The sequence below is a fragment of the Pseudomonas sp. DTU12.1 genome (genome assembly GCF_009873475.1).
GTDB lineage: Bacteria > Pseudomonadota > Gammaproteobacteria > Pseudomonadales > Pseudomonadaceae > Aquipseudomonas > Aquipseudomonas proteolytica.
Genome location: NZ_CP045254.1, coordinates 2,112,648 through 2,227,990 on the forward strand (window position 1 = coordinate 2,112,648; position 115,343 = coordinate 2,227,990).

The following is a 115,343-nucleotide window of genomic DNA, read 5'->3' on the forward strand; positions in this document are numbered from 1 at the left end:
CCCCCGCGTTGTGGCGCCAGAGGAGCGGTTGCGGGCCCTGCTGGATATCACCGGCCACCTGGACAAGGCGCAGACCTTGATCGAGACGTTGCCGACGTGGTTGGAGGCGGCCACGCCCGGCGCTCTTGAAGCCCTGGAAAAGGCCCACGCGGAAAGTGAGGCACCCCGCCAGCGCGCGCGCCGGCTGCTCAACCGCGTCAAGCCCCTGGATACGTTTTGCGCCGAGCAACTCACAGCCTTTTTGGCCACCAAGGCGCTGAACACCCTGGATATCCACCACGACACACTGGAGGTACCCACACGCAACCTGAGTGGGGTCGGTCCGGATCTGGGCGGCCTGCTTATAGAAACCGTGAACCTGCAAAAGCACAGCCTGTTGCAGGCCGCCATGCAGAACTTTGCGGCGGCCAGTGCCGCACCCGGTGGCCTGCCGCAGGCCGCCGTGGTACGTGTCGGCGCAAAACGGCTGGCATCGCCGACGTTGACCGCTGCGCAGTTTGTGCAGTATTGCCGTGAGCTGGACCTGGGGGCCGCCTACCAGGCGCATATTCGCGAGATCTTCAATCTGCCCGCGCCCGAAGAAGGGCCGGTCGACCCCACGCGCGGTTACAACCCGGCACTCGCCGCGATTGGTCAATCGCGGTGCATGGACATGCAGGTTGATCTGCACATTGCCTACGCCAGGCGCGATCTCGACGAGGCCACTTACCGGCTGTTGCAGCAACTGATCTGCGCGGATTTTCCCGCGAGCGAGGTCACATCGATGTTGCTCGATGGCAAACCATTGGCCTGGCATGGGGTGAGTATCAATGAGGTTTGCATCTGGAGCGTGTTGATATTTTCCCATCACACCTACGACGCTTTTGCCAGCGGGCCGTTTCTGGTGTACATGCCCAACGAGCCGGTCAGGCCGTGGTACCGGTATGCGTCGCTGGAGGATTTCAAGCTCTACCTGACCCTCAAGCTTCAGGTGAAAAGCTACCGCCTTTTTTTTAACGGCTACCTCGACGAGGCGCAGCGCTTCGATTTTTTCCAGCGGTTCGACCGCACCCGCACCCTTTACGCCGTAGAACCGTTGCCGGTCATCGGTAACTTGTCGGCGTTTTTTTTCAGTGCCTATGTGACTAAGTTGCAACTGGACGCGCAGGTCCTGGCGGTGCCCAAGGCGCAAGTCGACGAAGAAGCCCGCCAGCAGCGCTTGCAGGACTACATGGATGTCGGCCTGACCGTACTGAACGTGGCCGGCCTGGTCGTGCCGCTGTTGGGCCAGTTGATGATGGGCGTGGCGGTCGGCCAACTGCTGGGCGAGGTGTTCGAGGGGGTTGAGGACTGGCGCCACAATGACCGTCAGGAAGCGCTGAAGCATTTGGTCAATGTCGCAGAAAACCTCGCCACCATGGCATTGTTCGCCGCCGGTGCCAGCGTAGTGGGGCGACTGCGACAGACGCAGGCCAATGCGCAGCGGTTCTTCGACGGGATGGAAGCCGTCAAGCTAGGGGATCGCAGTTCGCGCTTGTGGCGCGGTCGCCCGATGCCTTATCGCCAGGCGCTGGACATTACAGGAACGGTGGCCAGCCCCAGGGGTATCTATCAGATCCTTGGGCAGTCCTATGTCAAGGTCGAGGGCTCGCTGTACGCCATTGCCTTTGATGAGCGCACCGGTTACTGGCGGGCCTTGCACCCGCTGCGCGAGTCGGCGTATCGCCCGTTCCTGACCCACAATCGTCAGGGCGGCTGGCAGTTCACCTTTGAGCGTTTGCACGAATGGCGTGACCCCGAGTACCTGCTCAAACGCCTGGACCCCAGCCTCGCAGACCTGCCCGACGGCCATCTGAAAGATATTGCCAGCATCACCGACATGACCACGCCCCGCCTGCAACAACTGGCCCTGGAAAGCCTGCCGCTGCCGGAGCGCTTTCGGGAGTGTGCAATGCGGTTCAACCTCAATCAAAAGGTCCGGGATCTGCTCTGGCAACTGGAGCACCAGCCATCCCCGGACCCGAGCACGGCGCATACCCAGTTGCTGGCGCTGCCCATGGTCGAAGGCTGGCCCCAGGGAAGGTTTTTCGAGGTGCTGGACCGAGAGGGTGTATTGCTTGAGCGCTACCCTGACACGGCACCGTTCGACTATGAAGACCTGAGTATTCACATTACCGAACAGCAGTTGAGCGAAGGCAAGGTCATCTCCACGACGCTGGCGGCACTGGACGCCGATGAGAGCCAGCAATTGCTGGGCGGGGTGTATTCGGCGCAGGCGGCGCCCGCGGTATTGAGGCGGCGTTTGGCTGCCGCCCTCAGGCCCAATCATCGGCGGGTGTACGAAAAGCTGTACGAGGATTACGACAGGCTCGACCTGGGTGATCATGGCCTGCTCAAGCAGCACTACCCACAGTTACCGACCCGCCTGGCGTGGGAGGTCATGACTGGCATCCCGACCGAACAACGCTGGGCATTGCGGCGCACCGGGCGGATCCCGCTGCTGGTGGCGCAGCGGGCGCGGGAAACCCTGGAAACGCTGTATGAAGATCAGGCCGTGCTCGGCTTGCATCTGCCGGAGCTGGCGGATGAGGCAACGTGGCGCCTGGCGATGGGGTTGTTCGACGGGCTGCCGGGCTGGCCCGAAGATGTTTTTCTGCAATTGCGCCAAGCGTCAGCGACGGGGCGGGTGCTGGGGCAGGCGGGCAACCAGGCCGCTGTATTTACACGGACGTTGATTCATTCGGCCAAGGGTTTTGAAACCCTCGACTCACAGGGCGTAGTGTCGCGCAAGGTATTCAGCGGGCCACAGGGTTTGTATCAGGCCGTCCTCGAGAACCTGGCGCCCGCACAGCGCGCAAGGTTGCAGTTGGAGGGGAGCAGCGCCGACGTTCAGTTGCGTAATAAAGTCCTATTCAAGGCGCGGGATGAACGCAGCCAGCTTTCCCGATACCTCTGGCCTGAACGGGCCGCGCTGCCCGAGCAACCGGTAGCCTGCGTCCAGGCGATGAAGAAGGAACAGGTCAAGCATCCGCTGGAACTGGTACGCAAGGTGCGCAAGCTCTACCCGTTGTTTGATGAGGCGCGCATCGCAACCTTCCTCCAGGGGCTGGGGCCGGATCACCTGGCCCGGGCCAAGGCGGTTCGCGCGCTTGAACAGCAGTACGAGGCCCTGCGCCATGCGCTCAAGCTGTGGTGCAGCGAGACGGCTTCGCTGGAGAAGCTACCCAAACCCGTGGCGGACTATCGCTGGAGCCGCCTGCAATCGGCGCAGACGATCAAGCGCTGCTGGCAATCGGCGATGCTGCTGGCCGATGCATACGGTGAAAAGGTTCCCAGCCTGAGCCTCGATGGTATGGCCGTTGGCCCCTTGCCGACATTGCCGGCGAGCATCCGATTTGACGCCATCGAGCAACTGTCGCTCAAGCGCATGGGACTCAACGATGACGTTGCCTACTTTCTCAAGCACTTCAAAGGTCTACGTTCGCTGGAGCTGACCGGTAACGAGCTGACGCTTTTGCCCGAAGCGCTGTCCCAGATGCCTGAACTGCAACGCTTGTACTTGAACGGCAACCGCTTGCAACTCACCGAATACACACGGGCCAAGCTCGCGGATATGCGCGGGCTCAGGGTCTTGAACCTCAGCGACAACCCGTTGATCGATCCGCCGCTGGTCAGCCGGATGTTTGAGTTGCGCCATTTGGTCCTGAGCAATTGCAGGCTCAAGGATTTGCCCAGTGGTCTGCTGCGCATTCCTAATCTGGAAAGTGTTGACCTGCGTGACAATGACATCGCCCAGTTGCCCGGCTGGCTCTTCACCCAGACGCGGCAAAGGGCCGAGATGATTAACTTGCGCCACAACCCGCTGGATTCGCGCAGTCAACTGTTGTTGAGCAATTTTCGCAACAGCGTGGGGGTGGGCATGGGGTTTATCGAGGACGATATCGCCCGGCTCAACGAGCAGCGCGCCCGGGAGCTATGGTTGACGCAGGATGGGGCCAGGGGGGTGGCCGAGAAGGAGCTGGCCTGGAAGGGACTCAATGATGAACCCGGTTCCGACGGCCTGTTCAAGCTGCTGGCCGAGCTGGGGGGTACGGCCGATTCGATGCAGGTGCGTGAAGATATGGCGCGTCGGGTATGGCGGGTACTGGATGCCGCTGCCGCCGATGTGAAATTGCGCGAAGAGATTTTTGAGCGCGCCGGCACACCGTTGAATTGTGACGACGCCGCCGCAGTGAGTTTCAGCAATCTGGAAGTATTGGTTGAGGTCAACGAAGCAACCAGGCTGTTGGAAGGCGGGCAGATGAATGCCAAATCGTTGTTGCGCCTGGGCAAGGGCCTGTTCCGCCTTGAGCAACTGGAGGGCATGGCCCGCGCCCATAGCAACGAGCATCCGCTGTCGGACCCGCTGGAGGTCAGCCTTGCGTACCGTACCGGGCTGGTCGATCAGTTTTACTTGCCGGGCCAACCCCGGCACATGCGCTTTTCCCGATTGGGCGGGGTCACGCCGCAGGCGTTGCGCACTGCCGAGTCTCGGTTGCGGGCAGCCGAGTTGTCGCCGGCGCTGCAGAAGTTTCTGGTGGAGCTGCCATTCTGGGTCGGCTATCTCAAGCGCACCTTCAGTCGTGGCTTCGAGCAGGTGAACGAGCCCTACGACCAGCGCCTGCAAGCGGTGTTCGACCAGGGCCTGACCCTGGATGACGCTTCCTATCGCGACCAGATGAATGAGGTACTCAGGGAGCAGAGGCTGGCCGAACAAGCAGAGCTGGAACGCCTCACCGAGGAGGCGTTGAAATACCAAGAGTTGGTCGGCTGCGGTTTGCCGTTAGCTTGAATGCCCGGTCACATTGCTGCGCACCAATGTGCGCAGGGCAAAACGATTCGGGTGGCAGGCTTCGGCCACGCTTCGGGGCAAGGGCAGTGGCTCGTTGTCGAGCCAGGCGGCGAGTAGCTCGGCGCTCAACGGTGCGGTGATCAGCCCACGGGAGCCATGGCCGCTGTTGACGTACAGGCCGTCCAGCCACGGGCAGGCTATGTCGGGCGTCTGGCGCGCATCCTTGCGCAGGGCCGCGTAGGCCTCGGCGAAGGCCGGGCTGTCGGCCAACGGCCCGACAATCGGCAGGTAGTCCGGGCTGGTACAGCGGAACGCGGCACGGCCTTGCAGGGTGTCCGGGGCGAGGCTGGAGGCTTGCAGGCGTGCGGCCAGGTCGGGCGAGATGGCCGCAAGCAGTGCCAGGTTGCCCGCGTGGTCGGCGGCGGTGGCAGTCAAGTCGTCGCTCTTGAAATCGAAGCTGGCCCCCAGCGTGTGTTCACCCAGGCGAGGCGGGGCCACGTAGCCTTCGGCGCAAACCACGGTGGCCAGGCTTTGACTGCTGCCGGTCTGTGGCACGCGGGTGATTTGCCCGCGGATCCGTTTGAGGGGCAATTGGGCACTCGCCGCAAAGCGCTTGACCTCGGCCGCCCCGGCCAGCACCACCACCGGTGCGCTGGACAGCAACCGCTCGCCGTCAAAGGCTTGCCATTGGTCATCGACCTTGCGCAGGTCCAGGGCATCATGATGGGTCAGGATCTCGATGCCCGGCTGACGCGCCTGCCATTCGCACAATGCGGGCGGGTGGACCCAGCCGCCCTCGGGGTAGAACAAACCGCCCGACTCAAGGCCGATACCGGCCTGCGCCTGCGCCTGCTGCTGATCCAGTTGATGGACCAACTGCGGATCGAAGGCTGCTGCCAATTGCGCCTGGCGTGCGGCCTCCTTGGGGTTGAAGGCCAGTTGCAAGACCCCGCAATTGTCCCAGTCGAGCCCGCGTTGCAAATGCTGGAGCAGGCGGCGGGTATGACCAAAACCACTGACAATCATCTGCGACAGCGCGGTGCCATGGGCGGACAACTTGAGGTACAGCACACCCTGAGGATTGCCTGAGGCTTCTTGCGCCAGGCCGTCATGGCGCTCCAGCAGGCTGACCTGCCAACCCCGCGCCGCAAGGCTGGCCGCGGTGGTGCAACCGGCCATGCCGCCGCCGATGACCAGGGCCCGGCGTTCACCGCTGTGCGCCGGCGGGCGGGCGAACCAGGGCTTGATCGCTGGCGGCGCGGGTGTTTGCGACGGCCAGCCGAGGAATTCGCCACGCAGGATTTCCCACTTGTGACCGATGCCCGGCGTGCGCTTCATCTTGAACCCGGCGCCATTGAGCAGGCGCCGTACCCAGCCGGTGCTGGTGAAGGTACTGATCGTCGAGCCCGGTGCCGCGAGTCGGGCCAGTTCGGCAAACAGTTCGGCGGTCCACATGTCGGGGTTTTTCGCCGGGGCAAAGCCGTCGAGAAACCACGCATCGACCTGCGCGTCCAGTTGTGGCAGTTGCTCCAGGGCATCGCCAATCAACAGCGTCAGGGTCACGCGTCCTGCGTCCAGCACCAGGCGCTGGAAGCCCTGGTGAATGGCCACGTATTGCGCCAGCAGTTGGTCGGCCCACGGCTTGAGTTCCGGCCACAGGGCCAGGGCGCGTTGCAGGTCGGCGTAGCTCAGGGGGTACTTTTCCACACTGACAAAATGCAGGCGGGCGCCGGGCGCTGCGTGGTGGTCAAACAGCTGCCAGGCGCACAGGAAATTCAACCCGGTACCAAAGCCGGTCTCGCCGATCACCAGCCGCCCACCCTCGGGCAGTGCGGCAAAGCGCTGCTGCAGGTGGTTCTGTTCAAGGAACACATAACGGGTTTCGTCCAGGCCCGACTGGTCGGAGAAGTACACGTCGTCGAAGACCCGCGAGCGCGGGCGTCCCTGGTCGTCCCAGTCAAGCTGGGCATTTGGCGATACGGGGTTCATGGGCAACTCGGCAAAGACAAGGCGGCCATTCTAGCCGATCGCGGGAGCGCCGGCCGATCCGCGCCGGCCTGTGGTGGTAGCCCGCTGATGGTTGCACGCAAAAAACCTCTGTAAAGCACCCGCTAACGATCAACTATCTGCGTAAATTCAAAGGCTTGCGTCGGGTTATGGTGAATGGCTGATTAACGGGCAATAAAGGACATTGCGCATGCCGGACCAGGATGATTTGACCAAGACATGTACTCAATTGACGCAGCGCCAGCTACAAGCGGCGTTGCTGGAAATCACCCACGACCTGTCCAAGGCCGAGGTCCTGCAAAAGCGCCTGCCGGGCTGGATGTTGAACGCTCCCAAAGGGGTACTGGAGGCGCTGGAGCGGGAGGCCGCGCAGCTTGACGAGGCCAGGGCCGCCGTCGCGGGACGCTTGCGCCCATTGCGCTCACTGGATGAGTTTTGCAGTGCGCAGTTGAAGGCCTACTGCCAGAGGCAATGGCAGGTCACGGTCGAGCCGCACAAGGACCTGTTTGTGCGGGCCTTCTACGAATACCAGAAAGGCGTGCTGCCGCTGGAATATGTCCGCAGTGTCAAGCTGGAGCAGCAGACCCTGTTGCACATGGCCCTGCAGAACTTTACCGAGGCGGAAGCGCAAGAGGCGCATTTTGCGCCGCCGTCGCGGCTGCAATCGGGTTCAGGTCAGGGTGGGGTGATCCCTGTCTCCGTGCAGGCATTTGCCAAGGGCTGCCGGGATCTTGATGTCGGCAGTCTGTATCAGCAGCACATCAGTGACGTGTTCAACCTCGACGTTGGCGAACCCGGCGATGACGCCTATTTCAATGGCGTGGCGCTGGATATCGGTTGGATGAAAACCCTGGATCTGAAAATCGACGCGCATATTGCCTGCATGCGCGGCGATATCACCGCCGCTACCTATGGCCTGTTATGCACCCTGCTGGATCGCAAGATGGACCCCGTGCAGGCCAGGGGCCTGATGTTTCAAGGGCGCCAGGTCATCTGGCAGGGCTTGAATGCGCTGGATTGCTGCCTGTGGAGTGTGCTGGTGTTTTCTGGCCGGCCGATTGCCGATTACCCACAGGAGCCCTGTGTGGTGTACATGCCCAATGAGCCGGGGCGACCTTTTTTTGAGTACCCATCGCTCAACGACTTCAAGCTCTATCTGGATCTGAAGCTGGAAGTCAGCACCTACCGCACCTTTTTCACGGGGTACCTGGGGGAAATAGACCGGGTCGATTTTTTCCGTCGCTTTGACCAGCACCGTACCCTGGGCGTGTTGGAGGCCAAGCCCATCACCACCAGCCTGGGGCAGCACTTTTTCGCCACCTACGCGGGCAAATTGCAGATCGACGCCCGGACCCTGGCGGTCCCGGTGGCGGATGTGGATGAGCAGGTGCGCAAACAGCGTCTGCTGGACTACCTGGACGCGGGGCTGACGCTGCTCAATCTCGCCGGCTTTGTGGTCCCGGCATTGGGCCTGTTGATGACGAGCGTGGCGGTGGGGCAGATGCTCGGCGAGGTGTATGAGGGCATTGAGGATTGGCGCCGTGGCGACAAGGAGGAGGCGCTCAAGCAGTTGGTAGCCGTGGCGCAGGACATTACCTCAATGGTGTTGTTCGCTGCGGGGACCAAGGTCGTGGGCAACGTACTCAAGCGCACCCGGCAAAGCTATGCCGGTTACTTCAAGTCGCTGGAAGCGGTGCGTTCGACGGATGGACAGCCACGGCTGTGGCACCCTGACATCGGGCAGTATTCCCACGATCAACACCTGATCGACGATGTGCCTGCCGACGCCCAGGGCGTGTACAAGGTGGGCGCTGGCTCATACGTCAAAGTCGGCGACAACCTGCATCAGGTGACCTACGAGCCGCAGCAGGGTGTGTGGCGGGCCAGCCACCGTACGCGGCAGGCGGCCTATCGGCCGCCGATGGTGCACAACGGCGAGGGGGCCTGGCGTTTTTCGTTCGAGGACCCCGAGGAGTGGGAAGACCAGGACTATCTGTTTTCCCGCCTGGAGCCGAGCAGTCGCCACCCTGCGCTGGAATCGCGCAAGCTGCGGCTGGTCAAGGACATCATGGACAAGCCCCACCGCTGGGGGTATCACCTGGCGCAGGAGTGCTTGCCTTTTCCGGCACGCTTTCGTGATCTGTACGAGCGCTTCAGGCTGGAGCAGTCGATTCGCGACCTGGTCTGGCTATTGGAGCGTGGCGCTTACCTCAATGGGCCAAGTGCGACCACCCAGATGCACGCGTTGCCGCTGCTGCCGGGCTGGCCCGAGGGCCATTATTTCGAGGTGCTGGATGCCCAGGGTAGCGTTACGGCGCGTTATCCCGCCGCTGGCCCGTTTGATGCCGCCGGGCGCTTGAGCCTCTGCGAGCAGGCCGTGGCGCAGGGGCAGGTGTTTGATGTGTTGCTGTCTGGCCTGGATGCGCCACGTAAGGCCGGTCTGTTGGGCGAAGGGGTGGCCGCCAATGACGAGCACGCGGCATTGGCGCGTCAATTGCTCGCGCACCTCAAGGCTGATCGCAAACCGTTGTTTGAGCAGCTGTACCAGGCCTACGACGGGCCGGTGCCCGAGGGCGGCGCGCCGTTGCGCGAGGCCTACCCGCCATTGCCCACCCGCGTGATGCGCGAGTTGATGGCCCAGGCGTCCTCCGTGGAGCTTCAAGCCCTGCGGGACAACCAGCGGGTGCCCATGGCCCTGGCAGAGTCGGTGCGCGTGAGCCTGGAGGCACAGCGCCTGGACCGTGCCCTGGCCGGTTTCGAGCAGCCGGAGTTGGCCGGCCTGGACACCCAGTGCGTGGCGGTACGCATGCTGCCGCACCTCGACGGCTGGGACAGCACACTGCAAGTGGAGTTGCGCCAGGGTTCACCCGCCGGGCCGTTGTTGGCCCTGGGGGCGAAGGAGGGTGCGAGCGTGCGTCGGGTGGTGGTCAGCTCGGGCGCGGGATTCACGCCGTTCGATGCCCACGGGGTGAGCATGGGGGCGGCCCAGGCCGGTTCCGATGGGTTGTTCGAAGCGATCCTGCAAACGCTCTCGGCTACCCAGCGCAGCGCCCTGGAGTTGCCGTTACATCCTGGCGAAAACGCCTGGAGGCTGCGCCGCCGCCTGGCTGCCCGGGCGCAGAGCGAGCGTGTGGTGGCGGGCGAAGCTTTCTCCGATCAGGCGAGCGAGCCCCTGGCCCTGGAGGTCCCCTGTCGCATGTCTGATTCACCGGCCAGCCCGCGGCCGCTGGTGGGCAAGGTACAGAAAATTTATCCCTTGTTCAGTGATGTCCAGGCAGCCGAGTTATTGCAAAGCCTGGGGACCGACGCCCTGGCCCAAGCCAAGGCCGTCGCGCGCCTGCAGGCTGACCTGAAGCTTCTGCGCTCGATCCTCAAGCACTGGAAGAACAACCTCGGCGACCTGGCGGCGCAGCCGGGCATGGCTGATATCCGTCACAGCCGCCAGCAAGTGGCCGAGCGGATCGAAGCCTGTTGGCGCCGCCAGAGCTTTGTGCTCGATGATCACCAAGTGCCCGTGCCGGGGCTGACACTGGATGGCATGCGCGTGGGGGCATTGCCGAACCTGCCCCCCGAGATCCGCTTCGACCATGTGCGGCAACTGTCCCTGAAAAACATGCGCCTGGGCGATGACGTGGCTTATTTTCTGAAGTGCTTCAAGGGCGTGCGGCGCCTGAACCTGGACCGCAACCGCCTGACCCGCCTGCCCGAATACCTGTCGCGCATGCCCGAACTCAACAGCCTGGCCTTGCCCCACAATCAGTTGGCGCTGACTGAGTACACCCGGCGCAAGCTGGCCGACATGAGCACGTTGTGTCTGTTGGACTTGAGCCACAACCCCATCGAGTCGCATCTGGACGTAAGCAACATGCGCGACTTGCAGACCCTGTTACTGGAGGATGCCAAGCTGGTGGACCTGCCCAGCGGGATCGCACGTCTGGCCCATCTGGAACAGGTCGACCTGCGCAGTAACTGGATCACGGTGTTGCCCGACTGGTTGTTCACCTCCACACGCAGGTTCAGCCAGGCGATCAATCTGGGGGGCAACCCCTTGTCCTCGACGACGATGAGCGCCCTGATCAGTTACCGCGATGCAGTGGGAATCGGTATGGGCTATGTGGAGGACGATTCGTCACGATTCACTGAGCTGAAGGCCAGGCGCACCTGGCTGCCAGACGAGGTGGCGGCGGCCGATGCCAGCAAGCGGGCGATTTGGGCCAACCTGCGCGATGACCCGGAATCGATGCCGCTGATGGCATTGTTGGCGCAACTCTCTGGCGCCGCCGACAGCCGTTACGTGCGCGAGGACATGACCCGGCGAGTCTGGGAGGTGTTGCAGGCGACCCATGACAGCGTCGAGTTGCGCGAGCGGGTGTTCCAACTGGTGGCCCATCCGGCGAACTGTGTCGATGGCGCGACAGAGATTTTCAGCCAGGTCGAAGTGCTCAAGGCCGTGGCGAACGCCACGCGCCAGGCCAGCCGTGGGCAAGGCAACTCCGGGGTGCTGCTGAGCCTGGGGCGCGGCCTGTTTCGCCTCAGTGAACTGGAAAAGATTGCGGCGACTTACGCCACCGAACATGCCAGCGAAGACCCGCTGGAGGTGAGCCTGGCGTATCGGGTCGGCCTGGCGAAGATCCTGCAGTTGCCGGGGCAACCCAAGCACATGCGCTTCGGGTCATTGGCTGACTTGACCAGCGAGAACCTGGAGCGTGCGCATGAGCAAGTCCTGATCGCCGAGCTGTCGCCGGTGTTTTTGCGGTTTATTGCCCAACTGTCGTTCTGGAAGGCCCATCTCAAGCAGCAGTTTCCCGAGACGTTCAGGCGTGCGACCGAGCCATTTGATGGGCAGCAGCAGGCGCTTTTCGAGAACAGTCAGAACCTCACCGATGGCGAATACCTGGCGCAAATGGAAGGCCTGCGCGCGCCGCGCAGGCAGGCGATCAACGAGGTGATGGAACGCCTGACCCAGCAGATGATGAAGTATCAGGACCTGAACATCTGCCATCTGCCGGAAGACTAGCCGCCAGGGTTGCGGATTGATCCACGGCAAGGCCTATGGAATTGCTTGCCCGCCTTGCAGCCCAATCCGCTAGTCTTGATCCATCTTGGAAGGGAGTCGCCCATGTTCGAATCCGCAGAAATTGGTCACGCCGTCGATAAAGACACTTACGACGCGCAAGTCCCGGCATTGCGTGAAGCCTTGCTGGAGGCGCAGTTCGAGTTGCACCAGCAGGGACGCTTCCCGGTAATCGTCCTGATCAATGGCGTCGAAGGCGCCGGCAAGGGCGAGACGGTCAAGCTGCTCAACGAATGGATGGACCCGCGCCTGATCGAAGTGCGCACCTTCGACCAGCAGACCGACGAAGAACTGGCGCGCCCGCCGGCCTGGCGCTATTGGCGGCAATTGCCGGGCAAGGGGCGCATGGGGGTGTTCTTCGGCAACTGGTACAGCCAGATGTTGCAGGCGCGGGTCCATGGGCAGATCAAGGATGCGCGGCTGGACCAGGCCATCGCCGGGGCCGAACGCCTGGAGCAGATGCTCTGCGATGAAGGGGCGCTGATCTTCAAGTTCTGGTTCCATCTGTCCAAGAAGCAAATGAAGGCACGGCTCAAGGCCTTGCAGGACGATCCGCTGCACAGCTGGCGCATCAGCCCGCTGGACTGGCAGCAGTCCGAGACCTACGACAAGTTTGTGCATTTTGGTGAGCGCGTGCTGCGCCGCACCAGCCGGGACTACGCGCCCTGGCATGTGATCGAAGGCGTCGACGCCAATTACCGTGGGCTGACAGTGGGCAAGATCCTGCTGGAAAGCCTGCAAAATGCCCTGAAGGTGCCTAAAACCAAGGCCAGCGGTATCCAGCCGGCGCCATTGCCATCATCCGTGGACCAGATGAACCTGCTCGACAGCCTGGACATGACCCAGCGCCTGGAGAAGGACGACTACGAGGAACAACTGATTACCGAACAGGCGCGGCTTTCGGGCTTGATGCGCGACAAACGCATGCGCAAGCACGCACTGGTCACGGTTTTCGAAGGTAACGACGCGGCGGGCAAGGGCGGGGCGATCCGCCGGGTGGCGGCGGCGCTGGACCCGCGCCAATACCGCATCGTACCGATTGCCGCGCCCACCGAAGACGAACGGGCCCAGCCGTACCTGTGGCGCTTTTGGCGGCAGATCCCGGCGCGGGGCATGTTCACCGTGTTTGACCGCTCCTGGTATGGCCGCGTGCTGGTGGAGCGGATCGAAGGCTTTTGCAGCACTGCGGACTGGATGCGCGCCTACGCCGAGATCAACGATTTCGAGGAGCAACTGCGCGACGCCGGGGTGATCGTGGTCAAGTTCTGGCTGGCCATCGACAAGGACACCCAACTGGAGCGCTTCCAGGCGCGCGAACAAATCCCCTTCAAGCGCTTCAAAATCACCGAAGACGATTGGCGCAACCGCGACAAGTGGGATGCCTACCGGGCAGCGGTGGGCGACATGGTGGACCGTACCAGCACCGAGATCGCCCCCTGGACCCTGGTGGAGGCCAACGACAAGCGCTGGGCGCGGGTCAAGGTATTGCGCACCATCAACCTGGCGCTGGAAGAGGCGTTCGCCAAGTCCGATAAACACGACAAAAAGAAGAAGCATAAGTAGGCGCGAGCTTGGCTCCTACAGGGTTAGCGCCATGCTTTTGCATACGCCAGGTGAATGATCGTCGCGATCGCCTGGCGCTGGATCTATCCTCGATCTGTCTCCCAACAACGACAAGATTGAGGTAGCCCATGCGTGAAGTAGTGATCGTCGACAGCGTGCGAACCGGCCTGGCCAAGTCCTTTCGCGGCAAGTTCAACCAGACCCGCCCCGATGACATGGCCGCGCATTGCGTCAACGCCTTGCTCACCCGCAACGGCATCGACCCGGCCAGTGTCGAGGATTGCATCGTCGGCGCCGGTTCCAACGAAGGAGCCCAGGGCTACAACATCGGCCGCAACGTGGCAGTGCTGTCGCGCCTTGGCACCGGCACCGCGGGCATGACCCTCAACCGTTTCTGTTCTTCGGGGCTGCAGGCGATTGCCATCGCGGCGAACCAGATTGCCTCGGGTTGCAGCGACATCATTGTTGCCGGTGGCGTCGAATCCATCAGCCTGACCATGAAAAGCGTGAATACCGACAACCTGATCAACCCCTTGCTCAAGGAGCAGGTGCCGGGCATTTATTTCCCCATGGGCCAGACCGCCGAAATTGTCGCCCGGCGCTATAACGTCAGCCGCGAGGAGCAGGACCTGTACGCCCTGCAAAGCCAGCAGCGCACCGCCCAGGCCCAGGCTGACGGGCTGTTTGATGATGAAATCGTAGCCATGGCGGTCAAGTACAAGGTCGAGGATAAAAACACCGGCGAGGTACAGATTCTTGATGGCGTGGTCGATCGCGACGATTGCAACCGTCCAGACACCACCCTGGCCAGCCTCAGCGGGCTCAAGCCGGTGTTTGCCGAGGATGGCTCGGTGACGGCAGGCAACTCATCGCAACTGTCCGACGGCGCATCGATGACCCTGGTGATGAGCCTGGAAAAAGCCCTGGAACTGGGGCTCAAGCCCAAGGCGTTTTTCCGCGGGTTTACCGTTGCCGGTTGCGAGCCGGACGAGATGGGCATCGGCCCGGTGTTCTCGGTGCCCAAATTGCTCAAGGCCCGTGGCCTGCAGGTGGCGGACATTGACCTGTGGGAGCTCAATGAGGCGTTTGCTTCGCAGTGCCTGTATGCGCGTAATCGCCTGGAAATCGACAATGCCAGGTACAACGTCAACGGTGGTTCGATCTCCATTGGCCATCCGTTCGGCATGACCGGCTCGCGGCAGGTGGGGCATCTGGTGCGTGAACTGCAGCGGCGTGATTTGCGCTACGGCATCGTCACCATGTGCGTCGGTGGTGGGATGGGGGCGACCGGGCTGTTCGAAGCTGTGCGCTGATCTATAAAACACCGAAGATCAAATGTGGGAGCGGGCTTGCTCGCGAAAGCGGTGTGTCAGTCGATATATCCATCACTGACCCACCGCATTCGCGAGCAAGCCCGCTCCCACCGTTGATTTGTGGTGTGTCTGATAAAAAACTTCGCCAAGGTCTAAGCACATCCCCCTAGAATGCAGGTTCCTCTTCCTCTGGCTCTTGGGGCACTCATGCACATCTCTTCCGGCCGCTGGGTCTACGGTTTATCTCTGACCCTGCTGACCGCGCTGCTCTGGGGCATTCTGCCGATCAAGCTCAAGCAGGTCCTGCAGGTGATGGACCCGATCACCGTGACCTGGTTTCGCCTGATGGTGTCCGGCACTTGCCTGTTCATTTACCTGGCCGCCGTCAAGCGTCTGCCCAGCCCCAAAGTCCTGGGCAAGCGCGGTGGCTGGCTGGTGGCGATGGCGGTATGCGGCCTGGTGGGCAACTACGTGCTCTATCTGGTCGGGCTGAAGATGTTGAGCCCCGGCACCGCGCAACTGGTGGTGCAGATGGGGCCGATCTTCCTGATGATTGCCAGCGTGTTCCTGTTCAAGGAGCGTTTCAGCCTGGGGCAGGGCGTAGGCCTGCTGGTATTGATCATCGGTTTTGCGCTGTTCTTCAACCAGCGCCTGGCAGAGCTGTTGACGTCCCTGGGCACCTACACCGCCGGGGTGCTGACGATTCTGCTGGCAACCACCATCTGGGTGTTCTACGCCCTGGGCCAGAAGCAATTGTTGACGGTGTGGAATTCCCTGCAGGTCATGATGGTGATCTACCTGAGCTGCGCATTTCTGCTGCTGCCCTGGGTGCATCCCATGGAGGCGCTGCAACTGAGCCCGTTGCAAGGCTGGCTGCTGCTGGCGTGCTGTTTCAATACCCTGATTGCCTACGGCGCCTTTGCCGAGGCCTTGGCCCACTGGGAGGCTTCGCGGGTCAGCGCGACCCTGGCGATCACGCCGTTGGTGACGTTCGTGGCGGTGGCGATTGCGGCATGGCTGTGGCCCGACTATGTGCACGCCGAGCAGATCAATGGCCTGGGCTACGGTGGCGCGGTGCTGGTGGTGCTGGGATCGGCATCGGTGGCGTTGGCCCCGTCCTTGATCGCCGGGCTCAAGGCCCGGCGTGCAAGGTTGATACAACCTCTGTAGGAGAGGGGATCAGTGCCCGGCTTCGAGCATGTTTTCCGGGCGTACCCACTGGTCGAATTCGGCATCGGTGAGGTAGCCCAATTCCAGCGCCGCTTCGCGCAGGGTCAGCCCTTGGGCATAGGCTTTCTTGGCAATCTCTGCCGACTTGTCATAGCCGATATGCGGGTTCAGCGCCGTCACCAGCATCAGCCCGCGCTCCAGGTGCTCGGCCATTTGCTCGGCGTCGGGTTCAAGGCCGGCGATGCAATGTTCCTGGAAGTTGCGGCAGCCGTCGGCGAGCAAGCGGATCGACTCCAGCAGGTTGTGGATAATCACCGGCTTGTACACGTTCAACTGCAAATGCCCCTGGCTTGCGGCAATGCCGATGGTCACGTCATTGCCCAGCACCTGGCAGGCCAGCATCGACAGCGCTTCGCACTGGGTCGGGTTGACCTTGCCGGGCATGATCGAACTGCCCGGCTCATTGGCCGGCAGGCGCACTTCAGCCAGCCCGGCGCGCGGGCCCGAGCCTAGCAGGCGCAGGTCGTTGGCGATTTTCATCAAGGCCACGGCCAGGGTTTTCAAGGCGCCGGACAAAGTCGTCAGCGGCTCATGGCCCGACAGCGCGGCGAACTTGTTGGGTGCGGTGACAAACGGCAGCCCGGACAACGCGGCGATTTCTGCGGCAATGGCCTCGCCAAAGCCATGGGGCGAGTTCAGGCCGGTGCCGACCGCCGTGCCGCCTTGTGCCAGCTCGTAGACGGCGGGCAGGGCACTGCGAATGGCGCGCTCGGCATAATCGAGTTGCGCGATAAACGCCGAGACTTCCTGGCCAAAGGTGATAGGCGTGGCGTCCATCATATGGGTGCGGCCGGTCTTGACCAGCTTCATATGGCGCGCTGACAGCTCGGCCAGCCCACCGGACAGCTCACGCAGCGCCGGCAGCAACTGCTCATGCACCGCTTGTACGGTGGCAATGCTCATGGCAGTGGGGAAGCAGTCGTTGGAACTCTGGGAGCGGTTGACGTGATCGTTGGGGTGCACCGGGCTCTTGCCGCCACGGGGCTTGCCCGACAGCTCATTGGCGCGGCCGGCGATCACCTCATTGGCGTTCATGTTGCTCTGGGTGCCACTGCCGGTCTGCCAGACCACCAGCGGGAACTGGTCATCGTGCTTGCCGTCGAGCACTTCGTCAGCGGCCTGTTCGATCAGGCGGGCGATGTCGGCGGGCAGGTCGCCATTGCGATCGTTGACCCGCGCCGCGGCCTTCTTGATCAGCGCCAGGGCGTGCAGGACCGCCAGTGGCATGCGTTGCTCGCCGATGGCGAAATTGACCAGTGAACGCTGGGTCTGTGCGCCCCAGTAAGCGTCATCCGGGACTTGTACATCGCCCAGGCTGTCGGTTTCGATACGGCTCATCGCGGTGACTCTCCTTGTAGTCGGTTTGCGCAGTTTAGGCCCTGGAGGCACGCTTGGGTTCCATAAAAGCCATTTCATCGGGCAATCCCCCGCAAAACCAGGCCCTACAAGGCGTGGGGTTGAGTACCGGCGTTTTTTAGGCGCAGAATGGTCGCCCTTGGGGTCTTACCTCGCCAGCTAGAAAGGAAACTCGATGACTCGTCTTCGTGCCATCTGTACCGCGGTTGCCCTGGTATGTGCCAGCGGCCAGGTTCTTGCCGATACCGCCAGCCACAACGCCAGTGCCGAAGCCTTCCTGACCCTGGCTCACGCAGACAAGCTCGGCACCCCGGTGTACATGCAAGTGCAGCAAATGTTTGCCCAGCGTTTCGAGCAGACCAAGGCGCCTGCCGCCAAGCAAACCGTTCTGGACACCTACCAGGCCAAGGCCAACGCCGCCCTGGACCAGGCCATTGGCTGGAACAAGCTCAAGCCGGACATGGTCAAGCTGTACACCAGCAACTTCAGTGAGTCAGAACTCAAGGACCTGGTTGCCTTCTACAAATCGCCACTGGGCAAGAAAGTCCTCGAGAAAATGCCGCAACTGACCCAGCAATCGGCCCAACTGACCCAGGCCAAACTGGAAAGCGCCGTACCGGTCGTGAACAAGCTGTTGGAAGACATGACCAACGAATTGGCTCCGGCGAAAAAAGCCGCCGCGCCTGCCAAGAAGTAAGTGGAGCCAGGAATGACCATGCAACAGCGCATCGAGACGGCACTTGCCGCCCTGAGCCCGGAACACGTGAGTGTGCTGGACGAAAGCCATATGCACAGCCGTGGATTGCAGACGCACTTCAAGGCCGTGCTGGTCAGCCAGCAGTTCGACGGACTCAACCGCGTCAAGCGCCACCAGAAGGTCTACGCCACGTTGGGCGACCTGATGGGCGAGTTTCATGCGCTGGCACTGCATACCTACACGCCTGAAGAATGGGCGAAAATCGACGCAGCCCCGGCCTCGCCGACCTGCGCTGGCGGACATTGATCGGTTACGGTCAACCTCTGTAGGCGCGAGCTTGCTTGCGAAGATCGTTAACGATGACGCGCGCATTCTGAAAGCACGCGGCGTTCTCAGGTTTTTCGCGAGCAAGCTCGCTCCTACAGTTCGGGGTTTATCCCTGATAGAATCCGCAACGCGCCGCTCAGTCGGCGCGTTTTTTTTGCATCCGGTTCACCCTTTGCGAGGGTAGCCACCTGGAGAGAACACCCATGACACAACCCATCGTCGTGGCGGCACTGTATAAGTTCGTCACCCTCGAAGATTACGTCGCCCTGCGCGAGCCTCTGCTGCAAGCCATGGTCGACAACGGCATCAAGGGCACCTTGCTGATCGCCGAAGAAGGCATCAACGGCACCGTTTCCGGGAGCCGCGAAGGCATTGATGGCCTGATGACCTGGCTGAAGAACGACCCGCGTATGGTCGACATCGACCACAAAGAGTCGTACTGCGACGAGCAGCCGTTCTACCGCACCAAGGTCAAGCTGAAAAAAGAGATCGTGACCCTGGGCGTCGAAGGCGTCGACCCCAACAAGAAAGTCGGCACCTATGTTGATCCACAAGACTGGAACGCCCTGATCAGCGACCCAGAAGTGCTGTTGATCGACACCCGTAACGACTATGAAGTGTCTATCGGCACCTTTGAAGGGGCGATTGACCCGAAAACCACGAGTTTTCGCGAATTTCCCGACTATATCAAAGCCAACTTCGATCCGGCCAAGCACAAGAAAGTCGCCATGTTCTGCACCGGCGGCATTCGCTGTGAAAAGGCCTCCAGCTACATGCTCAGCGAAGGGTTCGATGAGGTCTATCACCTCAAGGGCGGCATCCTCAAATACCTCGAAGAGGTGCCCCAGGAACAAACCAAGTGGCAGGGCGACTGCTTCGTGTTCGATAACCGCGTGACCGTGCGCCACGACTTGAGCGAAGGTGACTACGATCAATGTCATGCCTGCCGCACACCGGTTAGCGTAGAGGACCGCGCATCCGAGCATTACGTGGCCGGCATCAGTTGCCCGCATTGCTGGGATAAGCTGTCCGAGAAGACCCGTCGCAGTGCGATCGACCGCCAGAAGCAGATCGAGCTGGCCAAGGCCCGCAATATGCCGCACCCGATTGGTTACAACTACAAGCAATCATCCACCGAGGCTTGAACCATGTCCGCGCGCCTGCTCTATGTAATGGACCCGATGTGTTCCTGGTGCTGGGGTTTTGCCCCGGTGGCCAAGGCCCTGGTTAAGCAGGCCCAGGCGGCTGGCGTGGAATTGCACCTGGTGGTCGGCGGTTTGCGCACCGGCAGTGGTTCGGCGCTGGAGCCGGCCACCCGGCGCTATATCCTGGAACACTGGCAGGCGGTGACTGAAGCCACTGGCCAGCCGTTCCGCCTGGAGGGCGCCTTGCCTGACGGGTTTGTGTATGACACGGAGCCGGCATGCCGGGCCCTGGTCACCGCGCGCGGACTGGCGCCGGATTGCGCCTGGACCTTGCTCGGGCTGATCCAGCAGGCATTTTACGTCGAGGGTCGCGATGTGACCCGCGCCAGTGTGCTGGTGGAACTGGCCGAGACCGCCGGGGTGCCGCGTATCGAGTTTGCCGAGGCTTTTGACCGCGCCGAACAGCATGCCGCCACGGCCGCTGATTTCACCTGGGTCCAGGACCTGGGCATCGCCGGTTTTCCCACCTTGTTGGCCGAGCGCAATGGCCAATTGGCCTTGTTGACCAACGGCTACCAGCCGCTGTCCGAGCTGTCGCCGTTGCTCGGTCGCTGGCTGGAGCGAGCCGCCTGTGGCTGATCAACCCGCCGTACGCGTTGATCGGCTGACCTGGGCAGAAATCCGCCGCCTGGCCCTGCGTCATAAAAAAGCCCTGTGGATCGCCAATGGTGTCGCCGTTCTGGCGACCCTGTGCAGCGTACCGATTCCCTTGCTCCTGCCATTGCTGGTGGACGAGGTGTTGCTGGGCAATGGCGATGCCGCACTGAAGGTGATGAACCACGCGTTGCCAGCACCCTGGCAGCAGGCCGCAGGCTATATCGGCCTGATGCTGCTGATCACCCTGGTGCTGCGTTGCGCGGCGCTGGTGTTCAACGTGGTCCAGGCGCGCCTGTTTGCCGGGCTGGCCAAGGACATTGTCTATCGCATCCGCGTGCGCCTGATCGAACGGCTCAAGCGCATCTCCCTGAGTGAATACGAAAGCCTGGGCGGCGGTACCGTGACCACGCACCTGGTGACCGACCTGGACACCGTGGACAAGTTTGTCGGTGAAACCTTGAGCCGCTTCCTGGTGGCGATGCTGACCCTGGTCGGCACCTCCGGCATCCTGATGTGGATGCACTGGAAGCTGGCGCTGTTGATCCTGTTGTTCAACCCATTGGTGATCTATGCCACGGTGCAGTTGGGCAAGCGGGTCAAACACCTGAAGAAGCTGGAAAACGACAGCACCTCGCGGTTCACCCAGGCCCTCACGGAAACCCTGGACGCCATCCAGGAAGTGCGCGCCGGCAATCGCCAGGGCTTTTTCCTCGGGCGCCTGGGGCAGCGTGCCCAGGAAGTACGTGACTTTGCCATCAACTCCCAGTGGAAAAGCGATGCATCCAGCCGCGCCAGCGGCCTGCTGTTCCAGTTCGGGATCGATATCTTCCGTGCGGCTGCGATGCTTACGGTGCTGTTTTCCGACCTGTCCATCGGCCAGATGCTCGCGGTGTTCAGCTACCTGTGGTTCATGATCGGCCCGGTGGAACAACTGCTGAACCTGCAGTACGCCTACTACGCCGCCGGCGGTGCGCTGACGCGCATCAACGAACTGCTGGCCCGCGCCGACGAACCGCAATATGCCGGGGGCGAAGATCCGTTTACCGGACACCAGACCGTGGGCATCGAAGTGCGGGGCCTGGACTTCGGCTATGGCGAAGACCTGGTGCTCAACCAGTTGAACCTGGCGATTGCCCCCGGGGAAAAGGTCGCGATCGTCGGTGCCAGTGGCGGCGGTAAAAGCACCCTGGTGCAACTGCTGTTGGGGCTCTACACCCCACAAGCGGGGACGATCCGCTTCGGCGGCGCGACCCAGCAGGCCATTGGCCTGGAAACCATTCGCGAGCATGTCGCGGTGGTGCTGCAGCATCCGGCGCTGTTCAACGACACCGTGCGCGCCAACCTCACCATGGGCCGCGAGCGCACTGACCAGGCCTGTTGGCAGGCCCTTGAAATTGCCCAGTTGGATGCTACGGTCAAAGGGTTGCCTCAAGGTCTGGACAGTATTGTCGGGCGCTCGGGCGTGCGTTTGTCCGGTGGCCAGCGCCAACGCCTGGCGATTGCCCGGATGGTGCTGGCCGAGCCAAAAGTGGTAATTCTCGACGAAGCCACCTCGGCCCTGGATGCGGCTACCGAGTACAACCTGCACCAGGCCCTGGCGCGGTTTCTCAGTGGGCGTACTACACTGATCATTGCTCACCGTTTGTCGGCGGTGAAGCAGGCTGATAGGGTATTGGTGTTTGACGGTGGACACATCGCCGAAGATGGCGACCACCAGCAACTGATAGCCGATGGCGGCTTGTACGCCAAGCTTTATGGACACTTGCAACAAGTTCGCTGAATCGATCCCGGCTCCGGCCCTGAAGGGGTCGTGTTTGGCCTCGGCTGTGCTGTCAGGAGCAGTTTTTAGTCGCCTGTGCTGATGCAAGGGATCTCATGAAGCAGAAGCGAACTCTCGGAACACCCCGGTTGCTCGGTATTGTCTGGCCCTTTATTGCCGTCGTGCTGTTCCAGGCGTTGCTGGGCTGCGTCAGTCTTTACGTGCTGTCGGCCGTGCGCGGCTATGTGGCGGGCGAGAGCCTGTGGTCCAAGGGCCAGAAAGACGCCATCTACTACCTGACCCTGTACGCCGACAACCGCGACCAGGCGACCTTTCTCAAATACCAGAACGCTATTGCCGTACCTCAGGGCGGGCATGAGCTGCGTGTCGCCCTGGATCGCGCCATCCCTGACCTGGAGGCGGCGCGCCAGGGGATCCTCAAGGGCGGCAATCATCCTGACGACGTGTCGAGCCTGATCTGGCTGTACCTCAACTTTCGCCATTTCAGCTACCTGGAAAAAGCCATCGAACTGTGGACCGTCGGTGACAGCTACCTGGTGCAACTTGATGAGCTGGCGCAGGAGATGCACCGGCAAATCATCGCCGATCGGGTCAGCAGTGCCGATATCCATGCCTGGAAAGACCGTATCATCGCGATCAACGAGGGGGTGACGCCGGCGGCCAAGGCCTTCAGCGATGCCTTGGGTGAAGGCTCCAGGGTGATTCTGCGCCTGTTGCTGATCACCAACCTGGCCACTGCCTTGGGGCTGATCGCCTTGGCGTTGCTGCGCACGCGCAAGCTATTGGCCCAGCGCCACGCGTTTGCCGATGCCTTGCAATTGGAGAAGGAGCGGGCGCAGATCACCCTGGAGTCCATCGGCGATGGAGTGATCACTACCGATGTCGATGGGGCTATCGCCTACATGAACCCGGCGGCGGAATCCCTGACCCACTGGAACGCGGCCCAGGCGCAAGGGCTGCCGTTGGCTGCGTTGTTCAATCTGCTGGATGAACACGCCCAGGCCGACGGGTTTACCCTGATCGACCATATTCTTGACGGTCAACTCAGCGGTGGCAGCGAGCACTCCAAGCTGATCCAGCGCCTGGATGGCAGTACCGTCTCCGTGACCCTGGTCGGCGCACCGATCCGCAGCGCCGGCAAGGTCAGTGGCACGGTGCTGGTGTTGCACGACATGACCCAGGAGCGCCAGTACATTGCCAATCTGTCCTGGCAGGCGACCCATGATGCCTTGACCGGGCTGGCCAATCGGCGTGAATTTGAATATCGCCTGGAGCAGGTGCTGCATGGCGTCGGGCGCCAGCAGTCGGCGCGCCATGCCTTGATGTTCCTCGACCTGGACCAGTTCAAGCTGGTCAACGACACCTGTGGCCATGCGGCGGGCGATGAACTGTTGCGGCATATCTGCGCCTTGCTGCAATCGGACCTGCGCGAAGGCGATACCCTGGCCCGCCTGGGCGGGGACGAGTTCGGCATCCTGCTGGAGAACTGCCCGGCGCCGGTGGCCGAGAAGATCGCCGAGAGCCTGCGACATACCGTGCAAAACCTGCACTTCGTCTGGAAAGGCCGACCGTTTGTCACCACGGTCAGTATCGGCCTGGTGCATATCTCGCACACCCCGACCACCCTGGAGACGTCATTGCGTGCCGCGGATATGGCCTGCTACATGGCCAAGGAGAAGGGGCGCAATCGGGTGCAGGTCTATCATGCCGACGACACCGAGCTGTCGTTGCGCTTTGGCGAAATGGCCTGGATCCAGCGCCTGCACATGGCCCTGGAAGAGGACCGCTTCTGCCTGTATGCCCAGGAAATCGCGCCCTTGGGCCACACCGAGGCGGGGGCCGGGCATATCGAGATCCTGCTACGCCTGCACGATGAAGCGGGGCGGATCATTTTGCCTGACAGCTTTATCCCGGCCGCCGAACGCTACGGGTTGATGACCTCGCTGGACCGCTGGGTGGTAGAGAACGTGTTCAAGCTGATCGCCCGTTGCATGCTCGAGCGACCTGGCAGGCCCATGGCGATGTGTGCGATCAACCTGTCGGGCATCACCATCGGCGATGACGATTTCCTGCGTTTCCTGCGGGAGAAGTTCAGTGCCTATGGGATTCCACCTGGCATGATCTGTTTTGAAATCACCGAAACCAGCGCCATTTCCAACCTGGGCAGCGCGATTCGTTTTATCAATGAGCTCAAGGCGTTGGGTTGCTGCTTCTCCCTGGATGACTTTTGTGCCGGAATGTCCTCATTCGCCTACCTCAAACATTTACCTGTAGACTTCCTGAAGATCGATGGAAGTTTCGTAAAGGATATGCTGGACGACCCGATTAACCGCGCCATGGTCGAAGTGATCAATCACATCGGCCATGTCATGGGTAAACGCACGATTGCCGAGTTTGTCGAAACGCCGCACATCGAGCAGGCACTGCTCGAGATCGGCGTGGACTACGCTCAGGGCTACCTGATTGAGCGCCCGCAATTGTTTACCTTCGACAGTTTGCAATGTCGACCTGCGCGCCCGCAGCCTCTGTTATTCAGGGCGCCCGGCACGTTCCGCTGAAACATCTGCTGGTCTGTACACATCACAAATCAAAAGGAGCCCGACAGTGATCGACACATTCAGCAGAACCGGCCCGCTTATGGAAGCCTCAAGTTACCCCGCCTGGGCTCAGCAATTGATCCAGGACTGTAGCGAGAGCAAGCGCCGCGTTGTCGAACACGAACTGTACCAGCGCATGCGCGATAACAAGCTCAGCGCCAAGACCATGCGCCACTACCTGATCGGTGGCTGGCCAGTGGTGGAACAGTTCGCGTTGTACATGGCACAAAACCTGACCAAGACCAAGTTTGCCCGACATCCTGGGGAGGATATGGCGCGACGTTGGTTAATGCGCAATATTCGCGTGGAACTGAACCATGCCGATTATTGGATGCACTGGGCGCGCGCCCATGGCGTCGGCCTGGAAGAGCTGCAGGCGCAAAATGTTCCGCCAGAGTTGCATGCGCTGAGTCATTGGTGCTGGCACACCAGTTCGGCCGATTCGTTGATCGTTGCCATTGCCGCCACCAACTACGCCATCGAAGGCGCCACTGGGGAGTGGTCTGCGCTGGTGTGTTCAACGGGCGTGTATGCCGCTGCTTTCCCTGAAGAAGACCGCAAGCGCGCCATGAAGTGGCTGAAGATGCATGCCCAGTACGACGACGCCCACCCGTGGGAAGCGTTGGAGATCATTTGCACCCTGGCGGGCATGAACCCGAGCAAGGCGTTGCAAGTAGAACTGCGCCAGGCTGTGTGCAAAAGCTACGACTATATGTACCTGTTCCTGGAGCGCTGCATGCAACTGGAGAAAACCCCAGTGACCCGCGAGCGCCAGGTGCTGGCGACCAGCGAAGCCTGACCCGGGCATGGCGGGGTAGCGTTTACCCCGCCATTGCCAGGCGGTTACGGCCTTCGCGCTTGGCCACGTACAAGGCATTGTCGGCGCGGCGCAGCAGGCTCTCGGCCGACTCGCCCGCCAGCAACGTCGCGCAACCCAGGCTCACCGTCAATTCGATACGCGTAGCGTCTGCCCAGTAGTCCCGGGCCTGCGCTGCCTGGCGCAGGCGTTCGCCGACCAGGGTGGCGGCCTCGCGGCTGGTGTTGGAAAGCAGGATCAGGAACTCGTCCCCACCAAACCGAAACACCATATCCACATTGCGCAACTGGCTTTTGATCGAGGCAGCGACGGCCTTGAGCACTTTGTCGCCGGTGGCGTGGCCGTGGCTGTCGTTGATGTGCTTGAAGTGATCGATGTCGAGCATCAGCAAGGACAGCGGATGCAGGTGCCGCTTGGCCATTTCGATCTCGCGGCCCAGGGTCTGGTCCATGGCGACGCGGTTGCCGGTCTCGGTCAGTGGATCGCGCAGGGCGGTGCGGGTCGCGGAGCGATACAGCAAGGCGTTGCGCATCGGGTAGAGCAGGCTGGCCAGCAGCGACTCCAGATTGCCCTGTTCCTCCTCCGTGAAACGCTGGTTGCGGCGAAACACCAACTCTCCCAGGTGCTCGCCCTCGTGGCTGAGGCTGTAGCTCACGGAGTGATGACCACGCTGGCCGTATTCCAGGCGCAGGTCGCTGGCTTCATGGCGGTATTGCAGGGCATCCAGGGGCACAAGGCGTTGCACTTCGCGAAAGAACAGGCCAAGGATTCGCTCCGCCTCCAGGCTGGTCTGCAATTGCAGGTTCAGTTGCTGGCGCAGTTGCCCGAGGCTGATCGGGCGCCGTGCGATAAGGGAAGGCTGGCCAAAGCCCAGGCGTTGCAATTTGGCACTGTCGAAGTCAATTGCGTTGGTCTGGGTCGGTGTTTTCATAAGCGGGTAGGCCTCTAAGCACTTAATGCTGTCTTACAGGCTCAATGGGGGCGGCCGCTGGCGGGCGCCTTACTGTTCCTTCAGTTCCGTAAAACATAGGTAACAGTCTAGTCCGCTTTGCCGGGGGTTATAACCCCTGATCCCATGCCACACGTCTTTACGTCGTGCCGCCTGTTTGAAGCAAATTGGAGCGAAAAGCGTGCCATTTCGTGCAATATTTTTTATTGCTTATAAAACAAGGGGATGGGATTTAGTGCGTCTGCACAGCGCTGGGAATTTGGCGCCAGCCCCTGTGGGGGGGGCTTGTTGTGGCGAGCGGGCTTGCCCCGCGCTGGGTGGCGGAGCCGCCCCAAAACCTGCCGGCTCGGTATGTCTGAAACAACTGCGGTGTCTGGGGTGGGGCTGCTACGCAGCCCAGCGCGGGGCAAGCCCGCTCGCCACGGGGTAAGTCGTCAGTTTTTGAGAGTTGTGTAGCCCAGGCAAACCAGCCCCCATATGTGATGGGTGGGCAAGGTCCTGTGGGTTTGTTGTGGCGAGCGGGCTTGTCGGAACGCCGCATCGCCCGCGTTGGGTGGCGGAGCCGCCCCAAAACCTGCCGGCTCGGTATGTCTGGAACAAACGCGGTGCCTGGAGTGGGGCTGCTACGCAGCCCAGCGCGGGGCAAGCCCGCTCGCCACGGGGTGAGTCGTCAGTTAGAGACGTAGGGTTATCCCAGGCCAGCCCGCTCCCGCGTTGTGGGGATTACTGCGCGTCGAATGCCTGCCCATTGATCCCCGAGCTATCCGGGCCCATCAGGTACAGGTACACCGGCATGATTTCTTCCGGCAGCGGGTTGTTGGCCGGGTTTTCTCCAGGATAAGCCTGGGCTCGCATGCTGGTGCGGGTGGCGCCTGGGTTGATGCTGTTGGCGCGCACTGCGGCAACGGTGTCGAGTTCGTCCGCCAGGGTTTGCATCAGGCCTTCGGTGGCGAATTTCGATACGCCATAGGCGCCCCAGTAAGCGCGCCCTTTGCGCCCGACGCTGCTGGAGGTAAACACCACCGACGCGTCCTGGGACAGCTTGAGCAGCGGCAGCAGCGTGGCAGTCAGCATAAACATGGCGTTGACGTTGATATGCATGACGCGCATGAAATTCTCGCCCGACAGCTGTTCGATCGGGGTGCGCGGGCCGATGATCGAGGCGTTGTGCAGCAACCCGTCGAGATGGCCGAATTCTTTTTCGATCATTGCCGCCAGCTCATCGTATTGATGGGGCAGGGCGGTTTCCAGGTTGAACGGAATCACCACCGGTTGCGGGTGGCCGGCGGCTTCGATTTCATCGTAGACCTGGGCCAGGTTGGCTTCGGTCTTGCCCAGCAACAGCACGGTGGCGCCGTGGGCGGCGTAGGTCTTGGCTGCAGCAGCACCAATCCCGCGACCGGCGCCGGTGACCAGGATGACCCGGTCCTTGAGCAATTCTGGGCGTGCGGAGTAATCAAACATAATCGACCTCAACAAAATTCAGTGGGGCAACACATATCTGAATGTGGGAGCGGGCTTGCTCGCGAAAGCGTAGTGTCAGTCAACTCTTTATCAGATGACCCACCGCCTTCGCGAGCAAGCCCGCTTCCACATTAGAGCTTCATTGGTTAGCCATTCAGCAGCTGCAGAGTGCGCTATCGAGCACTTTGCGCAGTTCCAGCGGATGATCGACCACAACGTCGGCACCCCAGTTGCGGGCGTTGTCGTCGGGGTGGATGTAGCCATAGGTGACGGCGGCGGTGCGGGTGCCGGCGTCACGCCCTGACTCGATATCCCGCAGGTCGTCGCCCACGAACAGTACGCTGGCCGGGTCCAGGTCGAGCATCTTGCAGGCCAGGATCAGCGGTTCCGGGTCAGGCTTGCTGTTCTTCACGTGGTCCGGGCAGATCAGTAGCGCCGAGCGTTGGGCCAGGCCCAGTTGCTCCATGATCGGCTCGGCAAAGCGCAGCGGCTTGTTGGTGACCACGCCCCAGATCAGCTTGGACCGTTCGATGTCTTCCAGCAGTTCGGCCATGCCATCAAACAGCTTGCTATGGATCGCGCAGCCCTTGAGGTAGCGTTCGAGGAACTCCAGGCGCAACGCTTCGAAGCCTGGGGACTCGGGGTCCATGGCAAACGTCACGGCAACCATGGCCCGGGCGCCGCCGGAGACTTCATCGCGGATATGCTGATCGTTGATCGGCGCAAGCCCGCGCTCGGCACGCATGGCCTGGCAGATGGCGATAAAGTCCGGCGCGGTATCGAGCAGCGTACCGTCCATGTCGAAAAGAACCGCTTTCAACTTCACAGGTTTATTCCTCTCGCAGGGTCTGGATCATGTAGTTGACGTCGACGTCGCTGGCCAGCTTGTAGTGCTTGGTCAGCGGGTTGTAGGTCAAGCCGATGATGTCCTTGACGGTCAGCCCGGCCTGGCGGCTCCAGGCACCCAGTTCGGAAGGACGGATGAATTTCTTGAAGTCATGGGTGCCGCGCGGCAGCAGCTTCATGATGTATTCGGCGCCGATGATCGCGAACAGGTAAGCCTTGGGGTTGCGGTTGATGGTGGAGAAGAACACCTGGCCGCCGGGCTTGACCATACGAAAACACGCGCGGATCACCGACGATGGGTCGGGCACGTGCTCCAGCATCTCCAGGCAGGTCACCACGTCGAACTGCTCGGGCATTTCCTCGGCCAGGGCTTCGGCGGTGATCTGGCGGTACTCCACGCTCACGCCCGACTCCAACTGATGCAACTGGGCCACGGCCAGAGGCGCCTCGCCCATGTCGATGCCCATCACCGTGGCGCCGCGCTGGGCCATGGCCTCGCTGAGGATGCCGCCGCCGCAGCCCACGTCGAGGACTTTCTTGCCGGCCAGATTGACGCGCTCGTCGATCCAGTTGACCCGCAGCGGGTTGATGTCGTGCAGGGGCTTGAACTCGCTCTCGCGGTCCCACCAGCGGTGGGCCAGGGCTTCGAATTTGGCGATTTCGGCGTGGTCGACGTTACTCATGGGTAGTCCTCTAAATCCGATAAAACGGTGTGCCTGGCCGGAATATTGATCCTGGGCCGGCGTTATTCGTGGTGTCCACTGATGCGCTGGCCCCAGGCAGCGGCCATGGCGCTCAGTTGCTGCTCATCCATACGGGTCAGTTGCCGGTCGTCGAGCAGTTGCTTGCCGCCGACCCAAAGGTGTTTCACACAATCGCGTCCGGTGGCATATATAAGCTGCGAGACCGGATCGTAGATCGGTTGCTGGGCCAGTCCTGAAAGGTCGAAGGCCACGATATCTGCGGCCTTGCCCACCTCCAGCGAGCCGATTTCAGCCTCCAGGCCCATGGCCCGCGCACCGTTGAGGGTGGCCATGCGCAGCGCACGGTGGGCATCCAGGGCGCTGGCCGAGCCGGCGACGGCCTTGGCCAGCAGCGCGGCGGTGCGGGTTTCGCCCAGCAGGTCCAGGTCATTGTTGCTTGCTGCGCCATCGGTGCCTACTGCCACATTGACGCCGGCCTGCCACAAGCGTTCCACCGGGCAGAAGCCACTGGCCAGTTTCAGGTTGGATTCCGGGCAATGGATCACGCTGCTGTTGCTTTCTACCAGCAACGCCAGGTCGTCTTCGCTGATTTGGGTCATATGAACGGCCTGCAAGCGCGGGCCGAGCAGGCCCAGGCGCGCGAGTCGGGCCAGGGGGCGTTCGCCATACTGTTCCACGGACTGCTGCACTTCAAAGGCGGTTTCGTGGACATGCATATGAATGGCGGCGTCCAGTTCCTCGGCGATCACCCGGACTTTTTCCAGGTTTGCATCGCTGACGGTATAGGGCGCATGGGGGCCAAAGGCGATTTTGATTCGCGGGTGATGCTTGAGGTCGCCAAACAGCTCCACGCCTTGGCGGATCGCCTCGTCGGCATTGGCTGCGCCGGGTATCGGGAAGTCGAGGATCGGAATGGCAATCTGTGCCCGCAGGCCGCTGTTGTGTACGCGTTCGCTGGCGACCTTGGGGAAGAAGTACATGTCTGAGAAGCAACTGATGCCGCCCTTGATCTGCTCGGCAATCGCCAGGTCGGTGCCATCACGTACAAACGCTTCATCGACCCACTTGGCTTCGGCCGGCCAGATATGTTGTTGCAGCCAGGTCATCAGTGGCAGGTCGTCGGCCAGGCCGCGAAACAGGGTCATCGCCGCGTGGCCATGGGCGTTTACCAGGCCCGGGCTGAGCAGCACTCCGGGCAACTCGCGCACTTCATGGGCTGCCAGTTTCAGCGCCTGCGCGCGCGGGCCGATAAACGCGATGCGCCCGTCGCGGATGCCCAGGCCATGCGCCTTGAGCACCACGCCCGCAGGCTCGACCGGTACCAGCCAGCTTGGCAGTAGCAGTAAGTCGAGCGGGGCGGCAGGTGGCGTCATAGCGGGCATCGTCCGGGGCGGTCATATAAAGAGGGCGAAGTATACCCGAGCGTCCTGGCTGGCGGATCGCTATAATCCGCGGCTTTTGTTGATGAGTACGGGGTGAGGGATGCGCGATCGACTGTTGGCAGCGGAGAAAGTGAAGGCCATCGATTGGCGTGATGGCGCACTGCACCTGCTCGATCAGCGTGCGCTGCCCTCCCGGGAAAACTGGGTGACCTGTGCGACGGTCGACGAAGTGGCCGCGGCCATTCGTGCGATGGTGGTGCGGGGCGCACCGGCCATCGGCATCAGCGCCGCCTATGGGCTGGTGCTGGCCGCGCGCGCGCGGATCGCCGAGGGCGGTGACTGGCAGGCTTCATGGGAGGAGGACTACGCGTTGCTGGCCGATTCCCGTCCCACCGCGTCGAACCTGTTCTGGGCCATCAAGCGCATGCGTGATCGCCTCGATCGCCTCAAAAAGCACGCCGATCCGCTGGCGGTGCTGGAGGCTGAAGCCATCGCGATCCATGAAAGCGACCGTGAAGCCAACCTCACCATGGCGCAATTGGGCGTCGAATTGATCCGCAAGCATCAGGGCAATGCCCAGGCGATCCTGACCCATGGCAACGCCGGGGCCTTGGCGAGCGGTGGTGTAGGCACTGCGCTGGGGGTGATCCGTGCGGCGTTTCTGGAGGGCATGGTCGAGCAGGTCTATGCCAACGAAACCCGCCCCTGGCTGCAAGGCTCGCGGTTGACCGCCTGGGAACTGGCGGGCGCGGGCATTCCGGTCACGGTGAATGCCGACTCGGCTGGCGCGCATATCCTCAAGACCAAGGGGGTGACCTGGGTGATTGTGGGGGCTGACTGCATCGCCGCCAATGGCGATGTGATCAGTAAGATCGGCACCTACCAGTTGGCCGTGTGCGCCATGCACCATGGCGTACGCTTTATGGTGGTGGCGGCGAGTTCGACCCTGGACCTGATGATGGCTACTGGTGATGACGTCGCCCTGGAAGAGCGGGATGCCGGCGAGCTGCTGGACGTCGCCGGGCAGCGATTTGCCGCTGATGTAACAGCCTTCAACCCGGTGTTTGACGTCACACCGGCGGACCTGATCGACGTGATCGTCACCGAAAAAGGCATCGTCGAGCGGCCTGATACCGCCAAGATCGCCAAACTGATGTGCCGTAAGCGCCTGCATTGAGGGCTTTGGTGTCTGGCAGATTGCAATCGCGGGCAAGCCCGCTCCCACATTATGAGTGCCTTCATAAAACAACGGTGGGAGTGGGCTTGCCCGCGATTGGCCCGAAAAGCCAGAAAAACCCTCGGATCCACAGGCAAATCCTAGCCTCTATTCAGCTCTGAGCCCCTCTCGTCGCCCTCAAGCCTGTCATCCGTCAACTTACTACGCTCCATGCGCATCTGGGGGATAGGTGCGTGGCGGCGATTGTGATACCATTCGGCGGTTTCCAAGGTCACCCCAAGGGGCGACCTTTAATGCGCAGATCCGTGTCATAACTCGTTGATTTGTCGTAAGTCGTTGCCAGGCATCATGCCGGCGGCGGCGAGCTTCGTTCGTCCCATATGGATGTGACGAGGTTTCACCCGAAAAAGGAATCAGGCTTCTCATGGGCGAACTGGCCAAAGAAATCCTCCCGGTCAATATCGAAGACGAGCTGAAACAGTCCTACCTCGACTATGCGATGAGCGTAATTGTCGGGCGGGCACTGCCTGATGCGCGCGATGGCTTGAAGCCCGTGCACCGGCGTGTGCTGTTCGCGATGAGCGAGCTGGGTAACGACTGGAACAAGCCGTACAAGAAATCTGCCCGTGTTGTCGGTGACGTGATCGGTAAGTATCACCCTCACGGCGACACTGCGGTGTACGACACCATCGTTCGGATGGCCCAGCCGTTTTCCCTGCGCTACCTGCTGGTAGACGGCCAGGGCAACTTCGGTTCGGTGGACGGCGACAACGCCGCGGCCATGCGATACACCGAAGTGCGCATGACCAAGCTGGCACACGAGCTGCTGGCCGACCTGCACAAAGAAACCGTGGACTGGGTGCCGAACTACGACGGCACCGAAATGATCCCGGCGGTCATGCCGACCCGTATTCCCAACCTGTTGGTCAACGGCTCCAGCGGTATCGCCGTGGGCATGGCCACCAACATCCCGCCACACAACCTCGGTGAAGTCATCGACGGTTGCCTGGCGCTTATCGACAACCCCGAGCTGACCGTCGATGAGCTGATGCAATACATCCCCGGCCCGGACTTCCCGACCGCCGCGATCATCAACGGTCGCGCCGGCATCATCGAAGCCTATCGCACCGGCCGTGGCCGCATTTATATGCGCGCCCGCTCGATGATCGAAGACATCGACAAGGTCGGTGGCCGCCAGCAGATCGTCATCACCGAACTCCCGTACCAGTTGAACAAGGCACGCCTGATCGAGAAGATCGCCGAGCTGGTTAAAGAGAAGAAGCTCGAAGGCATCACCGAACTGCGCGACGAGTCTGACAAAGACGGTATGCGCGTGGTGATCGAGCTGCGTCGTGGCGAAGTGCCTGAGGTGATCCTCAACAACCTCTACGCCCAGACCCAACTGCAAAGCGTGTTTGGTATCAACGTCGTGGCCCTGATCGACGGTCGCCCGCGCATCCTGAACCTCAAGGATCTGCTGGAAGCCTTCGTGCGTCACCGTCGCGAAGTGGTGACCCGCCGCACCGTGTTCGAACTGCGCAAGGCCCGCGAACGCGGGCACATCCTGGAAGGCCAGGCGGTTGCGCTGTCGAACATCGACCCGGTTATCGCCCTGATCAAGGCTTCGCCGACCCCGTCGGAAGCCAAGGAAGCGCTGATCAAGATGCCGTGGGAATCCAGCGCCGTCGTGGCGATGGTTGAACGTGCCGGTGCCGATTCGTGCCGTCCGGAGACCCTGGACCCGCAATACGGCCTGCGTGATGGCAAATACTTCCTGTCGCCGGAACAGGCCCAGGCCATCCTGGAACTGCGTCTGCACCGTTTGACCGGTCTGGAGCACGAGAAGCTGCTGGCCGAGTATCAGGAGATACTCAACCAGATCGGCGAGCTGATCCGCATCCTCAACAGCGCCGTGCGCCTGATGGAAGTGATCCGCGAAGAACTGGAAGTGATCCGCGCCGAATACGGCGACGTGCGCCGCACCGAAATTCTTGATGCGCGCCTCGACCTGACCCTGGGTGACATGATCCCGGAAGAAGAGCGCGTGGTGACCATTTCCCACGGTGGCTATGCCAAGACCCAGCCTTTGGCTGCGTACCAGGCCCAGCGCCGCGGTGGTAAAGGTAAATCGGCGACTGGCGTGAAGGATGAGGACTACATCGCTCACCTGCTGGTAGCCAACAGCCACACCACGCTGTTGCTGTTCTCCAGCAAGGGCAAGGTGTACTGGCTCAAGACCTACGAAATCCCGGAAGCGTCCCGCGCTGCCCGTGGACGTCCGCTGGTCAACCTGTTGCCGCTGGACACCGATGAATACATCACCACCATGCTGCCGGTCGAGGAATACACCGAGGGTCACTTCATCTTCATGGCAACCGCCAAAGGCACCGTGAAGAAGACCCCTCTGGAATCCTTCAGCCGCCAGCGCAGCGTGGGCCTGATCGCCCTGGAGCTGGACGAAGGCGACGTGCTGATCTCTGCGGCCATTACCGATGGCGAGCGGGAAGTCATGCTGTTCTCCGACGGTGGCAAAGTGACGCGCTTCAAAGAGTCCGACGTGCGTGCGATGGGCCGTACCGCCCGTGGTGTGCGCGGGATGCGCCTGCCGGAAGGGCAGAAGCTGATTTCCATGCTGATCCCGGAAGAAGGCAGCCAGATCCTTACGGCTTCGGCCCGTGGTTATGGCAAGCGCACCGCTATCAGCGAGTTCCCCGAGTACAAGCGTGGCGGCCAGGGTGTGATCGCCATGGTCAGCAACGATCGCAACGGCCGTCTGGTCGGCGCGGTCCAGGTGCTGGATGGCGAGGAAATCATGCTGATTTCCGACCAGGGCACCCTGGTACGTACCCGTGTTGATGAAGTGTCGAGCCTGGGCCGTAACACCCAGGGCGTGACCTTGATCAAGCTGGCCAGCGACGAGACCCTGGTGGGCCTGGAGCGTGTCCAGGAGCCATCGGAAGTCGAAGGCGAGGAGCTGGAAGGTGAGGAGTTCGATGGCGAGGTGATCGCAGCCGGCGATGACAGCGTCGACGAGCCAACCCTCGATGCTGCCGCAGACGAAGAAGAACCGCAGGAATAAGCGGACAACCAAGGGGGCGGATGAAGATTCGCCCCCTTGTTATTTGTCCCTTTTGAAAGTTTGCAATACTGCGCATTCCCCTGTGGGAGCGGGCTTGCTCGCGAAAGCGGCGTATCAGTCAGCGCATAGGCGGGCTGACACACCGCTTTCGCGAGCAAGCCCGCTCCCACAGGGGTTATGTGTCGAACACGAATTATGTGACCAACAGATCAGAGCGAGATTGGATGTGAGCAAGAGAGCCTATAACTTCTGTGCTGGTCCCGCGGCACTTCCTGAAGCAGTCCTGCAGCGCGCGCAGGGTGAACTCCTCGACTGGCATGGCAAAGGCCTCTCCGTGATGGAAATGAGCCATCGCAGTGATGAGTTCGTGTCCATTGCCACCAAGGCCGAGCAGGATCTGCGTGACCTGCTGGACATCCCGTCGGACTACAAGGTGCTGTTCCTGCAAGGCGGCGCCAGCCAGCAGTTCGCCCAGATCCCGCTGAACCTGCTGCCGGAAGACGGCACTGCCGACTATATCGATACCGGTATCTGGGGGCAGAAGGCCATTGAAGAGGCCTCGCGCTACGGCAACATTAACGTGGCCGGTACTGCCAAGCCCTACGATTATTTCGCTATTCCAGGTCAGAACGAGTGGAAGTTGTCCAAGGACGCGTCCTATGTTCACTACGTCCAGAACGAAACCATCGGCGGCCTGGAATTCGACTGGGTACCTGAAGTCGGTGATGTCCCGTTGGTGTGCGATATGTCCTCGGACATTCTCTCGCGCCCGATGGATGTGTCCCGCTACGGCATGATCTACGCCGGCGCGCAGAAGAACATCGGCCCGAGCGGCATCCTGGTCAACATCATCCGTGAAGACCTGCTCGGTCGTGCCCGCTCGGTGTGCCCGACCATGCTCAACTACAAGGTCGCGGCCGACAACGGCTCGATGTACAACACTCCGCCGGCTTTTGCCTGGTACCTGTCGGGCCTGGTGTTCGAGTGGCTCAAGGAGCAGGGCGGCGTGGCAGCCATGGGCAAGCTCAACGAAGAGAAGAAGCGCACCCTGTACGACTTCATCGACGCCAGCGGCCTGTACAGCAACCCGATCAGCCTGAGCGCCCGTTCGTGGATGAACGTGCCGTTCCGCCTGGCCGATGACCGCCTGGACAAGCCATTCCTGGCGGGTGCCGACGAGCGTGGCCTGCTCAACCTCAAGGGGCATCGTTCGGTAGGCGGCATGCGCGCCTCCATCTACAACGCCGTCGACATCAATGCCATCAAGGCACTGGTGGCCTACATGGCAGAGTTCGAAAAGGAACACGGCTAATGTCTGAGCAAGAACTCAAGGCCCTGCGTGTACGCATTGACGCCCTGGACACCAAGGTCCTGGAGCTGATCAGTGAGCGGGCGCGGTGTGCCCAGGAAGTGGCGCGGGTCAAGATGGCTTCCCTGGCCGAAGGCGAAGTGCCGGTGTTCTATCGTCCAGAGCGCGAAGCCCAAGTGCTCAAACGGGTGATGGAGCGTAACCAGGGGCCGCTGGGCAATGAAGAGATGGCGCGGTTGTTCCGCGAAATCATGTCTTCGTGCCTGGCCCTCGAGCAGCCATTGAAAGTGGCGTACCTCGGCCCCGAAGGCACCTTCACCCAGGCGGCGGCGATGAAGCATTTCGGCCACGCGGTGATCAGCAAGCCGATGGCGGCCATCGATGAGGTGTTCCGCGAAGTGGCTGCCGGTGCGGTGAACTTCGGCGTAGTGCCGGTGGAAAACTCCACCGAAGGCGCGGTCAACCATACGCTTGACAGCTTCCTTGAGCACGACATGGTGATCTGTGGCGAAGTCGAGCTGCGTATTCACCACCACTTGCTGGTGGGCGAAAACACCAAGACCGACAGCATCAGCCGCATTTACTCCCACGCTCAGTCCCTGGCCCAGTGCCGCAAGTGGCTGGACGCTCATTACCCGAATGTCGAGCGCGTCGCGGTCTCCAGCAACGCCGAGGCGGCCAAGCGGGTCAAGGGTGAGTGGAATTCGGCGGCGATTGCCGGGGATATGGCTGCGGGCCTGTACGGCCTGACGCGCCTGGCCGAGAAAATCGAGGATCGCCCGGACAACTCCACGCGCTTCTTGATGATCGGCAGCCAGGAAGTGCCGCCGACCGGCGACGACAAGACGTCGATCATCGTCTCCATGAGCAACAAGCCGGGGGCGCTGCATGAGCTGCTGGTGCCGTTCCATGACAACGGGATTGACCTGACGCGCATTGAGACCCGTCCTTCGCGCAGCGGTAAATGGACCTATGTGTTCTTTATCGACTTCGTCGGCCACCACCGTGATCCGCTGGTCAAGGGTGTGCTCGAGAAAATCAGTCAGGAAGCCGTGGCACTCAAGGTGCTGGGTTCCTACCCAAAAGCGGTTTTGTGAGGCTTTGACATGAGTGGCAACTTCCTCGCCCTGGCGCAGCCGGGCGTGCAACAACTGTCGCCTTACGTTCCAGGCAAGCCTGTGGACGAGTTGGCGCGCGAGTTGAATCTGGACCCGGCGAAGATCGTCAAGCTGGCCAGCAATGAAAACCCCCTGGGGCCAAGCCCCAAAGTGCTGGCGGCGATCCGCGAAGAGTTGGCGGAGCTGACCCGTTATCCCGACGGCAACGGCTTTGCCCTCAAGTCCCTGCTGGCCGAGAGCTGCCGGGTCGAGTTGAGCCAGGTGACCCTGGGCAACGGCTCCAACGACATCCTGGAGCTGGTGGCGCGTGCCTATCTGGCCCCGGGCCTGAATGCGGTGTTCAGTGAGCACGCGTTTGCGGTGTATCCGATTGTCACCCAGGCTGTCGGCGCCGAGGCGCGGGTGATTGCGGCCAAGGACTGGGGGCATGACCTGCCGGCCATGCTGGCGGCCATCGATGCCCAGACCCGCGTGGTGTTTATCGCCAACCCGAACAACCCGACCGGTACCTGGTTCGGTGCCGACGCGCTGAACGAGTTCCTGCAGGATGTGCCTGGGCACGTGTTGGTGGTGCTGGACGAGGCCTACATCGAATACGCCGAAGGCAGTGACTTGCCCGACGGCCTGGACTTCCTCGCGGCCTACCCGAACCTGCTGGTATCGCGCACGTTCTCCAAGGCTTATGGCCTGGCGTCGCTGCGGGTTGGCTACGGGTTATCCACAGCCGTTGTCGCGGATGTGCTGAACCGCGTGCGCCAGCCATTCAACGTCAACAGCCTGGCGCTGGCGGCGGCCTGTGCGGCGCTCAAGGATGCCGAGTACCTGGAAGAAGGGCGGCGGATCAACGAAAGCGGTATGCAGCAGCTGCAGCAAGGCTTTCGTGAGTTGGGCCTGGGCTGGATTGAGTCCAAGGGCAACTTTGTCTGCGTAGATCTCGCCCAGGAGGCCGCTCCGGTATTCCAGGGCCTGCTGCGCGAAGGCGTGATCGTGCGTCCGGTGGCCAATTACGGCATGCCCAACCATTTGCGTATCACCATCGGTTTGCCGGCTGAAAACAGTCGCTTCCTTGAGGCGCTGGCCAAGGTCCTGGCCCGTGGTTGATGTGATTGCAATGCAACCTGTTGTGCCTGTGATCGGTCGCCTGGTGGTGGTCGGCCTGGGATTGATTGGCGGCTCCTTTGCCAAGGGCCTGCGTGAAAGCGGCCTGTGTGGCGAAGTGGTCGGTGTGGATCTGGACCCGCAATCGCGTCGGTTGGCGGTTGAGCTGGGGGTGGTGGACCGCTGTGAGGCGGACTTGGCCCTGGCATGCCAGGGCGCCGATGTCATTCAGTTGGCGGTACCGATCCTGGCCATGGAAAAACTGCTGGGGCTGCTGGCTGGCATGGACCTGGGCCAGGCGATCCTCACGGATGTCGGCAGTGCCAAAGGCAATGTTGTACGCGCGGCGCGGCTGGCGTTTGGCGGCATGCCGGCGCGGTTCGTGCCGGGGCACCCGATCGCTGGCTCCGAGCAGAGCGGGGTGGAAGCCTCCAACGCCCAACTGTTCCGTCGGCACAAGGTGATCCTCACGCCGTTGCCAGAAACCGATCCCGCCGCCTTGGCGGTGGTGGATCGGCTGTGGCGCGAGCTGGGGGCGGATGTCGAGCATATGCAGGTCGAGCGTCATGACGAAGTGCTGGCGGCGACCAGTCATCTGCCGCATTTGCTGGCCTTTGGCCTGGTCGACTCCCTGGCCAAGCGCAACGAAAATCTGGAGATTTTCCGTTACGCCGCCGGCGGTTTTCGCGATTTCACGCGGATTGCCGGGAGCGATCCGGTGATGTGGCATGACATATTTCTCGCCAATCGCGAGGCCGTACTGCGCACCCTAGACACCTTCCGCAGTGACTTGGATGCCTTGCGCGATGCGGTCGATGCGGGGGATGGGCACCAGTTGCTGGGTGTTTTCACCCGTGCACGGGTAGCGCGCGAGCACTTCAGCAAGATCCTGGCGCGGCGTGCCTATATGGACGCCGCTGTCAACGCTGACGATGTGGTGTTTGTCGCCAGCCCCGGTGGGCAATTGAGTGGCAAGATCCGGGTGCCGGGGGATAAATCCATTTCCCATCGCTCGATCATGCTCGGGTCGCTGGCGGACGGTATTACCGAAGTCGAGGGGTTCCTTGAGGGTGAGGATGCCCTGGCGACCCTGCAGGCGTTTCGCGACATGGGTGTGGTGATCGAAGGTCCGCACCACGGGCGAGTGACCATCCATGGTGTGGGCCTGCATGGCTTGAAGCCGGCCCCGGGGCCGATCTATCTCGGCAATTCGGGCACGTCCATGCGCCTGCTGTCAGGCTTGTTGGCGGCGCAGCGTTTTGACAGTGTGCTGACCGGCGATGCTTCGCTGTCCAAGCGGCCGATGAATCGCGTGGCCAAGCCGTTACGGGCGATGGGCGCGGTGATCGAAACCGGGCCGGAAGGCCGGCCACCGCTGACTATTCGTGGCGGGCAGTCGCTCAAGGGGTTGAATTACACGCTGCCGATGGCTAGCGCCCAGGTCAAGTCCAGCCTGTTGCTGGCTGGCTTGTACGCCGAAGGCCGGACGGCGGTGACCGAGCCTGCGCCCACCCGTGATCATACCGAGCGGATGTTGCGCGGTTTTGGCTGCCCGGTGGAGGTCGTTGACGCAACGGTGGCGGTTGAGTCGGGTCATGCACTGTCGGCCACGCGCATCGAAGTGCCGGGTGATATCTCTTCCGCGGCATTCTTCCTGGTGGCCGCCTCGATTGCCGAGGGGTCCGAATTGTTGCTGGAGCATGTGGGAATCAATCCTACCCGCACCGGGGTGATCGATATCCTGCGCCTCATGGGGGCCGATATCACCCTGGAAAACCTGCGTGAAGTGGGCGGCGAACCGGTTGCGGACCTGCGTGTACGCGCGGCACCGCTCAAGGGTATCGAGATTCCCGAAGCGCTGGTTCCGCTAGCTATCGACGAATTCCCAGTGCTGTTTGTCGCCGCCGCTTGCGCCCAGGGGCGCACGGTATTGCGTGGTGCCGAAGAGTTGCGGGTCAAGGAGTCTGACCGCATCCAGGTAATGGCCGACGGTCTGTTGGCGCTGGGTGTGAAGTGTGTGCCGACCCCTGATGGGATTATCATTGATGGCGGCGGCATGGCCGGGGGTGAAGTGCATGCCCACGGTGATCATCGGATCGCCATGGCGTTCAGTGTGGCGTCCCTGCGTGCCATTGCGCCGATTCGTATCCATGACTGTGCCAACGTAGCTACATCTTTTCCGAATTTTCTTACACTGTCTGCCCAAGTCGGCATTCGTGTAGCCCAAGAGGCTCAATTGTGAATATCAAAGCACCGGTGATTACCATCGACGGGCCGAGCGGCTCTGGCAAAGGCACCGTCGCAGGCTTGTTGGCCAAGCGTCTGGGGTGGTGTCTGCTGGACTCCGGGGCGTTGTATCGCCTGCTGGCTTTCGCCGCACGTAATCATGGCGTCGACCTGACCAATGAAGCATCGTTGGTATTGCTGGCGGCTCACCTTGACGTGCAGTTCGTCGGCGCGACCGAAGGTCATTCGCTGCGCATTATCCTGGAAGGAGATGACGTAACCGATGATCTGCGTAACGAGCAGGTTGGCTCCTGGGCTTCCCAGGTGGCCGCCTTGCCGGCCGTGCGTGATGCCTTGCTCCAGCGTCAACGGGCTTTCCAGGAGCCGCCGGGCCTTGTGGCCGATGGCCGTGATATGGGTACCGTGGTGTTCCCTGAGGCGCCGCTGAAGATTTTCCTGACGGCCAGTGCCGAGGAGCGGGCGCGCCGCCGTTACTTGCAGTTGAAGGGCAAGGTGGATGGTGTTAGTCTGTCGAGTCTGCTAGATGAGATTCGTGCGCGCGATGAGCGTGACACCCAGCGTGCGGTAGCCCCGCTCAAACCGGCGGCTGACGCCATACAGCTGGATTCCACGGAATTGTCCATCGAGCAGGTGCTGGAACGCATCTTGAGTGAAATCGCCCTTCGCGATATCGCCGGATGACTCAGAGGAAGTGCAGGGGACCAGTCCTAGACCTGCGCTTCTTCTCTTATATGAACGTAACCCACACCGTCTGGGGTGTGGCAGATGGGCGTATTCTTCGCCCTTATCAACAGGAATTAAAATGAGCGAAAGCTTTGCGGAACTCTTTGAAGAAAGCCTAAAAACCCTGAACCTTCAGGCTGGCTCCATCATCACCGGTGTTATCGTTGATATCGATTACCAAGCTCGCTGGGTAACCGTTCACGCTGGTCTGAAGTCTGAAGCACTCATCCCGCTTGAGCAGTTCTACAACGACGCTGGTGACCTGACTATCAATGTCGGTGACGAAGTTCACGTTGCTCTGGACTCGGTTGAAGACGGTTTCGGTGAAACCAAGCTGTCCCGTGAAAAAGCCAAGCGCGCTGAATGCTGGATTGTTCTCGAAGCAGCCTTCGCAGCTGAAGAAGTGGTCAAGGGCGTTATCAACGGTAAGGTTAAAGGCGGCTTCACTGTCGACGTTAACGGCATCCGTGCGTTCCTGCCAGGTTCTTTGGTCGACGTTCGTCCAGTGCGCGACACCACGCACCTGGAAGGCAAAGAACTCGAATTCAAGGTCATCAAGCTCGACCAGAAGCGCAACAACGTTGTCGTTTCCCGTCGCAGCGTGCTGGAAGCAGAGAACTCCGCTGAGCGTGAAGCTCTGCTGGAATCCCTGCAGGAAGGCCAACAAGTCAAAGGTATCGTCAAGAACCTCACCGATTACGGCGCATTCGTCGATCTGGGTGGCGTCGATGGCCTGCTGCACATTACCGACATGGCTTGGAAGCGTATCAAGCATCCTTCCGAAATCGTCAACGTTGGCGACGAGATCGATGTCAAGGTTCTGAAATACGATCGCGAGCGCAACCGTGTTTCCCTGGGCCTGAAGCAACTGGGTGAAGATCCATGGGTTGCTATCAAAGCCCGTTACCCAGAAAGCACTCGCGTAACTGCGCGTGTTACCAACCTGACCGACTACGGCTGCTTCGCAGAGCTGGAAGAAGGCGTGGAAGGCCTGGTACACGTTTCCGAAATGGACTGGACCAACAAGAACATCCACCCTTCGAAAGTCGTACAAGTCGGCGACGAAGTGGAAGTTATGGTTCTGGACATCGACGAAGAGCGTCGTCGTATCTCCCTGGGCATCAAGCAGTGCAAATCTAACCCATGGGAAGATTTCTCTGGCCAGTTCAACAAGGGCGATAAAATCTCCGGCACCATCAAGTCGATCACCGATTTCGGTATCTTCATTGGTCTGGACGGCGGCATCGACGGCCTGGTTCACCTGTCCGACATCTCCTGGAACGAAGTTGGCGAAGAAGCTGTTCGTCGTTTCAAGAAGGGCGACGAGCTGGACACCGTTATCCTGTCGGTTGACCCAGAGCGCGAGCGCATCTCCCTGGGTATCAAGCAACTGGAAAGCGATCCGTTCTCCGAGTACGTTCAAGAGAACGACAAGGGTGCAATCGTTAAAGGCATCGTGAAGGAAGTTGACGCTAAAGGCGCCATCATCACTTTGGGTGACGATATCGAAGCGACTCTGAAAGCCTCCGAAATCAGCCGTGATCGCGTTGAAGACGCTCGTAACGTTCTGAAAGAAGGCCAGGAAGTAGAAGCCAAGATCATCAGCGTTGACCGCAAGAGCCGCGTAATCCAACTCTCCATCAAGTCGAAAGACGAGATCGAAGAGAAAGAAGCAATCCAGAGCCTGCGCGACAAGCCAGCTACCTCTGACATTGCTTCGGGTCCGACCACTCTGGGCGACCTGTTGCGTGCACAAATGGAAAAACAGAACTAAGTTCTGTCAGACCATATAAAAAGGGCGACTTCGGTCGCCCTTTTTTGTGTCTGGGATTTGGCGGTTGGAGTGAGGTGCGTGGCCGGCAAGGCGTGATCGCCCTTGAGGCGTCTTACGGGGTGCGATCTTGTTATCCAGGCACTCCATGGGCTTTTCTGGGGAAAGGTCGCCAGCGCTATCCTGAGCCCGGCCTGCTCTGGTCCTGGGTCTGGTAAGGGTTAGCATAATTTGCGCAAGATAAGTCAAGCCACAGGCTGTTCAAATTCATCTGGTCATGCTAAAACCTTCGGAGCGCTTTTCCTAGCTGCTTGAAAAAGAAGGGAAAAATATGACGAAGTCGGAGTTGATCGAACGAATTGTCACCCATCAAGGGCTGCTCTCATCCAAAGATGTGGAGTTGGCCATCAAGACCATGCTTGAGCAAATGTCCCAGTGCCTGGCCACTGGTGATCGGATCGAGATCCGCGGCTTTGGCAGCTTCTCGCTGCACTACCGCGCTCCACGCGTGGGCCGTAACCCGAAAACCGGCCAGTCCGTCAGCCTCGACGGCAAATTCGTGCCTCATTTCAAGCCGGGCAAGGAATTGCGGGATCGAGTGAACGAAGACGAAGAAGAAAACGTCTGAGTTTTTTTGGGATAGGAGAAGTTTATGCGCGGTGTAAAGCGCGTCGCCCTGGTACTGATTGTGCTGATCGCCGCCTTGGCGATCCTGGCATTCGTACTGGAAAACCAGCAAGACGTCGCCCTGGCGTTCCTGGGGTGGTCTACGCCACAGCTGCCGGTTTCGGTGTTTGTGACGTTGGCGTTGATTGTTGGGATGCTGGTAGGGCCGTTTCTGAGTTTGCTGATCCGCCGTAAAAAGCGCCCAAAACCCGCGCTGTAGGGTTGGTTGCATGATGCATACCGTTTGTCGCTTGTATTGCAGGTTTAAGCCCTCTGTTGGGCGTTGGCTCTTTTAGCTGTAATGCGTAAGCGCTTCTCTGTCTTTAGGAAATAGTGGTGTTGGGACTGCGCTGAAGCATTTTTCATGCAACTTCCTCAATAAATAGGAATTGCCCTACAGTCATGTCAAGTCTTGTAATGTTATCGCGAGATGGCAAAATGCAACCTGTTCTCGATTCCAGTCATTTTGTGTGTCCAGGGCCTGGCAGCGACGCTAGGCTTTTTGGCCGACCCTTATAAGTATAAAAAACCACAAGATTGTCTGCATAACGAGCCCGCAGTTTCTCTTTGAAGGCAGGTTTTTGTTGTGAGTAGTAGCTTCCGCGCGCCCCCGGTTCCTCCATCCGACGAGATTGATCTCGTTGCGCTTTTTCAGGCTATCTGGAAGCAGAAAAGGTTAGTCATGGCCGCTACGGCAGGCGCCGGGCTTATTGCTGCGATCTACGCGTTTCTCGCGCCTCCTCAATATGAAGTCAGCAGTGTGTTGCGCCCGGCCGCAATCAATGAGCTGGATGCTTTGAATCGCTCCGAGATATATACACTTCCTCCCGGTGATGCTCTTGTCAGAGTGGGCGCGTCATTGGAATCCTACGATACTCGCTTGGGTTTTTTTCGTTCGAACCAGAAGCTGTTCAAGGCTTTTGAGCAGCCTGGCAGGACCTTGGAACAGAGTTTCGAAGAGTTCAACCGCAATTCTATTGAGCTCAGTCTTCCAGATCCCAAAAAAGCCAACTCGCTCAGTGCTTATATCAAGCTTGAGATGAGCTATCCGAAAGGCGTCGATGGTGTCGCCATTCTCAATGGTTTCATCGATTACGCGATTGCCACCGAGCGTGAGCAGATTGCGGCGGATTTGGACGTTATCGTAAAAAATCGACTGAACGAGCTCAAAGGCAAGATTGATGCTGCTCGCTCCAGCTATGAGGTTGATAAGGAGGCGAGGATCGCTGGTCTCAGGGAAACAGATAGCCTGCGGCGCGCGCAGTTGCAGGATGAACTCAAGGCGTTGCGTGCGCAGTTGAAGACCGGCCGTACTGATCGCGTGGCACAATTGAATGAGGCTATTGGGATTGCCAAGTCTTTGGGCATCAGAAAGCCCAGCACGCCTTCTTCTCTGGGTGAGTCAGACCGTAATGGTTCATCAAGCGTAATGCGTACTGAAATCAACAATCAGCAAATCCCTCTGTATTTCATGGGCTACGAAGCGCTTGAGGCTGAGCGTACTGCGTTGTTGCAACGTAAGTCAGATGATTTTACCGAAGGTCGTATCGCACAGATTGCCAAAGAGCTGCAGTTGCTCCAGTCCAATCGTGAGATTGAAGTACTGAACCGTCGTGAAAACGAGGATCTATTTCTGGCTGGTGTTCAGCCGGTACGGGCCGAAGTCGCCCGTTTGCGTAACCTGAGCATTGATATGAGCCGGCTGAAACTGGTGACTATTGATAAGCAGGCGCTGGAGCCTTTGCGTCCGGTCAAGCCGCAGAAGGCGTTGATTATCCTGCTGGGCCTGATTCTGGGTGGCTTTATCGGGGCCTTTATTGCTGTGATTCGTCATCTCGTCAAAACACGCCAGCCTCATTCGCAGTCGGTAGTACTGTCCGTGCAACCTGGCTCGCCGACGATGGTGGGTAGCGATGCCGGGTTGAACAAGCCGCAGTAGAGGGTTGCGCGATCGGCGTTGTGTTCTCCATGCAGAGCAAGATTTGATTTTATAAGGAAACTAGCCTGCTACGTGTTGTCTATAGCGCACCGGATAACTTTCTTATCGGCTGCAAGCCCCGGATGATGCCTTGAGTCAGCCGGTGTGGTTGGCATTTGTGACGCTGCGTCTTCCCGCTCGGTGCATTACGCATGAAAAAAAACGGCAGCGACCCGCGGCTGATGGCTCATAATCACGGGAGTCGATCAGCCGGGGCTGGGCAGTCTTCCTCCTGAGTCGAGTATCGCTTGCGTCGTGCAGGAGACCGTTGCAGCTGAGAGAGCTGCCGCGAAAAGTTTAAGTTTTCATATTGGCGATTTCGGATTGCCGGCTGCAGGCATTGAAATTGCTGCTCAATACCGAGAAGCTACGCGCTATTTTTCACCGGCCTACCCGTATGTTGGCTTGGTGTAATACAGATATTTAAGGAAGTTTTACAGATATGACGGACATCAAACGCAAAGGCATCATCCTCGCTGGTGGCTCCGGGACGCGTTTACACCCGTTGACACTGGGTGTATCCAAGCAAATGTTGCCCATTTTCGACAAGCCGATGATTTTCTACCCGTTGTCGGTGTTGATGTTGGCTGGCATGCGCGAAATCTTGATCATCTCAACTCCGGAAGACCTGCCATGCTTTAAAAAGCTTCTTGGAGATGGCAGTCAGTACGGCATCCAGCTCAGCTATGCCGAGCAACCCAGCCCGGATGGCTTGGCCCAGGCCTTCCTGATAGGCGAGGAGTTCATTGGTGAAGACCCTTGCTGTCTGATTCTTGGCGATAATATTTTCTATGGTCAGCACTTTTCCGACAACTTGCGCTCGGCCATGTCCCAGACATCCGGAGCGACAGTCTTTGGCTACCATGTATCAGATCCTGAGCGTTTTGGCGTTGTCGAGTTCGACGCCACCGGCCGCGCACTGAGCATTGAAGAAAAGCCAGTGAAGCCAAAGTCCAACTACGCAGTAACAGGCTTGTATTTCTACGACAATCGAGTTGTGGACATTGCCAAAAGCATCAAGCCATCCCCGCGCGGCGAGTTGGAAATTACTGACGTCAACCGTGCTTATCTGGATGACAAGTCGTTGACCGTCGAAATGCTGGGGCGTGGTTTTGCCTGGCTGGATACTGGGACCCACGAGTCGCTCCTAGAAGCGAGTCATTTTGTTCATACCATCGAGCACCGCCAGGGCCTGAAGGTCGCCTGCCTCGAGGAAATTGCATTCCATAAAGGTTGGATCTCCCCAGAGCAGCTGGGTGTCCAGGCTGAAAAGTTGAAGAAGACAGGCTATGGCCAGTACTTGCAAAAACTTCTGGAAGAGGCTTCCAAGGCATGAAACTGATTCAGACTGCTATTCCTGACGTTGTAATCATTGAACCTAAGATTTTTGGCGATGATCGCGGCTGGTTTATGGAGAGCTTTAACGAAGAGCGGTTTCATGAAGCACTTAAAGAACTAGGGTTGCCCGCTCCACGAGTGTTTGTCCAGGATAATCATTCCTGTTCTGCAAAGGGTGTACTGAGAGGACTGCACTTTCAGCGCGCCCCTCACGCTCAGGGCAAGCTCGTACGGGTGGTGAGGGGAGCTGCATATGATGTGGCGGTTGATATTCGGCCTGAGTCCAGTACATACCTGCATTGGGTCGGTGTAGAGCTAAACACTCAAAACAACTTAATGCTGTGGATTCCCGAGGGATTTGCTCACGGGTTTGTTGCCCTGGAAGATGACACGCACTTTTTGTATAAAACTACAGACTATTACGATAAAGACTCTGAAGGGGCGCTGCACTGGAGTGACGCAAGGCTTGGGATAAATTGGCCTGCGATCGGCGGCTTTAACGTTAGCGATAAAGATGACAAGGCTCCGACATCCGATAGCCTGTCGGAGAAGCAAGCATGAGTTTGATCAAATTTCTGGATATCACCTCCAAAGGTGATGAACGGGGCCAGTTGGTTGCGCTGGAATATGAAAATGATATTCCGTTTGAAATCAAACGCGTTTATTACCTCACCGATACAAAAGAAGGTGTTCCACGAGGGTTTCACGCGCACAAGGAACTGATGCAGGTGGCCGTGTGCGTTTCTGGGCGCTGCCTGATGAAACTCGACGATGGCGTGAACAAGGAGGAAGTGTGGTTGGACGCTCCTGACAAGGCTATCATCATCGACCGTATGATCTGGCGAGAAATGCATGACTTTACCCCGGATTGTGTCTTGCTGGTATTGGCAAGCGCCGTTTACGACGAGCGTGACTATATAAGGGATTACTCAGTGTTCAAAAGCCTTGTTAATCAATCCTAGAATATAGAGAACACACCCATTACTGGTGAGAACGGATGACTAACTAAGGCGATAGTTGAAGTGGGTCCAATCTCTAGCTCTATCAAAGTAAACGAGTGCTTGGTAAATGATAAAATTTCTTGATTTGAAGTCTGTGAATGATCTTTGTCGCGACGAGTTGGTAGCTGCTTGTACACGCGTTGTTGATTCCGGTTGGTATATCGGAGGGAAAGAACTGCAGGCTTTCGAGAATGAGTTCGCCCAATATTGCGGTGCCGAACACTGCATTGGCGTTGCCAACGGGCTCGATGCTTTGGTACTGGTCATTCGTGCCTGGAAGGAACTGGGCCACCTCAATGACGGTGATGAAGTTCTCGTGCCGTCCAATACCTACATCGCCAGCATCTTGGCCATTTCGGAAAACGGCTTGATTCCTGTATTGGTTGAGCCTGATCCGAAGACCTTCAATATTTGCCCGGTGAATGCAAAAGCAGCAATTACACCAAAAACCAAGATGATCCTGCCGGTTCACCTTTACGGTCGGCTGGCCGATATGCCGAAAATCATGGAGCTTGCTCATTCCCATGACTTGTTGGTCCTGGAAGATTCGGCGCAGGCGCATGGCGCGATGTTCGACGGAAAGAAGGCGGGTAGCTGGGGGCATGCGTCCGGATTCAGCTTCTATCCTGGAAAGAATCTCGGCGCATTGGGTGATGCCGGAGCGGTCACGACCAACGATGAAGTTTTGGCCAAGACTGTTCGTGCGCTGGGGAACTACGGTTCGCATGAAAAGTATAAAAACGTCTATCGTGGAGTGAACAGCCGGCTGGATGAAATGCAGGCAGCTTGCTTGTCGGTGAAATTAAAACACTTGGATAAACAAACTGCCTATCGTCGTGAAGTTGCAGAGCTATATAGCAAATCGATCACCAATCCGGTGATTACCTTGCCGGTGGATACCACATTCAAAGCCGCGACTAACGAATGTCATGTTTGGCATGTTTATACGGTGCTCTGCGATCAGAGGGATAATCTTCAAGCCCATCTAGCGGCTAAAGGCATACAGACACTCATTCATTATCCGATCCCGCCTCACCTCCAGAAGGCATATGCTGAGCTGAAGGATCAAGAGTTTCCAGTATCGACACAGATACATGAGCAAGTTCTCAGTTTGCCAATAGGGCCCACACTGTCTTTAGAGGAGGCTCGCGTTGTAATTGAAGCCTGCAATAGCTTTAAACCGGACTTCGTATGAATCTTGTTCGGACCAGCCTGTTAAATGGTATTGCTGTTGCCATTAAGATGCTTACCTTGCTGGGTCTCAACAAAGTACTGGCTATCTATGTAGGGCCGGCTGGATATGCCGCGATAGGGCAGTTCCAGAATGCGTTGCAGGTGATCACGATATTTACCGGTGGCGCCATTACCAATGGCGTCGTCAAGTACACTTCGGAGTATCATGAGCAGCCTGAGCAGCAGATAAAACTATGGAAGACAGCAGGGTTTGTAGCGATTCTGGGTAGTCTTGTCGTTGCGTTATTAGTCGCGTTATTTAATAAAGAACTGGCGTCACTGTTTCTTAAGGATGCTGCGCTGGGCGGTGTTTTTCTGTGGTTTGCCGGGGTGGTGGTTTTTTTCTCGCTGAACATATTATTGCTGGCGATACTGAACGGTCGAAAGGAAATCGTACTGTATATCGTAGCTAACATTGCCGGCAGCTTCTTATCGTTTGGTGTGACGTTTTACCTGGCTACTAGTTTTGGCCTGTATGGTGCGCTGATAGCTTTGGTGGTTTACCAGTCGATCAGTTTTGTTGTGACATTGTTGTTATGTCTAAGAACGCACTGGTTCAAACTTTCTTTCCTGTTTGGACGGCCCGACAAGCAGATTGCAAAAAAATTATTTGCCTTCTTCTTGATGGCTGTTGTTTCTGCCGCGTGTGCGCCCTTGGCACAAATGCTGGTTAGAAACCATATTGGAACAACGTATGGTTGGGAGATGGCCGGATATTGGGAAGCCATGTGGCGCCTGAGTGCTGCTTATCTATTACTGGTAACAACCACATTGAGCGTCTATTACCTGCCAAAGCTTTCTGAACTGAAAACGGCAGCCGAAGTAAAAACTGAAATTATCCAAGGCTATAAACTAATTTTTCCCGTTGCTCTGCTAGCCGCTGCTGCGATGTATGTGTTGCGAGACTTTGTGGTGGCCGTGCTGTTTACCTCAGATTTCTATCCTGTCCGGATGTTCTTTGCCGGACAAGTGGTGGGTGATTGCTTGAAAATATTCAGCTGGATTATGGCGTATGTCATGCTCAGTCGGGCCATGGTCAAGGTTTTCATCACCACTGAAATTGTGTTTTGCATCTCCTTGTATGTGTTGACCATAGCGTTCACGCAATGGTGGGGAGTCGAGGCTGCAACCTGGGCTTATGCGGTAAATTACGCGGTGTATAGTCTGGTTATGTATGTTTTCGTTTACCTAAGGCTTGATGATTATTTTCATAAGAAACTGGAACATCACGCTTGAAAAGACTATTTAAGGATTTTGAAGTTGCCATTTGTAAGACGACTGACCTGAATCAGGCGCTCACGTTGGCGAGTGCCTATGGCAACCTGCTTTGGTTTGCGGATGTAGGGATTCATGATGCTCCGCTTGTAGAGACGGACCTCATTGAGCGCTATCTTACGATGGGGGGCACAAGCTTCGCGGCAACGTCCAAAGAGCGTGGAGGGGTTTTGCATATTGTGAGCGAACCCTTCATGACCGGTGGTCATACTAGGTTAATGGAGAAACTTGCCTCCATGCATGCCGAGCCTGTGGATCTGTTGATCTCACGCCAGGCGGCGCCAGATGCCAAGGCCCAGGTTTGCAGATTTTTTGCCAACACCAGAGTCGTTAGTGCCACGTGTCCTATGGATGCGCTGACGGAGATGGTGTGTCTATTGTTGAGCTATGAAAAAGCCGTACTGCATATCCACCCTGACGATATTCTGGTCGTCGTTGCGTGCGGAGTAGCAAAACGTATTTCCGGGATTGAAGTGTTTTTTGTCAACCATGCCGACCACGTGTTCTCCTATGGGAGCTCGGTTGCAGACTATTACTTTGAGCTCAGTGGTCATGGTTGTCGCGTTGATTTGACCAAGCAAATTCAGGGTCGTAAGAGCTTCCTGGGTATCCCGATAAACGTCCCGTGTGGTGACATTGCCGTTGACTTCAAGCCAGAAAAACGAGCTCCGTTGCTTTTTATTTCTGCGGGCTCGGACATCAAGTACAAGCCTCGTAAAGGTTTCAGTATTTTCAAGCTGGTAGCGCGTATTCTTGATGAATACCCAACCTCCACATTCATGGTTATCGGCAGTGACGTCAAAAAAGCGTTCTGGTGGTGGCCGTTAAAACTTCGATATCGCTCTCGGCTGAGTATCAGGGCACACCTTGATTTTCGGAAGTACAACGAACTGGTCACCAAGGCGGACTTCTACGTCGATAGCCATCCGCTGCCAGGCGGAACCGCGTTTGCGGAGCAGTTTGTCAAAGGACAACGATGTATTGGGTTGACTTCCCCGGTTCAAGGCTACTCACCAGCGGACAGGCTGAAGCGGACCGATATCAATGCTGTCATGGACTCTATAGCGAACTACAGGCGCGACGAAGAGGTGCTTTTCGCTATTCAGAAAGTGAACGCCTATGAGTCGGTACAGGATCGCTATCTGAAATGTTTATACGACGGGCAGGTCTGCGCTAACCCATTGGACTCACACGGTGATTGGCCCGGAGATACAGCTTTTTTTGAGCAGGAAAATGGTTCCTTAAAGGTGGATATTGCTCTGGATACATTTTTGCTACTGTCCAGGCTTCAGCGGAATTTGGCTTGCCGCTTATTTGCGGCGCTATCTGTTGGGAAGAAAATAAAGCTACTGGCGAAGATGATGTTGGCGAGGAAATTTCGATGAATGCTGTTTTTGCTGGTCGAGCGCGGGTTTCCAATGACTAGTCGGATTGTAAGTTGGCTTTTGTTCTTCTATTGCCTGTCGACCGTGCTGGTGCCGGTATTTGTGCTGAATAAGTTGTTTTTTATACCGCTTTTTTTGATGGCGATTTATGTATTGTTGAGTAGGCCGCTTAGAACAGTAGCGCCAATTGTTGTGTTTTCAATATTTTTATATGGTTTCCTTCTCGGTTTGGTAGGCAATACAGATGCTGATTTTTCGCGGCAGATGCTCTTGGGAGCAGTCTCACTGTTTCTGATTTATTCCATCGCTGAGTTCAGGGTGGATATGAGTGCGATTGTCAAATCTGTAGGTGCTGTGTTCGCGCTTATCATGTGTATGTTTTCTTTTGTTTTGATGGTCGAACCAGGATCGCTTCTAGGTGTGAAGCTGCTCGACTTTTACAACCTCAATGAACTTGGATACTACGGCCTGCGCAGTTTTGGCGGGTTGGAAATGTTCATGCTGCATCATCGCTCCTCACCGTTTCTGTTGCTTCCTCTCTCGCTATTTTTTCTTGATTTTCTACAAGTCAAACGATTTTGGTCGCTCTTCTTCGTGGTTGTTATTTTAATGGCCGTGATCTGGTCTGCTTCCAGGGGGTTGATTGTAATGGCCGCTGTTTCCATGTTGGTACTGTATTTTTACAATAAAAATTGGTCTGCGCGGCTGTTGATGTTATGTGCCTTGGTACCCGTAATTATCATGGGCGTGGGCTATCTGTTAACTGAAACTAGTATGTTTAGTTCAGATGAGCAATCAAATAATATAAAAATTGGCCACATTATTTCGTTCCTGAGTGTGGCGGATTGGAAAATGTTGGTGTTTGGTAATGGTCTTGGATCATATTACTATACTGAAGGTTATGGCGAGTTGGCTGCCCAAACAGAAATTACGTGGATGGATTCTGTTAGGTATGTCGGGCTTCCATTGTCTCTTGTGTTGTTTGGGGTGCTGCTTTTTCCTAATCGAAAATATATAGCGAGCGTGCAGAGCTCTTCCAGTCGCCTAATAATATTTATGTACCTTTTGATGTCGTTGAGTAATCCGGTTCTTTTCAATTCGTTCGGGTTTCTGGTGATATTGTGGTACTGGTCTGTTGTGATAAAAAATCAAGAACCTTCGGCGTTGCACGCTGAAGTCAGGAGGTAAGTTGGATACTGTTGCAGCAATAGTCGTCGGTTATAATCCCGATATTGAGGTTCTTGATGAGTTGCTGACTTCCCTAGCAGCACAGGTTGAGTTTCTTGTGTTGGTCGATAACGGCGGGAGCGAAACATTTCTGGCGCAGGCACCTGAAGTGCGCGCACGGGTCAACTATGTCTCGCTCAACGGTAACAAGGGACTGGGTGCGGCGCTCAATACCGGCTTCGCAATGGCGATTGAGGCGGGGATGCAGTATGTCGTGACGTTTGATCAAGACAGTCATGCTGAACCCCATCTGATTGCGGGATTACAACATGCGATGACAAGCGCTCAGGCAAAGGATCCCAGCTGCATTGCGGTCAGCCCGGCATTTTTCGATCGTCGCGATGGAAAGAAAATAAATTTCCCTTTTTACAGCTCCGTCGGCGGTACGATCAAGCCTGTTTTCAGTTCTCATGATGAGCACGGTCTCGTGAAGGCTGATGCCCTCATTACCTCGGGCATGTTCATCAGTACTCGGGCGTGGATCGAAGGTATTCGCTATGACGAAGGCATGTTCGTCGACTTTACCGATACAGAGTGGTGCTTTCGGGTCCGTGACCAGGGCTACACCTTGTACGGTTGCCTGAATGTGGAAATGGGGCATGCACTGTCCGATGCTCCTCCTGTAAAGATATTTGGCTTGAGTTTTTTTAGATACTCTCCTGTGCGGCGTTATTTTTTCTTTCGTAATACCGTCGCTGTTTGCCGCATGCGCCATACGCCGACCTGTTGGAAAAGACGTCTCCTGTCTGCATTGATACTGCGTTTTTTCGTTAATCTGCTGATTGACGACAGTAAGCTCAAATCACTGAGAATGATGATCCGCGGTGCAGTCCATGGTTGGCAGAAAAAACTGGGTGGGGTGCGTTAAATGCTGTTTTTCGGACTCAGCTTTCCAGAAGTTGTTTTGGGGTCAAGTACTAAGGGTGGGTTCTAATGCAGCCACGTATTCTGGTTCTGCTCGCTGCGTATAACGGCATGCGTTGGATGGCCGAACAGGTCGATTCGATCTTGGGACAAGTTGGCGTATCCGTTTCGATTCTGATCAGCGTGGACAGCTCTAACGACGGCACCGAAGAGTGGGTCGATCAACTGTGCCAAAGAGACTCGAGAGTCAAATGCCTGGCCCACGGTGATACGTTCGGGGGCGCGGCACGAAACTTTTTCCGCCTGATCAATGAAGCGCCCACTGAAGGCTTTGACTATTTTTCATTCGCTGATCAGGACGACATCTGGCTTGCGGATAAACTTGCCAGTGCCACGCAGCACATGAGCGATATTGGGGCTGATGGCTACTCCGGTAACGTAACGGCATTCTGGCCCGAAGGTCGTGAGTCGATCATTGTCAAATCGCAGCCTCAGGTTGCGTTTGATCATCTGTTTGAGGCTGCCGGACCTGGATGTACTTACGTTTTTTCTCGGCGTCTGTTTGTTGCGCTTCAAGAACATATCAACGGTCGGTTTGCGCAGATTCAGGGTGTGACGCTGCATGATTGGTATTGTTATGCGTACAGCCGTTCACACGGGTTTAAGTGGGTGATCGATACCCAGCCTTATATGCGCTATCGCCAGCATGGTGGCAATCAGGTCGGTGTGAATAGCGGTTCGAAGGCGTTCAAAAAACGTTTGTCGCAAGTGTTCGACGGGTGGTGGCTGAATCAGGCTGCGCTGATCGCCGGCATGGTCGGTATGGCGGACGACCCTTTTGTCCGACGCTGGATCGGGCTGGGGCGCCTGGACCTGCTGCGTCTGGCGGCCAGTGCTGCGAAGTGCCGTCGACGCCCACGGGATAAGCTGGTATTCGGTGGTTTGTGTTTGGTGTTGGCGGTTTTGAGGCAAAAGAAATGACAACCCGGTTATTGGTCACTGGCAGCAGCGGTTTCGTCGGACGTCATCTAATTCGACAATTGCAGGGGCGTCCGGATCATCAGGTGCGTGCCCTTGTTCGTCGTCTGCCGGAGGTTTCGGCGACGGGTGTCGAGTACGTGGCGCTTCCTGATTTCTCGGCAGTGTATCCAGAGCATCCGGCACTGCACGGTATTGATGTTGTTGTTCACCTCGCGTCGCGCGTTCATGTCATGAACGACACCGAAGTGGATCCTCTTGCGGCGTTTCGACGGGTCAACGTCGAGCACACTATGGCGTTGGCCCGCAGCGCGGTGTCTGCAGGTGTCAGGCGTTTTGTGTTTGTCAGCTCGGTAAAGGTCAACGGTGAGCAAACCGCCTCGGGCCGGCCATTTCGCGAAACAGACCCACCGGCGCCAGTAGATCCTTACGGTGTATCCAAGATGGAGGCCGAGGACGCACTGAAGGCGTTAGCACTTGAGACTGGCCTTGAGGTAGTGATTATCCGGCCGGTTCTGGTGTATGGGCCGGGGGTCAAAGCGAACTTCGAAAGTATGATGAAGTGGCTGGTGAAGCGCGTTCCCCTTCCATTTGGTGCCATACGCAACCAGAGAAGCCTCGTTGCGTTGGACAATCTTGTGAGCCTGATCCTGACCTGTACGACTCACCCGGCTGCGTCCAATGAAACCTTTTTGGCGAGTGATGGGGAGGACGTATCGACAACCGAACTGTTGCGTAAACTTGCAAAAGCGTTGGGTGTTTCTGCAACGCTTGCACCGGTTCCGCAGTGGGTGCTGGTCTGTGGTGCGACGTTGGTAGGCAAAAAGGCGCTGTCCCAACGGCTTTGTGGCTCGCTGCAAGTCGATATTTCCAAAGCGCGTAAAGTGTTGGGTTGGCAGCCGCCACTGACACTGGAGCAAGGCCTTGAGGTCACTGCGCAACACTATTTCCGCGAGCGAACTGAATGAAGTACTGGTACATCTTTCCAATCGTTGCCTTGGTTTCTCTGGCACTGACTGCGCTCTTGCGTCAATACGCGTTACGCCGCAGCATCATTGATATTCCCAATGCCCGCAGTTCCCACACGGTCCCCACCCCGCGTGGCGGGGGAGTGGCAATTGTCCTGACATTTGCGCTCTCGCTCGTGTGGCTGGCATGTGTGCAACTGATAACGGTTGCTGAAAGTGCAGCGCTGTTAGGAGCCGGTTTGTTGATCGCGGTCATCGGGTTTATGGATGATCATGGTCATATCGCCGCTCGTTGGCGCCTATTGGGGCATTTTGCTGCCGCGATCTGGACTTTGTCGTGGCTGCAGGGACTACCGGCAATTACAGCTTTTGGCGTCACGTTTGATCTTGGTTGGGCAGGTCATCTCCTGGCCTTGTTTTATCTGGTCTGGATGCTGAATCTCTACAATTTCATGGACGGTATTGATGGTCTTGCCAGTCTGCAGGCCATCTGTGCCTGTCTCGGTTTGACGCTGATTTATTTTTTGAGCGGGGTCCCGTCGATGATGTGGGCACCCTTGTTGTTGAGTGTGTCTGTGGCTGGCTTCTTGTATTGGAATTTTCCGCCGGCCCGTATTTTTATGGGCGACGCCGGTAGTGGGTTTTTGGGCATCATTCTGGGGGGGCTCTCTATTCAGGCTGCCTGGGCCGGCAGCGAGTTTTTCTTTGCCTGGCTGATCATGCTGGGGGTCTTTATCGTGGATGCGACCTTTACCCTCATTAGACGGCTTGCCCGGGGCGACAAGGTCTATGAAGCCCATCGTAGTCATGCTTACCAATTTGCCAGCCGGCAATATGGGCGCCATCTTCCTGTCAGCCTCGCGGTAGCTGTCATTAATTTGGTCTGGCTGTTGCCATTGGCGTTGGCGGTGGCACTTTTCGGGTTGGACGCAGGGCTGGGTATTGTTATTGCCTATCTTCCCCTAGTGTTCCTGGCAGTCAAGTACAAGGCCGGGATAAGAGAGTAGCGCCGTTGGCGTGAAAATAGGGCAAGCGAATCAATGCGGTATTTAAAGTGGTTATCTCGGGAGTTCGGTTAGATGGGTGGCAGGGCAATGATCCAAGGACACAATGAGGAAGTAAAAAAAACAGACTCATTGGCATCCCATTTGAGCTACCGGCCCGATATCGATGGGTTACGTGCATTCGCGATCATTTCAGTTGTTTTGTATCACGCCTTTCCAGCCTATATGCGTGGCGGATTTATTGGTGTTGATATTTTTTTCGTTATCTCCGGTTATTTGATTTCAAGCATTATCTTCAAAGGCCTTGAGTCAGGTAATTTTAGTTTTCTTGATTTCTACAAGCGCCGGGTCAACCGTATTTTTCCTGCGCTGATCATTGTGCTACTCGCTTGTTGCGCAGTCGGTTGGTTTACGCTGATGGCGGCGGAGTTCAAGTTCCTGGGCAAACATGTCCTGGGTGGGATCGGGTTTATCCAGAATCTGGTCTTGTACAAGGAATCAGGCTATTTCGATACGTCTTCGGAACTGAAAATCCTGCTTCACCTCTGGTCGTTGGGCGTCGAAGAGCAGTTTTATATTCTGTTTCCCCTGGCGGCCTGGGTGTTGTGGCGTCGTCGGGTCCTGGTGCTACCGATCCTGATCTGCATGGCACTGATCTCCTTCGGCGCTGGCCTGTACAAGCTGTCGGTGAGCCCCTCCGCAGCTTTCTACATGCCGCAATACAGGTTCTGGGAAATCTTGTCGGGTAGCTTGCTCGCGTACTTTTCGGTGTTCGGCAAGTCGGTGACGGGTACCGCGAAAGGTTCATTGCGCTTCGGCAATTTTCTCTCCGTACTAGGGCTGGTGTTTCTGTTGGCCTCGGTTGTCCTGATTGATAAGTACAAGGCGTTTCCCGGCTTTTGGGCATTGATGCCAGTCTGTGGTGCGGTGTTGATGATTCTCGCGGGTCCACAGGCATGGCTCAACAGCCGGCTCCTTGCCAGCAAGCCTTTGGTATGGATTGGCCTGATCAGCTACCCTCTTTACCTGTGGCATTGGCCTGTCATTACCTTTATCCGGATCATCGGAGGTGATGAGTTAAATCTGGTCTCCGGCGTGTTTGCAGTAAGTGCCAGTATCTTGCTGGCTTATGTAACGTATAGGTTCCTCGAGTTACCGCTACGCAAGATCAGTCCTAGAGTGCCCAAGGCATCGGTCCTACTCGCCATCGGTGCTGCACTTGTAGTTCTCGGAGGTGTGACCTATGTGAAAAACGGCTTTATTGATCGTTTTGGGTTGCCGTCATCCCTCAAGGAGCGGGAAGGTTTTGCTCAATACTACGAGAACGCCTTGCCCGGCTGGGCGTATTCCAGCAAACACGGATTGTTTGAGAAATACAGATTCGAGTGCGACTTCTTTGACGTCAACAGTTATCGCGCGGGCAACGCGACCATGACGCCACGTCAGCAGATTGATGCGAGTTGCTACACTCCTGCCAGTAATACCAAGGTAATGGTCTGGGGAGACTCCCACGCCCAGCAATTTTCCTATGGCTTAAGAGAAGCGCTACCACAGGATATATCTCTTCTTCAGGTGGCCAGTTCAGGTTGCGAGGCAAACTTGCCGGGGCGCGCTACAGGCGGACGCAAATATTGTGACCGATCTAACGAGTTTGCATTGGAAGTGATGCGCAAGGAAAAGCCAGAAGTATTGGTGATTGCACAACTTGAAGGCCATGACTCGGTCAATAATCTGAAAGAGCTCACGCGCGTAGCAACCGAGTCTGGAGTTAAGAAAGTCATCGTTGTAGGCCCGGTTCCCCGCTTTGACCAAAACTTGTATCAGTTGGTCATCCGCAAGTATTGGTCGCAAACCCCGCGTCGGATATCCAGCAATCTTCTGCCTGTGCCGTTTGAGACTGATAAGCTGCTGACGCAGCAATATTCGAATGGTGCCGGTGGCTTCGAGTATCTGTCCGCGATCAGTGTGCTGTGTAATCAGGAAGGTTGTCTTACGTACCTGGGAGACGACCGGAAAACAGGGTTGGTGACGTTCGATTATGGCCATTTGACCCCCTTGGCTTCGGTGTATTTTTCCAAAAACGCCTTGGGGCCGCTGATCGTCAAAAAGCTGATTGAAACGGGTTACAGCGCGCGCTCGGCTAACTAGACAGACCGCACTGGCAGCTGAGAATCACCGGCTGCCAGTGGGATATAGACAATTAGGTAGAAGCGTTGATTGTCGTTTTTTTGGCTTGGATACTTAAGTCTGTATGATTTATAGGGCAGGAATCCCTGATGAGGTGCGAGAGCCATGGCTGCGTGCTTGTCTTCATACATCAGGGCAACGGGTGGAGTTCGCCGGTCGAGCGTTTTTTCAATTGTGTGTAGTAAGGGGTAGTCGGGAACAACATGGATAAATTACGGGCATATTTGCTGAGCCTTCCTCGCAGGCGCAAGCGCATCCTCCAGGTCATCGCCGACATCATCCTGGTCTGGCTCGCCCTCTGGATGGCGTTTGTTGTTCGTCTCGGGATCGATGAGTTGGTCAACCCCGTCGTCTTGCATTCATGGCTGTTCGTCAGTGCGCCAATCGTTTCCATCCCGCTGTTTATCCGTTTTGGCATGTATCGCGCCGTGATGCGGTATTTCGGTAATGATGCGCTTATTGCAATCATCAAGGCGGTCAGCCTGTCGGCGCTGATTCTTGGCGTTGTCGTCTATTGGTACAGCAACCACGAAAATGTGGTGCCACGCTCCATCGTGTTCAACTACTGGTGGCTCAGCCTGATCATGATTGGTGGTTTGCGCCTGGCTATGCGCCAGTACTTTCTGGGTGATTGGTTTGCAGCTGCCCAGCATGTACCGTTCACCAGTCGCGATGATGGCCTGACCAAGGTTGCGATCTACGGCGCAGGTGCTGCCGGCAATCAACTGGTTGCCGCGCTTCGCATGGGACGGGTCATGCGTCCAGTAGCGTTTATCGATGACGACAGCAGTATTTCCGATCGCGTCATCTCCGGCCTCCAGGTGTTCAAACCCAAGCATATTCAACAGATGATCGATGCCACGGGAGCCCAGGAAATCCTGTTGGCTATTCCGTCGTCCAATCGTGCGCGGCGTCGCGAGATTCTCGGCCTGCTAGAAGGGTTCCCGTTGCACGTACGTAGCGTGCCGGGCTTCATGGATCTTGCCAGTGGCCGGGTGAAGGTCGATGACATTCAGGAAGTAGACATTGCCGACTTGCTGGGGCGTGATGCCGTGCCTGCCCAGGGTGACCTGCTGGAGCATTGCATTAAGGGGCAGAGCGTCCTGGTGACAGGGGCGGGTGGCTCTATTGGTTCAGAGCTTTGCCGGCAGATCCTGGCGTTGCGTCCTACTACTTTGCTGCTGTTCGAGCACAGTGAGTTCAACCTTTACAGCATCCTGTCCGAGCTTGAGCAACGCATCACCCGTGAGTCGCTGCCTGTTCGTTTGCTACCCATCCTGGGCTCGGTACGCAACCAGGCAAAATTGCTCGACGTGATGAAGACCTGGCATGTTGATACGGTCTACCATGCGGCCGCCTACAAACATGTGCCGATGGTTGAGCACAACATTGCCGAGGGTGTGCTGAACAATGTCATTGGTACATTGAATACCGCCCAGGCGGCGCTTCAGGCGGGGGTCTCCAACTTTGTTCTGATCTCCACGGACAAGGCCGTGCGCCCAACCAATGTCATGGGCAGTACCAAGCGTTTGGCCGAGTTGACGTTGCAGGCCTTGAGCCGTGAGTTGGCACCGGTATTGTTTGGCGACAAGTCCAACATTTCCCGGGTCAACAAGACTCGCTTCACCATGGTTCGTTTTGGCAATGTACTAGGTTCGTCTGGCTCGGTTATTCCGTTATTTCACAAGCAGATCAAGTCAGGTGGGCCGCTAACGGTCACTCATCCGAAGATTACGCGTTACTTCATGACCATTCCTGAAGCGGCCCAGTTAGTGATCCAGGCAGGCTCAATGGGGCAGGGGGGGGATGTATTCGTGCTTGATATGGGCGAGCCGGTGAGAATCGTCGAGCTGGCAGAGAAGATGATTCACCTGTCCGGCCTGAGTGTTCGCTCGGATAAGAACCCCCATGGTGATATCGCCATTGAGTTTACAGGGCTACGTCCCGGTGAAAAGCTTTACGAGGAGTTGCTGATTGGCGACAACGTCGTGGCCACCCAGCATCCGATGATCATGAGTGCCAACGAGGATCATCTGGATTGGGAGATACTCAAAGGGAAGCTGGCAGAGCTGCTGGCGGCGGTTGATGCAGACGACTACAGCAGGGTCCGTCAACTGCTACGCGATACGGTCAGTGGGTATGCGCCGGATGGCGAGATCGTGGACTGGATCTACCAGCAGCGTCGCCTGGAGCCTTGAGGCGCGGCCTGGCTCATCAGTGAAGCCTATGAAAAGGTTTATTGATGAGCCAGCGTCAACAGGGTTTACGAAAACTCCTTGATCCATTCAGCAACGGCTTTCTCTGGATAGCCGCGGTGGAAATGTCGACGCCATGGATAGGCGTGGTTCCCCGAACCATCCTTCAATTTGATCTTCTCCGTGCCACAAATAAACTTTGCGGGCGAGCCGGCAACCACTGCATCTGGATTGACGTCTTTGTTCACGGAGCTGTGGGCACCTACCAGGGCACCTTTTTTGACGGTAACGCCGGGCAATATGACCGACATGGTGGCGATGACCGCGAAGTCTTCGATCGTTACACCGGCCATCACTTCACTCGGCGGATGAGGGTCGTTGGTCAGTACCACGTAGGGGAAGATCCAGACGTAGTTGCCCACCGTCGAGTGCTGCCCAATGTGAACATTACTGTGGCATTTGACATAGTCGCCAATCTCGCAGTGGCCTTGGATATCGCCCAATGTGCCAATCTGGAAACCGTCCCCGGCTGTTGTCAGCTCTCTTATTGTAACTCGATGGCCTGTAACTAGTTTTTCACCAAAGGTCGAACCTTCATAGAATACGCTGTGCGACCGGATGACTGCGCTTTTACCAATGATCAGTGGGCGTCCATTTGCAAGCTTTGTCGGCAAGCCTATTTCGCAATATGCACCGATCTCGGTGTTATCACCGATAACGACATTTTTATGAATAATACTGTAAGGGCCAATGCTGACATTGTTCCCGAGCTTTGCACCGTCATCTATGATTGCAGTTGCATGTATCATTGAAATCCTCCTGACAACGTACTTGAAACTAAACAAGTACCTTGTTTGCGAATTAGTATTTGTAAAAGCCCTGTCCTGTTTTTCTACCGAGATGATTAGCTCTAACCATTTTTCTCAGCAGGGCATGGGCGCGATATTTTGGATCGCCTGTTTCATTATGCAATGTTTCCATAATCGAGAGATTCACATCATTGCCGATCAGATCTGCAAGTGCCAACGGGCCTATTGGATGGTTGGCGCCGTAGCGCATCGCCTTATCAATTTCTTCGGCTGTGGCGACGCCCTCTGCGAGAATACCAATGGCCTCGTTGATCATAGGAATCAACATTCGATTGACGATGAACCCTGGAGCTTCGTTAACAATTACAGGCTCTTTGCCCAAACCCTTGGAGAAATTGACCGCCCAATCCAGCGTGGCGCTTGAAGTGGCCAATCCCGCGATAACTTCAGTCAGTTTCATGACCGGCGCCGGATTGAAAAAATGCAGGCCTACTACGTTTTGAGGGTAGGTGCACAGCGCAGCAAGACCAGTGATGGAGAGCGATGAGGTGTTTGAAGCCAGAACCATGTCGGGTGACGAGATGGTCGAAAGTTCTTTGAATATTGCTTGTTTGGCATCCATGTTCTCTGCAATAGCTTCAATGATCAGCTTCGAGTCAGACAGGGAAGTGTAATGTTCAACAGTAACTATTTTTTCGCGGTATTGGTGGGCGAGTGATTCTTCGAGTCGCCCTTTTTTAACTTGACGATTCCATTGGTTTTCCAACTCAACTAGAGAGTCATTGACAGAAGCTAGGTTGCGCCCTTTCCAGAATACGGTCGAGATTTGATTCGACTGCGCGAGGATCTGTACTATTCCTTTACCCATAGTGCCTGTTCCAATTACCGCTACAGAGTACAGGTCTGTCGACATTCGCATTTCGTCCCGGCTCGCTTCTTTTCGAAAAATTCCATGATATCCAATTCACCTGGCAAGATGAAGCAATCAGTGCGTGCTCCGACACAGGGCGTTTAGATAAGCGTTGATATTTTTTTGGCAGGTGTTGATTGTGCCTTGCCCGTTCAGCCCTTTGCCTGGTGGGCGGCTGAGGCGGGAGGCGCATATTTTAGGCTGGCATATATTGTAACTCACCCATTTTTGACTATCCCCCCACATCGCCTAAGTTTGAAAAGCAGCTTCGGAAAGCTGCTTTTCCCACTGATGTCATGGAGCGTCTCTAATGCGTAAATCCGTTTTATCCTCCCTGGTTTTTGCCGTCCTCACCAGCCTGTCAGTCGCGGCCTTCGCCGCTCCATCGGCCAAGCCCGAAGCGCCAGTGTCGGTAGCGGCCCAGGCAGACAGAAGCGAACAGCCAACCCCAAAAATCAACCTCAACGCAGCAGACGCTGAAACCCTGCGCCGCGATCTGTTCGGTATTGGCGCCGCCAAGGCCAAGGCGATCATCGCTTATCGCGAGTCCAATGGATCGTTCACGGCGGTGGATGAGTTGCTGGAGGTGAAGGGGATTGGCAAGTCGCTGCTGGAGAAGAATCGCGACAGGCTGGAGGTTAAGTAATCAAAGCAGGAGGCCGGTCATTGACCGGCCTTTTTTGCGTCAGCAGGGGCTGTATTGATCCCGTTTTTCAGGTTTTGTCGCACGACGTCGAGTATGCGTGTCGCCAGTTGCGGGTTTTCGACACTACGCGCCAGCACCAATGCGCCTACCAGTGTCGACATGATCACCAGGCTTTGTTCGTCCGCACTGGGGCTGCCCAATGCGGTTTCGATTTGCTTGAGTCGGGCGTCGAGGACTGTATCGGTGGTGGGGCTCTGTTGCCCGCGCTGCCCCAGTTCCGAGGACATGGTGGGCAACGGGCAGCCTTGGTCGGGGGAGGTGTGGTGCCACTCGGACAAGTAGCTGTCGATGAAGGCTTCCAGCGGTCGCTCCTGGCTGAAGATCGCCGCACAATGGGTGTCCAGCTCGGCGGAGGCCGCTTGCAGGGCTTTTTCCACCAGTTCGTCTTTGGATTTGAAATGGGCGTAGAACCCGCCATGGGTCAGGTTCAGGGCTTTCATCAGGGGCTGCAGGCCGGTGGCGCCGATGCCGTCGCGGCGAAAGCGCACCGACGCTTCTTTAATGATGCGCTGATGGGTTTGAGCTTTGTGATTTTGCGAGTAGCGCATGAGAGGGCCCTCTGTAACATCGCGCCATATTAACCAAGGTTTGGCGCTGTTTCTCGGCCCGATTACAAATTTGCACTAATCTCAATCGATTCGCCTGGCGTGCTGCCGGTAAGGGTCAGCACGGGGCGTTGGTTTCAGCGATCCTGCGCATCCTTGGCATCGGCCTGAGCATTGCGCTCGGCGACGCGTTTGCGTTGTTCGTCGGTCAGTTCCACTTTGTTGGCGCTGTCACGCAGCATCATCAAGCCACCAACGATCGAACCGATGGCGACCACCATGATCAACCAGGCATACCAGGGCATAGGGCTCTCCTTGAGGCTGACTGCCATGGGGAAGATTCCCCACGGCACTATCAGCTTTGAGTGACGGCGTTCGTCAGTCGTTCCATTGTAGGCCCGTTCTGCCTCGCTGGTTTAGAGCCCGGTCAACATGGCATCTGCCGGTGCGTCGGCGCGGTCTTGGGCGGTCAGTTGGAAGTAGATGAAGCCTGCGGCCATGAACCCAAGGAAGATCAGGCCGATCAGGGTGTTGAACCACGCCATGGCGACCAGGCAGACCAACGCCAGGATCAGGGCGATCGCCGGTACGATAGGGTAGCCCGGTGCGCGGAAAGTGCGTTCCAGCAGCGGTTCGCTCTTACGCAGCTTGAACAGGCTGAGCATGCTCATGATGTACATGACGATGGCGCCGAACACCGCCATGGTGATCATCGCCGCGGTAAGGGTCATGCCGCCGAGGTTGATCAGGCCGTCGCTGTAGATCGCGGCGATGCCCACCACGCCGCCGGCAAGGATGGCCCGGTGGGGTGTCTGGAAGCGTGACAGCTTGGCCAGAGAGGAGGGCAGGTAGCCGGCGCGGGCCAGGGCGAAGAACTGGCGCGAGTAGCCGAGGATGATGCCGTGGAAGCTGGCGACCAGGCCAAACAGGCCAATCCACACCAGCATATGCAGCCAGCCGGAGCTTTCGCCCACCACGGTCTTCATCGCCTGGGGCAATGGGTCGTTGATGTTCGACAGGGTGCGCCAGTCGCCCACGCCACCAGCAAAGAACATCACGCCCATGGCCAGAAACACCAGGGTCAGGATGCCGCTGATATAAGCCTTGGGAATCGTGCGTTTCGGGTCCTTGGCTTCTTCGGCGGCCATGGCGGCGCCTTCGATGGCGAGGAAGAACCAGATGGCGAAGGGGATCGCGGCAAAGATTCCGGCAATCGCCGGCGCACCAAACGTATCGGAACCCGCCCAGCCGTTGAGGGCGAAGTTGCTGAAGCTGAACGCCGGTGCGACCACGCCCATAAATACCAGCAACTCGGCCACGGCCAATACACACACCACCAACTCGAAGGTCGCGGCGAGTTTCACTCCCAGAATATTCAAGCCCATGAACACGAAGTAGGCCCCGACCGCTGCGTGTTTCGGGTCGAGTGCCGGGAATTGCACATTCAGATAGGCGCCAATAGCCAGGGCAATCGCCGGCGGCGCGAAGACAAACTCGATCAAGGTGGCCAACCCTGCGATCAGCCCACCTTTCTCGCCGAAGGCCCGTCGGCTGTAGGCAAACGGCCCGCCGGCATGGGGAATCGCGGTGGTCAGCTCGGTGAAGCTGAAAATGAAACAGGTGTACATGGCGGCGACCATCAATGACGTCACCAGGAAGCCCAACGTCCCGGCCACGCCCCAGCCGTAGCTCCAGCCGAAGTACTCGCCGGAGATCACCAGCCCCACGGCGATGCCCCACAGGTGCAAGGTGCCCAAGGTGGGCTTGAGTTGTGTGTTCATTGTGTTGCTCCCTGAACGGTTTGGAATGTTTCAGGACATTGCAGCGGCCATGCCAGCTTGGAAAAGGGTGTCGTAAAGGGCTGGAACTGTCGTGTGGGAGATAGTCTGTTGTTTGAGACCGTTATTTCGTGCACCAGGGTAGGGCGGTGGTGGATATGCTGACGCTATCGCGGGCAAGCCCGACTCCCACAGTTGACCGGGTACGTCATTTGGAATGCGGCCAACTGTGGGAGTCGGGCTTGCCCGCGATAGCGGTCTCAACAGCCCCACAAACCTCACGTCCACCCCACTCTTTACGCCATCTTTACGCCCCCTCCACCCCCTCGCCCTCGCTCCTTTACACCCCTCCTGCGGACAATGCCCACACGCGGCAGTCGCCGTATGACGGAGAAACTTCCATGAGTGTTCTGGACGGGGTGTCACTGCTATTGGCCGTGGCGCTGTTCATTTATCTGCTGGTTGCGCTGTTGCGCGCGGACCGGGGCTAGGAGCGGCTATGCACAGTTATGACTATTGGCTGATCATCGCCTTCTTCGCCGTGGTGCTGGTTCCGGCGCCATTTCTGGGGCGGTTCTACTACAAGGTGATGGAAGGGCAGCGCACCTGGCTGACCCCGGTTTTCGGGCCGGTGGAGCGCGTCTGTTATCGCGTGGCCGGGGTCGATGCGCAGCAAGAGCAAAGTTGGCAGAAGTACATGTTGGCCCTGCTGGCCTTCAACCTCGCCGGATTTTTACTCCTCTTTTCGATCCTGCTCTTCCAGGACTACTTGCCCCTCAACCCCCAGCAATTGCCCGGGCAGGAGTGGACGCAGGCGTTCAACACCGCGGTCAGTTTCATGACCAACACCAACTGGCAGTCCTACAGCGGTGAGGCGACTCTCAGCTACCTGAGCCAGATGGCCGGCCTGACCGTGCAGAACTTTGTCAGTGCCGCCACCGGCCTGGCCGTCCTTGTCGCCCTTTGCCGTGGGATTGGTCGCAAGTCCGCCAGCACCCTGGGCAATTTCTGGGTAGACATGACCCGCGCCACACTCTATGGCCTGCTGCCATTGTGCCTGCTGCTGGCGTTGTTCCTGGTGTGGCAGGGCGTGCCGCAAACCTTCGCCCACTACGTTGATGCGCTGACCCTGCAAGGCGTTGATCAAGTGATCCCGCTCGGCCCGGCTGCCAGCCAGATTGCGATCAAGCAACTGGGGACCAACGGCGGTGGCTTCTTCGGTGTCAACTCGGCGCACCCATTCGAAGACCCGACGGCCTGGGCCAACCTGTTTGAAGTGGCGGCGATCATCATGATCCCGGTGGCGCTGGTGTTCACCTTTGGCCACTACGTCAAGGACCTGCGCCAGAGCCGCGCGATCCTTGGCTGCATGCTCGCGCTGTTCCTGATCGGCGGCTCGGTGTCGTTGTGGTCCGAGTATCAGCCTAACCCGACCCTGAGCAACCCGGCCGTCGAGCAGACTGCGCCGCTGGAAGGCAAGGAAGCGCGCTTCGGCACCACCGGTACGGTGCTGTGGTCGGTGACCACCACGGCGGCGTCCAACGGCTCGGTCAACGGCATGCAAGACAGCCTCAGCCCCCTGAGCGGAATGGTGGCGCTGGTCAATATGATGGTGGGCGAAGTGATCTTCGGCGGTGTCGGCGCCGGCATGTACGGCATGTTGCTCAACGTGCTGATCGCGGTATTCCTCGCCGGCTTGATGATTGGCCGCACCCCGGAATACCTCGGCAAGAAACTCCAAGCCCGGGAAGTGCAATTGCTGGTGGTGACCCTGCTGGTAATGCCGGTGGGCGTGCTGGTGCTCGGCGCGATTGCCGCCAGCGTGCCGGCTACCGCTGCGACCATCACCAACCCCGGCCCCCATGGCTTCAGCCAGTTGCTGTACGCCTACACCTCGGCCAGTGCCAACAACGGTTCGGCGTTTGCTGGCCTTGGCGCCAACACGCCGTTTCACAACCTGATGCTCGGGTTGGGCATGTTGATCGGGCGCTTTGGCTACATCCTCCCGGTACTGGCCCTGGCCGGCAGCCTGGCGATGAAGAAAAGCGCACCGATTGGCCAGAACAGTTTCCCGACCCACGGCCCGTTGTTCGTGACGTTGCTGACCGTGACCATTTTGCTGGTGGGCGGCCTGACGTTCCTGCCGACGCTGGCACTGGGCCCTATCGCTGAACACCTGAGCATGGGCTTCTAAGGGGTATGAACATGAATATGCCTGTAAACAATGCCGCTCCGGTCAAGACCCAGGAATCGGCCAAGACTGCGATCTCGGCCCTGTGGCGCCCTGCGTTGGTCCAGGCGTTCGTCAAGCTGGACCCGCGCCAGTTGAAGCGTTCGCCGGTGATGCTAGTGGTTGAGCTGACCGCGATCCTCACCACGGTGCTGTGCCTGGTGCCGGACAGCAGCGTGCCGACCTTTGTCGCGGTGCAGATTGCCCTGTGGCTGTGGTTCACCGTGCTGTTCGCCAACTTCGCCGAAGCCCTGGCCGAGGGCCGTGGCAAGGCCCGCGCCGATAGCCTCAAGGCCGGCAGTGAGGGCCTGAGTGCGCGGCGCCGGGAGGCCGATGGCAGCTTCAAGGTGGTGCCCGCCACCAGCCTGCGCAAAGGCGATGTGGTGCGGGTAGCGGCCGGGGAAATGATCCCCGGCGACGGTGAGGTCATCGAAGGCATCGCCGCGGTCAACGAAGCGGCGATCACCGGTGAGTCCGCGCCGGTCATCCGCGAATCCGGCGGCGACCGCTCGGCGGTCACCGGCAATACCCGGTTGGTCTCGGACTGGCTGGTGATTCGCATCACCGCCAACCCCGGCGAGTCGACCCTGGACCGCATGATTGCCCTGGTCGAAGGCGCCAAGCGCCAGAAAACCCCCAACGAAGTGGCGTTGGATATCCTGCTGATCGGCCTGACCCTGATCTTCCTGCTGGTGGTCGTGACCTTGCAGCCATTCGCCCATTTCGCCAATGGCAGCCTGCCCTTGGTGTTCCTGGTGGCGCTGCTGGTCACGCTGATTCCCACCACCATCGGTGGCCTGTTATCGGCCATCGGCATCGCCGGCATGGATCGCCTGGTGCGCCTCAATGTGATCGCCAAGTCCGGGCGCGCCGTGGAAGCCGCGGGGGACGTGCATGTGCTGTTGCTGGACAAGACCGGCACCATCACCTTCGGTAATCGGCGCTGCGCTGGCATCTATGCCGCGCCCGGCATCAACGGCAAGGAATTGGCCGAAGGCGCGCTGCTGGCCTCGCTGGCAGACGATACGGCGGAGGGCAAATCCATCGTCGAATACCTGCGGGCCCTGCATCCGTACACCGAGCCCTCGGTGCAAGAGCTGACGGGCGTGCCGTTCAGTGCCGAAACGCGCTTGTCCGGTGTGGACTATCAAGGCCGCGTCTACCGTAAAGGCGCTGTCGATTCGCTGTTGGCGTTTATCGGTCAGCAGCGCCAGGACATGTTGCCGGCACTGTCCCGGGAAATCGACAAGATCGCCCAGAGCGGCGGCACCCCGTTGCTGGTGTGTGCCGACGGTAAACTGCTCGGCGCGATACACCTCAAGGACGTGGTCAAGCCCGGTATTCGCGAGCGCTTTGCCGAGCTGCGCAAACTGGGGATCCGCACGGTAATGGTAACCGGCGACAACCCGCTGACCGCCGCCGCGATTGCCGCTGAAGCCGGCGTGGATGATGTGCTGGCGGAAGCCACGCCGGAGAAGAAACTGGCGCGCATCCGCCACGAGCAAAACGACGGGCGCCTGGTGGCCATGTGTGGTGACGGCGCCAACGACGCCCCGGCCCTGGCCCAGGCGGACGTGGGCATGGCGATGAATGACGGGACCCAGGCGGCCCGCGAGGCGGCGAACATGGTCGACCTCGACAGCGACCCGACCAAGCTGCTGGACGTGGTGCAGATCGGCAAGGAATTGCTGGTGACCCGGGGCGCGCTGACCACCTTTTCGATTGCCAACGACGTGGCCAAGTACTTCGCGATCCTGCCGGCGCTGTTTGCCTCGATCTACCCGCAACTGGGCGTGCTCAACGTGATGCACCTGAGCAGCCCGCAGAGCGCGATTCTGTCGGCCATTGTGTTTAACGCGCTGATCATCGTGGTGCTCATCCCCCTGGCCCTGCGCGGTGTGCGAGTGCAGGCAGCGAGTGCGGCGGCGTTGCTGCGGCGCAACCTGTTGATCTATGGCGTGGGCGGGCTTTTGGTGCCGTTCGCCGGGATCAAGGCGATCGACATGCTGCTGACCGCGTTGCACCTGGTCTGAGCCAATCCTGTAGGAGCCGGCTCCTACAGGTCACGAATCAATTGAGGAAGATGAAATGTCCAGCATGATCCGCCCGGCGATAAGCCTGTTGGTATTGATGACCCTGATCACTGGCGTCGCCTATCCGCTGGTGGTGACCGGCGTCGCCCAAGTGGCCTTTCCCGACCAGGCCAATGGCAGCCTGGTGCGCGATGCCGAAGGCAAGGTGCGCGGCTCCAGCCTGATTGCCCAGGAATTTACCGGCGAGCGCTGGTTCCACTCGCGGCCTTCGGCAGGGGCGTTTGCCACCGTCTCCAGCAGCGCCAGCAACCTTGGCCCGAGCAATCCGGCGCTGGCGGCGCGGGTGTTTGACGACGCCGCTAAAATTCAGGTGCCAGGCCAGGGCCCCGTGCCCCTGGCGCTGTTGACGACCTCCGGCAGTGGTCTTGATCCACACTTGCCACCGCAGGCAATTGCCTATCAACTGGCGCGGGTGGCGGCGGCACGGCAGTTGCCGGTGTCGACCCTGGAGCGCTTGATGGACGAGCATATCGAACAGCCGCTGGTGGGGCCGCCGGTGGTGAATGTACTGGCGCTGAACATGGCGCTGGAAAAGTTGTAAACCGTGGCGCCGCCATCGCGGGCCCGCTCCTACAGGGGCAATGCATTCCTCTGTAGGAGCGGGCTTGCCCGCGATGGCGGCAGCATGTTCCCCACATCACTAACTGAAAGAAGACTGTTCCCATGAGTGACTCCGGCCGCGCCGACGCCCTCCTAGCCGACCTACCCAAGCACGGCCGTGGCCGGCTCAAAGTATTCCTCGGTGCCGCCCCCGGCGTGGGCAAGACCTACGCCATGCTCCAGGCGGCCCACACCCAACTGCGCCAGGGCGTCAAAGTGGTGGCCGGGGTGGTCGAGACCCACGGTCGCGCCGAGACCGAGGCCTTGCTCAGTGGCTTGCCCCAGCAGCCGTTGCTGCGCTCGGAATACCGTGGGGTGATGCTCGAAGAGATGGACCTCGACGGTTTGCTCGCCAGCAAGCCCCGGCTGGTGCTCGTAGACGAAATGGCCCACAGCAACGCCCCCGGCAGCCGCCACGAAAAGCGCTGGCAGGACATCCAGGAACTGCTCTCTGCCGGCATCAACGTGTTCACGACGGTCAACGTCCAGCACCTGGAAAGCCTTAACGACCAGGTGCGCGGTATCACCGGCGTGCAAGTGCGCGAAACCCTGCCGGACTGGGTGTTGCAGGAAGCCGATGAGCTGCTGCTGATCGACCTGCCATCCCGCGAGTTGCTGGAGCGCCTGCGCGACGGCAAGGTCTACGTGCCGGAGCAGGCGCGGGCCGCCATCGATGCATTCTTTACCCAGACCAATCTCATGGCCCTGCGCGAGTTGGCGATGCAGACCGCCGCCGCTCACGTGGATGACGATCTGGCCCAGGGCTACCGGCAACTGGGCCAGGCCGCGCCGACCGTGCGCGGCCGTCTGTTGGTGGGGGTGGATGGCGATGCCGAGGCCGAACGCCTGGTGCGCCACGCCAGCCGTGTGGCCCAGCGCCGGCATTTGCCCTGGAGCCTGGTGCATGTGGACAACGGCCGGATGCGCGACGAGCAGTCGCGGCTGCGCCTGCAAAACGCCCAGCAGTTGGCTGAGCGCCTGGGTGGCGAAGTGGTGTTGCTGCGTGCCGGCGAAGTGGCCAAGACCCTGATCCAGCACGCAGCCGAACGCCGTGCCAGCCTGGTGCTGGTGGGGCAGTCGCGCCCGCGCTGGCGGCGTCGACTGTTCGGCGGCGGTTTGGCGGCGCGCTTGCTGCGCAATGCCCGGGGCCTGGAAATCAACGTCCTCGACAGCGATGAAACGCCGGTGCCGCCACGCTTGCCCGAGGTGCGGGGCCTGGTGTGGTTCGACTACGCCCTGGCGCTGCTGGCAACCGTGCTGGCCAGTGCATTGGCGTGGGGGGTGTCGAGTATCCTGCCGCTGCCCAACATCTCCCTGGTGTTCCTCGCGGCTGTGCTGCTGGTGGCGGTTCGCAGCAGTCTGGGCCCGGCATTGGCCTGTGCGGCGCTGTCGTTCATGACCTATGACTTTTTGTTTATCCCGCCGAATTTTTCCTTCGCCATCCAGCGTGAAGAGGATGTGCTGACGCTGTTGTTTTTCCTGCTGATGGCGGCGCTGACCGGCAACCTGGCTGCGCGTCAGCGTCGGCAACTGCAAGCCCTGCGCGACACTCAGGAAGAAACCAGCGAGCTCCTCGACCTGTCGCGCAAACTCACCGCCGCCACCGACCGCCAAGCGGTGATCAGCGCAGCGACCCATCATCTGCAGGGCTGGAGCGATTTGCAGTTGTGCCTGGTCAATCGCGACGGGCCCAGTGAGTGGAAAGTCGAGACCGGTGGGCCGATCACCTTCACCGAAGCCGAACGTGCCGCCGCCGACTGGGCCTGGCAGCACGACCAACCGGCGGGCATGGGCACTGGCACCTTGCCGTTTGGGCGTTGGTGGTGGTGGCCGTTGTCCGCTGAAAATGGTCCATTGGGTTTGCTCGGCGTCAGCCCCAAGGCCGGCCTGGAACTCAGTGGCCAACGTCGGCGCCTGCTCACGGCCTTGAGCCAGCCATTGGCTCAGGCGCTGGCCCGTGCCCAGCTGGCGCAGAATCTGGAGGCCGCCCGTTTGCATGGCGAGACCGAGCAACTGCGCAGCGCCTTGCTGGCTTCGGTTTCCCATGATCTGCGCACGCCGCTGACCTCCATGCGCGGTAGCATCGACAGCCTGCTGGCCCTGGGCGAAGCCATTCCCCTGGAAGATCGCCGTGAGCTGCTCGAAGGCACTCGCGACGAAGCCGAGCGCCTGGACCGCTATATTCAGAACCTGCTGGACATGACCCGTCTGGGCCATGGCGCCTTGAAGTTGGCACGCGACTGGGTGTCGCCCGGCGATATCGTCGGCAGTTCCCTCGCCCGGTTGCGCGCGGTGCTGGCGCCGTTGCAGGTGAGTACCGACGTGCCGCCCGAGTTGCCGCTGCTGTATGTGCATGCCGCCTTGATCGAGCAAGCCCTGGTCAATGTGCTGGAAAATGCCGCGCGTTTTTCACCGCCCCATGGTCGCTTGCAACTGCGTGCCGGTGTGGCGGACCAGGCGTTGTTTTTCTCGGTCAGTGATGAAGGCCCGGGGATTCCTGAAGAGGAGCGGGCGAAGATTTTCGATATGTTCTACACCGCCGCTCGCGGCGACCGCGGCGGGCAGGGCACCGGGCTCGGCCTGGCAATCTGCCAGGGCATGGTCGGCGCCCACGGCGGGCATATCAGCGTGGCCGAGGGCATCGACGGGCGGGGCACGTGCATCACCTTGTTCCTGCCATTGCAGACCCAGCCGAGCCTGGAAAGTGAAGCGTGATATCAGGTGCGCTACTCTTATTTTTTTTCAGCGATTGTGACGGAACACCATGAGCCAGACTGCGACGATTTTGGTCATTGATGACGAGCCGCAGATCCGCAAGTTCTTGCGCATCAGCCTGGCGTCCCAGGGCTATAAGGTAATTGAGGCTGGAACCGGCGCCGAAGGGTTGGCCCAGGCGGCATTGAACAAACCGGACCTGCTGGTGCTGGATCTGGGCCTGCCGGATATGGACGGCCAGCAGGTGCTGCGTGAGTTGCGCGAATGGTCGACAGCCCCGGTGCTGGTGTTGTCGGTACGGGCCAGCGAAGGGCAGAAGGTCCAGGCGCTGGACGGTGGCGCCAATGACTATGTGACCAAGCCGTTTGGCATCCAGGAGTTCCTGGCCCGGGTCCGTGCGCTGCTACGCCAGGCGCCTGTCGGAGAAGCCCAGCAGGCGGCACTGCAGTTTGGCCCGCTGACGGTCGACCTGGCCTATCGGCGGGTGTTGCTGGACGGTGTCGACGTGGCCCTGACCCGCAAGGAATACGCGGTGCTGGCGCAACTGGCGCGTTATCCAGGCCGGGTGATTACCCAGCAACAGTTGCTCAAGGACATCTGGGGCCCGACCCATACCGAAGACAGCCACTACCTGCGCATTGTGGTGGGGCACTTGCGCCAGAAGCTGGCGGATGACCCGACCCAGCCACGCTTCATCGTGACCGAGGCGGGGGTGGGGTATCGGTTGTTGGGGGCTGAGGGCTGAGGGATTGTGGTGGCTGGACCGGCCTCATCGCGGGCAAGCCCGCTCCCACCTTTTGAGCGCATTCACAAATCTGAATGTGGGAGCAGGCTTGCCCGCGATAGGCATAGGTATCTACACAACTTTGCCGCAACGCCTAAATCCAGGCAGATAGCGCAGTTGTGGCGAGCGGGCTTGCCCCGCGCTGGGCTGCGTAGCAGCCCTAAACCCTGCCATCGCGGTTTATCTGAAAAAATGCGAAGGGCTTTTTGGGGCTGCTTCGCAGCCCAGCGCGGGGCAAGCCCGCTCGCCACGGGGGAGTTCGTCAGTTTCTGAAAGTTGTGTAGATACCTATGCCGCGATAGGGCCCCAAGCCCCAGCGAAGCTCTCAACTCTGCTCACTCTCATACCGATCCAACGTATCACTGGCAATCTCACGCCCCAGGGCGATCAGTTCTGGCGCTTTGTAGAATTCAAAAAACCGGCACACGCGCTTGGGCACGTTGATCAGCACATCCGGCGGGTAGCCCGCGATTTTGTATTGGGCCAACGATGTCTGCATCACCTCGAAACTCTGGTTGATCAGATCCAGCAGCGATGCCGGCCCCACGTTGTCGATGATGAACGAACCGGTAGCGGATTTCGGTGCACCAGCGGACTCAGGGGCGGCGGCCGGTTGCTGGGCTTCGGGCTCGGCGCCCTCGAGCCAGGGGTTGATATCAGCGGCTTGCGCCTGCAGCGCTTCCTGTTCCAGCAACAGCAGTTGCTCGGCCTGCTTGCGTCGAAACGGCAGGTGCGAACCCAGCGAGCGCACCAGGTTGTCGAAGCGGCTCTTGAACGCCGGCGGGCGCTGGATTACCGGCAGGGTGTAGTGCTTCTGGTTGGTGGCGTTGAGGTTGACCGCAATGATCAGGTCGCAATGGCTCGACACCACCGGCACGATTGGCAGCGGGTTGAGCAGGCCGCCGTCCACCAGCATGCGGTTGCCTTGCATCACCGGGGTAAACAGGCTGGGAATCGCCGCCGAGGCGCGCATGGCCTGGTGCAGGCAGCCTTCCTGGAACCAGATTTCCTGTTGGTTGGTCAGGTCAGTGGCGACGGCGGTGTAGGGAATGCGCAGGTCTTCGATATTGATCTCGCCGACGATCTTGCGGATCTGCCCGAAGACTTTTTCGCCGCGTATCGCGCCCAGGCGAAAACTCACATCCACCAGGCGCAGCACGTCCAGATAGTCCAGGCTTTCGATCCAGTTGCGGTAGTCCTTAAGCTTGCCTGCGGCATAGATCCCGCCGACCACCGCGCCCATGGAGCAGCCGGCGATACAGGCGATTTCATAGCCGCGCTTTTCGATCTCTTCGATCACCCCGATGTGGGCATAACCCCGCGCTCCACCGGAGCCCAGGACCAATGCAACGCGTTTTTTCATGATCGGATCCTTCGCAAAACAGCTGTCCACAATGCACCCAACCAGGGGGCTGCTTCAATCCTAGCTGACAAGAGTGATTATTTTCATAAGCCGAGCTAGTTGCTCGGGTATGCTTTGGCTATCGGCGCTAGGCATTTCAGGCTGTGTGATAAGGCACTTTTCGATGTAGGCAACGTCTACATCCCACGACTGTTTTCTTTTCTTGAGGTGTCATTGATGAAAGCCTGGATGTGTTTGCCTGTGATTGTGTTGGCCCTGGCCGGTTGTGCCGGCAAAACGGCCTATCGCGATAGCTGCGGCAGCCAATTGGACGCGGCGTGGCACGAACTGGATTTGGCCAAGGCTGAAGGTTTCGCCGGCACGGTCAGCTATTCCAAGGCCCTGTCGTTGCTGACTGGCGCCAAGACCCAGCAACAATTCGAAGCGTTCGAAGGGTGCGCCAGCAAAGCGGAAAAAGCCCGTTTCTATATCCGTGAGTCGCGCGCCGGGCGTTGATCCGAGTCAGCGCAACATGCCGGGGTAGTGGTTAAGGTAGTTCCAGACGCCTGTTTTGCGCAGGTACATGGACGTTGTTTATCAGGGGAAGCAGCATGTCGGCGTTGGTGGATCAGTTGGTCACCCAGGTCATTGGCCTGGAAGTCGGATTGTTGAGTTGCCAGGCGCGCCTGGCGGCGGTTACCGATGACGAAGCGCTGCATGACCTGCGCACCACGGTGCGACGCCTGCGCAGCCTGTTGCGCCCCTTGCGCGGGCTGCCCGGCGTCGAGCAACTGGAAGCGGCCGCCAGCGCAGTCGGTCAATTGACCACGCCGTTGCGCGACCGTGAGGTGCTGGCGGCGTACTTGCAGCAGCACGGTTATCACGACGCTGCGGCGCGGCGTCTGCGCCAGCAGCCACAAACCTATCGGCAGGTGGCGCAAAGCCCGGAAGTCGCACAACTGCTGCTGATCCTGGATGCCTTTCCCCGTTTTATCCGTGCGTCAGATCATCAAAAACTACTCAAGGGGCTGCGGGCTCGCATCGAAAAACGGCTGGCCAAGCAATGGCAGACCCTCGATGCGGCCCTGCACGATCCCGGTCACGACCGCCATCGCCTGCGCTTGTTGATCAAGCGCGTACGTTACGCGGCCGAGGCTTATCCGCAATTGGGGCAATTGCCGGCCAAGGCCATGTCCCGTCTCAAATCCGCCCAAGGCGCACTGGGGGATTGGCATGACTGCTGGCAATGGCTGGCGCAGGCCGAACACCAGGCGGATCTGCAACCTTGTGTTGCGGCCTGGCATCGCACCATGGCCCAGGCCGAAGGCAAGGCGGATCGGGTACTGGATAAGCTGGCGGCGGAGTGTTTCTGAGGCGGCGGCTTATCTGTCTGGGTATTTGGCCGGAATAAGCGCTGTACCTGGCTGGCACGCTGGTTAAGATCGCACAATCGATTTTCTTGATGTGAGGTCGCCATGCGCTTTAGTGATTTGCTCGACGCCGCCCGTAATAACCCGCTGGACGTGTCTATCCCGGCGCAATGGGCCCAGGGCCGTGCCACGTTTGGCGGCCTGGTCGCCGCCTTGCAATACGAAGCCTTGCGCGCCCAGGTGCCGGCAGACCGGCCGTTGCGTTCGTTGGCCGTGACCTTTGTCGGGCCGGTGGCGCCAGATGTCTCTGCCAGCTATCAAGTGGAAGTGTTGCGCGAAGGCAAGGCGGTCAGCCAGTTGCTGGGGCGGGTGGTGCAGGGTGGGGAAGTAATGACCCTGGCACAGGCCAGTTTCGGCGCATCACGGCCTTCGGAGATCGACGTGCCAGCATTGCCCGCGCCAACCTTCAAGCATTGGGACGAATGCCAGGAACTGCCCTATATCAAAGGCGTGACGCCTGAGTTCATGCGCTACCTGGCAATGCGCTGGAGCGTCGGCGGTTTGCCGTTCACGGGCAACAAATCCCGGGAGATGGGCGGCTGGGTGCGTTTGCGCGGGGATGTGAAGGAGGAGCCTTTGACCGAAGCGCATATCCTCGCGCTGGTGGATGCCTGGCCGCCGGCCCTGCTACCGCACCTGAAGCGGCCTGCAGCGGGCAGCACCCTGACCTGGACCATCGAATTCATCCAGCCTCTGGCGCAATTGACGACCCTGGATTGGTGCCAATACCACGTCGAGATCGAGCATGCCCGCGACGGCTATGGCCATGCCGCTGCGATGTTGTGGGGGCCTGACGGCCAGTTGATCGCCATCAGCCGCCAGACCGTGGTGGTTTTCGCCTGAGCCCGCGTCAGTGGCGGTGGCGCTGACGCCAGGCTTGCCACCAGCCACCACTGAGGACAAAGCGCGCAAAGGTCACGAACTGCTCGACCACCAAGCGCTGCACTGCATCTTTACCATCACTGAACGGCTCGCTGGCCTGGGCTTCCAGGCTGTGTCCATGACGTTGCAGGGCCAGGCCGGCCAACACACCGACCACGCCGATGGCAAAGCTGGCCAAGCTCAGGCTGAACACCCCGGACACAATCAGCAGAAACCCGACGATGAACAGCGGTACTGCAATCAGGTGCAACACCAGGTTGGTCGGGTGCTGATGGTTCTGCGGGTAGGCGCGCCATTGCCAGGCCGGGAGATTGGGGTGACGTTTGCCCATGATGATAAATCCTCTGTCCATTGATACTCGATGAACAGAGTTTAGGTGGGGCGGGCAGGGGCGGCGAATTGGGGTTGGCTATGGGGGTTATAGCCAATTGACGGGTTCAGCCAACGGCAAGCGTTGGCTGAACGGCAGGCAAACCTCACAACTTCAGTTGACCGATCGCCTTGCTCAACTCGCCAGCCAGGGTCGCCAGTTCGTTGCTGGTGGTCGCAGAGTCCACGGTCTGCTGCACGGTGTTTTCTGTGACATCACGGATGCTCACCACCGCACGGTTCATCTCTTCGGCCACATGGCTTTGCTGTTCGGCGGCGACCGCAATCTGCGTGTTGCTCTCGCGCATCTGCGCCACGGCGCTGGTGATTTCCGCGAGTGAGGCGCCGGCTTCCTGGGCCTGCTGCACGCAGTCATCGGCCTTGAACGAGCTTTCCTGCATAAAATCCACCGCATCCCGGGTGCCGGCCTGGAGGGCCGAGACCATGCGCGTGATCTCATCGGTGGAGCTTTGCACGCGCTTGGCCAGGTTGCGCACTTCATCGGCCACCACGGCAAAGCCGCGGCCCATCTCCCCGGCGCGGGCGGCTTCGATGGCAGCGTTGAGGGCCAGCAGGTTGGTCTGTTCGGCGATGCTATGGATCACCCCGACCACGCCGTTGATCTTCTGACTGTCCTCGGCCAGCTTCTGGATCATCTCGGCGGTTTGCTGCACGCCGGTGGACAACCCGGCAATCGAACGCTGGACCCGGGTCACCACTTCCTGGCCGCTGCCGGCCAGGGTGTCGGCGGTCTGCGACAGGTCCCGTGTGGCGCCGGCGTGCTGGGCAATGTGATACACGGTGGCGGTCATTTCATTGATCGCGGTGGCTGCCTGGTCCGTCTCGCTTTGCTGGCCGAGCATGCCGTGCTGGACTTCATTCATGCTGCTGGCCAGGCGCGCAGCGCCGTCGTCCAGCAGTTTGGCGGTGCGCGCCACAGTACTGACCACCCGCTGGTAGCCGGCCTGCATGGCGTTGAACGCGCTGGCCATCTGCCCGACTTCGTCCTTGCAGGCCAGGGGAACGCGGGCCGAGAGGTCGCCGGTTTTTTCTACGTGCAGCATCACGTCTTTCAAGGTGTTGAGTTGGGCGAGCAAAAAGCGGATCAGCAGTTGCGAGGCACAGAGCATCGCCAGCATCAGGATCAGCACCGCCACCGCGTAGTTGGTGAAGCGTTCGGTAAACACCTGGCTCAGGCTCGGCGCATACGCCAGTACGGCGATTTGCTGGCCGTCGGCGCGGGAGATGACCTCGGCGCCCAGCAACGGGTTTTCGCCGAACAGCGGCATAGAGTTGAACTCGACCCAGCCATTGGCCTCGCTGAGGGCGGACAGGTCCTGGTCTGCCAGTTCGGGAGCCAGGCCCCGCTGGAACACCAGCCAGTGCTCGTCCTTGGGCAGCGGCTGCCCCGCCGGCCATGCGCCGAGCAAGCGCCCCTGGGCTTGTGCCGAGGCTTGGGAGGCATGGCTGCGGGCCTGTTGCTCAAGGTGTACGGCATACAGCACCAGCAGCAGCGTGGTGATGAAAGCGACCGCATTCACGGCCCAGAATTTGTACTTCAGCGAGATATTGCTAAGCCAGGCACCCATGGAAGGTTTTCTCTGATAGCGGAAACAGTTTTGGCAAGGTGCCATTATTGTGCCGCTATTCGGAAAAAGGGTGTTGATGTGGGTCAATGCGCCGCGTCAATCCAACGCAGGCAGGCCGAAAAACGCACGGGAGCAGGCGGTGCTGTGTTGGGCCAGGTCTTCCAGGCTTTCTTCGCGGTGCAGGGCCACTTCGCGCAACACCTCCGGCAAGTAGGCTGGCTCGTTGCGCCCGTTCTTTGGTTTGGGCCGCAGGGTGCGCGGTAGCAGGTAGGGCGCGTCGCTTTCCAGCATCAGGCGGCCCCGGGGGATTTCCCTGACAAGCGGGTGCAGGTGCGTGCCACGGCGTTCGTCACATATCCAGCCGGTGATACCGATATGCAGGTCCAGGTCGAGGTAGCTGAACAGTGCGCGTTGTTCGCCGGTGAAGCAGTGCACTACGGCGGCGGGCAGTTGATCGCGGTAGTCGCGCAGGATCTCCAGCAGGCGCTGGTTGGCGTCCCGTTCATGGAGAAACACCGGCAAGCGCAATTCGACGGCCAATGCCAGGTGGGCTTCGAGGACTTTTTCCTGCTGGGGGCGGGGTGAGAAGTCACGGTTGAAGTCCAGCCCGCATTCACCCACGGCACGCACCCGGTCCTGGCTGAGCAGGTCACGCAGTTGCCGCTCGCTGTCGGCATTCCAGTCGCTGGCGCTATGGGGGTGAATGCCCGCGGTGCTGAACAAGCGTCGGGCGCTTGGATCCCAGCGCTGGCACAGTTCCAGGGCTTGTTCGCTGCCGTGCACGCTGGTGCCGGTGACCACCAGTTGGCCCACGCCGGCGGCGTAGGCGCGGTCGAGCACGGCCTGGTGTTTGTCGTCGAAACTGGGGTTGGTCAGGTTGACGCCAATATCAATGAGTTGCATGGTGCTATCTCCGCCTGCGGCCGGAAAGTCTATCAGAGCTGTGGATTTATAAGAAAAGCCAAGAACTACAACGAGTTATCGCTGTCTTTGAACGTCGCAAGTCACACCGTGGTTGGCCGAAGGCCTGCTGCTGTGACACCCTTGCGCCCAAAGTCTGCGCCTCTGGCGCTCTGTTTCTGTCCCCCAATGTGGCGTTTTTCGCGGTGCATGGGGCCTTGTTCTTTCCGGAGAGCGGATGATCCGACCCTCGGCATTGCTCATGGTATGCCTGACGCTACTGCTGCCCAACGCGGCGGTCGCGCGTCTGGACGGGCCGCTGGAAGTGACCAAGCCGGGCAAGGTCCGAGACCTGGCCGAAATCCGCAGCAGTCGCACGTTGCGCGTGCTGGTCAACCAGAGTCGCAACAGCTCCGGTGAAGTCCAGGGCCAGTCAATTGGTGTCGAGTACCATCGCCTGCGGGCCTTCGAACACTACCTCAATGGCCGCGCCCGCGATGGCCAGGAAATCAACCTCAAGATCATTCCCAAGGCCAAGGATCAGTTGCTGGGCGCGCTGGCCCGTGGCGAAGGTGACCTGGTGGCGCCCGGTGAGCTGCTGGATGCGACGGCTGCCCACAAGATCAGCAGCAGTGACCCGATTGCCAGTGACGTGCCGCTGTGGCTGGTGGGTCTCAAGGGCCAGCGGCGGTTTACCCGGTTGGAGCAACTGTCCGGGCGCACCCTGGCCCTGACCACGGGCAGCGCAGCAGGGGAGGCGGTCAACCAGATCAACCAGAAGCTGGCGCTGCGCAAGCTGCCGCCGGTCAAGGTGGAATGGGTGGACCCCAGCCTGGCGGTGGAAGATGTGCTGGAGATGGTCCAGGCCGGGATCTTCCACCTGACCATTGTCGAGCGACCGATTGCCGAGCGCTGGTCGAAGATCCTGCCCAAGTTGCGTTTCGACAAGCAAGTGGCGATCAGTGAGCCGGGTGAGGAGTACTGGTTCGTGCGCCAGGATGCGTCGATGCTGCGGGCGAGCATCGACCGCTTCCTGAAAACCTACAAGACTCCGTCAGACCAGGATGTAGCGTTCCAGCGCATCTATCGGCGCCTCTACCAAGTGCGTTACCCCTTGGCGCGGGCCGATCGCCAGCGCCTCGAAAAGCTGCGCCCGGTCTTGCAAAAACATGCCCGGGAACAGGGCATGGACTGGCTGAACCTGGCGGCCCTGGCCTTCAAGGAATCGTCCCTCAATCCCGCCGCGAAAAGTGGCAGCGGGCCCACAGGCCTGATGCAGATCACCCCGTCGGCCGCCCAGCGTGTGGGGGTCAACAATATCCAGACGCTGGACAGCAATGTGCAGGCAGGGGCGCGCTACCTGGCGTTGATTCGCCGCAAGTTCTTCGCCAGCCCCAAGCTCAACGAGCGCGAACGTATGGCGTTCGTCCTGGCCGCCTACAACATGGGCCCGGAACGGGTGCAGGGCATGCGCGCCGAGGCCAGGCGTCGGGGGTTGAACCCCAATCAGTGGTTCTTCCAGGTGGAGCGCATCGCCATGGAGCAGGTTGGAATGGGCGGCGTCAGCTATGTTAATAGCGTGAACAAGTACTACTTGGCGTTTGATCGGGAGCGGGACTCCCTAGAGCCGGTGGCGTCCAAGATCGTCTCACGCAAATAATCTAATTAATCGATATTGATTAACGCTATTTTCGGCTTTTATCATTCTATAAACTGATTAATATAGCGGCCAACCAACCCCATCATCGAAAAGGATTATCTACATGAGCCCAATGATCAGAAACGTTCTGTCCACCCGTGCAGGCTTCGGCTTGACTGTCCTGCGGATTTTCGTCGGCATCATCTTTGCCGCCCACGGTTCGCAAAAACTCTTTGGCTGGTTCGGCGGTGGTGGCCTGGCGGGCACGGCACAGTGGATGGAGAGCATCGGCCTGGCCCCAGGTACGCTGATGGCGCTGTTGTCGGGCGGCACTGAGTTCTTTGCCGGCCTGGCACTGATCATTGGCCTGCTGGCACGCCCAGCGGCGCTGGGTCTGACGATTGTCTCGCTGGTGGCGATTTTCTCGGTGCATATCAGCAACGGTTTGTTCATGGCCAACAACGGCTATGAGTTCGCCTTGGCACTGCTGGGCGGCACGGTGGCGGTCCTGTTCGAAGGTGCTGGCAAACTGTCTGTCGATCGCGCCATCGCCAATTGATCTTGCAGCACACGTGTTAAAGGCCCGCCCGTGCGGGCCTTTTTCGTTGTACGGGATTCTTGACACCGCCCCACCGGCTTCTCTAGGATGCTGCATGCGCCGATTTAAACAGCTAATTGCGGGGCGCCACAGGGACTCACTGCAGCCCCGACAGAAGCCTGCTCCAGGTTTCGAAATACCGCTAAAGCGCTGGTTCGGTGTTGCCTCTCACCTGCCCGCAGACTTTTGAGGCAGAGACACGACACGATGAATGCACTACGACCTCTTGTACGCCTGGCCCCGATCACTGCGGGCCTCACTCAGCGCAACCCTAAAATCCTGCTTGGCGGCAAGCACCAACCGACGCTATTGCGCTACCTGGATGGCTGGCCCCGCCGTACTGGCCGCCCTTCGGCTTTCTTGATCCAGTTTGTCGAAGACGGCGAGTCCCTGGCGCGCTTTGCCACGAACAGCTTTGACCTGGCGGTGATCCAGGCGCCCAACGCCGACGATGCCGGTGAGTTCATCCGACACCTGACCCGCGTAGCGCGCCAGGGTTTGATTACCCGCCGCTGACCGCGACGCTCAATAGAACGCTGCGGCGGGTGGATGTTGGCGGCGTCGGTGCGAGATGAGAATCCCCAGCCCCAGCAGGCTCACCATCAACGGAACAGTGACGATAGTGAGCAGGGCTACTGTGCGCTCCAACTGCCGAACGTCCTTGTAGGCTTCCTTCTTCAGGGTGTGAAGTTCCAGGCGCAAGCGCAGGCGTTCTTTGTTCAGCGCCTGCAACAGCGTATTGGAGGAAAGGGCCTGGCTTCCCAGCCTCGATAAAGGCGCGTTGAGCGTCTGCCACTCCTTTTCCGCCTGGTCCAGACGTTGTTCCAGAAGGTTGGCTTTTTTCCGGTAGGACTGCGCGGCCTCGTTGCGCATTCTGTCCAGCAACCCTGGCTGTGGCCCGTCGCTTGCGCGGGGGCTGATAGCGCTTAGTGTGTCAGGTGCCGCCAGGTTATCCAGGGTGTTGAAGACAAACCTGGCGTTGCCCGGACGCTGCGCTTGGTGTCCATTGGCAGTGCGTGCGGCCAGCCAGACGCGGTCACTGAGCAAGTCAGTGTCGGCAACTAGCACCACATGGATATTGGCGGCTTTTTGCAACGTCGCTTTCTGGCCGTTGATGCCGTCAGGAAAGGCGGAGTAGGCGGGTCCCTGTATCCGCGCGGCGATCACACTCGACCGGCCGCGCATGGCGGCCTCGCTGAGCATGGTGTCGAACCCATCCTGTTGGGCGAAGCGTGCGCCATCGAACGTATAGGCTCGCTCGGAGCTCCAGAGCAGGGGAGTGAAGGTGGTGCGGCTTTTTTTCAGGGGCATGAGCGTACCGGAATTCAACAGTGTCACCCTGTCAACGCCCCAGCTGCTGATATCGCTCTGCGCCATTGATTCTCGGGTCAGGGTGAGCGCCCCAGGATGGCGTACGGGGGCTTGGCCGTTCGCCACCACTACCGGCGTTGCGTAGAGGCTGTCTGCCAATACCTGGTTCGCTGGCACCTGCACGCCCCATGCGGCGAGCAGGTTTTGCTGGCCAGGGTTCTCGGTGGTTGAGCCCGGTTCATTCAGGGGGTCGATAAACATCAGCAGCTTGCCCCCAGCCAGGACAAATTGATCAATGGCAAAAAGCGCTTGTTCCGGTAGTCGAGCGGGCTGCACCACCATCAAGGTCTTGACGTGCCCGGGGATACGCGAAATGTCGCTGCCCAGGCTCACCAGATTGAACTGAGCGCGGATTTCCTTGAGCAACTGCCAAGGCGGCGTGATTTGCTGATTGCGTTCATCCCGGCTGCCGTCCACGGTTAAGCCGCTGATCAGGCCGATTACTGGCTGTTCCTGGCGTGCGACGTTGTGGATCAAGTGGCTGATCTCATACTCCAGGAAGTTCGCCTGGGCCGGGTCGAAGCGTTCGATTTTCTGAGGTTCATGGTTGGCGCGGGTGCCGATGAGCCCGAACAGCCCCTGCGTTCTATCCAGGCCCAATGACTCGGCCTGGTACTCCTCCTCTGAAAAGGGCTCAGGGTCAATCAGGTGCAGCGTGATGTTGCCGTTTGATGCGCCTTCATAGGCTTTGAGCAGCAGCGCGATGTATGCGCCATGGCTTTTCAATGCTTCACTCTTGCGGGCGTGACTGGCGTTGAAAAAATGCACCTCCATCGGGGTTTCAAGCCCCGCGAGCAGGGCCTGCGTCGAAGGCGACAGGGTATGGATTTTTTTCTCTGAGAGGTCCAGGCGGTAGTTGGGCAGCTTCAGTGCCCAAACCAGGTTAAAGGCAAGAAAAAGCAGGACGATGACGATCAACGTCACGCCGAAGTTCATGAGGTTCCTCATGGGGGGTTCCTTTCTCAGCTTTTCCTGAAATTTAAAGTAAGGGTGGTTGCGGTGAGGAACGCAATGATCATGCTTATGAAGTACAACGTGTCATGCAGCGTCAGAAGGCCGCTATCTATCGAGCTGAAACGTATCTGTGGGTTGAGTGAAATCAAACTATCGATCAGCCAGATGGGCGCCTGATGGTCCAACATATCCAGAACTAGCGATAGCGTGCTTACTGCAAATAGTAGCGCGAGTGTGATCACAAAAATAATCAGACGATTATAGGCCAGTACACAGATTAGGCAGGCGAATGAAAGATAAGCACCTGCCAGTAGCCAACTCCCGATGGACTGAGCCAAGATGGTCGAATTGTCCGCGATGCCCAGATAATTTATGGTAATGACCAATGGGAAGTTCAATAAAATCGTGAGCGCACAGAGTGTCCAGGCGGCCAGGAATTTTCCCAGTGTCAGCTCCAGGGCGGAGACTGGCAGGGTGCTTGTAAAGCAAAATGCATCGTCTTTGTGCTCGTTCGCCCAAAGCAGTGTTGAAATAATAGGAATGAAAAAAAGGTAAAGCCAAGGATGGAACTGAAAAAAAGCGTGTAAGTTTTCCGGAGTTTTTTCCAGGAAGTTTCCTACAAACAAGCCGAGCACAGTGTTGGCAATCAAGAAAGTCGCGATGCTTAAGTAAGTGGTCGGGCTCGACAAGTAACTGCTTAGTTGCCGCTTGAATATCACGGGTAGACGTTTCAATTGAGTGCCTCCTGGCTCATGTGGTGGATGACATCGCTCAGGCGCCCCGGCTCAAGGCTCAAGGTATTGATCTTCCAGCGACGGTTGGCGACCAGGGCATTGACGTGTGGATAGATGATTTGCCCCGGCATCGCGAGCACGGTCACGCTGCCGGCGCTATGCCGGTCTTCCTCTATGCCGGCCACTCCCGGGAGCACGGCCAGCGCCAGCAGGTCGAGGGGGGCATCGGCGGCCAGGGTGATTGCCTGGTAATAGTGCGAACTGCGCTGTAGCTCGCTGACGGGGGCATCGGCGAGCAATCTGCCCTCGGCCATAACCAGCGCCCGTTGACAAATACACGAGAACTCTTCGGGATTGCGCGAGGCGACAATTACCGTCATGTCTTCGGCCAGGGACTGGATGAGCGTCCCGACCTTTTGCTTTTGCAAGGGGTCCAGGCCTGCTGTGGGCTCATCGAGTAACAGCAACCTGGGGTCATGCAGGATGGCTTGGGCCAGCGCCACTTTGCGTTGGTGCCCCGCAGGAAGGGTGGCGATAGGTGAGTCAAGTACTCGCCAGAGCTCTAGGCGGGTGATTGCCCGGTCCACCATCTTGCGCTTTTGCAGGCCACGCAGCCCGCGAACTTCGGCGATGAAACCGAGGAAGTTCTTGACTGTCATGTTGCCGTGGCCGAGTGCCGCTTCAGGTTGATAACCTATTATTTTTTTCGCTCTTATGGGGTGGGTTGAGATATTTGTGTCATGTATTTTTATGGTGCCGGAAGTTGCCTTGATTGCGCCTGAGAGCAATTTGAGCAATGTGCTTTTGCCTGCGCCCTCATGTCCAAACAATCCCAGGCATTCCCGGGAGGGAACGCTGAACGTCAAGTTGTCGATGGCAATCGTCTGTCCTGTTTTTTTTGTTAGATTTGTTATTTCGATCATTGGGCTTTTCTACTTGGTTGTTTGCCGGGGCATGCTGAGTAGACGGGGCTCTATAAGCCAGTGTCTTCGGTTTGAGAATTGCCGAACGTTGTGGGAAAAAGTACTGATCAAGTGTTTAAGGCGCTGCTTTGTTAAAAAATGGTACGTTCAATAGGGGCGTTTGGAAACGCTGAGTCGCTGGAATAAGGTAAGTCCTACATGTGCCTCAATCACTCGCTGAAACAATTGTGTTGTTCTTGGTGATATGTTGATTTTGATTTCATAGATGGCGTGTATATGAAGTACTACCGTAAAGGAGTCCGATACTCATGATGCTTCTGCGTACTCTTGTTCTTGAACATTCTGGTCATGATTCCCCGGTTAACGGTGCATTGCTCTGTTGCTTTGCGGTACCGCAAATCGCTGCGAACTTTCTTGTCTATAGCCTGGACGAAGAGGTTGAGCCTGGGAGTTCGCGGGTCTATATCGCTGCACTGCGCAGAAAGGCCGAGCGGTATTTTCTAGGAGGGATCGAGTCCAAGGAGAACCTGCAACTGGCGATGAGCGTGCTCAAGCAGATCATCACCCTGGCCACCGCATCCGGGGTCAAGGATGGCAATTGCTCGGCGTCACAGGTGGCCTATCACTTCATTGACTTGAAGGGCAGCAAGCTACCGACGGCGAGGCCTGAAGATCACCACTCGCTGATGATCAAGAAGGTATTGGTGATGAAGGTCATCACCCTGGGGACTTCAGTCATTGGCCTGCCTGCGATCGAGAGCGCCGAGTTGATAGTGCCGTCCATTCGTTTCTCGTCAAAAATGGTGTCGCCGCCCAATCCGGCAAATCGTAATGAGGCTGTGACGCAGGAGCCGGACGAGGAACCGGCCGTAGTGCTGCCGGCGTTAATCCCTGTGGAGCCATTACCTACTCCGACGAAGGCGCCGCAGCCCGAGGAACCGGCTCCGCGAGTGCAGGAGCCTGTGGCACCTGCCGAAGTCGTCCCGCCATCCCTGGTGCCGGATCAGGCGACCCTGCATGAGGTGGATACCACGCTGACCAATCTTGCCCGGGTGGCGCAAGAGTTGACGCAACAGAAGCGTGCGGCGTTTGAGCAGCAGGAGGAACTTGAGCAGCAGAGAACCCAGTTGCTAAGGGATAAAAACGCATTGGCGCAGGCCAATCAACAGTTGGCGGCGCTGGAAACTGACTTGCAGCAAAGAACCCTGGCGTTAAAGGGGCGTGAAGAGCACCAGGCGCAGGTGCAGCAGGCAGAACAACGCCGTCTGGAGGGTTGGGCACGTCAGATCGAAGATGAGTCGTTCAGGCTGCAGGCGCTGGACCGTGCGACCCAGCAACAGGCTGAGCAACTGGCGAGCAACATGGGGCAGTTATCGAGCCTGAGGGGCGATCTGCAGGCGGTGTTGAATCGCCTGGACGCCACCTTGTTTCCCGAGCAAAAGGTCGAGGTGCAGCGCGGCGTGGATGCAGGCAGTTTGCCTGGTCCCGGTTGACCCTGGGAATCAGGCCTGGCTACTTTCTGGCGTTCATTTATTATCAAGGCCGACCAGTTGCCGTCAGGCAGCCAGTGCATCTTTGGTGGGTGTAGCGCTGGTTTGAACCAATGGAAGTTTGCGGGGGATGTGACGCTTTTGAGTACCAAGCTGATTACCAAAGAAGGTCATGAAGCGCTGAAGAAGGAGCTTGATTACCTGTGGCGAGAAAAGCGTCCTGATACCACGCGCAAAGTGACTTGGGCAGCTTCCCTGGGAGACCGCAGCGAGAACGCCGACTACCAGTACAACAAGAAACTGCTGCGCGAAATCGATCGTCGGGTGCGTTATTTGCGCAAACGCCTGGAAGATATGCGCGTGGTGGAATACATGCCCGAGCAGGAGGGCAAGGTGTTCTTCGGGGCTTGGGTGGATATCGAAAACGAGCAGGGGGAGACCAAGCGTTTTCGAATCGTGGGCTATGACGAGATTTATGAGCGCATGGACTACATTTCCATCGACTCACCCATGGCCAGGGCATTGCTGCGCAAAGAGGTGGACGATGAAGCCATTGTGCAGACGCCAGGCGGTGAAGTGTGCTGGTGGATCACCGGCATCGAGTACATCAAGTAGCAGCCGACTTGCTGGCGATGACGCCTGTAGTAAGGCCGGCTCCCAGGGGGGGAGCCGGCTTTTTTTGTTTCAACCTTCGCGCAATACCGCCAGCGGGCTGGCGTTCAACGCCCGACGCGTACCGAATACCCCGGCACCACCGATCAACACGGCACCAATCAGCGGAAGCACCAGCAGCCACGGATGGGGGTGCCAGACCAGGTCGAAGGCATAGCGATACAGGACCAGCGTCACCAGTTCGGTACCCAGCGCCGCCAGCAGTCCGCTGACCGCACCCAGTAGCCCGAACTCGATCCGCCGGGCCTTGACCAGCAACTTGCGTTCCGCCCCCAGGGCGCGCAACAAGGCGCCTTGGCGGATGCGTTCGTCCAGGGTGGCCTGAAGGCCCGAGAACAGCACCGCCATGCCAGCCGCCAGGACAAACAGCAGCACGTACTCCACGGCCAACGTGACCTGGGCCAGGATGCTGCGCAATTGGGCCAGCAGCGCCTCGACCTGCAGGATGGTCACTGCCGGAAAGGCTCGGGACAGATCGACGATCTGCTGGTCATGGCCGGCGGCCAGATAAAAGCTGGTCAGGTAGGTGGCCGGCAGGTCCTTGAGGGTGCCCGGTTGGAAGATCATGAAGAAGTTGGGTTGGAAGTTGTCCCAGTTGATCTCCCGCAGGCTGGTGACGCGGGCCTCACGGTTTTCCCCGCCAACGGTGAAGATCAGGTGGTCGTTGAGCTTGAGCTTGAGGCTGTCGGCGACCTTGGCCTCGACCGACACGCCTGGTATGGCATCGCCCGGCTGATCCGACCACCAGGTGCCTGATGTGAGGGTATTGCCTGGGGGCAGGTTGGCGGCCCAGGTCAGGCTCAGGTCCCGTTGTATCGCACGATCGCCACTGGAGTCCTTGCTGACAATTTCCTGCACCGGCTCGCCGTTGATGCTGATCAGGCGTCCCGGTACCACGGGATACAAGGGCGCTGCCTGCGCCTGCAGTTCAAGCAGGCGGGCACCGAAGGCGTCCTTGTCGGCCGGGAGGATGTTGAGGGCGAAATAGTTGGGAGCATCCTTTGGCAACTGGTTCTGCCAGGTGTCCAGCAACTCGCCACGCAGCAAGGCGATCAAACCCATCGATAGCAGGATCAGGCCAAACGCCAGGGACTGGCCCGCCGCGGCCAATGGGTGGCGTAACAACTGGCCCAGCCCCAGGCGCCAGGGCAGGGCGGCGCGTGCCAGCAGGCGGCGCAGGCTTTGCAACAACAGCAGGAGCAGGCCCCCGAGGATCAACGCGGCGATAACCCCACCGCCCAGTAGGGCGAAGGTCAGCACCAGGTCCAGGCTCAGGCGCCACATGATCAGGCCCAGGGCAAACAACGCGGCCCCATACACCATCCAGGTACTGGAGGGGATCGGCAGCAAGTCGCGACGCAATACCCGCAGCGGCGGCACTCGGCCCAGGGCTGCCAGAGGGGGCAGGGCAAAACCGGCCAGGGCCACCAGCCCGGTACCGATGCCGGCTACGGCGGGTAGCAGCCCACCCGGCGGTACGTCTGCCGGCAGCAGGTCGTGCAGCAGGTAAAACAGCCCCAATTGTGCGAGCCAGCCCAATGCCGCGCCGGCGAGGCTGGCCAGCAAGCCCAGGACCGTCAGCTGCAGGCTGAACAACAGCATGGTTTCCCGGCGCGACAGGCCCAGGCAGCGCAACAGTGCGCTGGCGTCGAAGCGGCGGCTGGCAAAGCGGTTCGCCGACAGCGCCACGGCCACCCCGGACAGCAGCACGGCAACCAGGCTGGCCATGTTCAGGTAGCGCTCGGCCTTGCCCAAGGCACCCCCGATCTGCTGGTTGCCGTCCCGTGCGTCCTGCAGGCGCTGGTTGGCGGCCAGCCCCGGCGTTATCTGGTCGCGATAGGTCTGCAGGGCGGTACTGGCTGGTGGCGCACGCCACAGCTCGCGGTAGCTGACCCGGCTGCCCGGCTGCACTACGCCGGTGGCCTCCAGGTCAGCCAGGTTGATCATCACCCGAGGGGTGAGGCTATAGAAGTTGCCCGCCCGATCCGGCTCATAGGTGAGGACGCGCGCCAGGCGCAGGGTTTTCATGCCCACGTCGATGCTGTCGCCGACTTTCAGGTCCAGTGCTGTCAGCAGACGTGCCTCGACCCAGGCTTCACCGGCTTTCGGCCCGCCGCCCGAGGTTTCTTCGGCGAACGGTTCGGCCGCGCTTTTCAGTTGGCCGCGTAGCGGGTATTGCTCGTTGACTGCCTTGATGCTCGACAGCTGAATGCCGTTGTCGGTGGCGATGACGCTGGAAAACTCCACCACCCTGGCGTGCGTCAGGCCCAGTTGCGTGCCGCTGGTGACCTGCTCGGAACGGGCAGGGGAGCTGCCCTCCAGCACCAGGTCGGCGCCGAGGAACTCGGTGGCGCGCAGTAGCATCGCGCCGTTGAGCCGCGCCCCGAAATAACCGATGGCGGTGCTGGCGGCCACGGCCACCAGCAGGGCGAAGAACAACACGCGCAATTCACCGGCGCGGGCATCGCGCAATAACTGGCGTAGGGCAAGGCTGAACAGGCGCAACAGCGGCAAACGTGCCATCAAGGCTCCAGGGGCTCGACCATCAGGCCGGCTTCAAGGCGGATCAGGCGTCGGCAGCGATGGGCCAGGCGCTCGTCGTGGGTCACCAGCACCAGGGTGGTACCGTTTTCTTTATTGAGTTCAAACAGCAGGTCGCTGATGCGCTCGCCGGTGTGGCTGTCGAGGTTGCCGGTGGGTTCATCGGCAAACAGCACGTCCGGCTCGGCCGCGAACGCCCGGGCAATCGCCACGCGTTGCTGCTCGCCGCCGGAGAGCTGGCGGGGTGAATGGGTCAGGCGCTGGCCCAGGCCGACACGTTCGAGCAAGTGCCTGGCGCGCTCGCGGGCGTCTTTGCGCCCGTCCAGCTCCAGGGGCAGCATGACGTTTTCGAGGGCATTGAGGCTGTCGAGCAACTGGAACGACTGGAACACAAAACCGACGTGTTCAGCGCGGATACGTGCCCGTTGATCCTCGTCCAGGACGCTCAGGGCCTGGCCGGCGAGGGTCACTTCACCGCTGCTGGGCAGGTCGAGCCCGGCCAGCAGGCCAAGGAGCGTGGATTTTCCGGAACCGGAGCTGCCGACGATAGCCAGGCTATCGCCCTTGTTCAGTTCCAGGCTCAGTTCGTGCAGGATGGTCAGTTCACCTTCCGCGCTGGGAACCACTTTGCTAAGGTTCTGCGCGGTGAGAATGCATGCGCCCATGGAGAATCCGATGCGAATATGGTTTTTGAGTGCTGGCCTGGCCTTGATGTGCATGGCCCAGAACGCAGCGGCGGGTACTGTCCTGATCGTTGGCGATAGTATCAGTGCCGGTTTCGGCCTGGATACCGGCAAAGGGTGGGTCGCACTGCTGGAGCAACGCCTCAAGAAGGAGGGTTTCGCCGATAAAGTGGTCAACGCCTCCATCAGCGGCGACACCAGTGCCGGAGGCTTGGCGCGGCTGCCGGCGGCGCTTGCAGAGCATAAGCCCGACGTGGTGGTTATCGAGTTGGGGGGTAACGACGGCTTGCGTGGGCAGCCGCCTGCGCAATTGCAACAAAATCTTGCGTCGATGATTGACCAGTCCAAGGCCGGTGGCGCCAAGGTGTTGCTGCTGGGAATGCAGTTGCCGCCCAATTATGGCCCGCGATACACCACTGCGTTTGCCCAAGTCTACGGTGCGCTGGCCAAGGAAAAAAACGTTCCGCTGGTGCCGTTTTTCCTTGAGGGCGTGGGCGGTCATCCGGAGATGATGCAGGCCGATCAACTGCACCCGGCAGTCGGTGCCCAGGCCAAGTTGCTGGAAAATGTCTGGCCGACGCTAAAACCGCTGTTATGACGCTTTTCTAGCAGCGGTCTTTCGGCTAAGGTGGCGCCCCCGATTTGGAGCCCCCGATGTCGTCGCGTCCTGCCTGGTCCTTGTTTGCCTACCAACTGATCGAGCCCGACGAGCAGCTGGATCTGTTCGCCTGCCAGGAAGTGAAGGTGCATCTGGTGACGCGCCAGTTGGAGCTGGGCGGTACCATCGATCGCACGCTTTGCGGCACATTGCTGCCTGCCCAGCCACGCTGGTCTTCGGTGGATCGTTCGATCTTCCAGGACCAGCGCCTCTGCCCCTTGTGCCGGGCGATTCTCGAATCGCAAAAGCGGGGTACGCCGCCTATCTGGCCTGAACTGCGCTTCGAGCTTTAAGGGCAGGTACACGCTACAATCGCCATTTTACCCCCGTCGATCTGCGAAGGATTTTCCGGATGTTGTCGCGCCTGCCTGTCGTCACCCGCTGCCTGTCTCTCGCTGCCTTGTGTGCAGCCGGTCCTGTTGCCGCCCTGCAACTGCCCCTGCCACCACCGGGTGAAGACATTGTCGGCCAGGTCCAGGTGATCAAGGCCAAGTACGAAGATACCTTTGCCGACCTGGGGGTGACTTATGACCTGGGCTATTCGGAGATGGTCGCGGCCAACCCCGGCGTCGATGCCTGGTTGCCGGGTGCCGGGGCCGAGATTGTGCTGCCGACCCGTTTCATTTTGCCGCCGGGTCCCCGGGAAGGCATCGTGATCAACCTGGCCGAGTACCGCTTGTACTATTACCCCAAGGGCCAGGACGTGGTGTACACCTTCCCGCTTGGAATCGGTCGTGAAGGCTGGGGCTCGCCGATTGCCCATACCAGCATCATCGCCAAGACTCCCAATCCGACCTGGACCCCGCCAGCGTCAATCAAGGCCGAGCACGCTGCCGACGGCGACCCGTTGCCCAACGTGGTGCCGGCAGGTCCCGACAACCCCCTGGGGCCGTTCAAGTTCACCCTGGGTACGCCGGGCTACCTGATTCATGGTTCCAACAAGAAGTTCGGCATTGGTACCCGTACCAGCCATGGCTGCTTCCGCATGTTCAACAACAACGTGCTGGAGATGGCCAAGATGGTCCCGGTGGGCACGCCTGTGCGAATCATCAATGATGCCTACAAGTTCGGTATCAGCGGCGGCAAGGTCTACCTGGAAGCCCATGCGCCATTGAACGACGATGGCACGCCGTCGGTGGTCGACAAGCACACGGCAGTCATCAATGCGATGCTCAAGCGCGAAGACCTGGCCAACAACCTGCGGGTCAACTGGGATGAAGTGCGTGATGTCGTCGCGGCCGAAGATGGCTTGCCGGCGCAGATCGGCGAGCCGGGAGCGGCGCCGATGGTCACCGGCATGCCGGTCGATTTGCAGCAGTAACACCTGCCGTCAATCGAAGCCCGCCATGGATTGCTCCTGGCGGGCTTTTTATTGCCTTGGATCCATAGCTGAATCCCAGGCAATAAAAAGCCGATCCAAAAATGGATCGGCTTGATAACAACCCCGAAGGATTATTACTTGCGGCTAGCTTTTTCAAGCATACGCAGAGCGCGCTCGTTAGCTTCGTCAGCAGTCTGTTGTGCTTTTTGAGCAGCAGCCAGAGCTTCATCAGCTTTACGGTAGGCTTCGTCTGCACGGGCCTGGGAGCGAGCTGCTGCGTCTTCAGTTGCAGTCAGACGAGCTTCGGTTTCTTTGGAGACGCTGCTGCAACCGGTAGCCAGAACTGCGGCCAGAGCCAGAGCAGAGAATTTCAGAACGTTGTTCATCGTGTTCCCCTTCAAGGACTTTCTATTTAATGGCTACTATCTCAGAGTGAGCTAATAGCCGGCGTACATACTACCCATTACTTGTAGTAAGTAAACTGACGTAGCGCAAGAAGCAAAAAAAATTCTTGTGCCGAATCTATTTTGGCTAATCTTTAGCGAGTTTGTATAAAAAATATCCAGTTTTTGCTGCGCAGGCAAACATTGGATCCAGGCTGAAAGCACCGCCTGGCAAGTGTTAAACGTTGTAAGCCGATGTCAATTTATATATCTGCGCAAATACTATTGTTCAGATTGCCCGGGCGCTGACGGGCATCTTTCGCGCATGTAGAGGTGACTTTAAAAGCGGCGCTTCGTCTCAAGCTTCAACTGCCGGCAATGTTCAGGCTATCGACCACCGGATGTTCGATCAGCCCTTTCTATGTCCGCCAGCCTGATGGATGACGAGCGTCCCTTGAGCAATGACAGGATTGGTGCCTACTATTCCTTGGTGCGGGGCGTGAGTGCTGTAGGGCTTTTCTCGTTGTCGAAACCGGCACGGGGTGGCGTAGATGTTCCTTCGCCGGAAAAACATCGGTAAGGTAGGGGTCAGAAACCAAGACCCGCGAGGAGTAGTGATGAGCGAGGCGTTGTCCATCCACCATGACCAGGCTGGTCATCAGTTCGAGACCAATGTGGACGGTCATCGTGCCTATCTGACCTACATGGACCTGGGGAAGCAGACCCTGGATATCTACCGCACGTTTGTGCCCAATGCCCTGCGTGGGCGCGGCATTGCTGCTGCGCTGACCGAAGAGGCGCTGCAATACGCCGAGAGCATGGGTTATACGGTGATCCCGTCCTGTTCCTATGTGGAGCGCTACATGGAGCGCCACCAGCGCCATGCCGCGAAGCTGTGAAAGCAAATATGCGCACATAAAAAAACGCCGGGCTTAGCCCGGCGTTTTTGTGTGCGTCAGGTACGTTTGCGCTTGGGCAATACGTCCTTGAGCTTGGCGTGCATGCTGCGCAGGGTAGTCTCGGTGGCAGACCAGTCGATGCAGGCATCGGTGATCGACACGCCGTATTGCAGGTCGGCCAGATCTTTTGGAATCGCCTGGCAACCCCAGTTCAGGTGACTCTCGACCATCAGGCCGATAATCGACTGGTTGCCTTCCAGGATCTGGTTGGCCACGTTCTCCATCACCAGCGGTTGCAGTGCCGGATCTTTATTGGAATTGGCGTGACTGCAATCAACCATGATGTTTGGCTTGATCTTCGCCTTGGTCAGCGCCTGTTCGCACAAGGCCACGCTGACCGAATCGTAGTTGGGCTTGCCATTACCGCCACGCAGTACTACGTGGCCATAGGCGTTGCCCTTGGTGGTGACGATGGACACGCCACCTTCCTGGTTGATCCCCAGGAAACGATGCGGGCTGGAAACCGACTGCAAGGCGTTGATCGCCACGGTCAGGCCGCCATCGGTACCGTTCTTGAAACCCACGGCCGAGGACAGGCCAGAGGCCATTTCGCGGTGGGTTTGCGATTCGGTGGTACGTGCACCGATCGCCGACCAGCTGATCAGGTCTTGCAAGTACTGCGGGGAAATCGGGTCCAGGGCTTCGGTGGCCGTGGGCAGGCCCATTTCAGCCAGGTCCAGCAGCAACTTGCGGCCGATATGCAAGCCGTCCTGAATCTTGAACGAGTCGTCCAGGTACGGATCGTTGATCAGGCCTTTCCAGCCGACGGTAGTACGCGGCTTCTCGAAATACACGCGCATCACCAGGTACAGGGTGTCGGACACTTCCGCAGCCAGCACCTTGAGGCGCTCGGCGTACTCATGGGCAGCCTTGAGGTCGTGGATCGAGCAAGGGCCGATCACCACGAACAGGCGGTGGTCAGTGCCGTCGAGGATGTCACGAATGACTTCGCGGCCCTTGGTGACAGTCTGCAGGGCAGCGTCGCTCAAAGGGATTTCGCGCTTGAGCTGATCGGGCGTGATCAGGGTCTCGTTGGATTCGACGTTTAGGTCGTTGATCGGTAAATCAGCCATCGTGTTACTCGTCAGGGTCACGGGTGCCGGCCGCCAGCGAACCCCGTGCGGCGGAGCACAGCATGATTTAAATGCAGCGGGGAGCCGAACCTTAGCGCGTACAAGCCTGCTCGACAATGGGCAATTGCGCGTGTTGTCGTGTGGCCTGATAGTGTGTTGCCTGGTTAAAGGTGGTGGTGCGGATCGAGTGAAAGCGTTTGAATTGACGGATTTGGATATCGACCAGCAGTTGCTGGCGCTGCCTGGTGCTTCGCTGCTGGTGTTTACCAGTGTCGGCTGTTCCAGTTGCCGTTGGGCGCGCCAGCAGCTACCCGGCTGGAATCTGCCGGTGGCGCGCATCTGCTGGGTCGACGCTGGGCACAATGGCGGCGCGGTTGCGCGCTACGGGATCTTTCATTTGCCGGCTTTATTTGTAGTGTGCGAGGGTCAACTCCACGGCGCACTACAGGTGGGCCTGAACCCGAGTGACCTCAGCGACGCTATAAATGAGGCGCTCCAACAAGAACCAGAGGAGTTGCCATGACGAGTGCAGTTGAACCTGGGCCGCGCATCGGGATTATCGGCACCGGTGCCATCGGTGGTTTTTACGGGTTGATGCTGGCACGTGCCGGTTTTGACGTGCATTTCCTGTTGCGCAGCGAATATGCGGCGGTGAGCGAACGTGGCTTGCAACTCAATAGTTCGGTGCATGGGGCCTTGAGCCTGCACCCGGTCCAGGCCTATGCCAATGCGGCCGACATGCCGCCTTGCGACTGGCTGCTGGTGGGCACCAAAACCACCGGCAACGTTGAGCTGGCACCGACCATTGCCCAGGTGGCGGCGCCGGATGCCAAGGTCGTGCTGTTGCAAAATGGCCTGGGTGTCGAGGACGGCCTGCGCGAACATTTGCCTGAGTCCCTGCATTTGCTCGGCGGGCTTTGTTATATCTGCGTACACCGTTCCGGGCCGGGGATCGTCGAGCACCAGGCCATGGGCCGGGTCAGTCTTGGCTATCACAGTGGCAATGCCGCACAGGATGCAGACCGCCGCCAGGCGATTGTGGAGGAGGGCGCCGGGCTGTTTCGCCAGGCCGGGATCGACTCCCAGGCCATGCCTGACCTGGACCAGGCACGCTGGCATAAGCTGGTGTGGAATGTGCCATACAACGGCCTGTCGGTGCTGCTCGGTGCCAATACCTCGGAGTTGATGGCTGACCAATCCAGCCGGGAATTGATCCAGGGCCTGATGGCCGAAGTGGTGCAAGGCGCCCATGCATGCGGGCATGAAATCGCACCTGGCTACGCCGCGCAGATGTTCAACATGACCGAGCGTTTGACGGACTATTGGCCCAGCATGTATCACGATCATCTGCACCAGCGCCCCCTGGAACTGGCTGCGATCTACGCCCGTCCGCTGGCTGCCGCCCAGGCCGCCGGCTGTGAAATGCCGCGGATGCAGGCGCTGTATCAAGCCTTGGGCTTTATTGATCGACGCAACGGCTGAGGAACAGACATGGCCAAAGGCATGAGCGACAAACTGGTACTGGCGATTTCCTCGCGGGCACTGTTCGACCTGGGCGAAAGCCACAAGGTTTATCTGGCCCAGGGCGTCGAGGCCTACCGCAAGTACCAGATCGACCACGAGGAAGAAATCCTTGAGCCCGGGGATGCGTTCCCTCTGGTCAAGAAACTCCTGACCCTCAATGCCAGCCTGGGCCGCGCGCGGGTCGAGGTGGTGCTGGTGTCGCGCAACAGTGCCGATACCGGTTTGCGCGTGTTCAATTCGATCCAGCATTACGGCCTCGATATTTCCCGCGCGGCCTTTGTCGGTGGGCGTAACCCCCACCCTTACCTGGCGGCGTTTGGCTGCCACCTGTTCCTCTCCACCCATGCCGAAGATGTGCGCAGCGCACTGGATGCAGGTTTTGCGGCGGCGACCATTCTGTCTGGCGGCGCCCGCCGGGCTTGCAGTGCCGAATTGCGGATTGCCTTCGATGGCGATGCGGTGCTGTTTTCCGACGAGTCCGAGCGCGTCTACCAGAGCGGCGGCCTGGAAGCCTTCCAGGCCAGCGAGCGGCAAGCGGCCCGCGAACCGCTGCGCGGCGGGCCATTCAAAGGGTTCCTGGCCGCCCTCAATCTGTTGCAGCGCGAGTTCCCCGATGAGTCCTGCCCGATCCGCACGGCGTTGGTGACGGCGCGTTCGGCCCCGTCCCACGAACGGGTGATCCGTACGTTGCGCGAGTGGGACATCCGCCTGGATGAGTCGCTGTTTCTCGGCGGCCTGGAAAAATCCGCGTTCCTTGAGGCGTTCGCCGCCGATGTGTTTTTTGACGACCAGGCCGGCCATTGCGAGAAAGCCAGGGAGGTTGTGGCCACCGGGCATGTGCCCCATGGCGTGAGCAATGAGCCAAAAGTCCAGGTCCAGAGCTAAGTTCATCGCAGTCGCGGAGGCGCTGCTAAGCTGAAACAATCCCCGCCATCCTGGCAGCCCGGGAGGTTCTATGATTCGGTCGATGTTGTACGCCTCAGACCTGGGTGTTTATGCGCCTTACGTGATGCAGCATGCGCTGGCGATGGCACGCACGTTCAAGGCGGATCTGTATGTGATTCATGTGGTAGAGCCGATCGGGCTGTTCGCAGAGTCGGTGCTTCAAACCTATCTTGATGAACAGGCCTTGAGCGAATGGCAGAGCCAGGGGCTCGATACAGTAATGGCGAACATCGAGCAGCGGATGCTGGACAGTTTTCGTGAAGAGTTGAAGGACGGCGAGCAGGACTTGCAGGCGATTCATTCGGTGCGGGTGATCCAGGGGGATCCCGCCCAAGTGATTCTCGACCAGGCGCAGAAACTCTCGGTGGATTTGTTGATCGTAGGGAGTCATAGCCAGGGCACAGGGATCCCGACGCCACTGGGACGTACCGCGGCGCGGGTGTTGCAGTTGTCTCGGGTACCGGTCTATCTGGTGCCTTTGCGGCAGTGTCGGCGCAGTGATGATGTGTGATGGGGCGTAAACGATAAAAAGTTCTAGATTTATCGATCCAACCTTTAATATAGTTATATACCGTCGCTGATATCCGTGGCGTCTATCTGCTTTGAGGGACACATATGAAGCTTCAACAATTGCGCTACATCTGGGAAGTGGCGCACCACGACCTCAACGTTTCCGCCACGGCTCAAAGCCTCTACACCTCGCAACCGGGTATCAGTAAACAGATCCGCCTGCTCGAAGACGAATTGGGCGTCGAAGTGTTCGCCCGCAGCGGCAAGCACCTGACCCGCGTCACACCCGCTGGTGAGCGCATCATCACCACGGCCGGTGAGATCCTGCGCAAGGTTGAAAGCATCAAGCAGATCGCCCAGGAATTCTCCAACGAGAAAAAAGGCACCCTGTCGATCGCCACCACCCACACCCAGGCCCGTTATGCCCTGCCGCCGGTGATCAGTTCGTTCATCAAGCAGTACCCGGACGTGGCCTTGCACATGCACCAGGGCTCGCCGATGCAGATCGCGGAAATGGCGGCTGACGGTACTGTCGATTTTGCCATCGCCACCGAAGCCCTGGAGCTGTTCGGCGACCTGGTGATGATGCCGTGCTATCGCTGGAACCGCTGCGTCGTGGTGCCCCAGGGGCACCCATTGGCCAAGCTGCCGAAGCTGACCCTGGAAGCGCTGGCGGAATATCCGATTGTCACCTACGTGTTTGGCTTCACCGGCCGCTCCAAGCTCGACGAAGCCTTCAGTCATCGCGGCCTCACGCCCAAAGTGGTGTTCACCGCGGCTGATGCCGACGTGATCAAGACTTACGTGCGCCTGGGCCTGGGCGTCGGCATCGTGGCCAAGATGGCCGTCGATACCAAGCTCGACAGCGACCTGGTGGTGCTCGATGCCAGTGAACTGTTCGAGTCCAGCGTGACCAAGATCGGTTTCCGTCGTGGCACGTTCCTGCGTGGCTTCATGTGCGATTTCATCGAGAAGTTCGCCCCGCACCTGACCCGTGAAGTCATGGCCAAGGCGATCCAGTGCCACAACAAGCAGGAACTGGAAGAGCTGTTCGACGGCGTTGAACTGCCGGTTCACTGACCGACCTAGCGGGCCTCGGTCACCACGAACTGTTGCCGGGCGCCCGCTACCAGTATCTCTACCTCATCCCCCTCGAACTTGCCCAGCAGGCTTTTGCCCAGCGGCGAGCGAGGGGTGATGACGGTCACCAACTGCCCCACCACATAGACTTTCAGGCCTGCCGCGTCCGGCGCGAGGAACAGCCATTGCTGGCGGTCGTTGTCATCTTCGAGGCCGAGCAGGGCGCCTACTTCGATACCCCGTTGCTCATCGTAGGGTCGCAGGCTCAGGTTTTGGCACAACACCAGTGACTGTCTGATTTCCTCCACGCGCTTGGCTTGCCCGGCGGCGAGGTAAGACGCCTCCAGGCCCAGGGTGTCGTATTTGTTCTCGGCGATGTTTTCTTCGTGGGTCGCGGTCTCGTAGGCGGTTTGCGCGGCGCGTTGCGCCACATTCAGGTCGGCGGCGAGTTTTTCCAGGATCAACTGGAGGACGGCATGTTTATTCATGGGGGCTTGCGGCTCAATCACAGAATTGCAGGACGTTGGCCCGGCTCTTGTCGCTGGGGGCGTTCTGGTCCTGCTGGAGCCAGAATTGGCATTTGGGGTTGGACAGGTTGCGCGGGTTGGCCCGCGCCTGGTCCAGCGTCTGTTGTTGTTCCTGCTTGTGCAGGTTCTGTTGGTATTGCTCAAACATTTGGTTGGGCGGCTCTGGCGTCACGGTCGGCGGCGTGCCCAGTTGTTGCACGGCCTGGGTGACGGCGGCCACAGGTTGTTCAAGCAGGTAGCGCGAGGCCAGCCAGCCTGTCAGCGCGATTGCGACAAAGCCCAGCCACAGGCCCAGGGCCACGGCAATACTGAGTTTGAACAGCGACATCGGGCGATCGGACATGGCGGCCTCCTGGCGGACGGTTGCGGTGAGCGAGGGATTGTCGCATAGCCAGCGTGCAGAATAATCGCGATCAACCCTTCTGCATGACGGCATTTATGCGGACAATCGAGCCTTTGAATGATGGAGCCCGGAATGAAAGCCCGCTGGGATATTTTTTGCAGCGTCGTCGACAACTACGGCGACATCGGCGTGACCTGGCGCCTGGCCCGGCAATTGGCAGCAGAACACGCCTGCGCTGTGCGCCTATGGGTCGATGATTTGCGGGCGTTCGAGCGCATGTGCCCAGAGGTGGATGTGCAGTTGGACCAGCAGTGGCAAGAGGGCGTCGACGTACGTCACTGGTCACAGGACTGGGCGCCTACGCCAGCGGCTGATGTGGTGATTGCCGCATTTGCCTGCCAATTGCCCCATGACTATATGGAGGCCATGGCGGGGTGCGAGCACTCGCCACTGTGGATGAACCTCGACTATTTAAGCGCCGAGGAATGGGTGGTCGGTTGCCACGGCCTGCCGTCGGTGAAGTTCAAGGGTGTGCAAAAGTATTTCTTCTTCCCGGGATTTCGCCCTGGCACGGGGGGCTTGCTGCGTGAGGCCGGGCTGATCGAGCGGCGCCAGGCCTTTCAGCGTGATTTGCAGGGCCGGCAACAATTCCTGCAAGGGCTGGGCGTCTTTCCCGCAAAGGGCGCGCGGTTGATGTCGCTGTTTGCCTATGAAAACGCCGGGCTGGCCAGTTGGCTGGACGTGTTGGCGGCTGATGGGCAAGCCACTCATCTGTTGGTGCCGGAAGGGCGCATTCTTGGCGACGTGCAGCGCTGGTTGGGTGTGGAGGCGTTGGCCGCAGGGGATATTCACCTGCGCGGGACGCTGACGGTACAGGTGCTGGCGTTCGTGCGGCAGGAACAATACGACCGCCTGCTGTGGTGCTGCGACTTCAATGCGGTGCGCGGCGAAGACTCCTTTGTGCGTGCGCAATGGGCTGGGCGCCCGTTGCTATGGCACATCTACCGCCAGGACGAAGATATCCACCTGGACAAGCTCGATGCCTTCCTCGCGCTCTATACCCAGGCCCTGTCGGCACCCGCAAAAGCCGCGCTGATCGCCCTATGGCAAGTCTGGAACACCGACAGCGATATGGCCTCAAGCTGGAAAATCCTGCTGGGGCATTGGCCGGAACTGACCGAGCACGCCGAAAAATGGTGTCTGGAACAGGCCTTGCAGGCTGATCTTGCGACGGCGCTGGTACAGTTTTATGAAAATTGGATATGATACGCGACCTTGATTTTTGTAAATCCCATCCAAATTTCGGATATTCGTAATGAAAACTGGTAAAGAACTGAAACCCGGTACCGTGATCCGTATCGACAACGACCCTTGGTTGGTTCAGAAAGCTGAGTTCACCAAGTCTGGTCGTAACAGCGCAATCATGAAGACCAAGCTGAAGAACCTGCTGACCGGTTACAAGACCGAAACCGTATACAGCGCCGATGACAAGTTGGACGACGTAATCCTCGACCGTAAAGAAGCGACCCTGTCCTTCATCAGCGGCGACACCTACACGTTCATGGACACCACCGACTACACCATGTACGAGCTGAACGCTGAAGACATCGAAGCCGTTCTGCCATTTATCGAAGAAGGCATGACCGACGTCTGCGAAGCGATTTTCTTCGAAGAGCGCCTGGTTTCCGTAGAGCTGCCGACCACCATCGTGCGTAAGGTTGCCTACACCGAAGGTTCCGCTCGCGGCGACACTTCGGGCAAAGTGATGAAGCCGGCCAAGCTGGCTAACGGTACCGAACTGCAAGTGGCTGATTTCATCGAAATCGACGACCTGATCGAGATCGACACCCGTGAAGGTGGTTCGTACAAAGGTCGCGCCAAGAAGTAATTCTGGCGTTACTGATAAAAAACCCGACCAAGAGTCGGGTTTTTTTATACCTGATGACCAGTCACACCGTGATATGCAAACGCACATCGACGTTGCCACGGGTGGCATTGGAGTAAGGACAGACCTGGTGTGCGGCATCCACCAGGCTTTGCGCCTCATCTTGTTCCAGGCCGGGCAGGGACACGTGAAGGTCGATGTCCAGGCCAAAACCACCGGGGATCTGGCCGATGCCCACATGGGCGGTGATCGAGGCGTCATCGGGGATTTTGCGTTTGCTCTGGCTGGCGACGAATTTCAGGGCGCCGATAAAGCAGGCCGAATAGCCCGCGGCGAACAGCTGCTCGGGGTTGGTGGCCTGGCCGCCAGCGCCGCCCAACTCTTTGGGTGTAGAAAGTTTGACGTCGAGAATGTTGTCGCTGGAAACGGCACGACCATCACGGCCGCCAGTGGCGGTGGCTACTGCGGTATACAGAGTTTGCATGGGAGATTCCTCGCGGCTTGGTTTGCGCTAAAAGTTTGCGCGCTAAGTAAGTGGCGAGGTGAATGTATCGCGCAAATGTTTAGCGCGCAATATAAATTTCCAAACTCATCCCAATCCCTGTAGGAGCCGGCTTGCCGGCGAAAATCGCGAGCGATAACGCGGTGTGCCTGGTGCCCAGCGTCGCACTCGGGTTTTTCGCCGGCAAGCCAGCTCCTACAGGGGGGGGATGTTCGGTCGAAAACAGTGTGAGGGTCAGACGCTACCCTGCAGGTTCCTGCGCAATTCCAGCAAATCCGCCTGCAGCTTTTGCAGTTGCTCCATCTGCATACCGCTGGCGCCGAGAATGCATTGGGGGATATCCATGGCCTTGTCCCGCAGCGCTCGGCCGGTTGCGGTCAGCTCTACGACGACTACGCGTTCATCGCTACGGCTACGGGTGCGACTCAACAGGCCCTCGGCTTCCAGGCGTTTGAGCAGCGGTGTCAGTGAGCCCGGATCGGTCAGCAGGCGGCTACTGATTTCGCCCACGGTCAAACCATCTTCTTCCCACAACACCATCATCGCCAAATACTGTGGGTAGGTCAGGCCAATGGCTTGCAGCAGGGGTTTGTAGACCTTGGTCATCAACAACGATGTGGAGTGCAAGGCAAAGCACAGTTGGTTGTTGAGGAGCAGGGAATCGCAAGTGTCGGTCATGGCTGTGCCTTAAAACGTATTTGCTGTGGAATCTAGCGGCCAAACCTTTAACGCGCCAGATAATTCTGTGGCAGCGGTCAGCCCCAGCCGCTTTGTAACGCCAGATCCCACGGTGGAACAGGGCTGAAACGGCTCTTGAGGTACTCCAGCAGCAGGCGGCTGCGGGCGTTGGCCTGCTGTTCCAGGCGCAGGGCGTAGATGCCAGCGGTTTCTGCGGTAGGCAGGCCGTTTTCGCAGAACAGCGGTACCAGTTCACCGCGCACCAGATACTCGCTGGCCAGCCAGGTGGGCAGGTGTGCGATGCCCAGCCCGGCCAGGGCGCCGGATAGCAGGGCTTCGGCATTGTTGGCGCTCATGCGGATGCGTTGCGGACGGTAGGTGTTCTTGCGGCCATCGAGTTCAAAGCGCCAGGCGAACGTTGGCGCCAAGCCTTCCCAGTCCAGGCCATCATGCTCGTTGAGCTGGCTGGGATGGGTCGGAGTGCCGCGGTTCTTCAGGTAGACCGGGCTGGCGCAGGCGATGCGCACGATGCTGGCCAGCGGCGTGGCGATCAGCCGTGTATCGACGATATGCCCCGCGCGCAGCACCAGATCAACCTTGCCCAGGTGCTCGCCCTGCATGTCGACAAAGCTGTCGATCAGGTGCAGGTGCACATCCAGCCCCGGGTAGACCGTCAGAAAGTCTGCGATTGCGGGCGCCAGGTGCCGCCGCCCAAACGCGGCGGGTGCATCCACGCGAATCAGGCCCTCGGGCGCATGGCTCAAGGACACGGCCTCGGCTCGGGCCAGTTGCAGCTCCCGGACAATCCGCCGTGCACGCTCGGCAAACGCCGTGCCTGCCGGCGTGGGCAGCACCGCATGGGTACTGCGCAGGAAGAGCCGGCTACCGACGGCACTTTCCAGGCTGTCGATCCGACGAGCCACGGCGGAAGGCGTGAGGGGGTGGCGGCGCGCGGCAGCAGAAAAACTGCCTGCCTCCAACACATCGAGGAACAGGCCCAGTTGATCAGTCAAGGTGGTGGGGTTCATGGGGGCTCGCTTATGCGGATCTGGCATAGCCATTGTGCGTTGCTGTGCGTTTCCATGCCAGAGGGGACTGCGTAGCATGCAGGGCTTGAGACGGTGCAGGGGTGTAGTTGTGGTGGATATGGCGATGTATGTGGTGCTGGGCGTAGCCCTGGGTACCGTTGGTGGTCTGTTTGGCATCGGCGGCGGGCTGATCGCGATCCCGGTGCTGGGCGTGCTGTTCGGCCTGGATCAGCAAATCGCCCAAGGGACTGCGTTGGTGATGGTCGTGCCCAATGTGATGCTGGCGTTGTGGCGTTATCACCAGCGCAATCGGATCGAGCTGCGTCATGCCTTGCCACTGGGGCTCATGGGCTTTTGTTTTGCCTGGTTGGGGTCGATCTGGGCGGTGGGGATCGATGCGGGGATCATGCGTATTGGCTTTATTGCGTTTCTGGTGGCGCTGTCGGCATACAACCTGTTGCGCATGGTCACCAGCAATGCGCCACCGTCACCGCAGATGCGCTATTCCTGGCCGTGGCTCGGGGTGTTGGGGGCGGTGTCCGGCTCCATGGGCGGGTTGTTCGGCGTCGGTGGTGCGGTGGTTGCAACCCCGGTGTTGACCAGTATTTTCGGCACCACCCAAGTGGTCGCCCAAGGCTTGTCCCTGGCGCTGGCTTTGCCCAGTACCAGCGTCACGTTGGTGACCTATGCCTGGCATCAGGAAGTGGATTGGCTGATCGGCGTGCCCCTGGCCTTTGGTGGGTTGCTCAGCATCAGTTGGGGGGTGAAGATCGCCCACGCGTTGCCGGAGCGATTGCTGCGCGGGTTGTTCTGCGGCTTCCTGGTGGTGTGCGCGGTGATGTTGACCTTTAAGGTCTGAAGCCCTCAACAATGTACTGCGCCAGGCATTCGGTGATCGGGGAGGCCATGGCGGGATTGCGTAACAGCCGCAAATTGACCATCGGCAGGGTGCCGAAGCCCTCGTCGTTGCCGAGTATGCGCAGATCGTCGGTGACCAGGCTTTCCATCATCACCATCGCGGCCAGGCCTGCACCGACTACCGCTTGAATCGCTACGCCATTGGAGCTGTGATAGGCCAGGCGATACGGACGCCCCGCGGCATCCAGCGCCGCGGTGGCCCAGTGCGTGCAATAACTGTCCATGCCGGAAATTGCCAGGGGCAGGACTTCATGTTCGTCCACGCAGAAGCAGTGGGAGGCCACCCAGACCATACGCTCGGTGCGCAGCAGTTCACCGACCTCGCTCCCCGGTTCACGACTGATAACGGTCAGTGCCAAGTCACGTCGCTGCATCAGCACTGGCGTGCCTTCGCAGTGCATCTCGATCTGGATCAACGGGTACGCCTTGGAAAACCGCTGGAGAATGCCGGGCAGGTAGCGCATCACGTAGTCGTCCGGCGTACCGATGCGCACCAGCCCGACCATGTGCGGCTCACGCAAGGTATTGAACACCTCGCTGTGCAGCTTCAGGATGCGCCGCGCATACCCCAGCAGCACCTGGCCTTCGGGCGTGAGCTTGACCTGTCGGCCGTCACGCTCGAACAGCTTGCGTTGCAGCACGTCCTCTTCCAGGCGCTTCATCTGCATGCTTACCGCTGACTGAGTGCGATTGATCTGCTCGCCAGCCCGGGTAAAACCACCCAGGTCGGCAATGGCGACGAAGGTGCGCAGCACTTCGGTATCGATACTGGGGTAGTTGGGCAATTGATCAATCTCTGAGATGTATTTCATAAAAAACATTCGTTGGATTGATGTTAGCGCCAGGCACAGACTTTAGTCATCCCCAGTGGAGGGCGAGATGATGAAAGGTCGAATCGATCAAGGGTTACTGGCGAAGCGCCGCTTTGCTGGGCTGTTTCAAAGGGTTTCACGTTGGTACGCCCTGCAGTGCGAGCGGCAATTGCTGGCAGAGTTGAGTGATGAATCCCTCAAGGATATCGGCTTGACCCGCAGGGATGTCGAGCATGAGCGCCACCGGCATTCCTGGAACGATCCTTTGGGTAAATGACGGCTTCGCGCTACAGTCTGTGGGCCAAATCAGGAGATGCACATGCCCGCAGATCTGAGTTTCTCCCTTAAGCAGGCGCGTCGCATGGCGTTGGCGGCCCAGGGCTTTTCCGGGCGCCAACCGCCAGCGCAGGTCAAGGCTGTGCAGGTCAACCGCCTGATCGAGCGCCTGGGGGTGTTGCAGATCGATTCGGTCAATGCCGTGGTGCGTTCGCACTATCTGCCGCTGTTTTCCCGCCTGGGCAATTATTCCCCGCTGTTGCTCGAACAGGCCGCCTGGAGTCAGGGGCGGCGGCGCACGTTGTTTGAATATTGGGGGCATGAGGCCTCGCTGCTGCCCATGGCCCTGTATCCGCTGATGCGCTGGCGTATGCAACGTGCGTCCGAGGGGCAGGGGATCTATCAGCAAATGGCGCGTTTTGGACGCGAGCAACAGGCCACCATCCGCCGGGTATTGGCCATCGTCGAGCAGCAAGGCGCGCTGGGGGCTGGCAGCCTGTCGACCCGTCAGGAACGCGCCGGGCCCTGGTGGGACTGGAGTGACGAGAAGCACGCGCTGGAGTGGTTATTCGCCGCCGGCCTGGTGACGGTGGCCGGGCGCCGTGGTTTCGAGCGGTTGTACGACTTGCCCGAGCGAGTCATTGCCCCGGCGATTCTGCAACAGGCGCCCTTGAGTGAGCACAGTGCCCAACGTGGGTTGCTGCTGCATGCCGCGACGGCGTTGGGCGTGGGGACGGAAAAGGACCTGCGTGATTATTTTCGCCTGGAACCGGCAGACAGTCGCGGGCGCCTTGCCGAGCTGGTCGAGGATGGGCAATTGCAGGCCTGCCAGGTCCAGGGTTGGAAACAGCCGGCGTACTGCCTGCCCGAGCCGAGCGTCCCACGCAAAGTCACGGCCAGTGCCTTACTGTCGCCTTTCGATTCATTGATCTGGGAGCGCAGCCGTACCGAGCGGCTGTTCGAATTCCGTTATCGGTTGGAGATCTACACCCCGCAGGACAAAAGGGTGTACGGCTATTACGTGCTGCCATTCCTGCACAACGAACGGGTTGCGGCGCGCGTGGATTTACGGGCCGAGCGCGCCAACGGGCGGCTGGCGGTCCATGCGGTGCACGAAGAAGAGCCGGGGTTGGACGAGGCGGGGATGTTGGCGTTGGCGTTGAATTTGCGGCAGATGGCTGATTGGCTGGGGTTGGAACAGGTGCGGATCAACTGTCAGCGGCCCAGTGCGGCCCGGTTGCGGGTGGCGATGCTGGCAATGGAGGCAGGCAGGTAGGGCTACTGTGGCGAGGCCGCTCGCCACAGCGGGCCTCGTGGTCCTAGCGTTTGACCTGCTTCAGCGTCTCGGCAATCAGGAACGCCAGCTCCAGCGACTGATCGGCATTCATCCGCGGGTCGCAGTGGGTGTGGTAGCGGTCCGACAAGCCATCTTCGGTAATCGGTCGCGCACCACCAATGCACTCGGTGACATTTTGCCCGGTCATTTCGATATGGATCCCGCCGGCGTAAGTCCCTTCGGCTTCATGGACCTGGAAGAATTCCTTCACTTCGCTGAGGATCTGCGCGAAGTCCCGGGTCTTGTAGCCGCTGCTGGCCTTGATGGTGTTGCCATGCATCGGGTCGCTGCTCCACAGCACCTGCTTGCCTTCGCGCTGCACGGCACGGATCAGGTTGGGCAGGTGATCGCCGACCTTGCTGGCGCCCATGCGTGCGATCAGGTTCAGGCGGCCGGGGTCGTTGTCCGGGTTGAGGATATCGATCAAGCGAATCAGGTCGTCGGGGTTCATGCTCGGGCCGACCTTGACCCCGATCGGGTTGTTCACCCCGCGCAGGAACTCGACGTGTGCGCCATCGAGCTGGCGCGTGCGGTCGCCGATCCACAGCATGTGGGCCGAGCAGTCGTAGTAATCATTGGTCAGGCTGTCGCGGCGCACGAAGGCTTGCTCGTAGTTGAGCAGCAGCGCTTCGTGGGCGGTGAAGAAGCTGGTCTCGCGCAATTGTGGCGAGGTGTCCATGCCGCAGGCGCGCATGAAGGCCAGGGTCTCGTCGATGCGATCCGCCAGTTGGCTGTACTTGTCGGCCAGGGCGGAGTTGGCGATAAAGTCCAGGTTCCACTTGTGCACCTGATGCAGGTCGGCAAAACCGCCCTGGGCGAAGGCCCGCAGCAGGTTCAGGGTGGCGGTGGACTGGTGGTAGGACTGCAACAGGCGGTCGGGGTCCGGGACGCGGCTTTTCTCGTCGAAACCGATGCCATTGACGATATCGCCACGGTAAGCGGGCAGGGTGATGCCGTCGATGGTTTCATCGTTGGCCGAGCGCGGCTTGGCGAATTGGCCAGCCATGCGCCCGACTTTGACCACCGGGCAGCCAGCGGCGAAGGTCATGACAATGGCCATTTGCAGCAACACTTTAAACGTGTCACGGATCTTTGCGGCGGAGAACTCGGCAAAGCTCTCGGCGCAGTCGCCACCTTGCAGCAGGAACGCGCGCCCCTGGGTCACCTCGGCAAACTGGCGGCGCAACTCCCGGGCTTCGCCGGCGAAGACCAGCGGCGGGTAACTGGCCAGGCTCTGCTCGACCTGCAGCAAATGTGCGGCGTCGGGGTAGCGGGGTTGTTGCTGGATCGGCAGGGCGCGCCAGCTGTCGGGGCTCCAAGGTTGGCTCATCGTGAACTCGAATGAATGTCGGGAGCGTGCATGTTATCAGCAATTAGTGCGTGACCTGCTGGCGCTGCTTGGCCGACAATCGCGCCTTTCCCGCTTGCTACCAGGCGGCTTGAGCCCGTGCCCGGGCCCGTTAGGAGATGAAATGACTGAGGAGCGCGTCGAGCGCCTGTTGGCTGAGGTCCATGATGACTTCGGCATGATTCGCGTGCTGGAAGTGGCTGACTACCGCTTTCTCGAGTTTGGCGATGCCATCGAGCAGAGCTGTGTGTTCACCGCCGACCCCAGCTGGCTCGAGTACGACTACACCCGCGCCATGTTGATTGGCGCCTTGTGCCATGAGCAGCCCGAAAGCGCGCTATTTCTCGGCCTGGGGGCCGGGACGCTGACCCAGGCGTGCCTCAAGTTCCTGCCCCTGGAGGATGTCGAGGCCATTGAGCTGCGTCCGGACGTGCCGCGCCTGGCTATCGAGTATCTAGGGTTGGATGATGACCCGCGGTTGTACATCCGCGTGGGTGATGCATTGGAGTTGCTGGAGACGGCAGAGCCGGCAGACCTGATTTTCGTCGACCTGTATACCGATGTGGGGCCTGGGGTTGGCCACCTGGCCTGGACCTTCCTGGAAAACTGCCAGAAGAAACTCAACCCCGGCGGTTGGTTGGTGATCAACCAGTGGGCGACCGATGATGGCAAGCCGCTGGGTGCTGCACTGCTGCGCGGGCTTTATCATCGGCATTATTGGGAATTGCCGGTGAAGGAGGGCAACGTGATCCTGCTGGTGCCGGCGGACCTGGACCAGACGCTGGACCTGGCGGCGGTTTCTGCGCGGGCCGAGGCGCTGGCGCCACGCCTGGGGTATTCGTTGCAGGCGTTGATCAAGGCTGTTCGGCCGGCGACGTAGGTGTCTGTACTGGCCCATCGCGGGCAAGCGCGCTCCCACAGGTGTATGCGGTCAAATGTGTGGGCTTGCCCGCGATGAGCATAGGTATCTACACAACTTTCAGAAACTGACGAACTCCCCCGTGGCGAGCGGGCTTGTCGGAACGCCGCATCGCCCGCGCTGGGCTGCGAAGCAGCCCCAAAACCAGCCGCTGCGGCGTATCTGGTACAACGCATTCGGCTTATTGGGGCTGCTTCGCAGCCCAGCGCGGGCGATGCGGCGTTCCGACAAGCCCGCTCGCCACAACTGCGCTATCTGCCTGGATCTAGGCGTTGCGGCAAAATTGTGTAGATACCCATGCCGCGATGAGGCCATCACTGACTGCTTACAAACCTTTGAACACCCCCGGCCGCTTCTCCAGCATCGCTCGCACTCCTTCCTTGGCATCCTCGCTGTTAAGCAGTTTTTCGACCAGCACCGGCAACCCGGCCGCCGCCGCAGTCTCGCCTTCATCCCGCGCCTGGCGTGCCGATGTCAAGGTCGCCTGCACGCCCAGCGGCGCCTGGCTGGCGATCCGGTTGGCCAGGGCCAGCGCCCGCGGCAGCAGGTCTTCGCTGGCCATGACCTCCTGCACCAGCCCCAGGCGCAGGGCCTCATGGGCATCGAACTCATCGCCAGTCAGTAGCCAGCGCATGGCATTGCCCCAGCCGGCGATCTGGTGCAGGCGCAAGGTGGCGCCACCAAAAGGGAAGATCCCACGCTGGACTTCCATCTGCGCAAAGCGCGTATTGCTGGCGCACAGGTTGATGTCCGCTGCGAGCATCAGCTCGATACCGATGGTCAGGCAATAGCCCTGGGCGGCAACAATCACCGGCTTGCTGACCCGCGGCCCGGCAAATACACCCCACGGATCGCAGCCTCCCAGCGGCGGTTGCCAGCCCTGGGCCATGGTGTGGGCGACGTTGATCAGGTCCAGCCCGGCGGTGAAGTGGTCGCCATGGCCGAACACCACGGCTACGCGGGCTTCTTCATTGCGATCGAATTCGCCGTAGGCCAGGCTCAGTTCGTTGAGCAGGTCGAGGTCAAAGGCGTTGCGCTTGGCGACCCGATCGAGCCCCAGCACCAGGACATGCCCTTGTAGTTCACGGCTGACGCGGCTGCTGCTGGCTTGATTCATGGGGAGATCCTCGGGCGCGAAAGGCAGTTTCGGACCGAAGGGCCCACTGCAAAAGGTGAAGCGTTTAAGCGCAATGACCAACAGGGCCGGGCCTTTGAAAAATAGACGCTCCTGCAAGGATGCGCAAAGCCTGTGACACAGAGCACTTGAATGGGCTTTTCCGATAAAAAAAGCTCCCTTTTTCAGGGATTTCCGGTATAGTGCGCGCCGGCCTTTAACCGGGCCGCGTTTAGGTAGCGCAATTCCCCGAAGTCAGCTTCGGCTGCACGTCCGCACAGCGGACTCTCCCTTGACGAATCTTTTTCATTCATTCGTTTTCGCAAATCCCCGCCGACAAAGCAGCCAGGGCGACTCTTGAGTCTCAACACGGCATGCGCAGCTTTGGAGCATGGGTCTTTGCGGATGCACTTAGAGGCAGACCCATGACCCAGGAAACCGGCGGCTTCGCCGCTTTTAATCTTAACCCGAACATTCTTGCTGCCGTCATCGCGACCGGCTACGAAGAACCTTCGGCTATTCAGCAGCAATCGATCCCGATCATCATGGCCGGCCAAGACATGATTGGCCAGGCGCAAACCGGTACTGGTAAAACCGCCGCGTTCGCTCTGCCTATCCTGCATTGCATCGATCCTGCCAAGCGCGAGCCGCAAGCCCTGATCCTGGCGCCAACCCGTGAGTTGGCGCTGCAAGTAGCAACCGCTTTCGAAACCTACGCCAAGCAAATGCCGGGCGTTACCGTTGTGGCCGTTTACGGCGGCGCGCCTATGGGCCCACAACTCAAAGCAATCCGTAATGGCGCACAGATCGTTGTCGCCACCCCGGGCCGTCTGTGCGACCACCTGCGTCGCGACGAAAAAGTGCTGTCGACCGTGAACCACCTGGTTCTCGACGAAGCTGACGAAATGTTGAAGCTGGGCTTTATGGATGACCTGGAAGTCATCTTCAAGGCGCTGCCACCGACCCGTCAGACTGTATTGTTCTCGGCCACCCTGCCACAGTCGATCCGTGCCATTGCCGAACGCCACCTGCGCGATCCGCAACACGTGAAGATCCAGACCAAGACTCAGACCGTTACCGCGATCGAACAGGCTCACCTGTTGGTTCACGCTGACCAGAAGACCTCGGCTGTATTGAGCCTGCTGGAAGTCGAAGACTTCGACGCCCTGATCATGTTCGTGCGCACCAAGCAAGCGACCCTGGACCTGGCCAGTGCCCTGGAAGCCAAAGGCTACAAAGCCGCTGCGCTGAACGGTGACATTGCCCAGAACCAACGTGAGCGCGTGATCGACTCCCTCAAGGATGGCCGTCTGGACATCGTTGTAGCGACCGACGTAGCTGCTCGTGGTCTCGACGTTCCGCGTATCACCCACGTGTTCAACGTTGACATGCCTTACGATCCAGAGTCCTACGTTCACCGTATCGGCCGTACTGGCCGTGCCGGTCGCGAAGGTCGTGCACTGCTGCTGGTGACTCCGCGTGAGCGCCGCATGCTGCAAGTGATCGAGCGTGTAACCGGTCAGAAAGTTGCCGAAGTCCGCCTGCCGGATGCCCAGGCCGTTCTCGATGCCCGCATCAAGAAACTGACCAACAGCCTGTCGCCGCTGGTGGCTGACGCTGAATCGACCCACGGCGACCTGCTGGACCGCCTGACTGCCGATATCGGTTGCACCCCGCGTGCCCTGGCTGCAGCCCTGCTGCGCAAGGCTACCAACGGTCAGGCCCTGACCCTGGCGGCGATCGAGAAAGAACGTCCACTGGTGCCGAACAACGCTCCGCGCGGTGATCGTCCAGAACGTACGGGTGACCGTCCGGACCGTGGTGATCGCGAGCGTCGCGCTCCGGTTCCATTGGCTGAAGGCCGTGCCCGCTGCCGTACCGCGCTGGGCGCGCGTGATGGCATCGCCGCCAAGAACCTGCTGGGCGCTATCCTCAACGAGGGTGGCCTGGCACGTGAAGCGATCGGTCGCATCCAGGTGCGTGACAGCTTCTCCCTGGTGGAGCTGCCGGAAGATGGCCTGGAGAAGTTGCTGGCCAAGCTGAAGGACACTCGCGTTGCCGGCAAGCAGCTCAAGCTGCGTCGCTATCGCGAAGATTGATCGGCCTGCAGGCTGATTGATCGAACATAAAAAATCCCCGACTGGTTCGGGGATTTTTTTTGCCTGGGATTTCACCTGGCCGTGGCGGCTATGGGAAAGGCACAAGTATCTACACAACTTTCAGAAACTGACAACCCCCCCTGTGGCGAGCGGGCTCGCCCCGCGCTGGGCTGCGAAGCAGCCCCAAAACCAGCCGCTGCGGTGTATCTGGTACAACGCATTCGGCTTATTGGGGCTGCTTCGCAGCCCAGCGCGGGGCGAGCCCGCTCGCCACAACTG

At 59.4% G+C, this 115,343-nt stretch carries 98 protein-coding genes and 1 pseudogene (1 of these 99 only partly in view); 68 read left to right on the plus strand and 31 right to left on the minus strand.

Features of this window, described 5'->3' with window-relative positions; genetic code table 11:
- Positions 1–4,810: the 3' portion of an NEL-type E3 ubiquitin ligase domain-containing protein gene (locus GDV60_RS09490; RefSeq protein ID WP_159906943.1), read on the plus strand. It extends 29 nt beyond the left edge of the window; 4,810 of the gene's 4,839 nt are visible here — the last part of the coding sequence; its start codon lies beyond the left edge, outside the window; the stop codon is at positions 4,808–4,810.
- Here the strand turns inward: GDV60_RS09490 and mnmC are convergent.
- On the minus strand, positions 4,802–6,799 hold the full coding sequence (gene mnmC, locus GDV60_RS09495; protein ID WP_159906945.1) for a bifunctional tRNA (5-methylaminomethyl-2-thiouridine)(34)-methyltransferase MnmD/FAD-dependent 5-carboxymethylaminomethyl-2-thiouridine(34) oxidoreductase MnmC: 1,998 nt from the start codon (positions 6,797–6,799) through the stop codon (positions 4,802–4,804). The genes GDV60_RS09490 and mnmC overlap by 9 nt on opposite strands.
- A gap of 208 nt (positions 6,800–7,007) precedes the next feature.
- Here mnmC and GDV60_RS09500 point away from each other — a divergent pair, with 208 nt between their 5' ends.
- From GDV60_RS09500 to GDV60_RS09515, 4 genes are all read left to right on the plus strand, one after another.
- Positions 7,008–11,834: an NEL-type E3 ubiquitin ligase domain-containing protein gene (locus GDV60_RS09500; protein WP_159906947.1), complete on the plus strand. Its 4,827-nt coding sequence runs from the start codon at positions 7,008–7,010 to the stop codon at positions 11,832–11,834.
- A gap of 102 nt (positions 11,835–11,936) precedes the next feature.
- A complete protein-coding gene (pap, locus tag GDV60_RS09505) occupies positions 11,937–13,454 on the plus strand; it encodes a polyphosphate:AMP phosphotransferase (protein WP_104911955.1) in 1,518 nt (505 codons plus the stop codon).
- A 128-nt stretch (positions 13,455–13,582) separates the two neighbouring features.
- The gene (locus GDV60_RS09510; protein WP_070995210.1) at positions 13,583–14,767 is read left to right on the plus strand and encodes a thiolase family protein; all 1,185 of its coding nucleotides are present in this window, start codon (positions 13,583–13,585) and stop codon (positions 14,765–14,767) included.
- A 207-nt stretch (positions 14,768–14,974) separates the two neighbouring features.
- On the plus strand, positions 14,975–15,937 hold the full coding sequence (locus GDV60_RS09515; RefSeq protein WP_070995209.1) for a DMT family transporter: 963 nt from the start codon (positions 14,975–14,977) through the stop codon (positions 15,935–15,937).
- Between the two features lie 9 nt (positions 15,938–15,946).
- Here the strand turns inward: GDV60_RS09515 and GDV60_RS09520 are convergent, their stop codons facing one another.
- Positions 15,947–17,335, minus strand: coding sequence for a class II fumarate hydratase (locus GDV60_RS09520; protein WP_159906949.1), 1,389 nt, complete (start codon positions 17,333–17,335; stop codon positions 15,947–15,949).
- A gap of 193 nt (positions 17,336–17,528) precedes the next feature.
- Between GDV60_RS09520 and GDV60_RS09525 the strand changes: the two genes are divergently transcribed.
- The 8 genes and pseudogenes from GDV60_RS09525 to GDV60_RS09555 all read left to right on the plus strand — a co-directional run bounded on the left by GDV60_RS09525 (position 17,529) and on the right by GDV60_RS09555 (position 25,355).
- Complete coding sequence (locus GDV60_RS09525; protein ID WP_029298732.1) at positions 17,529–18,050, plus strand: DUF2059 domain-containing protein; 522 nt, start codon at positions 17,529–17,531, stop codon at positions 18,048–18,050.
- 12 nt (positions 18,051–18,062) lie between these two features.
- Positions 18,063–18,356: a BolA family transcriptional regulator gene (locus tag GDV60_RS09530; RefSeq protein ID WP_029298730.1), complete on the plus strand. Its 294-nt coding sequence runs from the start codon at positions 18,063–18,065 to the stop codon at positions 18,354–18,356.
- Positions 18,352–18,477, plus strand: a pseudogene (locus tag GDV60_RS26775) (outer membrane lipoprotein carrier protein LolA); the annotation flags it as partial. The gene GDV60_RS09530 and the pseudogene GDV60_RS26775, both read left to right, overlap by 5 nt.
- A 103-nt stretch (positions 18,478–18,580) precedes the next feature.
- Positions 18,581–19,522 carry a rhodanese-related sulfurtransferase gene (locus tag GDV60_RS09535; RefSeq protein WP_092235099.1) on the plus strand — a complete coding sequence of 314 codons (942 nt, stop codon included), beginning with the start codon at positions 18,581–18,583 and terminating at the stop codon, positions 19,520–19,522.
- 36 nt (positions 19,523–19,558) lie between these two features.
- Positions 19,559–20,161 (plus strand): DsbA family protein, encoded by a 603-nt coding sequence (locus GDV60_RS09540; protein ID WP_178121345.1) that lies wholly within the window; start codon positions 19,559–19,561, stop codon positions 20,159–20,161.
- The gene (locus GDV60_RS09545; protein WP_092235104.1) at positions 20,154–21,959 is read left to right on the plus strand and encodes an ABC transporter ATP-binding protein; all 1,806 of its coding nucleotides are present in this window, start codon (positions 20,154–20,156) and stop codon (positions 21,957–21,959) included. The genes GDV60_RS09540 and GDV60_RS09545 overlap by 8 nt, the downstream gene beginning before the upstream one ends.
- A 95-nt stretch (positions 21,960–22,054) precedes the next feature.
- Positions 22,055–24,517 (plus strand): EAL domain-containing protein, encoded by a 2,463-nt coding sequence (locus GDV60_RS09550; RefSeq protein WP_159906953.1) that lies wholly within the window; start codon positions 22,055–22,057, stop codon positions 24,515–24,517.
- Positions 24,518–24,596: 79 nt separating this feature from the next.
- Positions 24,597–25,355: a TenA family transcriptional regulator gene (locus GDV60_RS09555; protein ID WP_371923820.1), complete on the plus strand. Its 759-nt coding sequence runs from the start codon at positions 24,597–24,599 to the stop codon at positions 25,353–25,355.
- A 22-nt stretch (positions 25,356–25,377) separates the two neighbouring features.
- On the opposite strand, the gene GDV60_RS09560 is transcribed toward GDV60_RS09555, so the two are convergent.
- The 5 genes from GDV60_RS09560 to GDV60_RS09580 form a co-directional block, all read right to left on the minus strand.
- Complete coding sequence (locus GDV60_RS09560; protein ID WP_154907654.1) at positions 25,378–26,304, minus strand: GGDEF domain-containing protein; 927 nt, start codon at positions 26,302–26,304, stop codon at positions 25,378–25,380.
- Positions 26,305–27,045: 741 nt separating this feature from the next.
- The gene (locus GDV60_RS09565; RefSeq protein WP_032863166.1) at positions 27,046–27,786 is read right to left on the minus strand and encodes a YciK family oxidoreductase; all 741 of its coding nucleotides are present in this window, start codon (positions 27,784–27,786) and stop codon (positions 27,046–27,048) included.
- Between the two features lie 154 nt (positions 27,787–27,940).
- On the minus strand, positions 27,941–28,612 hold the full coding sequence (gene mupP, locus GDV60_RS09570) for an N-acetylmuramic acid 6-phosphate phosphatase MupP (protein ID WP_029298714.1): 672 nt from the start codon (positions 28,610–28,612) through the stop codon (positions 27,941–27,943).
- 4 nt (positions 28,613–28,616) lie between these two features.
- Entirely contained in the window at positions 28,617–29,315 is a 699-nt protein-coding gene (gene ubiG / locus GDV60_RS09575; protein WP_003172645.1) for a bifunctional 2-polyprenyl-6-hydroxyphenol methylase/3-demethylubiquinol 3-O-methyltransferase UbiG, read from the minus strand.
- Between the two features lie 62 nt (positions 29,316–29,377).
- A complete protein-coding gene (locus tag GDV60_RS09580) occupies positions 29,378–30,709 on the minus strand; it encodes a TRZ/ATZ family hydrolase (RefSeq protein WP_070995204.1) in 1,332 nt (443 codons plus the stop codon).
- A 109-nt stretch (positions 30,710–30,818) separates the two neighbouring features.
- On the opposite strand from GDV60_RS09580, the gene mtnA reads away from it, so the two are divergent.
- The 24 genes from mtnA to GDV60_RS09700 all read left to right on the plus strand — a co-directional run bounded on the left by mtnA (position 30,819) and on the right by GDV60_RS09700 (position 61,542).
- Positions 30,819–31,895 (plus strand): S-methyl-5-thioribose-1-phosphate isomerase, encoded by a 1,077-nt coding sequence (gene mtnA / locus GDV60_RS09585; protein ID WP_159906957.1) that lies wholly within the window; start codon positions 30,819–30,821, stop codon positions 31,893–31,895.
- A gap of 424 nt (positions 31,896–32,319) precedes the next feature.
- Positions 32,320–34,974, plus strand: coding sequence for a DNA gyrase subunit A (gene gyrA, locus GDV60_RS09590; protein WP_029298707.1), 2,655 nt, complete (start codon positions 32,320–32,322; stop codon positions 34,972–34,974).
- A gap of 226 nt (positions 34,975–35,200) precedes the next feature.
- Entirely contained in the window at positions 35,201–36,286 is a 1,086-nt protein-coding gene (gene serC / locus GDV60_RS09595; protein WP_029298706.1) for a 3-phosphoserine/phosphohydroxythreonine transaminase, read from the plus strand.
- Positions 36,286–37,380, plus strand: coding sequence for a prephenate dehydratase (gene pheA, locus GDV60_RS09600; RefSeq protein WP_029298704.1), 1,095 nt, complete (start codon positions 36,286–36,288; stop codon positions 37,378–37,380). The genes serC and pheA overlap by 1 nt, the downstream gene beginning before the upstream one ends.
- 9 nt (positions 37,381–37,389) lie before the next feature.
- Entirely contained in the window at positions 37,390–38,502 is a 1,113-nt protein-coding gene (gene hisC / locus GDV60_RS09605; RefSeq protein ID WP_092235122.1) for a histidinol-phosphate transaminase, read from the plus strand.
- 28 nt (positions 38,503–38,530) lie between these two features.
- The gene (locus GDV60_RS09610) at positions 38,531–40,741 is read left to right on the plus strand and encodes a bifunctional prephenate dehydrogenase/3-phosphoshikimate 1-carboxyvinyltransferase (protein ID WP_159909199.1); all 2,211 of its coding nucleotides are present in this window, start codon (positions 38,531–38,533) and stop codon (positions 40,739–40,741) included.
- Positions 40,738–41,427: a (d)CMP kinase gene (gene cmk, locus GDV60_RS09615; RefSeq protein WP_029298696.1), complete on the plus strand. Its 690-nt coding sequence runs from the start codon at positions 40,738–40,740 to the stop codon at positions 41,425–41,427. The genes GDV60_RS09610 and cmk overlap by 4 nt, the downstream gene beginning before the upstream one ends.
- 121 nt (positions 41,428–41,548) lie before the next feature.
- Complete coding sequence (gene rpsA, locus GDV60_RS09620) at positions 41,549–43,243, plus strand: 30S ribosomal protein S1 (RefSeq protein ID WP_029298694.1); 1,695 nt, start codon at positions 41,549–41,551, stop codon at positions 43,241–43,243.
- Positions 43,244–43,571: 328 nt separating this feature from the next.
- Positions 43,572–43,868 carry an integration host factor subunit beta gene (gene ihfB / locus GDV60_RS09625; RefSeq protein WP_017848846.1) on the plus strand — a complete coding sequence of 99 codons (297 nt, stop codon included), beginning with the start codon at positions 43,572–43,574 and terminating at the stop codon, positions 43,866–43,868.
- A gap of 24 nt (positions 43,869–43,892) precedes the next feature.
- Positions 43,893–44,126: a lipopolysaccharide assembly protein LapA domain-containing protein gene (locus GDV60_RS09630; RefSeq protein ID WP_159906959.1), complete on the plus strand. Its 234-nt coding sequence runs from the start codon at positions 43,893–43,895 to the stop codon at positions 44,124–44,126.
- Positions 44,127–44,492: 366 nt separating this feature from the next.
- Complete coding sequence (locus tag GDV60_RS09635) at positions 44,493–45,845, plus strand: Wzz/FepE/Etk N-terminal domain-containing protein (RefSeq protein WP_159906961.1); 1,353 nt, start codon at positions 44,493–44,495, stop codon at positions 45,843–45,845.
- 481 nt (positions 45,846–46,326) lie between these two features.
- Complete coding sequence (gene rfbA, locus GDV60_RS09640; RefSeq protein ID WP_159906963.1) at positions 46,327–47,220, plus strand: glucose-1-phosphate thymidylyltransferase RfbA; 894 nt, start codon at positions 46,327–46,329, stop codon at positions 47,218–47,220.
- Positions 47,217–47,783 (plus strand): dTDP-4-dehydrorhamnose 3,5-epimerase, encoded by a 567-nt coding sequence (gene rfbC, locus GDV60_RS09645; RefSeq protein WP_159906965.1) that lies wholly within the window; start codon positions 47,217–47,219, stop codon positions 47,781–47,783. The genes rfbA and rfbC overlap by 4 nt, the downstream gene beginning before the upstream one ends.
- On the plus strand, positions 47,780–48,184 hold the full coding sequence (locus tag GDV60_RS09650; RefSeq protein WP_159906967.1) for an FdtA/QdtA family cupin domain-containing protein: 405 nt from the start codon (positions 47,780–47,782) through the stop codon (positions 48,182–48,184). The genes rfbC and GDV60_RS09650 overlap by 4 nt, the downstream gene beginning before the upstream one ends.
- 106 nt (positions 48,185–48,290) lie before the next feature.
- On the plus strand, positions 48,291–49,418 hold the full coding sequence (locus GDV60_RS09655) for a DegT/DnrJ/EryC1/StrS aminotransferase family protein (RefSeq protein ID WP_159906969.1): 1,128 nt from the start codon (positions 48,291–48,293) through the stop codon (positions 49,416–49,418).
- Positions 49,415–50,692, plus strand: coding sequence for an O-antigen translocase (locus GDV60_RS09660; protein WP_159906971.1), 1,278 nt, complete (start codon positions 49,415–49,417; stop codon positions 50,690–50,692). Before GDV60_RS09655 ends, GDV60_RS09660 begins: the two co-directional genes overlap by 4 nt.
- Positions 50,689–52,116 (plus strand): hypothetical protein, encoded by a 1,428-nt coding sequence (locus tag GDV60_RS09665; RefSeq protein WP_159906973.1) that lies wholly within the window; start codon positions 50,689–50,691, stop codon positions 52,114–52,116. Before GDV60_RS09660 ends, GDV60_RS09665 begins: the two co-directional genes overlap by 4 nt.
- Entirely contained in the window at positions 52,117–53,304 is a 1,188-nt protein-coding gene (locus GDV60_RS09670; RefSeq protein WP_159906975.1) for a hypothetical protein, read from the plus strand.
- Between the two features lies 1 nt (position 53,305).
- A complete protein-coding gene (locus GDV60_RS09675) occupies positions 53,306–54,211 on the plus strand; it encodes a glycosyltransferase family 2 protein (protein WP_159906977.1) in 906 nt (301 codons plus the stop codon).
- A 65-nt stretch (positions 54,212–54,276) separates the two neighbouring features.
- Positions 54,277–55,188 carry a glycosyltransferase gene (locus GDV60_RS09680; RefSeq protein ID WP_159906979.1) on the plus strand — a complete coding sequence of 304 codons (912 nt, stop codon included), beginning with the start codon at positions 54,277–54,279 and terminating at the stop codon, positions 55,186–55,188.
- Positions 55,185–56,153, plus strand: a complete 969-nt coding sequence (locus GDV60_RS09685) for an SDR family oxidoreductase (RefSeq protein WP_159906981.1) — start codon at positions 55,185–55,187, stop codon at positions 56,151–56,153. The genes GDV60_RS09680 and GDV60_RS09685 overlap by 4 nt, the downstream gene beginning before the upstream one ends.
- Positions 56,150–57,160, plus strand: coding sequence for a glycosyltransferase family 4 protein (locus GDV60_RS09690; RefSeq protein WP_159906983.1), 1,011 nt, complete (start codon positions 56,150–56,152; stop codon positions 57,158–57,160). The genes GDV60_RS09685 and GDV60_RS09690 overlap by 4 nt, the downstream gene beginning before the upstream one ends.
- Before the next feature lie 87 nt (positions 57,161–57,247).
- On the plus strand, positions 57,248–59,305 hold the full coding sequence (locus tag GDV60_RS09695; RefSeq protein WP_159906985.1) for an acyltransferase family protein: 2,058 nt from the start codon (positions 57,248–57,250) through the stop codon (positions 59,303–59,305).
- A gap of 242 nt (positions 59,306–59,547) precedes the next feature.
- Complete coding sequence (locus GDV60_RS09700) at positions 59,548–61,542, plus strand: nucleoside-diphosphate sugar epimerase/dehydratase (protein ID WP_159906987.1); 1,995 nt, start codon at positions 59,548–59,550, stop codon at positions 61,540–61,542.
- 65 nt (positions 61,543–61,607) lie between these two features.
- On the opposite strand, the gene GDV60_RS09705 is transcribed toward GDV60_RS09700, so the two are convergent.
- The gene (locus tag GDV60_RS09705; RefSeq protein WP_104911966.1) at positions 61,608–62,348 is read right to left on the minus strand and encodes an acyltransferase; all 741 of its coding nucleotides are present in this window, start codon (positions 62,346–62,348) and stop codon (positions 61,608–61,610) included.
- Positions 62,349–62,400: 52 nt separating this feature from the next.
- Positions 62,401–63,261 carry a 3-hydroxyacyl-CoA dehydrogenase family protein gene (locus tag GDV60_RS09710; RefSeq protein ID WP_104912652.1) on the minus strand — a complete coding sequence of 287 codons (861 nt, stop codon included), beginning with the start codon at positions 63,259–63,261 and terminating at the stop codon, positions 62,401–62,403.
- A 307-nt stretch (positions 63,262–63,568) separates the two neighbouring features.
- On the opposite strand from GDV60_RS09710, the gene GDV60_RS09715 reads away from it, so the two are divergent.
- The gene (locus GDV60_RS09715; protein ID WP_092235166.1) at positions 63,569–63,904 is read left to right on the plus strand and encodes a helix-hairpin-helix domain-containing protein; all 336 of its coding nucleotides are present in this window, start codon (positions 63,569–63,571) and stop codon (positions 63,902–63,904) included.
- A 17-nt stretch (positions 63,905–63,921) separates the two neighbouring features.
- Here GDV60_RS09715 and GDV60_RS09720 read toward each other — a convergent pair whose 3' ends face one another.
- The 3 genes from GDV60_RS09720 to eat form a co-directional block, all read right to left on the minus strand.
- Positions 63,922–64,512 carry a TetR/AcrR family transcriptional regulator gene (locus tag GDV60_RS09720; RefSeq protein WP_159906989.1) on the minus strand — a complete coding sequence of 197 codons (591 nt, stop codon included), beginning with the start codon at positions 64,510–64,512 and terminating at the stop codon, positions 63,922–63,924.
- Between the two features lie 134 nt (positions 64,513–64,646).
- A complete protein-coding gene (locus tag GDV60_RS09725; protein WP_003172675.1) occupies positions 64,647–64,814 on the minus strand; it encodes a DUF2897 family protein in 168 nt (55 codons plus the stop codon).
- Positions 64,815–64,925: 111 nt separating this feature from the next.
- Complete coding sequence (eat, locus tag GDV60_RS09730; protein ID WP_092235173.1) at positions 64,926–66,290, minus strand: ethanolamine permease; 1,365 nt, start codon at positions 66,288–66,290, stop codon at positions 64,926–64,928.
- 398 nt (positions 66,291–66,688) lie between these two features.
- Here eat and kdpF point away from each other — a divergent pair, with 398 nt between their 5' ends.
- The 6 genes from kdpF (at position 66,689) to GDV60_RS09760 (ending at position 74,670) form a co-directional block, all read left to right on the plus strand.
- Positions 66,689–66,778, plus strand: a complete 90-nt coding sequence (gene kdpF, locus GDV60_RS09735; RefSeq protein ID WP_032863112.1) for a K(+)-transporting ATPase subunit F — start codon at positions 66,689–66,691, stop codon at positions 66,776–66,778.
- A gap of 8 nt (positions 66,779–66,786) precedes the next feature.
- Positions 66,787–68,481 (plus strand): potassium-transporting ATPase subunit KdpA, encoded by a 1,695-nt coding sequence (gene kdpA, locus GDV60_RS09740; protein ID WP_133715675.1) that lies wholly within the window; start codon positions 66,787–66,789, stop codon positions 68,479–68,481.
- A gap of 5 nt (positions 68,482–68,486) precedes the next feature.
- Positions 68,487–70,550 carry a potassium-transporting ATPase subunit KdpB gene (kdpB, locus tag GDV60_RS09745; protein WP_159906991.1) on the plus strand — a complete coding sequence of 688 codons (2,064 nt, stop codon included), beginning with the start codon at positions 68,487–68,489 and terminating at the stop codon, positions 70,548–70,550.
- 55 nt (positions 70,551–70,605) lie between these two features.
- Positions 70,606–71,151, plus strand: a complete 546-nt coding sequence (gene kdpC, locus GDV60_RS09750; RefSeq protein WP_104911970.1) for a potassium-transporting ATPase subunit KdpC — start codon at positions 70,606–70,608, stop codon at positions 71,149–71,151.
- Between the two features lie 122 nt (positions 71,152–71,273).
- A complete protein-coding gene (locus GDV60_RS09755; RefSeq protein ID WP_159906993.1) occupies positions 71,274–73,925 on the plus strand; it encodes a sensor histidine kinase KdpD in 2,652 nt (883 codons plus the stop codon).
- 49 nt (positions 73,926–73,974) lie between these two features.
- The gene (locus GDV60_RS09760; protein ID WP_070995179.1) at positions 73,975–74,670 is read left to right on the plus strand and encodes a response regulator; all 696 of its coding nucleotides are present in this window, start codon (positions 73,975–73,977) and stop codon (positions 74,668–74,670) included.
- A gap of 364 nt (positions 74,671–75,034) precedes the next feature.
- On the opposite strand, the gene GDV60_RS09765 is transcribed toward GDV60_RS09760, so the two are convergent.
- Positions 75,035–76,072, minus strand: coding sequence for a patatin-like phospholipase family protein (locus GDV60_RS09765; RefSeq protein WP_029300796.1), 1,038 nt, complete (start codon positions 76,070–76,072; stop codon positions 75,035–75,037).
- 216 nt (positions 76,073–76,288) lie between these two features.
- Between GDV60_RS09765 and GDV60_RS09770 the strand changes: the two genes are divergently transcribed.
- The 3 genes from GDV60_RS09770 to GDV60_RS09780 all read left to right on the plus strand — a co-directional run bounded on the left by GDV60_RS09770 (position 76,289) and on the right by GDV60_RS09780 (position 78,324).
- Positions 76,289–76,567 (plus strand): hypothetical protein, encoded by a 279-nt coding sequence (locus GDV60_RS09770; protein WP_029300795.1) that lies wholly within the window; start codon positions 76,289–76,291, stop codon positions 76,565–76,567.
- A 95-nt stretch (positions 76,568–76,662) separates the two neighbouring features.
- Complete coding sequence (locus GDV60_RS09775; protein WP_159906995.1) at positions 76,663–77,424, plus strand: CHAD domain-containing protein; 762 nt, start codon at positions 76,663–76,665, stop codon at positions 77,422–77,424.
- 102 nt (positions 77,425–77,526) lie between these two features.
- The gene (locus GDV60_RS09780) at positions 77,527–78,324 is read left to right on the plus strand and encodes an acyl-CoA thioesterase II (protein WP_029300793.1); all 798 of its coding nucleotides are present in this window, start codon (positions 77,527–77,529) and stop codon (positions 78,322–78,324) included.
- A 7-nt stretch (positions 78,325–78,331) separates the two neighbouring features.
- Here the strand turns inward: GDV60_RS09780 and GDV60_RS09785 are convergent, their stop codons facing one another.
- From GDV60_RS09785 to GDV60_RS09795, 3 genes are all read right to left on the minus strand, one after another.
- A complete protein-coding gene (locus tag GDV60_RS09785) occupies positions 78,332–78,694 on the minus strand; it encodes an Mpo1-like protein (protein ID WP_159906996.1) in 363 nt (120 codons plus the stop codon).
- A gap of 145 nt (positions 78,695–78,839) precedes the next feature.
- Positions 78,840–80,321: a methyl-accepting chemotaxis protein gene (locus GDV60_RS09790; RefSeq protein WP_092235188.1), complete on the minus strand. Its 1,482-nt coding sequence runs from the start codon at positions 80,319–80,321 to the stop codon at positions 78,840–78,842.
- A 96-nt stretch (positions 80,322–80,417) separates the two neighbouring features.
- The gene (locus tag GDV60_RS09795) at positions 80,418–81,224 is read right to left on the minus strand and encodes a TatD family hydrolase (protein WP_159906997.1); all 807 of its coding nucleotides are present in this window, start codon (positions 81,222–81,224) and stop codon (positions 80,418–80,420) included.
- Between the two features lie 235 nt (positions 81,225–81,459).
- On the opposite strand from GDV60_RS09795, the gene GDV60_RS09800 reads away from it, so the two are divergent.
- The 3 genes from GDV60_RS09800 (at position 81,460) to GDV60_RS09810 (ending at position 83,974) form a co-directional block, all read left to right on the plus strand.
- Positions 81,460–82,881 carry a transglycosylase SLT domain-containing protein gene (locus tag GDV60_RS09800; protein ID WP_159906998.1) on the plus strand — a complete coding sequence of 474 codons (1,422 nt, stop codon included), beginning with the start codon at positions 81,460–81,462 and terminating at the stop codon, positions 82,879–82,881.
- A gap of 103 nt (positions 82,882–82,984) precedes the next feature.
- Complete coding sequence (locus GDV60_RS09805) at positions 82,985–83,419, plus strand: DoxX family protein (RefSeq protein WP_029297954.1); 435 nt, start codon at positions 82,985–82,987, stop codon at positions 83,417–83,419.
- 246 nt (positions 83,420–83,665) lie between these two features.
- The gene (locus tag GDV60_RS09810; RefSeq protein WP_029297956.1) at positions 83,666–83,974 is read left to right on the plus strand and encodes a hypothetical protein; all 309 of its coding nucleotides are present in this window, start codon (positions 83,666–83,668) and stop codon (positions 83,972–83,974) included.
- Positions 83,975–83,983: 9 nt separating this feature from the next.
- Here GDV60_RS09810 and GDV60_RS09815 read toward each other — a convergent pair whose 3' ends face one another.
- Genes GDV60_RS09815 through GDV60_RS09825 form a run of 3 tightly spaced genes read right to left on the minus strand, consistent with a single transcriptional unit; the run spans position 83,984 to position 87,440 of the window.
- Positions 83,984–85,777, minus strand: a complete 1,794-nt coding sequence (locus GDV60_RS09815) for a Gldg family protein (RefSeq protein WP_159906999.1) — start codon at positions 85,775–85,777, stop codon at positions 83,984–83,986.
- Positions 85,778–85,791: 14 nt separating this feature from the next.
- Positions 85,792–86,517, minus strand: a complete 726-nt coding sequence (locus GDV60_RS09820; RefSeq protein ID WP_104911976.1) for an ABC transporter permease — start codon at positions 86,515–86,517, stop codon at positions 85,792–85,794.
- Positions 86,514–87,440, minus strand: a complete 927-nt coding sequence (locus GDV60_RS09825; protein WP_159907000.1) for an ABC transporter ATP-binding protein — start codon at positions 87,438–87,440, stop codon at positions 86,514–86,516. Before GDV60_RS09825 ends, GDV60_RS09820 begins: the two co-directional genes overlap by 4 nt.
- A 308-nt stretch (positions 87,441–87,748) precedes the next feature.
- Between GDV60_RS09825 and GDV60_RS09830 the strand changes: the two genes are divergently transcribed.
- Together GDV60_RS09830 and greB are read left to right on the plus strand one after the other, a co-directional pair.
- A complete protein-coding gene (locus GDV60_RS09830; protein ID WP_178121278.1) occupies positions 87,749–88,933 on the plus strand; it encodes a hypothetical protein in 1,185 nt (394 codons plus the stop codon).
- Between the two features lie 138 nt (positions 88,934–89,071).
- Entirely contained in the window at positions 89,072–89,545 is a 474-nt protein-coding gene (gene greB / locus GDV60_RS09835) for a transcription elongation factor GreB (RefSeq protein WP_029297967.1), read from the plus strand.
- 69 nt (positions 89,546–89,614) lie between these two features.
- On the opposite strand, the gene GDV60_RS09840 is transcribed toward greB, so the two are convergent.
- Positions 89,615–92,125, minus strand: coding sequence for an ABC transporter permease (locus tag GDV60_RS09840; RefSeq protein ID WP_104911979.1), 2,511 nt, complete (start codon positions 92,123–92,125; stop codon positions 89,615–89,617).
- The gene (locus GDV60_RS09845; protein ID WP_029297972.1) at positions 92,125–92,808 is read right to left on the minus strand and encodes an ABC transporter ATP-binding protein; all 684 of its coding nucleotides are present in this window, start codon (positions 92,806–92,808) and stop codon (positions 92,125–92,127) included. The genes GDV60_RS09840 and GDV60_RS09845 overlap by 1 nt, the downstream gene beginning before the upstream one ends.
- Before the next feature lie 10 nt (positions 92,809–92,818).
- On the opposite strand from GDV60_RS09845, the gene GDV60_RS09850 reads away from it, so the two are divergent.
- From GDV60_RS09850 to GDV60_RS09860, 3 genes are read left to right on the plus strand one after another with little or no spacing between them, the layout of a single operon-like run.
- A complete protein-coding gene (locus GDV60_RS09850; protein WP_133715662.1) occupies positions 92,819–93,424 on the plus strand; it encodes an arylesterase in 606 nt (201 codons plus the stop codon).
- 56 nt (positions 93,425–93,480) lie between these two features.
- Positions 93,481–93,777, plus strand: coding sequence for a hypothetical protein (locus GDV60_RS09855; RefSeq protein ID WP_029297976.1), 297 nt, complete (start codon positions 93,481–93,483; stop codon positions 93,775–93,777).
- 59 nt (positions 93,778–93,836) lie between these two features.
- A complete protein-coding gene (locus tag GDV60_RS09860) occupies positions 93,837–94,805 on the plus strand; it encodes a L,D-transpeptidase family protein (protein ID WP_159907001.1) in 969 nt (322 codons plus the stop codon).
- Between the two features lie 134 nt (positions 94,806–94,939).
- Here GDV60_RS09860 and oprI read toward each other — a convergent pair whose 3' ends face one another.
- Positions 94,940–95,191, minus strand: a complete 252-nt coding sequence (gene oprI / locus GDV60_RS09865; RefSeq protein ID WP_003172710.1) for an outer membrane lipoprotei OprI — start codon at positions 95,189–95,191, stop codon at positions 94,940–94,942.
- A 614-nt stretch (positions 95,192–95,805) separates the two neighbouring features.
- Here oprI and GDV60_RS09870 point away from each other — a divergent pair.
- Positions 95,806–96,087, plus strand: coding sequence for a GNAT family N-acetyltransferase (locus GDV60_RS09870; protein WP_029297992.1), 282 nt, complete (start codon positions 95,806–95,808; stop codon positions 96,085–96,087).
- Positions 96,088–96,143: 56 nt separating this feature from the next.
- Here GDV60_RS09870 and GDV60_RS09875 read toward each other — a convergent pair whose 3' ends face one another.
- Positions 96,144–97,220, minus strand: a complete 1,077-nt coding sequence (locus tag GDV60_RS09875; protein ID WP_029297994.1) for a 3-deoxy-7-phosphoheptulonate synthase — start codon at positions 97,218–97,220, stop codon at positions 96,144–96,146.
- 145 nt (positions 97,221–97,365) lie between these two features.
- Here GDV60_RS09875 and GDV60_RS09880 point away from each other — a divergent pair, with 145 nt between their 5' ends.
- The 5 genes from GDV60_RS09880 (at position 97,366) to cysB (ending at position 101,279) form a co-directional block, all read left to right on the plus strand.
- Positions 97,366–97,743: a hypothetical protein gene (locus GDV60_RS09880; RefSeq protein WP_029297997.1), complete on the plus strand. Its 378-nt coding sequence runs from the start codon at positions 97,366–97,368 to the stop codon at positions 97,741–97,743.
- Entirely contained in the window at positions 97,740–98,702 is a 963-nt protein-coding gene (locus GDV60_RS09885) for a putative 2-dehydropantoate 2-reductase (RefSeq protein WP_070995450.1), read from the plus strand. Before GDV60_RS09880 ends, GDV60_RS09885 begins: the two co-directional genes overlap by 4 nt.
- 9 nt (positions 98,703–98,711) lie before the next feature.
- Positions 98,712–99,629, plus strand: coding sequence for a 5'-nucleotidase (locus GDV60_RS09890; RefSeq protein WP_029298003.1), 918 nt, complete (start codon positions 98,712–98,714; stop codon positions 99,627–99,629).
- Positions 99,630–99,699: 70 nt separating this feature from the next.
- Positions 99,700–100,200 carry a universal stress protein gene (locus tag GDV60_RS09895; protein ID WP_104911983.1) on the plus strand — a complete coding sequence of 167 codons (501 nt, stop codon included), beginning with the start codon at positions 99,700–99,702 and terminating at the stop codon, positions 100,198–100,200.
- A gap of 104 nt (positions 100,201–100,304) precedes the next feature.
- On the plus strand, positions 100,305–101,279 hold the full coding sequence (gene cysB / locus GDV60_RS09900; protein WP_010176165.1) for an HTH-type transcriptional regulator CysB: 975 nt from the start codon (positions 100,305–100,307) through the stop codon (positions 101,277–101,279).
- A gap of 5 nt (positions 101,280–101,284) precedes the next feature.
- Here cysB and GDV60_RS09905 read toward each other — a convergent pair whose 3' ends face one another.
- Together GDV60_RS09905 and GDV60_RS09910 are read right to left on the minus strand one after the other, a co-directional pair.
- Positions 101,285–101,767: a GreA/GreB family elongation factor gene (locus tag GDV60_RS09905; protein WP_092235217.1), complete on the minus strand. Its 483-nt coding sequence runs from the start codon at positions 101,765–101,767 to the stop codon at positions 101,285–101,287.
- Between the two features lie 13 nt (positions 101,768–101,780).
- Positions 101,781–102,149, minus strand: coding sequence for a hypothetical protein (locus tag GDV60_RS09910; RefSeq protein ID WP_092235220.1), 369 nt, complete (start codon positions 102,147–102,149; stop codon positions 101,781–101,783).
- 132 nt (positions 102,150–102,281) lie between these two features.
- On the opposite strand from GDV60_RS09910, the gene earP reads away from it, so the two are divergent.
- Both earP and GDV60_RS09920 read left to right on the plus strand, forming a co-directional pair.
- Positions 102,282–103,415 carry an elongation factor P maturation arginine rhamnosyltransferase EarP gene (gene earP / locus GDV60_RS09915; RefSeq protein WP_159907002.1) on the plus strand — a complete coding sequence of 378 codons (1,134 nt, stop codon included), beginning with the start codon at positions 102,282–102,284 and terminating at the stop codon, positions 103,413–103,415.
- Between the two features lie 49 nt (positions 103,416–103,464).
- On the plus strand, positions 103,465–104,037 hold the full coding sequence (locus GDV60_RS09920; RefSeq protein ID WP_029298017.1) for an elongation factor P: 573 nt from the start codon (positions 103,465–103,467) through the stop codon (positions 104,035–104,037).
- 61 nt (positions 104,038–104,098) lie between these two features.
- Here the strand turns inward: GDV60_RS09920 and GDV60_RS09925 are convergent, their stop codons facing one another.
- From GDV60_RS09925 to GDV60_RS09935, 3 genes are all read right to left on the minus strand, one after another.
- Positions 104,099–104,518, minus strand: a complete 420-nt coding sequence (locus GDV60_RS09925) for an organic hydroperoxide resistance protein (protein WP_070995455.1) — start codon at positions 104,516–104,518, stop codon at positions 104,099–104,101.
- 252 nt (positions 104,519–104,770) lie between these two features.
- Positions 104,771–105,214, minus strand: coding sequence for a MarR family winged helix-turn-helix transcriptional regulator (locus GDV60_RS09930; protein ID WP_159907003.1), 444 nt, complete (start codon positions 105,212–105,214; stop codon positions 104,771–104,773).
- A 77-nt stretch (positions 105,215–105,291) separates the two neighbouring features.
- Positions 105,292–106,242, minus strand: coding sequence for a LysR family transcriptional regulator (locus GDV60_RS09935; RefSeq protein WP_104911987.1), 951 nt, complete (start codon positions 106,240–106,242; stop codon positions 105,292–105,294).
- Between the two features lie 109 nt (positions 106,243–106,351).
- On the opposite strand from GDV60_RS09935, the gene GDV60_RS09940 reads away from it, so the two are divergent.
- On the plus strand, positions 106,352–107,101 hold the full coding sequence (locus GDV60_RS09940) for a sulfite exporter TauE/SafE family protein (protein ID WP_159907004.1): 750 nt from the start codon (positions 106,352–106,354) through the stop codon (positions 107,099–107,101).
- On the opposite strand, the gene GDV60_RS09945 is transcribed toward GDV60_RS09940, so the two are convergent.
- The gene (locus GDV60_RS09945; RefSeq protein WP_159907005.1) at positions 107,091–107,972 is read right to left on the minus strand and encodes a LysR family transcriptional regulator; all 882 of its coding nucleotides are present in this window, start codon (positions 107,970–107,972) and stop codon (positions 107,091–107,093) included. The two genes, GDV60_RS09940 and GDV60_RS09945, sit on opposite strands and share 11 nt — an antisense overlap.
- A gap of 67 nt (positions 107,973–108,039) precedes the next feature.
- Here GDV60_RS09945 and GDV60_RS09950 point away from each other — a divergent pair, with 67 nt between their 5' ends.
- Together GDV60_RS09950 and GDV60_RS09955 are read left to right on the plus strand one after the other, a co-directional pair.
- Complete coding sequence (locus tag GDV60_RS09950; protein ID WP_133715657.1) at positions 108,040–108,249, plus strand: DUF1127 domain-containing protein; 210 nt, start codon at positions 108,040–108,042, stop codon at positions 108,247–108,249.
- 42 nt (positions 108,250–108,291) lie between these two features.
- Entirely contained in the window at positions 108,292–109,524 is a 1,233-nt protein-coding gene (locus GDV60_RS09955) for a winged helix-turn-helix domain-containing protein (RefSeq protein ID WP_159907007.1), read from the plus strand.
- Between the two features lie 43 nt (positions 109,525–109,567).
- Here GDV60_RS09955 and GDV60_RS09960 read toward each other — a convergent pair whose 3' ends face one another.
- On the minus strand, positions 109,568–110,914 hold the full coding sequence (locus GDV60_RS09960; protein ID WP_029298031.1) for a class II 3-deoxy-7-phosphoheptulonate synthase: 1,347 nt from the start codon (positions 110,912–110,914) through the stop codon (positions 109,568–109,570).
- A 142-nt stretch (positions 110,915–111,056) separates the two neighbouring features.
- Between GDV60_RS09960 and GDV60_RS09965 the strand changes: the two genes are divergently transcribed.
- Complete coding sequence (locus tag GDV60_RS09965) at positions 111,057–111,812, plus strand: spermidine synthase (protein ID WP_029298032.1); 756 nt, start codon at positions 111,057–111,059, stop codon at positions 111,810–111,812.
- A 364-nt stretch (positions 111,813–112,176) separates the two neighbouring features.
- Here the strand turns inward: GDV60_RS09965 and GDV60_RS09970 are convergent, their stop codons facing one another.
- The gene (locus GDV60_RS09970; protein ID WP_133715847.1) at positions 112,177–112,968 is read right to left on the minus strand and encodes a crotonase/enoyl-CoA hydratase family protein; all 792 of its coding nucleotides are present in this window, start codon (positions 112,966–112,968) and stop codon (positions 112,177–112,179) included.
- Between the two features lie 422 nt (positions 112,969–113,390).
- On the opposite strand from GDV60_RS09970, the gene GDV60_RS09975 reads away from it, so the two are divergent.
- Positions 113,391–115,064, plus strand: a complete 1,674-nt coding sequence (locus GDV60_RS09975) for a DEAD/DEAH box helicase (protein WP_017136163.1) — start codon at positions 113,391–113,393, stop codon at positions 115,062–115,064.
- Positions 115,065–115,343 lie beyond the last annotated feature (279 nt).

What these genes read in the sequence shown, in the direction of transcription:
- GDV60_RS09825 (WP_159907000.1), bottom strand. Translation starts at nt 87,440, where the DNA reads ATGATCGAAATAACAAATCTAACAAAAAAAACAGGACAGACGATTGCC.
- hisC (WP_092235122.1), top strand. Translation starts at nt 37,390, where the DNA reads ATGAGTGGCAACTTCCTCGCCCTGGCGCAGCCGGGCGTGCAACAACTG.
- kdpB (WP_159906991.1), top strand. Translation starts at nt 68,487, where the DNA reads ATGAACATGAATATGCCTGTAAACAATGCCGCTCCGGTCAAGACCCAG.
- GDV60_RS09725 (WP_003172675.1), bottom strand. Translation starts at nt 64,814, where the DNA reads ATGCCCTGGTATGCCTGGTTGATCATGGTGGTCGCCATCGGTTCGATC.
- GDV60_RS09650 (WP_159906967.1), top strand. Translation starts at nt 47,780, where the DNA reads ATGAGTTTGATCAAATTTCTGGATATCACCTCCAAAGGTGATGAACGG.
- GDV60_RS09955 (WP_159907007.1), top strand. Translation starts at nt 108,292, where the DNA reads ATGCCCGCAGATCTGAGTTTCTCCCTTAAGCAGGCGCGTCGCATGGCG.
- GDV60_RS09765 (WP_029300796.1), bottom strand. Translation starts at nt 76,072, where the DNA reads ATGAAAAAACGCGTTGCATTGGTCCTGGGCTCCGGTGGAGCGCGGGGT.
- cysB (WP_010176165.1), top strand. Translation starts at nt 100,305, where the DNA reads ATGAAGCTTCAACAATTGCGCTACATCTGGGAAGTGGCGCACCACGAC.
- GDV60_RS09935 (WP_104911987.1), bottom strand. Translation starts at nt 106,242, where the DNA reads ATGAACCCCACCACCTTGACTGATCAACTGGGCCTGTTCCTCGATGTG.
- GDV60_RS09630 (WP_159906959.1), top strand. Translation starts at nt 43,893, where the DNA reads ATGCGCGGTGTAAAGCGCGTCGCCCTGGTACTGATTGTGCTGATCGCC.
- GDV60_RS09550 (WP_159906953.1), top strand. Translation starts at nt 22,055, where the DNA reads ATGAAGCAGAAGCGAACTCTCGGAACACCCCGGTTGCTCGGTATTGTC.
- GDV60_RS09830 (WP_178121278.1), top strand. Translation starts at nt 87,749, where the DNA reads ATGATGCTTCTGCGTACTCTTGTTCTTGAACATTCTGGTCATGATTCC.
- ihfB (WP_017848846.1), top strand. Translation starts at nt 43,572, where the DNA reads ATGACGAAGTCGGAGTTGATCGAACGAATTGTCACCCATCAAGGGCTG.
- GDV60_RS09755 (WP_159906993.1), top strand. Translation starts at nt 71,274, where the DNA reads ATGAGTGACTCCGGCCGCGCCGACGCCCTCCTAGCCGACCTACCCAAG.
- GDV60_RS09930 (WP_159907003.1), bottom strand. Translation starts at nt 105,214, where the DNA reads ATGACCGACACTTGCGATTCCCTGCTCCTCAACAACCAACTGTGCTTT.
- GDV60_RS09580 (WP_070995204.1), bottom strand. Translation starts at nt 30,709, where the DNA reads ATGACGCCACCTGCCGCCCCGCTCGACTTACTGCTACTGCCAAGCTGG.
- GDV60_RS09520 (WP_159906949.1), bottom strand. Translation starts at nt 17,335, where the DNA reads ATGAGCCGTATCGAAACCGACAGCCTGGGCGATGTACAAGTCCCGGAT.
- rpsA (WP_029298694.1), top strand. Translation starts at nt 41,549, where the DNA reads ATGAGCGAAAGCTTTGCGGAACTCTTTGAAGAAAGCCTAAAAACCCTG.
- GDV60_RS09860 (WP_159907001.1), top strand. Translation starts at nt 93,837, where the DNA reads ATGTTGTCGCGCCTGCCTGTCGTCACCCGCTGCCTGTCTCTCGCTGCC.
- GDV60_RS09680 (WP_159906979.1), top strand. Translation starts at nt 54,277, where the DNA reads ATGCAGCCACGTATTCTGGTTCTGCTCGCTGCGTATAACGGCATGCGT.
- GDV60_RS09795 (WP_159906997.1), bottom strand. Translation starts at nt 81,224, where the DNA reads ATGCAACTCATTGATATTGGCGTCAACCTGACCAACCCCAGTTTCGAC.
- GDV60_RS09815 (WP_159906999.1), bottom strand. Translation starts at nt 85,777, where the DNA reads ATGAGGAACCTCATGAACTTCGGCGTGACGTTGATCGTCATCGTCCTG.
- oprI (WP_003172710.1), bottom strand. Translation starts at nt 95,191, where the DNA reads ATGAACAACGTTCTGAAATTCTCTGCTCTGGCTCTGGCCGCAGTTCTG.
- eat (WP_092235173.1), bottom strand. Translation starts at nt 66,290, where the DNA reads ATGAACACACAACTCAAGCCCACCTTGGGCACCTTGCACCTGTGGGGC.
- GDV60_RS09500 (WP_159906947.1), top strand. Translation starts at nt 7,008, where the DNA reads ATGCCGGACCAGGATGATTTGACCAAGACATGTACTCAATTGACGCAG.
- GDV60_RS09965 (WP_029298032.1), top strand. Translation starts at nt 111,057, where the DNA reads ATGACTGAGGAGCGCGTCGAGCGCCTGTTGGCTGAGGTCCATGATGAC.
- GDV60_RS09905 (WP_092235217.1), bottom strand. Translation starts at nt 101,767, where the DNA reads ATGAATAAACATGCCGTCCTCCAGTTGATCCTGGAAAAACTCGCCGCC.
- GDV60_RS09875 (WP_029297994.1), bottom strand. Translation starts at nt 97,220, where the DNA reads ATGGCTGATTTACCGATCAACGACCTAAACGTCGAATCCAACGAGACC.
- GDV60_RS09555 (WP_371923820.1), top strand. Translation starts at nt 24,597, where the DNA reads ATGGAAGCCTCAAGTTACCCCGCCTGGGCTCAGCAATTGATCCAGGAC.
- kdpA (WP_133715675.1), top strand. Translation starts at nt 66,787, where the DNA reads ATGCACAGTTATGACTATTGGCTGATCATCGCCTTCTTCGCCGTGGTG.
- GDV60_RS09720 (WP_159906989.1), bottom strand. Translation starts at nt 64,512, where the DNA reads ATGCGCTACTCGCAAAATCACAAAGCTCAAACCCATCAGCGCATCATT.
- kdpF (WP_032863112.1), top strand. Translation starts at nt 66,689, where the DNA reads ATGAGTGTTCTGGACGGGGTGTCACTGCTATTGGCCGTGGCGCTGTTC.
- ubiG (WP_003172645.1), bottom strand. Translation starts at nt 29,315, where the DNA reads ATGAGTAACGTCGACCACGCCGAAATCGCCAAATTCGAAGCCCTGGCC.
- earP (WP_159907002.1), top strand. Translation starts at nt 102,282, where the DNA reads ATGAAAGCCCGCTGGGATATTTTTTGCAGCGTCGTCGACAACTACGGC.
- GDV60_RS09670 (WP_159906975.1), top strand. Translation starts at nt 52,117, where the DNA reads ATGCTGTTTTTGCTGGTCGAGCGCGGGTTTCCAATGACTAGTCGGATT.
- GDV60_RS09925 (WP_070995455.1), bottom strand. Translation starts at nt 104,518, where the DNA reads ATGCAAACTCTGTATACCGCAGTAGCCACCGCCACTGGCGGCCGTGAT.
- GDV60_RS09560 (WP_154907654.1), bottom strand. Translation starts at nt 26,304, where the DNA reads ATGAAAACACCGACCCAGACCAACGCAATTGACTTCGACAGTGCCAAA.
- GDV60_RS09685 (WP_159906981.1), top strand. Translation starts at nt 55,185, where the DNA reads ATGACAACCCGGTTATTGGTCACTGGCAGCAGCGGTTTCGTCGGACGT.
- rfbA (WP_159906963.1), top strand. Translation starts at nt 46,327, where the DNA reads ATGACGGACATCAAACGCAAAGGCATCATCCTCGCTGGTGGCTCCGGG.
- mnmC (WP_159906945.1), bottom strand. Translation starts at nt 6,799, where the DNA reads ATGAACCCCGTATCGCCAAATGCCCAGCTTGACTGGGACGACCAGGGA.
- GDV60_RS09780 (WP_029300793.1), top strand. Translation starts at nt 77,527, where the DNA reads ATGCGCTTTAGTGATTTGCTCGACGCCGCCCGTAATAACCCGCTGGAC.
- gyrA (WP_029298707.1), top strand. Translation starts at nt 32,320, where the DNA reads ATGGGCGAACTGGCCAAAGAAATCCTCCCGGTCAATATCGAAGACGAG.
- pheA (WP_029298704.1), top strand. Translation starts at nt 36,286, where the DNA reads ATGTCTGAGCAAGAACTCAAGGCCCTGCGTGTACGCATTGACGCCCTG.
- GDV60_RS09805 (WP_029297954.1), top strand. Translation starts at nt 82,985, where the DNA reads ATGAGCCCAATGATCAGAAACGTTCTGTCCACCCGTGCAGGCTTCGGC.
- GDV60_RS09510 (WP_070995210.1), top strand. Translation starts at nt 13,583, where the DNA reads ATGCGTGAAGTAGTGATCGTCGACAGCGTGCGAACCGGCCTGGCCAAG.
- GDV60_RS09790 (WP_092235188.1), bottom strand. Translation starts at nt 80,321, where the DNA reads ATGGGTGCCTGGCTTAGCAATATCTCGCTGAAGTACAAATTCTGGGCC.
- GDV60_RS09695 (WP_159906985.1), top strand. Translation starts at nt 57,248, where the DNA reads ATGATCCAAGGACACAATGAGGAAGTAAAAAAAACAGACTCATTGGCA.
- GDV60_RS09760 (WP_070995179.1), top strand. Translation starts at nt 73,975, where the DNA reads ATGAGCCAGACTGCGACGATTTTGGTCATTGATGACGAGCCGCAGATC.
- GDV60_RS09710 (WP_104912652.1), bottom strand. Translation starts at nt 63,261, where the DNA reads ATGTCGACAGACCTGTACTCTGTAGCGGTAATTGGAACAGGCACTATG.
- rfbC (WP_159906965.1), top strand. Translation starts at nt 47,217, where the DNA reads ATGAAACTGATTCAGACTGCTATTCCTGACGTTGTAATCATTGAACCT.
- GDV60_RS09700 (WP_159906987.1), top strand. Translation starts at nt 59,548, where the DNA reads ATGGATAAATTACGGGCATATTTGCTGAGCCTTCCTCGCAGGCGCAAG.
- GDV60_RS09890 (WP_029298003.1), top strand. Translation starts at nt 98,712, where the DNA reads ATGGCCAAAGGCATGAGCGACAAACTGGTACTGGCGATTTCCTCGCGG.
- GDV60_RS09525 (WP_029298732.1), top strand. Translation starts at nt 17,529, where the DNA reads ATGACTCGTCTTCGTGCCATCTGTACCGCGGTTGCCCTGGTATGTGCC.
- GDV60_RS09770 (WP_029300795.1), top strand. Translation starts at nt 76,289, where the DNA reads ATGAAAGCCTGGATGTGTTTGCCTGTGATTGTGTTGGCCCTGGCCGGT.
- mtnA (WP_159906957.1), top strand. Translation starts at nt 30,819, where the DNA reads ATGCGCGATCGACTGTTGGCAGCGGAGAAAGTGAAGGCCATCGATTGG.
- GDV60_RS09975 (WP_017136163.1), top strand. Translation starts at nt 113,391, where the DNA reads ATGACCCAGGAAACCGGCGGCTTCGCCGCTTTTAATCTTAACCCGAAC.
- GDV60_RS09715 (WP_092235166.1), top strand. Translation starts at nt 63,569, where the DNA reads ATGCGTAAATCCGTTTTATCCTCCCTGGTTTTTGCCGTCCTCACCAGC.
- GDV60_RS09565 (WP_032863166.1), bottom strand. Translation starts at nt 27,786, where the DNA reads ATGTTTGATTACTCCGCACGCCCAGAATTGCTCAAGGACCGGGTCATC.
- GDV60_RS09970 (WP_133715847.1), bottom strand. Translation starts at nt 112,968, where the DNA reads ATGAATCAAGCCAGCAGCAGCCGCGTCAGCCGTGAACTACAAGGGCAT.
- GDV60_RS09845 (WP_029297972.1), bottom strand. Translation starts at nt 92,808, where the DNA reads ATGGGCGCATGCATTCTCACCGCGCAGAACCTTAGCAAAGTGGTTCCC.
- GDV60_RS09910 (WP_092235220.1), bottom strand. Translation starts at nt 102,149, where the DNA reads ATGTCCGATCGCCCGATGTCGCTGTTCAAACTCAGTATTGCCGTGGCC.
- GDV60_RS09945 (WP_159907005.1), bottom strand. Translation starts at nt 107,972, where the DNA reads ATGAAATACATCTCAGAGATTGATCAATTGCCCAACTACCCCAGTATC.
- GDV60_RS09850 (WP_133715662.1), top strand. Translation starts at nt 92,819, where the DNA reads ATGCGAATATGGTTTTTGAGTGCTGGCCTGGCCTTGATGTGCATGGCC.
- GDV60_RS09960 (WP_029298031.1), bottom strand. Translation starts at nt 110,914, where the DNA reads ATGAGCCAACCTTGGAGCCCCGACAGCTGGCGCGCCCTGCCGATCCAG.
- pap (WP_104911955.1), top strand. Translation starts at nt 11,937, where the DNA reads ATGTTCGAATCCGCAGAAATTGGTCACGCCGTCGATAAAGACACTTAC.
- GDV60_RS09950 (WP_133715657.1), top strand. Translation starts at nt 108,040, where the DNA reads ATGATGAAAGGTCGAATCGATCAAGGGTTACTGGCGAAGCGCCGCTTT.
- GDV60_RS09855 (WP_029297976.1), top strand. Translation starts at nt 93,481, where the DNA reads ATGTCGTCGCGTCCTGCCTGGTCCTTGTTTGCCTACCAACTGATCGAG.
- GDV60_RS09800 (WP_159906998.1), top strand. Translation starts at nt 81,460, where the DNA reads ATGATCCGACCCTCGGCATTGCTCATGGTATGCCTGACGCTACTGCTG.
- GDV60_RS09775 (WP_159906995.1), top strand. Translation starts at nt 76,663, where the DNA reads ATGTCGGCGTTGGTGGATCAGTTGGTCACCCAGGTCATTGGCCTGGAA.
- GDV60_RS09515 (WP_070995209.1), top strand. Translation starts at nt 14,975, where the DNA reads ATGCACATCTCTTCCGGCCGCTGGGTCTACGGTTTATCTCTGACCCTG.
- GDV60_RS09530 (WP_029298730.1), top strand. Translation starts at nt 18,063, where the DNA reads ATGACCATGCAACAGCGCATCGAGACGGCACTTGCCGCCCTGAGCCCG.
- GDV60_RS09690 (WP_159906983.1), top strand. Translation starts at nt 56,150, where the DNA reads ATGAAGTACTGGTACATCTTTCCAATCGTTGCCTTGGTTTCTCTGGCA.
- GDV60_RS09885 (WP_070995450.1), top strand. Translation starts at nt 97,740, where the DNA reads ATGACGAGTGCAGTTGAACCTGGGCCGCGCATCGGGATTATCGGCACC.
- GDV60_RS09785 (WP_159906996.1), bottom strand. Translation starts at nt 78,694, where the DNA reads ATGGGCAAACGTCACCCCAATCTCCCGGCCTGGCAATGGCGCGCCTAC.
- kdpC (WP_104911970.1), top strand. Translation starts at nt 70,606, where the DNA reads ATGTCCAGCATGATCCGCCCGGCGATAAGCCTGTTGGTATTGATGACC.
- GDV60_RS09870 (WP_029297992.1), top strand. Translation starts at nt 95,806, where the DNA reads ATGAGCGAGGCGTTGTCCATCCACCATGACCAGGCTGGTCATCAGTTC.
- GDV60_RS09535 (WP_092235099.1), top strand. Translation starts at nt 18,581, where the DNA reads ATGACACAACCCATCGTCGTGGCGGCACTGTATAAGTTCGTCACCCTC.
- GDV60_RS09810 (WP_029297956.1), top strand. Translation starts at nt 83,666, where the DNA reads ATGAATGCACTACGACCTCTTGTACGCCTGGCCCCGATCACTGCGGGC.
- GDV60_RS09840 (WP_104911979.1), bottom strand. Translation starts at nt 92,125, where the DNA reads ATGGCACGTTTGCCGCTGTTGCGCCTGTTCAGCCTTGCCCTACGCCAG.
- GDV60_RS09655 (WP_159906969.1), top strand. Translation starts at nt 48,291, where the DNA reads ATGATAAAATTTCTTGATTTGAAGTCTGTGAATGATCTTTGTCGCGAC.
- GDV60_RS09660 (WP_159906971.1), top strand. Translation starts at nt 49,415, where the DNA reads ATGAATCTTGTTCGGACCAGCCTGTTAAATGGTATTGCTGTTGCCATT.
- GDV60_RS09705 (WP_104911966.1), bottom strand. Translation starts at nt 62,348, where the DNA reads ATGATACATGCAACTGCAATCATAGATGACGGTGCAAAGCTCGGGAAC.
- GDV60_RS09895 (WP_104911983.1), top strand. Translation starts at nt 99,700, where the DNA reads ATGATTCGGTCGATGTTGTACGCCTCAGACCTGGGTGTTTATGCGCCT.
- GDV60_RS09920 (WP_029298017.1), top strand. Translation starts at nt 103,465, where the DNA reads ATGAAAACTGGTAAAGAACTGAAACCCGGTACCGTGATCCGTATCGAC.
- GDV60_RS09540 (WP_178121345.1), top strand. Translation starts at nt 19,559, where the DNA reads ATGTGTTCCTGGTGCTGGGGTTTTGCCCCGGTGGCCAAGGCCCTGGTT.